General features: G+C 52.5%; 105 protein-coding genes, 3 tRNA genes, 1 pseudogene and 1 other annotated feature (2 of these 110 running past the window's edge). Of the genes and pseudogenes, 66 read left to right on the top strand and 43 right to left on the bottom strand.

What is annotated here, in order from left to right:
• A protein-coding gene (btsT, locus tag LY264_RS21170; RefSeq protein WP_048227145.1) for a pyruvate/proton symporter BtsT crosses the window boundary here: on the bottom strand, positions 1–1655 show its 5' portion. Its footprint begins 496 nt before the window's first position; only the first 1655 of its 2151 coding nucleotides appear in the window; the start codon lies at positions 1653–1655; the stop codon falls past the left edge of the window.
• 364 nt (positions 1656–2019) lie between these two features.
• Here btsT and tsr point away from each other — a divergent pair, with 364 nt between their 5' ends.
• On the top strand, positions 2020–3681 hold the full coding sequence (gene tsr, locus LY264_RS21165; protein ID WP_048227144.1) for a methyl-accepting chemotaxis protein: 1662 nt from the start codon (positions 2020–2022) through the stop codon (positions 3679–3681).
• Positions 3653–3853 (top strand): hypothetical protein, encoded by a 201-nt coding sequence (locus LY264_RS21160; protein WP_131820864.1) that lies wholly within the window; start codon positions 3653–3655, stop codon positions 3851–3853. The genes tsr and LY264_RS21160 overlap by 29 nt, the downstream gene beginning before the upstream one ends.
• A 30-nt stretch (positions 3854–3883) precedes the next feature.
• Here the strand turns inward: LY264_RS21160 and LY264_RS21155 are convergent, their stop codons facing one another.
• The 3 genes from LY264_RS21155 to LY264_RS21145 all read right to left on the bottom strand — a co-directional run bounded on the left by LY264_RS21155 (position 3884) and on the right by LY264_RS21145 (position 6941).
• Positions 3884–4399, bottom strand: a complete 516-nt coding sequence (locus LY264_RS21155; protein ID WP_048227143.1) for a GNAT family N-acetyltransferase — start codon at positions 4397–4399, stop codon at positions 3884–3886.
• 52 nt (positions 4400–4451) lie between these two features.
• Complete coding sequence (locus tag LY264_RS21150; RefSeq protein ID WP_003845612.1) at positions 4452–5813, bottom strand: MFS transporter; 1362 nt, start codon at positions 5811–5813, stop codon at positions 4452–4454.
• Positions 5814–6026: 213 nt separating this feature from the next.
• Positions 6027–6941: a GntR family transcriptional regulator gene (locus LY264_RS21145; RefSeq protein ID WP_048227142.1), complete on the bottom strand. Its 915-nt coding sequence runs from the start codon at positions 6939–6941 to the stop codon at positions 6027–6029.
• 137 nt (positions 6942–7078) lie between these two features.
• On the opposite strand from LY264_RS21145, the gene LY264_RS21140 reads away from it, so the two are divergent.
• Both LY264_RS21140 and LY264_RS21135 read left to right on the top strand, forming a co-directional pair.
• On the top strand, positions 7079–8101 hold the full coding sequence (locus LY264_RS21140; RefSeq protein ID WP_048215005.1) for a zinc-binding alcohol dehydrogenase family protein: 1023 nt from the start codon (positions 7079–7081) through the stop codon (positions 8099–8101).
• Between the two features lie 13 nt (positions 8102–8114).
• Positions 8115–9560 (top strand): tagaturonate reductase, encoded by a 1446-nt coding sequence (locus LY264_RS21135; RefSeq protein ID WP_048227141.1) that lies wholly within the window; start codon positions 8115–8117, stop codon positions 9558–9560.
• A 105-nt stretch (positions 9561–9665) separates the two neighbouring features.
• Here the strand turns inward: LY264_RS21135 and opgB are convergent, their stop codons facing one another.
• The 6 genes from opgB to LY264_RS21105 form a co-directional block, all read right to left on the bottom strand.
• A complete protein-coding gene (opgB, locus tag LY264_RS21130) occupies positions 9666–11957 on the bottom strand; it encodes a phosphatidylglycerol--membrane-oligosaccharide glycerophosphotransferase (RefSeq protein WP_048227140.1) in 2292 nt (763 codons plus the stop codon).
• A 230-nt stretch (positions 11958–12187) separates the two neighbouring features.
• On the bottom strand, positions 12188–12679 hold the full coding sequence (locus tag LY264_RS21125) for a YjjA family protein (RefSeq protein ID WP_048227139.1): 492 nt from the start codon (positions 12677–12679) through the stop codon (positions 12188–12190).
• 70 nt (positions 12680–12749) lie between these two features.
• Positions 12750–13487 carry a replicative helicase loader DnaC gene (gene dnaC, locus LY264_RS21120; protein ID WP_003019133.1) on the bottom strand — a complete coding sequence of 246 codons (738 nt, stop codon included), beginning with the start codon at positions 13485–13487 and terminating at the stop codon, positions 12750–12752.
• 2 nt (positions 13488–13489) lie between these two features.
• Positions 13490–14029, bottom strand: coding sequence for a primosomal protein DnaT (gene dnaT, locus LY264_RS21115; RefSeq protein ID WP_008786116.1), 540 nt, complete (start codon positions 14027–14029; stop codon positions 13490–13492).
• 125 nt (positions 14030–14154) lie between these two features.
• Positions 14155–14628, bottom strand: a complete 474-nt coding sequence (locus tag LY264_RS21110) for a threonine/serine exporter (protein ID WP_016151589.1) — start codon at positions 14626–14628, stop codon at positions 14155–14157.
• On the bottom strand, positions 14619–15395 hold the full coding sequence (locus LY264_RS21105) for a threonine/serine exporter family protein (RefSeq protein WP_048227138.1): 777 nt from the start codon (positions 15393–15395) through the stop codon (positions 14619–14621). Before LY264_RS21105 ends, LY264_RS21110 begins: the two co-directional genes overlap by 10 nt.
• A gap of 463 nt (positions 15396–15858) precedes the next feature.
• Here LY264_RS21105 and LY264_RS21100 point away from each other — a divergent pair, with 463 nt between their 5' ends.
• On the top strand, positions 15859–16584 hold the full coding sequence (locus LY264_RS21100; protein ID WP_048227137.1) for a helix-turn-helix transcriptional regulator: 726 nt from the start codon (positions 15859–15861) through the stop codon (positions 16582–16584).
• Entirely contained in the window at positions 16545–17222 is a 678-nt protein-coding gene (gene bglJ / locus LY264_RS21095; RefSeq protein WP_048214999.1) for a DNA-binding transcriptional activator BglJ, read from the top strand. Before LY264_RS21100 ends, bglJ begins: the two co-directional genes overlap by 40 nt.
• Before the next feature lie 57 nt (positions 17223–17279).
• On the opposite strand, the gene LY264_RS21090 is transcribed toward bglJ, so the two are convergent.
• Positions 17280–17738 carry a YbaK/EbsC family protein gene (locus LY264_RS21090; protein WP_003830001.1) on the bottom strand — a complete coding sequence of 153 codons (459 nt, stop codon included), beginning with the start codon at positions 17736–17738 and terminating at the stop codon, positions 17280–17282.
• Positions 17739–18103: 365 nt separating this feature from the next.
• Here LY264_RS21090 and LY264_RS21085 point away from each other — a divergent pair, with 365 nt between their 5' ends.
• A complete protein-coding gene (locus LY264_RS21085) occupies positions 18104–19447 on the top strand; it encodes a PTS sugar transporter subunit IIC (protein WP_003845615.1) in 1344 nt (447 codons plus the stop codon).
• A gap of 29 nt (positions 19448–19476) precedes the next feature.
• Here LY264_RS21085 and fhuF read toward each other — a convergent pair whose 3' ends face one another.
• Together fhuF and LY264_RS21075 are read right to left on the bottom strand one after the other, a co-directional pair.
• Positions 19477–20265 carry a siderophore-iron reductase FhuF gene (gene fhuF, locus LY264_RS21080; protein ID WP_048227136.1) on the bottom strand — a complete coding sequence of 263 codons (789 nt, stop codon included), beginning with the start codon at positions 20263–20265 and terminating at the stop codon, positions 19477–19479.
• 108 nt (positions 20266–20373) lie between these two features.
• Complete coding sequence (locus tag LY264_RS21075; RefSeq protein WP_003829994.1) at positions 20374–21450, bottom strand: GGDEF domain-containing protein; 1077 nt, start codon at positions 21448–21450, stop codon at positions 20374–20376.
• A gap of 255 nt (positions 21451–21705) precedes the next feature.
• On the opposite strand from LY264_RS21075, the gene LY264_RS21070 reads away from it, so the two are divergent.
• Entirely contained in the window at positions 21706–21942 is a 237-nt protein-coding gene (locus LY264_RS21070; protein WP_003019100.1) for a DUF1435 domain-containing protein, read from the top strand.
• A 39-nt stretch (positions 21943–21981) separates the two neighbouring features.
• Here the strand turns inward: LY264_RS21070 and LY264_RS21065 are convergent.
• The 4 genes from LY264_RS21065 to rsmC all read right to left on the bottom strand — a co-directional run bounded on the left by LY264_RS21065 (position 21982) and on the right by rsmC (position 23554).
• Positions 21982–22067, bottom strand: a tRNA-Leu gene (locus tag LY264_RS21065).
• Between the two features lie 32 nt (positions 22068–22099).
• Positions 22100–22185: transfer RNA gene (locus LY264_RS21060), tRNA-Leu, on the bottom strand.
• Positions 22186–22213: 28 nt separating this feature from the next.
• Positions 22214–22300, bottom strand: a tRNA-Leu gene (locus tag LY264_RS21055).
• A gap of 222 nt (positions 22301–22522) precedes the next feature.
• Positions 22523–23554: a 16S rRNA (guanine(1207)-N(2))-methyltransferase RsmC gene (gene rsmC, locus LY264_RS21050; protein ID WP_008786123.1), complete on the bottom strand. Its 1032-nt coding sequence runs from the start codon at positions 23552–23554 to the stop codon at positions 22523–22525.
• 103 nt (positions 23555–23657) lie between these two features.
• On the opposite strand from rsmC, the gene holD reads away from it, so the two are divergent.
• The 8 genes from holD to LY264_RS21010 all read left to right on the top strand — a co-directional run bounded on the left by holD (position 23658) and on the right by LY264_RS21010 (position 30045).
• A complete protein-coding gene (gene holD / locus LY264_RS21045; RefSeq protein WP_003829988.1) occupies positions 23658–24071 on the top strand; it encodes a DNA polymerase III subunit psi in 414 nt (137 codons plus the stop codon).
• Positions 24040–24486, top strand: coding sequence for a ribosomal protein S18-alanine N-acetyltransferase (gene rimI / locus LY264_RS21040; RefSeq protein WP_048227135.1), 447 nt, complete (start codon positions 24040–24042; stop codon positions 24484–24486). Before holD ends, rimI begins: the two co-directional genes overlap by 32 nt.
• Before the next feature lie 14 nt (positions 24487–24500).
• Positions 24501–25181: a pyrimidine 5'-nucleotidase gene (yjjG, locus tag LY264_RS21035; protein ID WP_008786125.1), complete on the top strand. Its 681-nt coding sequence runs from the start codon at positions 24501–24503 to the stop codon at positions 25179–25181.
• Positions 25182–25273: 92 nt separating this feature from the next.
• The gene (prfC, locus tag LY264_RS21030) at positions 25274–26863 is read left to right on the top strand and encodes a peptide chain release factor 3 (protein ID WP_003829982.1); all 1590 of its coding nucleotides are present in this window, start codon (positions 25274–25276) and stop codon (positions 26861–26863) included.
• A 308-nt stretch (positions 26864–27171) separates the two neighbouring features.
• Complete coding sequence (osmY, locus tag LY264_RS21025; RefSeq protein ID WP_032942312.1) at positions 27172–27789, top strand: molecular chaperone OsmY; 618 nt, start codon at positions 27172–27174, stop codon at positions 27787–27789.
• A gap of 127 nt (positions 27790–27916) precedes the next feature.
• On the top strand, positions 27917–28078 hold the full coding sequence (locus tag LY264_RS21020) for a DUF1328 domain-containing protein (RefSeq protein WP_003019081.1): 162 nt from the start codon (positions 27917–27919) through the stop codon (positions 28076–28078).
• A 120-nt stretch (positions 28079–28198) separates the two neighbouring features.
• A complete protein-coding gene (locus LY264_RS21015) occupies positions 28199–29272 on the top strand; it encodes a patatin-like phospholipase family protein (protein WP_048214993.1) in 1074 nt (357 codons plus the stop codon).
• On the top strand, positions 29269–30045 hold the full coding sequence (locus LY264_RS21010; protein WP_048214992.1) for a metal-dependent hydrolase: 777 nt from the start codon (positions 29269–29271) through the stop codon (positions 30043–30045). Before LY264_RS21015 ends, LY264_RS21010 begins: the two co-directional genes overlap by 4 nt.
• A 214-nt stretch (positions 30046–30259) precedes the next feature.
• On the opposite strand, the gene LY264_RS21005 is transcribed toward LY264_RS21010, so the two are convergent.
• The gene (locus LY264_RS21005) at positions 30260–31123 is read right to left on the bottom strand and encodes a YjjW family glycine radical enzyme activase (protein WP_048227134.1); all 864 of its coding nucleotides are present in this window, start codon (positions 31121–31123) and stop codon (positions 30260–30262) included.
• Complete coding sequence (locus tag LY264_RS21000; RefSeq protein ID WP_048227133.1) at positions 31095–32645, bottom strand: YjjI family glycine radical enzyme; 1551 nt, start codon at positions 32643–32645, stop codon at positions 31095–31097. The genes LY264_RS21005 and LY264_RS21000 overlap by 29 nt, the downstream gene beginning before the upstream one ends.
• A gap of 261 nt (positions 32646–32906) precedes the next feature.
• Here LY264_RS21000 and deoC point away from each other — a divergent pair, with 261 nt between their 5' ends.
• The 4 genes from deoC to deoD all read left to right on the top strand — a co-directional run bounded on the left by deoC (position 32907) and on the right by deoD (position 37342).
• The gene (deoC, locus tag LY264_RS20995) at positions 32907–33686 is read left to right on the top strand and encodes a deoxyribose-phosphate aldolase (protein ID WP_003019042.1); all 780 of its coding nucleotides are present in this window, start codon (positions 32907–32909) and stop codon (positions 33684–33686) included.
• 135 nt (positions 33687–33821) lie between these two features.
• The gene (gene deoA, locus LY264_RS20990) at positions 33822–35144 is read left to right on the top strand and encodes a thymidine phosphorylase (protein WP_003845626.1); all 1323 of its coding nucleotides are present in this window, start codon (positions 33822–33824) and stop codon (positions 35142–35144) included.
• Between the two features lie 51 nt (positions 35145–35195).
• Positions 35196–36419, top strand: a complete 1224-nt coding sequence (deoB, locus tag LY264_RS20985) for a phosphopentomutase (protein WP_003019037.1) — start codon at positions 35196–35198, stop codon at positions 36417–36419.
• A gap of 203 nt (positions 36420–36622) precedes the next feature.
• Positions 36623–37342 (top strand): purine-nucleoside phosphorylase, encoded by a 720-nt coding sequence (gene deoD, locus LY264_RS20980; protein ID WP_000224864.1) that lies wholly within the window; start codon positions 36623–36625, stop codon positions 37340–37342.
• Positions 37343–37491: 149 nt separating this feature from the next.
• Here the strand turns inward: deoD and lplA are convergent, their stop codons facing one another.
• Together lplA and LY264_RS20970 are read right to left on the bottom strand one after the other, a co-directional pair.
• Positions 37492–38508 carry a lipoate--protein ligase gene (gene lplA / locus LY264_RS20975; RefSeq protein WP_048227132.1) on the bottom strand — a complete coding sequence of 339 codons (1017 nt, stop codon included), beginning with the start codon at positions 38506–38508 and terminating at the stop codon, positions 37492–37494.
• Between the two features lie 37 nt (positions 38509–38545).
• Complete coding sequence (locus tag LY264_RS20970; RefSeq protein ID WP_003829948.1) at positions 38546–39187, bottom strand: YtjB family periplasmic protein; 642 nt, start codon at positions 39185–39187, stop codon at positions 38546–38548.
• Between the two features lie 115 nt (positions 39188–39302).
• Between LY264_RS20970 and serB the strand changes: the two genes are divergently transcribed.
• The 3 genes from serB to nadR all read left to right on the top strand — a co-directional run bounded on the left by serB (position 39303) and on the right by nadR (position 43107).
• Entirely contained in the window at positions 39303–40271 is a 969-nt protein-coding gene (gene serB, locus LY264_RS20965) for a phosphoserine phosphatase (RefSeq protein ID WP_071692308.1), read from the top strand.
• 83 nt (positions 40272–40354) lie between these two features.
• Positions 40355–41737: a DNA repair protein RadA gene (gene radA / locus LY264_RS20960; protein WP_003829944.1), complete on the top strand. Its 1383-nt coding sequence runs from the start codon at positions 40355–40357 to the stop codon at positions 41735–41737.
• 140 nt (positions 41738–41877) lie between these two features.
• Complete coding sequence (gene nadR, locus LY264_RS20955; RefSeq protein WP_003829942.1) at positions 41878–43107, top strand: multifunctional transcriptional regulator/nicotinamide-nucleotide adenylyltransferase/ribosylnicotinamide kinase NadR; 1230 nt, start codon at positions 41878–41880, stop codon at positions 43105–43107.
• 199 nt (positions 43108–43306) lie between these two features.
• Here the strand turns inward: nadR and ettA are convergent, their stop codons facing one another.
• The gene (gene ettA, locus LY264_RS20950; protein WP_043018346.1) at positions 43307–44974 is read right to left on the bottom strand and encodes an energy-dependent translational throttle protein EttA; all 1668 of its coding nucleotides are present in this window, start codon (positions 44972–44974) and stop codon (positions 43307–43309) included.
• A gap of 211 nt (positions 44975–45185) precedes the next feature.
• Between ettA and sltY the strand changes: the two genes are divergently transcribed.
• Positions 45186–47123, top strand: coding sequence for a murein transglycosylase (sltY, locus tag LY264_RS20945; protein ID WP_048227131.1), 1938 nt, complete (start codon positions 45186–45188; stop codon positions 47121–47123).
• Positions 47124–47212: 89 nt separating this feature from the next.
• The gene (gene trpR, locus LY264_RS20940; RefSeq protein WP_003837292.1) at positions 47213–47539 is read left to right on the top strand and encodes a trp operon repressor; all 327 of its coding nucleotides are present in this window, start codon (positions 47213–47215) and stop codon (positions 47537–47539) included.
• Positions 47540–47594: 55 nt separating this feature from the next.
• Here trpR and yjjX read toward each other — a convergent pair whose 3' ends face one another.
• Positions 47595–48110, bottom strand: coding sequence for an inosine/xanthosine triphosphatase (yjjX, locus tag LY264_RS20935; RefSeq protein ID WP_008786139.1), 516 nt, complete (start codon positions 48108–48110; stop codon positions 47595–47597).
• Between the two features lie 52 nt (positions 48111–48162).
• Here yjjX and gpmB point away from each other — a divergent pair, with 52 nt between their 5' ends.
• Positions 48163–48810 carry a 2,3-diphosphoglycerate-dependent phosphoglycerate mutase GpmB gene (gene gpmB / locus LY264_RS20930; protein WP_003019006.1) on the top strand — a complete coding sequence of 216 codons (648 nt, stop codon included), beginning with the start codon at positions 48163–48165 and terminating at the stop codon, positions 48808–48810.
• Here gpmB and robA read toward each other — a convergent pair.
• Positions 48807–49676 carry an MDR efflux pump AcrAB transcriptional activator RobA gene (gene robA, locus LY264_RS20925; RefSeq protein ID WP_048214985.1) on the bottom strand — a complete coding sequence of 290 codons (870 nt, stop codon included), beginning with the start codon at positions 49674–49676 and terminating at the stop codon, positions 48807–48809. The two genes, gpmB and robA, sit on opposite strands and share 4 nt — an antisense overlap.
• A gap of 211 nt (positions 49677–49887) precedes the next feature.
• Between robA and creA the strand changes: the two genes are divergently transcribed.
• Genes creA through creD form a run of 4 tightly spaced genes read left to right on the top strand, consistent with a single transcriptional unit; the run spans position 49888 to position 53906 of the window.
• Entirely contained in the window at positions 49888–50361 is a 474-nt protein-coding gene (gene creA, locus LY264_RS20920) for a protein CreA (protein ID WP_003018998.1), read from the top strand.
• A gap of 12 nt (positions 50362–50373) precedes the next feature.
• Positions 50374–51063 (top strand): two-component system response regulator CreB, encoded by a 690-nt coding sequence (gene creB / locus LY264_RS20915; RefSeq protein ID WP_048227130.1) that lies wholly within the window; start codon positions 50374–50376, stop codon positions 51061–51063.
• The gene (gene creC, locus LY264_RS20910; RefSeq protein ID WP_048214983.1) at positions 51063–52487 is read left to right on the top strand and encodes a two-component system sensor histidine kinase CreC; all 1425 of its coding nucleotides are present in this window, start codon (positions 51063–51065) and stop codon (positions 52485–52487) included. Before creB ends, creC begins: the two co-directional genes overlap by 1 nt.
• A gap of 57 nt (positions 52488–52544) precedes the next feature.
• Positions 52545–53906 carry a cell envelope integrity protein CreD gene (gene creD, locus LY264_RS20905; RefSeq protein WP_048227129.1) on the top strand — a complete coding sequence of 454 codons (1362 nt, stop codon included), beginning with the start codon at positions 52545–52547 and terminating at the stop codon, positions 53904–53906.
• Between the two features lie 59 nt (positions 53907–53965).
• On the opposite strand, the gene arcA is transcribed toward creD, so the two are convergent.
• Positions 53966–54682 (bottom strand): two-component system response regulator ArcA, encoded by a 717-nt coding sequence (arcA, locus tag LY264_RS20900; protein ID WP_001194359.1) that lies wholly within the window; start codon positions 54680–54682, stop codon positions 53966–53968.
• Between the two features lie 95 nt (positions 54683–54777).
• On the opposite strand from arcA, the gene yjjY reads away from it, so the two are divergent.
• The 6 genes from yjjY (at position 54778) to thrC (ending at position 61044) form a co-directional block, all read left to right on the top strand.
• Entirely contained in the window at positions 54778–54918 is a 141-nt protein-coding gene (gene yjjY / locus LY264_RS20895; protein ID WP_042998021.1) for a YjjY family protein, read from the top strand.
• Positions 54919–55317: 399 nt separating this feature from the next.
• The gene (locus LY264_RS20890) at positions 55318–56004 is read left to right on the top strand and encodes a tRNA/rRNA methyltransferase (RefSeq protein WP_008786143.1); all 687 of its coding nucleotides are present in this window, start codon (positions 55318–55320) and stop codon (positions 56002–56004) included.
• A gap of 206 nt (positions 56005–56210) precedes the next feature.
• Positions 56211–56337 (top strand) — a sequence feature (Thr leader region).
• Entirely contained in the window at positions 56216–56281 is a 66-nt protein-coding gene (gene thrL / locus LY264_RS20885; RefSeq protein WP_071692329.1) for a thr operon leader peptide, read from the top strand. Its footprint overlaps the feature before it by 66 nt.
• Positions 56338–56360: 23 nt before the next feature.
• The gene (gene thrA / locus LY264_RS20880; RefSeq protein WP_048227128.1) at positions 56361–58823 is read left to right on the top strand and encodes a bifunctional aspartate kinase/homoserine dehydrogenase I; all 2463 of its coding nucleotides are present in this window, start codon (positions 56361–56363) and stop codon (positions 58821–58823) included.
• 1 nt (position 58824) lies between these two features.
• Complete coding sequence (gene thrB, locus LY264_RS20875) at positions 58825–59754, top strand: homoserine kinase (RefSeq protein WP_008786144.1); 930 nt, start codon at positions 58825–58827, stop codon at positions 59752–59754.
• Positions 59755–59757: 3 nt separating this feature from the next.
• Positions 59758–61044: a threonine synthase gene (thrC, locus tag LY264_RS20870; protein ID WP_008786145.1), complete on the top strand. Its 1287-nt coding sequence runs from the start codon at positions 59758–59760 to the stop codon at positions 61042–61044.
• An 84-nt stretch (positions 61045–61128) separates the two neighbouring features.
• On the opposite strand, the gene yaaA is transcribed toward thrC, so the two are convergent.
• Together yaaA and LY264_RS20860 are read right to left on the bottom strand one after the other, a co-directional pair.
• Complete coding sequence (gene yaaA / locus LY264_RS20865) at positions 61129–61902, bottom strand: peroxide stress protein YaaA (protein ID WP_048214979.1); 774 nt, start codon at positions 61900–61902, stop codon at positions 61129–61131.
• A gap of 77 nt (positions 61903–61979) precedes the next feature.
• Positions 61980–63410, bottom strand: a complete 1431-nt coding sequence (locus LY264_RS20860; RefSeq protein WP_020996236.1) for an alanine/glycine:cation symporter family protein — start codon at positions 63408–63410, stop codon at positions 61980–61982.
• 273 nt (positions 63411–63683) lie between these two features.
• Between LY264_RS20860 and tal the strand changes: the two genes are divergently transcribed.
• The 3 genes from tal to LY264_RS20845 all read left to right on the top strand — a co-directional run bounded on the left by tal (position 63684) and on the right by LY264_RS20845 (position 66767).
• Entirely contained in the window at positions 63684–64637 is a 954-nt protein-coding gene (gene tal, locus LY264_RS20855; protein ID WP_003829752.1) for a transaldolase, read from the top strand.
• A gap of 110 nt (positions 64638–64747) precedes the next feature.
• Positions 64748–65335 (top strand): molybdopterin adenylyltransferase, encoded by a 588-nt coding sequence (mog, locus tag LY264_RS20850; RefSeq protein ID WP_008786149.1) that lies wholly within the window; start codon positions 64748–64750, stop codon positions 65333–65335.
• Between the two features lie 124 nt (positions 65336–65459).
• Positions 65460–66767, top strand: a complete 1308-nt coding sequence (locus tag LY264_RS20845) for an MFS transporter (protein ID WP_003829746.1) — start codon at positions 65460–65462, stop codon at positions 66765–66767.
• Between the two features lie 34 nt (positions 66768–66801).
• Here the strand turns inward: LY264_RS20845 and satP are convergent, their stop codons facing one another.
• Positions 66802–67368, bottom strand: coding sequence for an acetate uptake transporter (gene satP / locus LY264_RS20840; protein WP_003829744.1), 567 nt, complete (start codon positions 67366–67368; stop codon positions 66802–66804).
• A gap of 364 nt (positions 67369–67732) precedes the next feature.
• On the bottom strand, positions 67733–68137 hold the full coding sequence (locus tag LY264_RS20835; protein WP_008786150.1) for a DUF2541 family protein: 405 nt from the start codon (positions 68135–68137) through the stop codon (positions 67733–67735).
• Between the two features lie 384 nt (positions 68138–68521).
• Here LY264_RS20835 and dnaK point away from each other — a divergent pair, with 384 nt between their 5' ends.
• From dnaK to nhaR, 8 genes are all read left to right on the top strand, one after another.
• Positions 68522–70444: a molecular chaperone DnaK gene (gene dnaK / locus LY264_RS20830; RefSeq protein WP_003829739.1), complete on the top strand. Its 1923-nt coding sequence runs from the start codon at positions 68522–68524 to the stop codon at positions 70442–70444.
• Positions 70445–70529: 85 nt separating this feature from the next.
• Complete coding sequence (gene dnaJ, locus LY264_RS20825; RefSeq protein ID WP_003018956.1) at positions 70530–71663, top strand: molecular chaperone DnaJ; 1134 nt, start codon at positions 70530–70532, stop codon at positions 71661–71663.
• Positions 71664–72016: 353 nt separating this feature from the next.
• Positions 72017–72781: an outer membrane protein OmpK gene (locus LY264_RS20820; protein WP_048227127.1), complete on the top strand. Its 765-nt coding sequence runs from the start codon at positions 72017–72019 to the stop codon at positions 72779–72781.
• A 20-nt stretch (positions 72782–72801) separates the two neighbouring features.
• Positions 72802–74295 (top strand): sulfatase family protein, encoded by a 1494-nt coding sequence (locus tag LY264_RS20815; RefSeq protein ID WP_048227126.1) that lies wholly within the window; start codon positions 72802–72804, stop codon positions 74293–74295.
• Positions 74296–74398: 103 nt separating this feature from the next.
• Positions 74399–75586 carry an anaerobic sulfatase maturase gene (locus tag LY264_RS20810; protein WP_048227125.1) on the top strand — a complete coding sequence of 396 codons (1188 nt, stop codon included), beginning with the start codon at positions 74399–74401 and terminating at the stop codon, positions 75584–75586.
• Between the two features lie 24 nt (positions 75587–75610).
• Complete coding sequence (locus LY264_RS20805) at positions 75611–76873, top strand: IS1/IS1595 family N-terminal zinc-binding domain-containing protein (protein WP_048227124.1); 1263 nt, start codon at positions 75611–75613, stop codon at positions 76871–76873.
• Positions 76874–77019: 146 nt separating this feature from the next.
• Positions 77020–78186 carry a Na+/H+ antiporter NhaA gene (gene nhaA, locus LY264_RS20800; protein ID WP_008786152.1) on the top strand — a complete coding sequence of 389 codons (1167 nt, stop codon included), beginning with the start codon at positions 77020–77022 and terminating at the stop codon, positions 78184–78186.
• 38 nt (positions 78187–78224) lie between these two features.
• Positions 78225–79118 carry a transcriptional activator NhaR gene (gene nhaR, locus LY264_RS20795; protein WP_032942332.1) on the top strand — a complete coding sequence of 298 codons (894 nt, stop codon included), beginning with the start codon at positions 78225–78227 and terminating at the stop codon, positions 79116–79118.
• 54 nt (positions 79119–79172) lie between these two features.
• Here nhaR and LY264_RS20790 read toward each other — a convergent pair whose 3' ends face one another.
• From LY264_RS20790 to rpsT, 3 genes are all read right to left on the bottom strand, one after another.
• On the bottom strand, positions 79173–81212 hold the full coding sequence (locus LY264_RS20790; protein ID WP_048227123.1) for a glycoside hydrolase family 31 protein: 2040 nt from the start codon (positions 81210–81212) through the stop codon (positions 79173–79175).
• 43 nt (positions 81213–81255) lie between these two features.
• Positions 81256–82626: an MFS transporter gene (locus tag LY264_RS20785; RefSeq protein WP_008786155.1), complete on the bottom strand. Its 1371-nt coding sequence runs from the start codon at positions 82624–82626 to the stop codon at positions 81256–81258.
• 459 nt (positions 82627–83085) lie between these two features.
• Entirely contained in the window at positions 83086–83349 is a 264-nt protein-coding gene (gene rpsT, locus LY264_RS20780) for a 30S ribosomal protein S20 (RefSeq protein WP_003018940.1), read from the bottom strand.
• Between the two features lie 105 nt (positions 83350–83454).
• On the opposite strand from rpsT, the pseudogene LY264_RS20775 reads away from it, so the two are divergent.
• The 9 genes and pseudogenes from LY264_RS20775 (at position 83455) to LY264_RS20735 (ending at position 91902) form a co-directional block, all read left to right on the top strand.
• Positions 83455–83670: pseudogene (locus LY264_RS20775) on the top strand (DUF2575 domain-containing protein).
• 7 nt (positions 83671–83677) lie between these two features.
• Positions 83678–84616 (top strand): bifunctional riboflavin kinase/FAD synthetase, encoded by a 939-nt coding sequence (ribF, locus tag LY264_RS20770; protein WP_003829725.1) that lies wholly within the window; start codon positions 83678–83680, stop codon positions 84614–84616.
• 37 nt (positions 84617–84653) lie between these two features.
• Positions 84654–87470, top strand: a complete 2817-nt coding sequence (gene ileS / locus LY264_RS20765; protein WP_048227122.1) for an isoleucine--tRNA ligase — start codon at positions 84654–84656, stop codon at positions 87468–87470.
• Entirely contained in the window at positions 87470–87967 is a 498-nt protein-coding gene (gene lspA, locus LY264_RS20760) for a signal peptidase II (protein WP_003018932.1), read from the top strand. Before ileS ends, lspA begins: the two co-directional genes overlap by 1 nt.
• Positions 87968–88084: 117 nt before the next feature.
• On the top strand, positions 88085–88534 hold the full coding sequence (gene fkpB / locus LY264_RS20755) for an FKBP-type peptidyl-prolyl cis-trans isomerase (RefSeq protein WP_003018929.1): 450 nt from the start codon (positions 88085–88087) through the stop codon (positions 88532–88534).
• Position 88535: 1 nt separating this feature from the next.
• The gene (ispH, locus tag LY264_RS20750) at positions 88536–89486 is read left to right on the top strand and encodes a 4-hydroxy-3-methylbut-2-enyl diphosphate reductase (protein ID WP_003018925.1); all 951 of its coding nucleotides are present in this window, start codon (positions 88536–88538) and stop codon (positions 89484–89486) included.
• 65 nt (positions 89487–89551) lie between these two features.
• Complete coding sequence (rihC, locus tag LY264_RS20745; RefSeq protein WP_048214974.1) at positions 89552–90466, top strand: ribonucleoside hydrolase RihC; 915 nt, start codon at positions 89552–89554, stop codon at positions 90464–90466.
• Positions 90467–90563: 97 nt separating this feature from the next.
• Positions 90564–91127 carry a glucose-6-phosphate isomerase family protein gene (locus LY264_RS20740; protein ID WP_048227121.1) on the top strand — a complete coding sequence of 188 codons (564 nt, stop codon included), beginning with the start codon at positions 90564–90566 and terminating at the stop codon, positions 91125–91127.
• A complete protein-coding gene (locus LY264_RS20735) occupies positions 91120–91902 on the top strand; it encodes a glucose-6-phosphate isomerase family protein (RefSeq protein WP_048227120.1) in 783 nt (260 codons plus the stop codon). Before LY264_RS20740 ends, LY264_RS20735 begins: the two co-directional genes overlap by 8 nt.
• A 111-nt stretch (positions 91903–92013) precedes the next feature.
• Here the strand turns inward: LY264_RS20735 and LY264_RS20730 are convergent, their stop codons facing one another.
• The 5 genes from LY264_RS20730 to LY264_RS20710 are packed head-to-tail and all read right to left on the bottom strand — an operon-like array spanning position 92014 to position 96327.
• Positions 92014–92832 (bottom strand): PTS system mannose/fructose/sorbose family transporter subunit IID, encoded by an 819-nt coding sequence (locus LY264_RS20730; protein ID WP_016151643.1) that lies wholly within the window; start codon positions 92830–92832, stop codon positions 92014–92016.
• Positions 92832–93632 carry a PTS mannose/fructose/sorbose/N-acetylgalactosamine transporter subunit IIC gene (locus tag LY264_RS20725; protein WP_048214971.1) on the bottom strand — a complete coding sequence of 267 codons (801 nt, stop codon included), beginning with the start codon at positions 93630–93632 and terminating at the stop codon, positions 92832–92834. The genes LY264_RS20730 and LY264_RS20725 overlap by 1 nt, the downstream gene beginning before the upstream one ends.
• Positions 93633–93642: 10 nt before the next feature.
• Positions 93643–94137 (bottom strand): PTS sugar transporter subunit IIB, encoded by a 495-nt coding sequence (locus LY264_RS20720; protein WP_003837349.1) that lies wholly within the window; start codon positions 94135–94137, stop codon positions 93643–93645.
• An 11-nt stretch (positions 94138–94148) separates the two neighbouring features.
• Entirely contained in the window at positions 94149–94577 is a 429-nt protein-coding gene (locus LY264_RS20715) for a PTS sugar transporter subunit IIA (protein WP_048214970.1), read from the bottom strand.
• Positions 94578–94581: 4 nt separating this feature from the next.
• Positions 94582–96327, bottom strand: coding sequence for a class I mannose-6-phosphate isomerase (locus LY264_RS20710; RefSeq protein WP_048227119.1), 1746 nt, complete (start codon positions 96325–96327; stop codon positions 94582–94584).
• A 188-nt stretch (positions 96328–96515) separates the two neighbouring features.
• On the opposite strand from LY264_RS20710, the gene LY264_RS20705 reads away from it, so the two are divergent.
• The 5 genes from LY264_RS20705 (at position 96516) to caiF (ending at position 103997) form a co-directional block, all read left to right on the top strand.
• Positions 96516–97523 (top strand): LacI family DNA-binding transcriptional regulator, encoded by a 1008-nt coding sequence (locus LY264_RS20705; RefSeq protein WP_048227118.1) that lies wholly within the window; start codon positions 96516–96518, stop codon positions 97521–97523.
• A 133-nt stretch (positions 97524–97656) separates the two neighbouring features.
• Positions 97657–98478: a 4-hydroxy-tetrahydrodipicolinate reductase gene (gene dapB, locus LY264_RS20700; RefSeq protein ID WP_048227117.1), complete on the top strand. Its 822-nt coding sequence runs from the start codon at positions 97657–97659 to the stop codon at positions 98476–98478.
• 455 nt (positions 98479–98933) lie between these two features.
• Positions 98934–100082: a glutamine-hydrolyzing carbamoyl-phosphate synthase small subunit gene (carA, locus tag LY264_RS20695; RefSeq protein WP_048227116.1), complete on the top strand. Its 1149-nt coding sequence runs from the start codon at positions 98934–98936 to the stop codon at positions 100080–100082.
• Between the two features lie 17 nt (positions 100083–100099).
• On the top strand, positions 100100–103324 hold the full coding sequence (gene carB, locus LY264_RS20690) for a carbamoyl-phosphate synthase large subunit (protein ID WP_003829707.1): 3225 nt from the start codon (positions 100100–100102) through the stop codon (positions 103322–103324).
• A gap of 277 nt (positions 103325–103601) precedes the next feature.
• Positions 103602–103997, top strand: coding sequence for a carnitine metabolism transcriptional regulator CaiF (caiF, locus tag LY264_RS20685; RefSeq protein WP_003829705.1), 396 nt, complete (start codon positions 103602–103604; stop codon positions 103995–103997).
• A gap of 76 nt (positions 103998–104073) precedes the next feature.
• Here the strand turns inward: caiF and caiE are convergent, their stop codons facing one another.
• The 6 genes from caiE to caiT all read right to left on the bottom strand — a co-directional run bounded on the left by caiE (position 104074) and on the right by caiT (position 111216).
• Positions 104074–104670 (bottom strand): carnitine operon protein CaiE, encoded by a 597-nt coding sequence (gene caiE / locus LY264_RS20680; RefSeq protein ID WP_048227115.1) that lies wholly within the window; start codon positions 104668–104670, stop codon positions 104074–104076.
• A gap of 55 nt (positions 104671–104725) precedes the next feature.
• Positions 104726–105511, bottom strand: a complete 786-nt coding sequence (gene caiD / locus LY264_RS20675) for a crotonobetainyl-CoA hydratase (protein WP_048227114.1) — start codon at positions 105509–105511, stop codon at positions 104726–104728.
• A 54-nt stretch (positions 105512–105565) separates the two neighbouring features.
• Positions 105566–107119, bottom strand: coding sequence for a crotonobetaine/carnitine-CoA ligase (caiC, locus tag LY264_RS20670; protein ID WP_048227113.1), 1554 nt, complete (start codon positions 107117–107119; stop codon positions 105566–105568).
• Positions 107120–107180: 61 nt separating this feature from the next.
• Positions 107181–108398 (bottom strand): L-carnitine CoA-transferase, encoded by a 1218-nt coding sequence (gene caiB, locus LY264_RS20665; protein ID WP_003018901.1) that lies wholly within the window; start codon positions 108396–108398, stop codon positions 107181–107183.
• 123 nt (positions 108399–108521) lie between these two features.
• Positions 108522–109664: a crotonobetainyl-CoA dehydrogenase gene (gene caiA / locus LY264_RS20660; protein WP_003018898.1), complete on the bottom strand. Its 1143-nt coding sequence runs from the start codon at positions 109662–109664 to the stop codon at positions 108522–108524.
• Positions 109665–109698: 34 nt separating this feature from the next.
• Positions 109699–111216, bottom strand: a complete 1518-nt coding sequence (caiT, locus tag LY264_RS20655; protein WP_003829695.1) for an L-carnitine/gamma-butyrobetaine antiporter — start codon at positions 111214–111216, stop codon at positions 109699–109701.
• A gap of 480 nt (positions 111217–111696) precedes the next feature.
• Between caiT and LY264_RS20650 the strand changes: the two genes are divergently transcribed.
• The 5 genes from LY264_RS20650 to LY264_RS20630 all read left to right on the top strand — a co-directional run.
• A complete protein-coding gene (locus LY264_RS20650; RefSeq protein WP_048214962.1) occupies positions 111697–112467 on the top strand; it encodes an electron transfer flavoprotein FixA in 771 nt (256 codons plus the stop codon).
• A 15-nt stretch (positions 112468–112482) separates the two neighbouring features.
• A complete protein-coding gene (locus LY264_RS20645; RefSeq protein ID WP_048227112.1) occupies positions 112483–113424 on the top strand; it encodes an electron transfer flavoprotein subunit alpha/FixB family protein in 942 nt (313 codons plus the stop codon).
• A gap of 48 nt (positions 113425–113472) precedes the next feature.
• A complete protein-coding gene (locus tag LY264_RS20640; protein ID WP_048227111.1) occupies positions 113473–114759 on the top strand; it encodes an FAD-dependent oxidoreductase in 1287 nt (428 codons plus the stop codon).
• Positions 114756–115043 (top strand): ferredoxin-like protein FixX, encoded by a 288-nt coding sequence (gene fixX, locus LY264_RS20635; protein WP_000203736.1) that lies wholly within the window; start codon positions 114756–114758, stop codon positions 115041–115043. The genes LY264_RS20640 and fixX overlap by 4 nt, the downstream gene beginning before the upstream one ends.
• Before the next feature lie 147 nt (positions 115044–115190).
• Positions 115191–115343, top strand: partial view of an MFS transporter gene (locus LY264_RS20630; protein WP_020996234.1) — the beginning only. It continues 1191 nt past the right edge of the window; 153 of the gene's 1344 nt are visible here — the first part of the coding sequence; the start codon lies at positions 115191–115193; its stop codon lies off the right edge, out of view.

Here is a 115343-nt window from a genome sequence, read left to right as displayed (position 1 = left end):
TACAGCAGGTAACCCCACAGGCCTACGCAGCCCGCAGTACCGATGATACCCGCAATCAGGGAGTCGGTTTTCTTCAGGAACGGCACGAAGTTACCCAGTAAATCCTGCAGCATAAAGCGGCCAGAACGGGTACCGGCATCCAGTGCGGTCAGGATGAACAGCGCTTCGAACAGAATACCGAAGTGGTACCAGAAGCCCATATCAGCCATCGGCAGCACTTTGTGGAACACGTGAGCGATACCAACAGCCAGCGTCGGTGCGCCACCTGCGCGGTTCAGAACGGACGGTTCACCGATGTCTTTCGCGGTTTGCAGGATCTGCTCAGGCGAAATGACGAAGCCCCAGGAGCTGACGGTCGCTGCCGCATGTGCGGTGACGTCTTTCAACTGCGCCATAATCAGCGGTGCGTTTTCGCCGCTCATTTCATGCAGGTTCGGCATGGTGATGCCAAGGCCCGCAGGCGGGGTGTTCATCGCGAAGTACAGACCTGGTTCGATGATAGACGCGGCAACCAGCGCCATAATTGCGACAAAGGATTCCATCAGCATCGCGCCGTAACCGATAAAGCGCGCGTCGGTTTCACAGGCCAGCAGCTTCGGTGTGGTACCGGAAGCAATCAGCGCGTGGAAGCCAGATACCGCACCACACGCGATGGTGATGAACAGGAACGGGAACAGAGCGCCTTTCCACAGCGGGCCAGTACCATCAACGTACTGCGTCATTGCCGGCATTTTCAGTTCCGGGTTGAGGATAACAATCCCCACCGCCAGACCGACGATAACGCCGATTTTCAGGAAGGTAGCCAGATAGTCGCGCGGGGCGAGGATCAGCCATACCGGCAGCAGCGCAGAGATAAATGCGTAGCCGATCAGGGTAAAGGTAATGGTGGTGTCTTTAAAGGTCAGCGCCGGGCCCCAGTACGGGTCGTGCGCAATCACGCCGCCGAAGTAGATAGAGGCAACCAGCAGCACAATACCAATCACCGACACTTCGCCCACGCGTCCCGGTCGCAGGAATCGCATGTAGATCCCCATGAACAACGCGATAGGTACGGTTGAGCAGACGGTGAACACACCCCACGGGCTTTCTGCCAATGCTTTCACTACGATCAACGCCAGTACTGCGAGGATGATGATCATGATTAAGAAGCAGCCGAACAGCGCAATGGTTCCCGGTATCGGGCCCATCTCTTCTTTGATCATCTCACCCAGAGATGCACCGTTACGGCGGGAAGAGATAAACAGCACCATGAAGTCCTGCACCGCACCGGCCAGCACGACGCCTGCCAGCAGCCACAGCGTACCAGGCAGGTAGCCCATCTGCGCAGCCAATACCGGCCCAACCAGCGGACCTGCACCTGCGATAGCGGCAAAGTGGTGACCAAACAATACGTTACGGTTGGTTGGAACGTAGTTCAGACCGTCATTATTGATGACCGCCGGCGTGGCACGCGTTGGGTCAAGTTTCATCACCTTTTGGGCGATGTAAAGGCTGTAGTAACGATAGGCCACCAGATAAACAGAAACTGAGGCGACCACGATCCACAGGGCACTAATGTGTTCACCCCGACGTAATGCCACTACCGAGAGGCAGAATGCACCGATGATTCCGAGAATCACCCAGGGTATGTGCTTGAATATCTTTTTCGTATCCATAGTAAAACCTGGTATCTAATTAATAATTGGCCGAAGCCGCGTGGGTTTGATCTTGTGTTTGAGGAGGTTATTTGACTGCTATGTTGGGGGGATCTTGCCAGAGAATTACGCGCGTAAAGTAAGGTAAATAAGTGAGCGGTTGTATGTCAGCTTAAGCGGTCCCAAGTGTCAGTGAGCGGTAAACTGCGGGGGGAACGGGGAAATTTATGTGATTGAGATCACTAATAAACCCGCTTAGCGCTTTGGCAGACGGCGTGGATCGATGAATCGTCGATGCTGAGATCGATTCAACTAGCACAAATTTCATAAAGTTTTCCCTTTCCAGGCCGAAAATTCTGACATCTGTCTAGCGGAAAGAGAAAACATGTTAAAACGAATGAAGATTGTTACCAGCTTACTGCTGGTATTGGCGCTATTTGGCCTTTTACAGCTCGCCTCTGGCGGCTTGTTTTTTAACTCACTTAAGAATGACAAAGAGAACTTTACCGTTCTGCAAACCATTCGCCAGCAACAGTCTGCGCTGAACGCCACCTGGGTTGAGCTGCTGCAAACGCGTAACACCCTGAACCGGGCAGGCATTCGCTACATGATGGATCAGAGCAATATCGGCAGCGGCGCGACCGTTGCCGAGCTGATGCAGGTGGCGAGTACGGCGCTGAAGCTGACGGAAAAAAACTGGGCGATTTACGAGTCGCTCCCACGCGATCCGCGTCAAAGCGAAGCCGCTTTCCAGGAGATCAATCGCACCTATGACATCTACCACGGCGCGCTGGCGGAGCTGATCCAGTTACTGGGTGACGGGAAGATCAACGCGTTCTTTGATCAACCGACGCAGAGCTATCAGGATGGCTTTGAGAAGCAGTACATGAGTTACATGCAGCAGAATGATCGCTTGTATGACATCGCGGTGGAAGATAACAACAGCTCTTACAGCCAGGCGATGTGGGTGCTGATCTGCGTGCTGATTACCGTACTGGCGGCGATTATTGCGGTCTGGTTTGGTATCAAGCTGACCCTTATCTCTCCTATGAACCGTCTGATCGACAGCATTCGTCATATCGCCAGCGGTGACCTGGTGAAACGTATTGAAGTGGAAGGGTCCAACGAGATTGGGCAACTGGCGGAAAGCCTGCGTCACATGCAGGGTGAGCTGATGAATACCGTGGGTGACGTGCGTAACGGTGCCAACGCGATTTACAGTGGGGCCAGCGAGATTGCGATGGGCAATAACGATCTCTCCTCCCGTACCGAGCAGCAGGCTGCATCTCTGGAAGAAACCGCAGCCAGCATGGAACAGCTGACGGCGACCGTGAAGCAGAACGCCGAAAACGCGCGTCAGGCCAGCCATTTGGCGCTGAGTGCTTCTGAAACCGCGCAGAAAGGCGGCAAAGTGGTGGATAACGTGGTGCAAACCATGCGTGACATCGCGTCCAGTTCGCAGAAAATCGCCGACATTATCAGCGTCATCGACGGGATTGCCTTCCAGACCAACATTCTGGCGCTCAACGCCGCAGTAGAAGCCGCGCGTGCGGGCGAGCAGGGGCGTGGTTTTGCGGTGGTTGCGGGTGAGGTTCGTAACCTGGCCCAGCGTAGTGCGCAGGCCGCGCGCGAGATCAAGAGCCTGATTGAAGACTCGGTCAGCCGCGTGGATGTCGGTTCAACCCTGGTAGAAAGCGCCGGTGAAACCATGGATGAGATCGTCAATGCGGTAACCCGCGTGACCGATATCATGGGTGAAATCGCCTCTGCTTCTGATGAACAGAGCCGCGGTATTGACCAGGTGGGTCTGGCCGTTGCCGAGATGGATCGCGTGACGCAGCAGAACGCCTCGCTGGTGGAAGAATCCGCCGCCGCCGCTGCGGCGCTGGAAGAGCAGGCTAGCCGCCTTACTCAGGCCGTTGCCGTGTTCCGTATTCAGCATGACCAACAGCGCGCGCGTGACGTTGCGGCCGCTAAACCGGTTTCAACGGTCCAGCCGCGCAAAGCCGCGGTAACGGATGCCGGGGATAACTGGGAAACGTTCTAAGCCTGTGATGCCGGATGGCGCTATCGCTTATCCGGCCTACGGGAAAGTTACGTGGTTGCCGGATGGCGCTATCGCTTATCCGGCCTACGGGGAAAGATACGTGGTTGCCGGATGGCACTATCGCTTATCTGGGCTACGGGAAAGTTACGTGGTTGCCGGAAATGTTACGTAGGCCCGATAAGGCGTAGCCGCCATCGGGCAATTAGCGCAACATCAGGTGCATGGCGCAGCGCGATTCAAATGCCAGTCCATGCGCCGCTTCCTCTTCTCTTTTCTGGCGCAACTTTGCAGGCAGAGTCTCGTCAGCCAGCATTTCAAATCCCAGTCGCGCGTACCATGGCGCATTCCACGGCACATTGCGGAAGGTGGTCAGCGTGAGAGACGTGTAACCTTTCGCGCGCGCCTGTTCGGCAACATACTCAATCAATCTGCGGCCAATTCCTTTTCCCTGCCACTCCAGATGCAGCGACAGTTCAGCAATAAACAGCGATGACCCCAGCGTTTCGGCAACCAAAAAACCGACCGGAAGCGCATCGACCTGCGCCAGCCAGCTCATGCCAGCGGCGGCAAAAGCCTGATGCTGAGCAGCCGATAAAATCTGGTCTTCAGCAATCCACGCCAGTTCGGGGATGCGTAAAAAACGTTGCCCCGCAGATCGTTCGATGGCGGGAAGAGCGGCAGTGTCTGCCAGAGTAGTAGCGCGCAAGGTGATGTTCATACGAGGAGCATAACATGCCCGATAAACGCGGTGTTATCGGGCATCTGGAGGATTAATCTTTACGCGGATCGCTGATGGGTTGGCGAACCAGGAAGATGTAGGCGAGGGCACCCACCATGGTGACGCAGCCGCAGATGATCAGCGCCAGGCGGAAAGAGTTGGTGGTATCAACAATAAAACCGGTGACGATCGGTGCGAACGACGCGCAGATAAAGCTGGCAAAGTTCTGGATACTGCCCACGGAAGCGGTCATACGTGAGGCGACGGCGACGTGGATCAGACCCCAGCACGAGGTACCTGCGAAGTGGATACAGAACAGCGCCATACCGATCAGTAACACGGCGGCCATTGACGTTGTGGCCTGCGGCACGACGAAGGTGAAGGCTGCAGAGCAGAACATCCCGGCGATAATACAAATCTTACGGCTCTTAATCGGTGCCATACCGCCTTTCACCAGCCAGTCGGTGACAAAACCGTTAATCAGCATGCCGGCTGCGCCAAACAGGAACGGGATCGCCGCCATTAATCCGGTGCTTTTTAAATCCAGGTTGTAGGAGGTTTGCAGGTAGCCCGGCAGCCAGGCCAGGTATAGCCATGCGGTATAGTTGATGCCGCTAAAGCCCAGCATCATGCCCCACATGGTACGGTTGCGGAACAGGCTGCGCCATTCGGCAAAGCTCAGCGGATCGCGGCGGGCATTGACGCTACCGGCGTTCAGGTACGCTTGTTCCGTGGCGCTCAGCTCAATTTGCTCGCGGTTGCGATACAGCATGTACCAGCCGATGGCGAGGAAAATACCCAGCACGCCAATGGTGATGAACATCCAGCGCCAGCCCATTACCAGCATCATGGCAGCCAGAATCGGCGGGCTAATGGCAACCCCGATGGTGGAGGCGGCGTTGAATAATCCCATCGGGCGGCCGCGCTCTTTGATGTTAAACCAGTCGTTGATGACCTTTACGCCGCACGGGTTCATTGGCGCTTCGCCGATCCCCATCCCGATACGCACCAACACAAACTGGGTGAAGCTGTGCACCATGCCGGACATCGCCTGAAACAGCGACCAGAAGAACATCCCCAGTCCCAGCATAATGCGCGGACCTTTGCGATCCAGCAGCGGACCGCAGGGCAGTTGCGCAATACCGTAAGCGAGAGAGAATACCGACAGCAGCACGCCGATTTGCGTGGCGCTCAGCCCCAGTTCTTCACGAATCGTTAAGTTGGCGACAGACAGTGAGCTGCGGTCGAGGTAATTAATCACCGCAGCAAAAAATAATAAAATCATTGCTGTGGTCTGGATACGTTTAATTCGGCTACTGCGTTGCACCATGCCCTCAGGCGGAACATTAATATCCGCAGATGACGACGTGCCAAACGAAGAACTTGGGTCGAGGGTAATATTATTTTTTTCCACGCCGGACTCCTGAACCTCAATAATTTATTTTTCACACAGCAGGACTGTGCAGTATTGAAAAAATACCAGTGATGAATCAATTTGCTCATCACCGCTCACAAAAATTTTTAATGCAGTCGACTTAGCGTGAGCATAGGCAAGAGGTATTTTTCAGGCGTTTTTATTTTTATAAAATCGTGCTCCCGGTAATGATTTGCTGTTTTTTATCGGTACTTAATGCGCGACGGTACGATCCTGGTTGATGGAGCGAATCATCGATTGTTTGGCTGAATTCAAATGGTTACAGAGCGCCAGGGTGGCATCCAGGTCGCTGCGACAGATCAGCGCGCTGAGGATGGTCATATGCTCATCAATGGCAATGATGTTACGCTGCTTAAGGTCGCTCTCATCCCACTGATAGTGGAAGTGGAAAATCACGGAGATAATTTCAAGTGATTGATTAAAAAATACATTATCGGCAGCAGAGAGTAGCAAAGCATGGAACTCACGATCTAACTGCGAGAACATGCGAAAGCTGCTGCCAATGCTGTCGCGCAGGATCCGATGGCGCTCCAGCAGCGTTTTAGCCTGCAACCAACGCGGGTCATCGTCCGGCAGATTGAGGAAATGCTGCAGAGAATGCGTTTCCAGCATCTCTCTGAGTTCAAACAACTGTTCCGCATAGGCCTGATCGAACTGCTTCATGCTCCACTGACCACGTTTTTCATTTTTAATCAGGTTGTAACGCTCGAATTTTAAAAGATATTCCCGCACTACCACCGGGCTGACGCCTGCGGCTCTGGCAAGCTGCAGTTCGGAGAAGCTCTCGCCTGCACGCAGCTGTCGCTGGTTGATCATAGTGAAAAACGCCTGTTCAAAAATCCGGTTTTGCTCGGTCATGGAGGCGGTGGTGCAGGCAAAACCATCGTCATGGTCGGGTTTTCGCACGATGACATAGTGGCTGCCGACCTGGGTCAGAACGCCGCACTCGCTTAAGTGGCTCAGCATATGGCGCACGGTGGTGCGGCTGATGTTGTACATCTCCGCCAGTGCGCTTTGTGAGGGGAGTGGAGAAGGGATATGACCACGCGCCATATCATCGATTATCTGGTTAATCACATTGTGGCGTAAGTTCTGCGAACGGCTCATGGCTTCTCCTTTTTATCTATTAAAACCCGATTTAAAACATTTTTATGCGCTGGAATTCACAGATTGTGTTTCTGCTTTCTCCGTCTTTTTTATTTTCGTTGATATCTGAGGCAACAAAAAAACAGGAGAGCAGAATCATGTCTACGATGAATACGTTGATTTGCCAGGAACCTAAAAAATTAGTCTGGAAAGAGCGCGAAATACCTATTCCGGGTGAGGGTGAAGCATTAATTAAAATTAAGTCGGTAGGGATTTGTGGTACCGATATTCATGCCTGGGGTGGCAATCAACCTTTTTTCAGCTACCCGCGTGTATTAGGGCATGAAATATGTGGGGAAATTGTCGGTCTGGGTAAGAATATACAGAATCTGAAAAATGGTCAGCAGGTGGCGGTTATTCCTTACGTGGCCTGCCAGCAGTGTCCGGCATGCCTGAGCGGGCGCACCAACTGCTGCGAGAAGATTTCAGTGATTGGCGTGCACCAGGATGGCGGTTTCAGTGAATATCTGTCCGTTCCGGTGACCAACCTGCTGGATGCGCAGGGGATTGACCCGCAGGCGGCGGCGCTGATTGAGCCTTACGCTATCAGCGCTCATGCGGTACGCCGGGCGGCGGTGGCTCCGGGTGAGCAGGTGCTGGTGGTCGGCGCGGGTCCGATTGGTCTGGGGGCGGCAGCGATTGCCAAAGCCGATGGCGCACAGGTGGTGGTCGCCGATACCAGTCCAGCACGCCGGGAGCACGTGTCTTCCCGGTTGGGACTCCCGGTTATCGACCCATCCGCTGAAGATTTTGATACGCAGTTGCGTGACCAGTTTGGCGGTTCGTTGGCGCAAAAGGTTATTGATGCCACGGGGAATCAGCATGCGATGAACAACACGGTGAATCTGATTCGTCATGGCGGCAGCATCGTTTTCGTTGGGCTGTTCAAAGGCGATTTGCAGTTCTCTGACCCTGAGTTCCACAAGAAAGAGACCACCATGATGGGCAGCCGCAACGCCACGCCGGAAGATTTCGCCAAAGTGGGCCGTTTGATGTCGGAAGGCAAACTTACCGCCGACATGATGCTCACGCACCGTTACGCGTTTGCCACACTGGCAGAAATCTACGAACGGGATGTGATTAACAACCGTGAGCTGATTAAAGGCGTGATCACGTTCTGAGAGGGGAAATGCGATGAAGACATTGAATCGACGTGATTTTCCGGGGGCCAGCTACCCAACGCGCGTGATCCAGTTTGGTGAAGGTAACTTCCTGCGGGCGTTTGTTGACTGGCAACTGGATATCCTCAACGAGCAAACCGATCTGAACGCTGGCGTGACCATCGTTCGCCCGATCAATACCGATTTTCCGCCGTCGCTGAATACCCAGGACGGGCTGTATACCACGCTGATACGCGGGCTTAACGAGCAGGGTGAGGCAGTGAGTGAGGCACGGCTTATCCGTTCGGTGAATAACGAAATCAACCCGTATCAGGATTTCGCGGCGTATCTGGCGCTGGCGCACAATGCGGACATCCGTTTTGTGTTTTCGAATACCACCGAAGCCGGAATTAGCTATCACGCAGCGGACCGTGTGGATGATGCGCCGCCGGTGAGTTTTCCGGCCAAGCTGACACGCCTGCTGCTGGAGCGTTTTAACCACTTTGCGGGCGCGGTGGATAAGGGGTGGGTAATTATCCCGTGCGAGCTTATCGACTATAACGGTGAGGCGCTCAAAACCCTGGTGCTGCGGTATGCGCAGGAGTGGCAACTTCCTCCGGCATTTGCCGACTGGGTGGAGACGGCAAACACGTTCTGTTCCACGCTGGTCGACCGTATTGTCACCGGCTATCCGCGCGAAGAAGCCGCTGCGCTGGAGGCTACGCTAGGCTATCACGATGCGTTTCTCGATACCGCGGAGCATTTTTACCTGTTTGTGATCCAGGGACCGCAGTGGCTGGCAGAGGAGCTGAAGCTGGCGCAGTGTCCGCTGAATATCCGTGTGGTGAGTGATATCAAACCGTACAAAGAGCGCAAGGTCGCTATCCTCAATGGTGCGCATACGGCTCTGGTGCCGGTCGCGTGGCTGTGCGGGCTGGAGACCGTTGGCGAGGCGATGCAGGATGCTGATGTCCGCCTCTTTGTCGAGCGGGCGATTAGTGAGGAGATTATTCCGGTGTTGGATCTCCCGGCGGACGAATTGCGTGAATTTGCCGACGCGATGAGCGGGCGTTTTCAGAACCCCTACATTCGCCACCAGTTGCTTTCCATTGCGCTTAATGGGATGACCAAATTCCGCACCCGAATTTTGCCGCAGCTGCTGGCGGGTCAGCACAATGGGCGCTGGCCCGTGCGGTTAACGTTTGCCCTCGCTGCGCTGCTGGCGTTTTATCGTGCAGAGCGCGACGGGGAACGCTATCCGATACAGGATGATGAACAGTGGGTAAGCCTGTATGCCAGCCTGTGGCAGCGAGTAGGCAATGATTTAACGCTGCGTGAACTGGTGGATGCCGTGCTTGGCGATGCGGCGCACTGGGGAGAGGATTTGACGTTGCTACCTGGCCTTGCCGGGCAGGTGACGGCCAATCTGGAGATGATTCTGGTACAGGGTATGCGCCAGACGGTGAACGGTCTGGAATAAGGTTGCCATGCAGCGCCCGGTGTGGTGTTGGGCGCTGTTTTTTTTCAGACAATACATTCGGTTCACGATAGGCCTGATAAGCAAAGCGCTATCAGGCCTTTCATGTTACGAACCCTGAGCCACTACTTTGATTTCAACCATCCCGATCCCCAGCTTACGCGGTGAGTGACCGAGAATATTGCCCTCGTTGGTGGCGACCGGATCGGGTGGAACAATTACCAGCGTATCGGCATCCGCCGGGTTATCAAAATGTAAGGTGGTGGTGCTGACATCATGGCCTAACACCAGCGTCTGCTCCTCGTTGCCAACGCGCACGGGGATCGGACGATTGGCATTGTCACCGAAGGCTTTCGCGGTAATGACCAGATCGAATTTCTTCGGTAGCGGGGCTTTGTACTCAATCGTTACTTCTTCGCTGAGCTGCGCATTGGACCAGCGTCCCCAGGATTCGGGGCGTGAAATGCCGCTAAACTGTTTGACCTCTTCCGGCGCGCCCGCCACGTTGAAAACGAAGCTATCTGCTTTGTAGCGAATGTCGTTATCGACAATTTTCAGCGTATCGACGTTACCTTTATAGCGCTCCATGTCGATTACCGTGTCTTTAAATACGGTTTTACTTTTCCACTTGGCTTTATCGACGTGCTGTACGATTTGTTGTCCGCCCAGTTGCCCCTGTGATACGCACCAATCGGTAGAGAGTGCCAGCTCCGGCGCCCACAGTTGTGCCATTTTGTAGCAGCGATCGACCCAGACGAAGTTATCGCGTGGGGCGAAATCTGCCAGTTGGAAGCGCAGCGGGGCCGAGTATTCGCTTTCCGGCAGCGGCTCGACGCGTTTGTCCGATACGCGCAGCAGCAGCGGCAGGCGGAAATGACTGCCGGAGAAAGAGATCATATTTTTGTCCTGGTCGACGGTGAACTCTTTCATCTCATTCGGGAAATTCCACAGGCGAATGATATCGGGCTTCCACGCCAGCATTTTTTCTTTGATGTTCAGGAACACTTCCGAGACGGATTCGCTCGACAAGCTGCTGCGGCCAAGGCCGATAAAGTTATCGCCGCCGAGAATATCCAGTACCGTTGCGCCGTTATCCATCGTGTTACGCTTTACCGCCAGCGTGTCCTGTTGCGGTTGATCGCCGCGCAGTACGAAGAACAGGTTGTTGCGGTCCTGCTTGTTCAGATACTTCCATGCGGTGTTGTTCATCGCCAGATGATCGGAAGACACCACGATAACGGTATCTTTAAACCACGGCGATGCTTTGATTTTATTGATAAATTCGGCAATGTTTTCCTGGCTGCAGCTGACCGCGCTGAACGATTGGTTGGCCTTCCCGTCGATGTCATAACGTTTACGGTTGCAGCTACGGGAGATAAATCCATCCGGATGATGGGTATCCACGGTCAGGGTAAATAGTGAAAAACGCTGGCCCGAGCGCGAAAGCTCTTCGAATTTTTTCCACGCTTCGTCCAGCACGGTATCGTCGTAGAAGCCCCAGTCGTTACGATAGGTCGAGTCCGCCACCACGCTTTTTAACTCTTCCGCACCATACAGATGGTCAAAGCCGTGAGATTTCAGGAACACGTCTTTGCCAGCAAAGCGCAGGTTGGCACCCTGCACAAAGTAGTTCTGATAGCCGGAGTTTTTCAGGATATCGCCCAGACAAATATTGTTAGGGAAGAAACTTGAAACCGACGCAGAGGCGTTGCCTTCAAACGGCGCAAACAGCGGAATTCCGCACTGGGAGGCGACCATGCCCGCGATGGTGTAATCCGTACCCGGCAGCTGCATGGTGTTGCTGAAATCCAGACCTTCGTTTTTCAACGCGCCGAGTTCCGGGGTCAGATCCGGGAATGCGTCGTTATTAAAATAGGTGCGTTCGAGGCTCTCACCGTAGATATACACCAGGTTCAGCTTCGGATTGGGAATGGTTTTCGATGGCTCTTTATAATACGTCGGGAAATCCGGATCGCCATCGCGTGACTGCGACTTCACCAGTTCGGTTATCTGATGAAATGCCGGGCTGGCGTCAACGGAGGCCAGCGCCAGCAGCAGGGCCAGCAGACTGTAACCCACATGATGTGGATGATGGCGACGGCGGCGTAGGATCCAGCCGAGAGCGACAAAAACGGTCGTCAGCGCCAGCGCGATCCCAACGCCCGGCAGAATATATTTGCCGATACCCGCGCCGGTCAGGCTGTTGGTCAGCGTATAGAGAACCGCGTCATTGATCCCGTCGCCGGTGAAATAGTCACTGGCATAAAGCGTGATATTCAAGACAATAAAAATCCCCAGCACCGTTAACGTGGCGGCAAACCACCAGGTGTTGCGACCCGCTTTCCAGGCATAAATCAGCACTGAAGCGAGAAACAGAGTGATGGAGATTAATTCTGACAACGGTCGATCCTCAGTAAACCGGGCAACTGCCTGGCAGGCTAATCATTTGGTGAGAGAACAATGTAATAGCGTTGTTACATTGCTGCAATTGTAGTGACATTAAATTACGTTGTTATTCAGAATTGGTTTAGATATGCGCGTTTTTGTGGGGAAAGACTGTTTATTTGGAATGTGAATGTATTGTCGAAAACAAATAGATGCCGCGCAGGTTATACGCGGCATGTCGTGCGTCAGGAAATGAAGTTCATGCCCTGTTTTAACACCAGATCGCAGGCCTTGGTTTTTACCTGCTTCGCCAGCGAGCTGTTGCCAATTGTGTTCAGGTCCAGCTGTTGACCATCTTTGGCGTTGAGCAGCCCCTGAATACCGTCCATATAGTTGGTGTCTTGCTTCTGCTCAGGCGCGCTGAGTCCCAGTTTATCCATTACCTGGTTTTTGACGTTTTGCGCGTCGGTGACCGAAGCCAGCTTCTGTTTCGCGCAATATTCAAGGATCCCGGCTGCGTTATTCATGCTGCTGGAGGTCAACGACTGATTGCTGCCATTCAGCAGGCTGGTCAGGGAAGAGAGCGACGAGCTGCTTTGCGAGCCGGAGCTTTGTTTGCTCAGCTCACTGGCCGCGCTGGAGAGCGAATCCTGCCAGGAGGCGGCGAAAACGCTGGTGGAGATGAGCGTGCTGGCGGCAAGCGCACAGCACAGCAGACGTTTGGTAGTTTTCATCATTATATGCAACTCGTGTTATGCCTTTTCAGCGCAGTATAGCGCTGGCAGTCTTAGGAGTGGTCCTAATACCTTAATACTCTTTCCCGGTTACCCGACTACGGTAGCTTTCCCAGTTAAAAATGACCCACAGACTGTTGCCAAGGCGCATACGATCCATCACGCGCTCACCCAGCAGCTTGTTCATTTCATCCATATTGCTGTTAGTTAACATGCCGGTCGGACGTTTTGAGGATGAACGGCGATCGACGATCTGATTAATGATCACTTTTTCATAGCGGGATTCGGTCTGCATGCCGATCTCGTCGATCACCAGCAGATCCACATTGCTCAGATCGTTGAGCAGCTGTTCTTCGCTGGTTTCACGATTACTGAACGTTTCTTTCATCGCCGACATGATATCGGCCACGGTAATGATCAATACCGACTTGCCGCGCAGTAGCAGTTCGTTGCAGATGGCGGCGGCTAAATGGTTTTTGCCGGTGCCGGGTTTGCCGGAGAAGATAAAGCTGGCGATGTTGCCGTCAAACTCTTCAACATACTGGCGGGCTTTGCTCAGGGCGTTCATCTGACCTTCGCACTCTACCCGATAGTTTTCGAACGAACAGTTCTGATGCAGCGGACGGATACCGGAACGGTTGAATGTGCGCTGCATTTTCATAGCCCGGTTTTCGCGGGCCAGCGCTGCGGCACGAATTTCACCTTGCTCTTTTTGCCATGCCAGCAGTTCTTCGCCCGTTTTAAATGCGGGCTCGACATTAGGTGGCATCATTTTTTGCAGACGTTTCATCAGGTCGCCAACGTTTTTCATCGTTATCCTCTAAAACCCGGTGGAATGTGGCTGTCAGGTTCACTGACGCTGTTCACATCGCGCTTTGGCATTCCGCCATTGCTGGCCCGTCCAATCTGAATGCTGCGCGCCAGTTTTTGCTGCCACTGAATATGGTGAAAGACTTTTCCTTCAGCCTGCCAGTAGGCAACAAATGAGGCCAGCTCTTCAGCAGTAACCGGCTCTCTCAACGCTACACCCCATAAAGCAGCCTGACGCTGAAAGTCGGCATCAGGCTGCCAGGCAGCGTACATCGCAAATTTCCCCATTGGTACGGCAACGGGAGCGGCTTGCGGCTCTTCATAAAATTGATCATCTAATGTCACATCGCTTCCCGGGCGTGACAGTTTCTCCTCAAGCGCCAACAGCTCAGCCAGTCTCGCAGGCGTCACCGCGTAAAACGCTGGCGCATTGTTAGCGAATACGGCTACGGCGCCACCCGCAGACTTGGCCAGCACGGCGTGGTGATCGTGTAGTAAGGCGTCAATGCTAGTGACGTCTGGCGTCAAAATTTTGCAGGGCATAATGTTTCTCAATACTGAACAACAACCGAGAAGGGGACTGCTTTTATAGTAACACAGAGAAGAAGGAGAGCAGCAGATGAGGGGGGAGATTCCCCTCTCTGCATGGTATTAAAGAAAGTGCACCGTCAAACGCGTGGGCGTTTGCGATACAGCCATAATCCTGGCACGGATAGCCCGATGGAGAGCGCACCGACAATCGATGAGGCTTTCAGGAAATTGGTCAGCAGGGTGATCATCAGCGCTTCGCTGTAGCCAAAATGACCGATTTTTACCGCCGAGATCATGGCGGTGTAGGCGGAGATCCCAGGGAACATCGGGATCACTGCCGCAACGGTAAAGACTTTCGGATGCGCCAGATACCAACGCGACCACTGGATCCCAATGCAGCCGACCAGCAGCGACGCCATAAAGGTTGACCATTCGATATTAAATCCTGCGCTCATCATTACCATTCGCGAACCGTGGCCGAGCGCGCCGAGTAATGCACACCAGGGGAGCGCCCGATGAGGGACATTAAATACCATGGCAAAGCCAAGCGCCGGGATCGCCGACAGGATCATGTCCTGCATCAGCGCCAGTATGAAATCGATCACGCCCATCCGCGCAGCCCCCATAAGGTCATCGATACGATCACGCCAATACAGGTCGCCAACGTAAGCAGACTGGCAATTGCCCAGCGAGCGAGCCCGGTATTAATGTGTCCCTTAAACATATCCGCGACGGAGTTGATCAACGGAAAGCCCGGAACCAGCAACAGCACGCTGGCGGCCATCGCGATAGTTGGAGTATTGCTAAAGGTCGGCAACGTCAGCAGCAAACCTGAAATGGTGGTCGCCACAAAGGCGGTGATGCAAAAATTGATTTGTGGGTGCAAATGCCGAGACGCCAGAATCTGGCGGATATACATCGCCACCATGCTGGCGAAAAAGGTGATCACCGCACCATCCCATCCGCCGTTATTGAGCTTACAAAAGCAGGCGCAGGACAAACCGACCATAAAGGCGACCAGCCATCTTGGATAGCGTAGCGGCTTAATCTGGCTAAAGCGTTTCTCTACCCCTTTAATATCCAGCAGTTTATGTTCCGCCAAAATGACAATGTGCTGCACTTCCGTCACGACGTGCATATTAATGCCGCGATCCTGATTTTTTCGCGTTGATGTCAGGCATTGCCCGTCTTTAATGGTGGTCAGGACGATAGCGTTAGAGGAGATGGCGCTTTCTACGCTATCCATGCCAAGTGCCAGCCCGAGGCGGGTGGATAACTCGTCAACCAGAGCGCTTTCTGCCCCATGCTGAAGTAAAAAAAGTCCGCATTGAATACATAACCGTGTAACCGTTCGCTGTGACGACTGCTCTGTTTGCATGGCTCGCTCTGACTGAAAAGGATCTCTTTAAGTGACGAATGTCTTCTTTTTATCATGAAGCATGAGCCCGCTGGCTCTGGCTAAGATCAATCTTTATGTCGAAAAAAGACGCAGATGATACAGTTATGGCATCTTAACTCCCCCGCTAGTTAAGGTACGAGGGGGAGACATGTTTGAAATGTAGCGTTATTTTCCCGTATGGCAAATACGTAAGCCATGCTAACGATCTATTGTAGTTATTTTAATTGTACAAATAATGTATTCATGCGCAATTATGTAATAATAGCTTGCCAGTTTTGCATTATTTGGATTGTAGTACCAATACTTTTATTTTAGAAAATACCAAGGATAAGCAATTCACCCCGTTTATTGTTCGGAGTATTTTCCCGTGAATTAATAGCTATTAATTTTATTGGAAAATTTGAATTAAGTACGATTACGGACTGGTGAGTGTGGAGGGGATATGTTGCCAGGACGCTGCAAAAACGCAATTATTATTAGTAAATCACCGATTATACAAACCGGACTTAAAGGTGTAATGCAGGCGCAGTTCGCCGATTACGAACTTACCTACTGTCGTTCTGTTGAAGAACTGACGTTATTACAGCTACGGTGTGCTGATTTGGTGATTGCTGATTTAACCGGAGACTGCAATTATCCTCGTTCAGTCTGCGAACAATATTATTCTTTATTATCTCAATATCGTGATATTCACTGGGTATTTCTCGTATCTCGTATTTTTTATCCTCTGGCTGTTGAACTACTGATGTGTCCTGTCAGTTCGCTGCTCTCTGACGCAGAGCCGATTGAAAGTTTAGTGAATGTCATTCACGCGGGAAATACACGCGCAGAGAGAATAAGCAAGGCGCTGCTCTCTCCGCCCGCTATGCCACAATTGTTAGATCATAGCGTACGATCTATCGTTCTCACTCTCTCTGAAAGGAAAGTATTGCGCCTCCTTGGGAAAGGCTGGGGAATCAACCAGATTGCGACGCTACTGAAGAAAAGCAATAAAACAATCAGCGCCCAAAAGAATAGCGCTATGCGTCGCTTGTCGATAAATAGCAATGCAGAAATGTATGCCTGGATAAATAGTTCTCAAGGATCGCGAGAACTTAATTTACCTTCAGTTTATGGAGAAACCACGGAATGGAAAGCAGAATCATCAAAAGAAACGTTGCACTGGTAGAAAAGTGCACGATGAGCAGCGTGGGTATTAAGAGTTTATTTAATACCATGCCGGATGACCAATATAAACTTCATCTCTTTTCAAACCAGCCCGCTTTTAGCCAGGCAATGTTAAAGATGTCGTTTTCGGCAGTTATTTTTTCCCTCTCTGCAATCAGAACCGATCGTAGGGCAGGGTTGGCCTATTTAACGGAGCTGGCGATAAATTATCCGCGGATTCGCCGTGTGGTGATTGCCGATGATGATGCTGAAGCGCGTTTAATTGGTTCCCTGTCCCCCTTGCCGTTAGATGGCGTTGTGAGTAAAGCTTCTTCGTTAACGGTGTTGCAGGACGCGTTATTTACGGCGTTAAGCAGCCCTGGTCGGGGAACCGAAGGCACGAAAAACCATTGGTATATTAATCAAAGCCGTATGCTCAGTCCGACAGAACGAGAAATACTGCGCTTTATGTCGAATGGCTATTCGATGCCACAGATTGCTGTTCAGCTTGAACGGAACATCAAAACCATTCGGGCACACAAATTTAATGTGATGTCCAAACTGGGGGTCAGCTCGGATGCCGGGTTATTGGATGCCGCTGACATCCTGTTGTATCTGCGTGCTGGCGAGCCAGCGCCTTTTATGCAGGCGGTTTCGTGACGGGCAACATTGACGTGTTTCTTGCCGGGTTTGGTCGCAGGTTTAGCGCGTGAAACATTACTGACACACGTCAACCCAGGTGGCAGAAGTCAGTTCAGCCATCCTTTCAGGCGTGATGCGAACTGCGCTGTGGATGGCACCTGCGGCAGGCAGCACTTCAGCGTAGTGCTTCAGAGAAACATCACAGTACACTGATATCGGTGTTTCTAATCCGAAGGGGCAAACGCCGCCAACGGGGTGCCCCGTCGCGTTCACGACCTCATCACTACTTAACATTCGGGCTTTGGCACCGAACGTACTCTTTAGCTTTTTATTATCCAGTCGGGCATCGCCTTTTGCCACGACCAGGATGATATCGTTCTTCACCTTTAGCGAAAGTGTTTTCGCTATTTGGCCAGGTTCAACGTTATGGGCTTTTGCTGCCAGATCAACGGTTGCTGTGCTCTGGTTTAATTCGATGATCTCAATATCTGGTGCATGTTGCGCCAGGAATTGGCGTACTGATTGCAAACTCATTCTTCTCTCCCTATCGCTTACAGATAGCCCTGCACAGCAGAAAACTGCAGGATGTAATTTGTCATAGGGGCAACCACACTGTAAATATTTTATTGTAACAACATAGCAACATTGGCAGTTTTTCGATCGTCTTCACAATCAAAGAAACCGGTTACAGTAACCGGTTGCAGAATGCTGAAATGACGATTAATACTGAAGTTGTCACTTCCTCTGTATCACATAATAAGAGCCATCTATGAAACTTAACTCGAAAAGCGGTAGTGCTGTTGTTCCTCCCGGCACGGTTGCGAAAAGTAGTAATGGGCTTTACGTGGTGGTGTTGATTCCAGCACGGTTGCAGGGTTTTGCACAACGGGAGAACGGCTATGTCTACTAACCATGCTGTGTTTAACGTGATTTTCCGCTTTGTTGAAAATTACGTCAGCCCTGTTGCCGGGCGCATCTCTTCACAACGACATGTAATGGCCATTCGCGACGGTTTTATTTCGGCGATGCCTTTTATGATTGTAGGCTCTTTTCTGCTGGTTTTTGCCTATCCGCCGTTTTCTCCGGATACCACCTGGGGATTCGCCCGTGCGTGGCTGGATCTGGCAAAACAGTTTGAAGGCCAAATCCTCACCCCGTTTGATATGACGATGGGGATCATGTCGGTCTACATATGTGCGGCAATTGCCTATAACCTGGGCAAGCACTATGTGAAGTCGTATCAGTTAGATCCGTTTATGTGTGCGATGCTATCAATCATGGCTTTTTTGCTGATTGCCGCACCGAAAACCAAAGGCACGATGCCGGTTGATAGCCTGGGAGGCACGGGGATTTTCACCGCCATCCTGGTGGCCATTTACTGCGTTGAAATGATGCGCTTCCTGAAGGCGCACAACATCGGCATCCGTTTACCCGATCAGGTGCCGCCGATGATCAAAAACTCCTTCGATCTGCTGATCCCGGTGCTGGTGGTGGTGCTAACGCTGTACCCGCTGAGCCTGGTGATACAGTCGCAGTTTGACATGCTGATCCCGCAGGCCATTATGGCCATCTTTAAACCACTGGTGTCGGCTGCAGATTCTCTGCCGGCGATACTTTTGGCGGTACTGATCGGTCATCTGCTGTGGTTTGCGGGTATTCACGGCGCGGCAATTGTGTCGGGGATGCTGCAAATGTTCTGGCTCACCAATCTCGGGATGAACCAGTCGGCGCTGGCGCAGGGCGCACCTTTACCACATATCTTTATGGAAGCGTTCTGGACGTTCTTCATTGTGGTGGGTGGTTCCGGCGCGACGATGGGGTTGGTGATTTGCTATCTGCGTAGTCGTTCCGCTCATCTACGCTCGATTGGACGTTTGAGCGTAGTCCCCAGCATTTTTAATATTAACGAACCGGTGATATTCGGTACGCCGATTGTCATGAACCCGGTGTTTTTTATCCCCTTCCTGCTGGCTCCAATGGTGAATGCGGTACTGGCCTGGGCGGCGATGAAACTGGATTTAATTGGGCGGGTCATTTCAGTGGTTCCCTGGACCGCACCGGCACCGGTTGGCGCGGCATGGGCATTAGGCTGGGATTATCGTGCGGCTATTCTGGTGGTGCTGTTGGCGCTGGTGTCGGCCGTTATCTACTTCCCGTTCTTTAAAGTCTACGAAAAGCAGCTATTGGCGCAGGAAAAAGAAGAGGCGCAGCGTATGGAAGAGGAAAACCAGCAGGTTGCATAAATATCTGGCGAGGGGCTACGGCTCCTCGCTTACTTCAGCGTGCAGTCTCCGCATTGCTGAACGTCAGGCAGGCGATAGCGTTGGCAGCAGGTTCTGCGTACTAACAGCCCCTCACGCGGAACAACGGTTCGCCATAGAGGGTTATCCTGACCGCAGGAGAGTTGTTTCTCAAAAAAGCAGGTCTGGCGCAGCGTGGCCAGCAGTTCCTCACCTAGCAACGGCTTCATTTCCGTTAAATACCAGTGAATTAAATATCCGGTGTTGCTCCAGATAAGCTTCGCGTTGATCTCGTCAGTTGCTTCCAACGCCTGCACAACCGGCGTCAGCGCTGAGAGAATCAGCGTTTCCATGCGTTGTTGAGGAGACAGGGCTGTAGCCTGGTGATCCTGATGGACGTCGATCCAGAAGCAGGCCGCACGGCCTGTTTCGTGAAACTCTACGCGCATATGTTCAGGAGAGACGTCGATAGCCTCTTTTTGCGTCAGTAGGGCCACCATTAACGGAGGCATCATCAGGCCGATATACCATTGCGCCCAAAGAGAAATCAGGGGCTTATTTTCGCGGGGTAGCGTGGGCTGGTTGCGATAGATATGGTCTGAATAAACGGCCAGCAGCGAGCTAAGCGTCGCCGGTTGCGTCCATTCATGCAGCGTCATTGCACCTGGCACAGGCGTTTCGTCAAGACGAATGAAGTCCAGCAGGTGCTCGCGAGTTTTGGCTATCGTTGCGCGTACGGCTGCAGCCAGCGAGGGCATCTCTGAGGGGAGATGGCTACGCCAGATGACATCTTCAACGATCGGTGCGGAACGATAAGCCATGTCGATATAAGGATGTTAATCTTAATGATAATGATTGCTAATCCTATAATTGACATTGAGCGATGGCAAGATCTTTGTCGCCATCCCGAGCGGCAGCGCACAGAAAGCTCAGGTAGAGGGGCAGTTTACCCGCAGCTCATCGCTGACCAGGGTATTGTTACGCCCAAGATTCTTGGCCTCGTAAAGGGCTTTATCCGCTTTGGCGATAGCAGCATCAATATCCTGTTCTACCAGAGGTGCAATGCCGATACTGACGGTTACGTTGGTTGCCACGCTCTCATTAAACATGTGAGGGATTTTAAGGTCGTACACTTTCTGGCGGATACGTTCGGCGGCAGCCTGGGCCTGCTGTGGATCGACCGCGGTCAGCAAAATCATAAACTCTTCACCGCCAAAACGCGCCACCACGTCCCGGGAGCGTACGGAGTCTCGGATGGCGGCAGAAACACGGATCAACGCCTGGTCGCCCATCATATGTCCGTAATGATCGTTATAGGATTTGAAATGGTCGATATCCAGCAGCAGAACGAAGTGCCTCGAATTACTCAGAGCCAACAGCGTATCGAGCCGGTGTTGCAGCCCCCGGCGATTATACAAACCGGTTAGCGGGTCGAGCATGCTGAGCCCGTTCAGGGTTTCCCTTTCCTCCAGCAGTTTGTACATCAGTTGCTGAGCGAATCCATCGTAGCGCTTTTGTATCACATGCTGGATGGCGATACCGGCCATAGGCAGCGCCATAAAATAGAAAATCCGCAAACCATGTTCGCTGCCGTTAAGCCATAAACAAACGGCGACGGAGGGGAGTGAGTGGAGCGTAAACGCGATGATATTATTGGCAAAAGCGATAGAGCCAATAAACAGTACGCTGAGCAGCGCTATTAACAGGAAATAATAATCATTCTGACCTAGAGCGTTATATTTCAAGAATATATGTAACGCCCATAACAAGCCAAAAACGATTGAAATAAAAGGGAGATTAATTCTTTTATCCGCGTATTTCCCATGCCATACCAGCAGCAGTGTACTCATCACCAGCATCAGCAACGCCGGTACTGATAAGGCTTTGACCGCAAACAGTGGGAAAAAAAGCGTAAACAGCGCGGAGACTGCGTTGAGCAGTAGAAACAGTCGTAAAGAGAGTTGGTATTTTTTTGTGCGCAGAGTTCGCCAGGATTGTACTGTCATAGGTAAATATTGTTAGTTATCTGCAATGTACGAAGGTGTGTTGGTAAATAAAACAAATAACGAACGGGGTATCATTCGCAGAGGTTTTTATTGTTTTTAGTTGAAGAGCTAACCGGTGAGCAATTTATCACCTTGGATTATTCATGTCATCAATCGTTAAGTAAAACTCATATAATTGATAGTGCTTCACGGCTGACAAATGAGAAATTTTATCATATGATATTGGTTATCATTATCAATGTCATAGGTGAAATCATGTTGCAACGTACGCTGGGCAGTGGATGGGGTGTTCTGCTGCCGGGAATGCTGATTGCCGGGATGGCATATAGCGACCTGTCGGTCTACGTATGGAAGGTGATGATTGTATTAGGATTACTGCTGACTTCGCTCATGCTGTACCACAAACGTTTACGTCACTTTGTTTTGTTACCTTCATGCGCGGCACTGATTGGTGGCATTGTTTTGGTAATGATGAACTGGAATCAGGGATGAACAAAACAGAGAAGGAAATCGAGAGGGAAATAAGATAATTGGTGCGAGGGGGGGGACTCGAACCCCCACATCCTAAGGACACTAACACCTGAAGCTAGCGCGTCTACCAATTCCGCCACCTTCGCACAGTCATCTTATTTTTTTGATATCGCTTCGTTGGTGCGAGGGGGGGGACTCGAACCCCCACATCCTAAGGACACTAACACCTGAAGCTAGCGCGTCTACCAATTCCGCCACCTTCGCCCAGTGCGAGCAATATCAACGTGGATTATGGTGCGAGGGGGGGGACTTGAACCCCCACGTCCGAAAGGACACTAACACCTGAAGCTAGCGCGTCTACCAATTCCGCCACCTTCGCATACCATCGACACTCAAAAAGTATCGTTACCACGGGGGCGAATTCTAGAGATTTTATGCAGGGCGTCAACAGTTAATTTTCGAACTTAACGTGATTGCCGAAAAAAAAGGCGTTTCTTCGGTTTTTGGCGTTTTATGTAGGCCGGATAAGCGATAGCGCTATCCGGCGTTGCTCGGTGTCACGCCGGATGGCGGCGTAAACGCCTTATCTGGCCTGGAGCAGTTAAGCTTTCTTCGCCTGGCGCGTCATCACGGTGCGATAGACCTTGAAACGTCCGGTCTGCGCGATAACTTCATGGAAGCCAAACACTTCATCCAGTACCTTCGGATAAGGCAGGAAGGCGTTCGCCACAATACGCAGTTCACCACCGCTGTTGAGATGACGCACTGCGCCACGAATCAGCGTTTGTGCGGCATCAAGGCTGGTCTGCATACCGTCGTGGAACGGCGGGTTGGAGATGATCATATCAAAACGACCCGTCACGTCAGAAAAGACGTTACTGGCGATGACGTCACCTTCAATGCCATTAGCTGCAAGCGTTGCGCGGCTGGCTTCAACGGCGGCGGCGCTAACATCGCACAGGGTTAAGCGCACTTTCGGCGAGTGGCTGGCTAAGGCGACGGAGAGAACGCCTGCGCCACAGCCGACATCCAGCACTTTGCCTTTGGTGTGCGGCGTCAGCGTGGAGAGCAGCAGTTGGCTGCCAACATCCAGACCGTCACGGCTGAAGACGCCCGGCAGCGTTTTGATGGTCAGATTTTCTGTCTGGTATTCATCCCAGTATTTTTCTGCATCAAAGACCGGCTGTTTTTCCAGACGACCGTGGTACAGGCCACAGCGACGTGCGCTGTCGACTTTGTTTAACGGTGCGTATTCGGCCAGCATCTGCTCTGCGCTACGTACGCCGCTGCGATTCTCACCGACAACAAAAATATCGGTGCCCACCGGTAACAGCGACAGAATGTTCATCAACTGGAACTGGGCTTCCGGCTTATTCTTCGGCCAGTAGTAGATCAGCGTATCGCTATCGGCAACGTCATCGGCCTGCGCGACGAGGCTGAAGCGGACGTTGTCGCCCATCTGGCGGTTAAGCACCTGCCAGTGGTGAAGCTGCTGGGTGTGCGCACGGCTGGCGGCGCTTTCAAAATGGGCAGGCAGGTCATCCTGCAAATCACCGGCAAACAGAATACGGCTTTGTTCGAAATCATCACTGTGGCGCAGCAAGACTTCACTTGCCGGGGTAAAAGCAGACATGGAATGCTCCTTAAATTGTACAGCGGGGGATTATAGTTGTTTGATGGCACGGATTCGACAAATTTGCTATATTTGCGCCCCTGATAGACAGGAGTGTTTCGCTATGACATCCCGACGAGACTGGCAGTTACAGCAACTGGGCATTACGCAGTGGTCGTTGCGTCGTCCTGGCGCACTGCAGGGCGAGATCGCGATTTCCATTCCTGCGCATGTCCGTTTGGTGATGGTTGCTGCACAGTTACCCGCGCTAACCGAACCGTTGATCAGCGATATTTTACGCGCATTAACCGTTAGCCCGGATCAGGTTTTACAACTGACGCCTGACCGTGTCGCCATGCTGCCGCAAGGCAGTCGCTGTAATAGCTGGCGGCTGGGAACCGAAGAGCCGCTGCTGCTGGAGGGCGCTCAGGTCGAGAGTCCTGCGTTTAATGAATTACGGGAAAACCCAGCGGCACGCGCCGCGTTATGGCAACAAATCTGCGCATATGAACACGATTTCTTCCCTCGAGCCGACTGATTTACCCGCAGCATTTCAGATTGAAAAACGCGCCCACGCTTTTCCGTGGAGTGAAAAAACATTTGCCAGCAACCAGGGCGATCGCTACCTCAATTTTCAGTTGAGGGTTGACGACATGATGGCCGCTTTTGCAATTACGCAGGTCGTACTGGATGAAGCGACGTTGTTCAATATCGCCGTCGATCCTGACTTTCAGCGCCGGGGCCTGGGACGTGAGCTGCTGGAGCATCTGATCGATGAGCTGGAAAAGCGTGGCATTTTGACCCTGTGGCTTGAAGTGCGCGCCTCGAATGCGGCCGCTATCGCGCTGTACGAAAGCTTAGGCTTTAACGAGGCGACGATCCGTCGCAACTACTATCCAACGGCCGATGGACACGAAGACGCCATCATCATGGCGTTGCCAATCAGCATGTAAGATAAGGTGTAATGATGAAGAAGTGGGACTGGATTTTCTTTGATGCCGACGAAACGCTGTTTACGTTTGACTCGTTTACCGGCTTACAGCGGATGTTTCTCGACTATAGCATTACCTTTACCGCTGAAGATTTTCAGGACTACCAGGCCGTAAATAAACCGCTGTGGGTGGATTACCAAAACGGCGCGATTACCTCATTACAACTGCAGCATGCCCGTTTTCAGAGCTGGGCCGAACGCCTGAAGGTTGAACCGGGCCAGCTTAATGACGCATTCATCAATGCGATGGCGGAGATCTGCTCACCGTTGCCGGGGGCAGTTTCTCTGCTCAATGCGATTCGTGATAAAACGAAAATCGGCATCATTACTAACGGTTTTACCGCGTTGCAGCAAATCCGACTTGAGCGGACGGGGCTGCGCGACTATTTCGACCTGCTGGTGATTTCTGAGCAGGTTGGGGTGGCAAAACCCGACCCCCGTATTTTTGACCATGCGCTGGAGCAGGCGGGTAATCCGGACCGTTCTCGCGTGCTGATGGTGGGTGACACCGCAGAGTCCGATATTCTTGGCGGCATTAACGCCGGGCTATCCACCTGCTGGCTAAATACGCACCACCGCGAGCAGCCAGCGGGCATTCAGCCGACCTGGACCGTAGCGTCATTAAGCGAACTGGAGCAGCTCCTGTGTAAACACTGATTGCCTCCCCCCCGTTGATGGGTAAAATAGCCGCAATTTTTCGTATTCAACTTGCCCGGCCCGTTGCCGTGCTTACCTAAGAAGATTTGACTATGACGTTGTCTCCTTATTTGCAAGAGGTGGCCAAACGCCGCACTTTTGCCATTATTTCTCACCCGGATGCCGGTAAAACGACAATTACTGAAAAGGTACTGTTATTCGGACAGGCCATTCAGACCGCCGGTACGGTAAAAGGCCGTGGCTCCAGCCAGCATGCAAAATCTGACTGGATGGAAATGGAAAAGCAGCGTGGTATCTCCATTACCACCTCTGTGATGCAGTTTCCGTATCATGACTGCCTGGTGAACCTGCTGGACACCCCGGGGCACGAAGACTTCTCCGAAGATACCTATCGTACTCTGACGGCGGTGGACTGCTGCCTGATGGTTATCGATGCTGCAAAAGGCGTCGAAGATCGTACCCGTAAGCTGATGGAAGTTACCCGTCTGCGCGATACGCCGATCCTGACCTTTATGAACAAACTCGACCGTGACATCCGCGATCCGATGGAGCTGCTGGATGAAGTCGAGAACGAACTGAAAATCGGCTGTGCGCCAATCACCTGGCCGATTGGCTGCGGTAAGTTGTTCAAAGGTGTCTATCACCTTTATAAAGATGAAACTTACCTGTATCAGACCGGTAAAGGCCACACCATTCAGGAAGTGCGTGTTGTTAAAGGTCTGAACAACCCGGAACTTGATGCTGCCGTGGGTGAAGACCTGGCGCAGCAGTTGCGTGACGAGCTGGAGCTGGTGCAGGGCGCGTCCAACGAGTTCGACCATGAGCTGTTCCTCGCGGGCGAAATCACCCCGGTCTTCTTCGGTACCGCGCTGGGTAACTTCGGCGTTGACCATATGCTGGACGGCCTAGTGGAGTGGGCGCCTGCGCCGATGCCGCGTAAAACCGACACCCGCGTCGTCGAAGCCTCAGAAGAGAAGTTCACCGGTTTCGTGTTTAAAATTCAGGCCAACATGGACCCGAAACACCGTGACCGCGTGGCGTTCATGCGTGTGGTATCCGGCAAGTATGAGAAAGGCATGAAAATGCGCCAGGTGCGCATTGGTAAAGACGTGGTGATCTCCGACGCACTCACCTTTATGGCCGGTGACCGTTCTCATGTGGAAGAAGCGTATCCGGGCGATATTCTCGGTCTGCATAACCACGGCACTATCCAGATCGGCGATACCTTTACCCAGGGCGAAATGATGAAGTTCACCGGTATTCCGAACTTCGCACCGGAGCTGTTCCGTCGTATTCGCCTGAAGGATCCATTGAAGCAGAAACAGCTGCTGAAAGGGCTGGTTCAGTTGTCAGAAGAGGGCGCAGTGCAGGTATTCCGTCCGATCGCCAATAACGATCTCATCGTGGGCGCGGTGGGTGTGCTGCAGTTTGACGTGGTGGTTTCACGTCTGAAGAGCGAGTACAACGTTGAAGCGATTTATGAATCTGTCAACGTAGCGACTGCGCGCTGGGTAGAATGTTCTGACGTGAAGAAATTCGAAGAATTTAAGCGTAAGAACGAAATTCAGCTGGCGCTGGATGGCGGCGATAACCTCACCTATATCGCACCAACCATGGTTAACCTGAATCTCACCCAGGAACGTTACCCGGACGTTCAGTTCCGTAAAACACGCGAACACTAATCGACCTTCCAGGGCACGGTATCCGCCGTGTCCTGCAACTTTTCCTGTCTTTTAAATCCCTTGCGGAATGTTCTTAAAACCTCGCGTTTTTCTTTTGTTTGCCTGTTTTTTAATCAATTCTGACTGCGATCACGAAATCGTGAACTATATTTAACAATGTGATGACATAAATATCGGCGTTTAATGCTTTTTAGGCTGCCTGTTGCAGCGTCTATTGCTGATATTTATTCCACTTACAAGATTAGTTGCTGGCTCAAGCCGTTTAACGGCAGAGCATAGCGTTTGGCAAAACATACAGGAATACATCGATGACAATGACAGGACTTAAGATTTCTAAAACGCTGCTGGCCGTGATGCTGACCTCCGCTGTTGCAACGGGTTCTGCTTATGCAGAAAACGCCACGATGGATAAAGCGCAATCCGGCGTCGAAAGTGCGGGGCAGAAAGTCGATAGCTCTATGAACAAAGTCGGTAATTTCATGGATGACAGCACCATCACCGCGAAAGTAAAAGCCGCGCTGGTGGACCACGAAAGCATTAAGAGCACCGATATTTCCGTCAAAACAGATCAAAAGGTGGTGACACTAAGCGGGTTTGTTGAAAGCCAGGCACAGGCCGAAGAAGCGGTGAAAGTGGCGAAAGGCGTTGAGGGCGTGACCTCCGTTAGCGACAAACTGCATGTGCGTGATAGTAAAGACACCTCCGTTAAAGGCTATGCGGGCGATACGGCAATCACCAGTGAGGTAAAAGCCAAGCTGCTGGCCGATGATATCGTCCCTTCCCGCAAGGTGAAAGTTGAGACCACCGAGGGCGTAGTGCAACTTTCAGGCACCGTCGATTCACAGGCTCAAAGCGATCGTGCTGAGAGCATCGCCAAAGCGATTGATGGCGTGAAAAGCGTCAAAAACGATCTCAAAACTCAGTAATTAGACTTAATTCGTCCTCCTGACGTTTGTCGGGAGGCGTGTTGTGCACCACACTGAAAATATCGCCGATGAGCAGCCTGAGCGCTCATAACAAGCGGTGACATTAACTATGGTAAAGGAGAAGCGCATGTTTCGATGGGGCATCATATTTCTGGTTATCGCGTTAATTGCCGCCGCACTGGGTTTTGGTGGACTGGCTGGTACCGCTGCAGGCGCAGCGAAAATTGTTTTCGTGGTGGGGATCATTCTGTTTCTGGTCAGCCTGTTTACAGGGCGTAAACGACCCTAGTAAGTAAACCGTAAAGATAACTTGCTACCAAGCCAGTCCAGTGGACTGGCTTTTACGGTTTTAGCGTCAGGCAATTTGCGTTACTTTGTTGTTCTATTACAAAACAACAGGAAGGCAGAGGTGGGGCAGAGAATACCCGTCACGCTCGGTAATATTGCGCCGTTATCGTTACGTCCATTTCAACCAGGCAGTGTGGCGCTGGTGTGTGAGGGCGGGGGACAAAGAGGCATTTTCACCGCTGGCGTACTGGATGAATTCATGCGTGCGCAGTTCAATCCCTTTGATCTCTACTATGGGACGTCTGCTGGTGCACAAAACCTATCAGCCTATCTGTGTAACCAGCCTGGTTATGGCCGTAAAGTCATTATGCGTTACACCACCCGCCGTGAGTTTTTTGACCCGGTACGCTTTGTGCGCGGGGGAAACTTAATCGATCTCGACTGGCTCGTGGATTCGACCGCATCCCAGATGCCGCTGGCGATGGATAACGCCGAGCGTTTGTTTGCCGCAGGGAAAGCGTTTTATATGTGCGCCTGTCGGGGCGATGATTACACGCCCGGCTATTTTTCGCCGAACCGGCAAAACTGGCTCGACCTCATTCGAGCCTCCAGCGCGATTCCCGGGTTCTACCGCACAGGGGTTGTATTGGACGGCGTGAACTATCTGGATGGAGGAGTTAGTGATGCCATACCTGTGCAGGAGGCAGCGAAGCAGGGGGCAAAAACGTTGGTAGTGATTCGCACTGTGCCTTCGCAAATGTACTACACCCCGCAGTGGTTCAAACGTATGGAGCGCTGGTTGGGTGAAAGTAGCCTGCAACCGTTTCTGAATCTGGTGCAGCATCATGAGACCAGCTATCGTGCTATCCAGAGTTTTATTGAGAAGCCGCCGGGCAAGCTGCGTATTTTTGAGATCTATCCGCCAAAACCACTCCATAGCATGGCGTTGGGCAGCCGTATTCCGGCGCTGCGGGAAGATTACAAAACCGGACGCCTGTGCGGTCGTTACTTTCTGGCGACAGTCGGCAAGCTGCTGGCGAAAAATGCGCCGCTGCCTCGTCAGACGCCGAAGATTGTGGTGCCGGGGCCGGTGGTAGTTCCTCCCGCGCCGGTGGCCAACGATGCCCATGTGCCAGTGGTGACCAATGCGCCTCAGGCGAACGACACGACGTTTGATAATGAGGATTTGGCGTGAGTTATCGTTTTATCGATACGCATTGTCACTTTGATTTCCCGCCGTTTACCGGAGATGAATCTGCCAGCATTCAGCGCGCGGTGGAGGTTGGTGTACAGAGCATTATCGTTCCGGCCACCCAGGCGGCGAATTTTCCCCGCGTACTGGCGTTAGCGGAAAATTATCCTCCATTGTTTGCCGCGCTTGGTCTGCATCCCATTGTTATTGAACAACATAGCGATGACTGCCTGGACCAGTTGCAACAGGAGCTGGATAAGCGCCCACAAAAGCTGGTGGCGCTAGGCGAGATTGGATTGGATCTGTATCGGGACGATCCGCAATTCGATAAGCAAGAGCGGGTGCTGGAAGCGCAGCTAAAGCTGGCGAAGCGGTATGAATTGCCGGTGATCCTGCATTCGCGGCGTACCCATGACAAGCTGGCGATGCACCTGAAACGTCATACTTTGCCACGAACTGGCGTGGTGCATGGTTTTTCCGGGAGCGTGCAGCAGGCAGAGCGCTTTGTGCAACTGGGATACAAAATTGGCGTGGGAGGCACTATTACCTATCCGCGCGCCAGTAAAACCCGCGAGGTAATAGCGCAACTTCCGCTGGAATCGCTGTTGCTGGAAACCGACGCGCCGGATATGCCGCTCAACGGCTTTCAGGGGCAGCCTAACCGCCCGGAGCAGGTAGTCAGAGTCTTTGACGTCTTATGCGAACTGCGCCCGGAACCTGCGGACGTGATCGCTGACGCGCTGTATCGTAATACCACGGCGTTGTTTAACATGTGATTGGAAGGCGTACCCAGCCTACAAAAGTGTCCGCTTCGTAGGCCTGATAAGCGAAGCGCATCAGGCATATTTTTGCCGGATGGCGGCTGCGCCTTATCCGGCCTACAAAAGTATGCGCTTCGTAGGCCTGATAAGCGAAGCGCATCAGGCATAACTTCGTCGGATGGCTGCTGTGTTTTCTCCGGCCTGCAAATGATGTAGCCGCATCCGGCAATCACAGGTACAGCGCCGGGAAGATCAAATTATCCACCCCGCGCTCGCGCAATCTTTGCGCCAGGTGTTCCACATCCTTCGGCGTGGCACTCGGCCAGTCCTTCGCTTCGCCATACACCCCGTGCGCATGAAAGGCATTCAGCCGTACCGGTACGTCACCGGTGCGTTTGATAAACGCCGCCAGCGCATCGATATGCTGTAGATAATCTTCCTGACCAGGAATAACCAGCAGGCGGAGTTCCGCCAGTTTTCTCTGCCCGGACAAAAAGGTAATACTTTGTTTAATCAGCGTGTTATCGCGGCCGGTAAGCTGCCGATGACACGTGCTGTCCCAGGCTTTTAAATCCAGCATTACGCCGTCGCACACCGGCAGCAGCTTCTGCCAGCCGGTTTCGCTCAGCATGCCGTTGCTGTCGACCATGCAGGTCAGGTGTTGCAACTGCGGATCGGTTTTTATCGCGGTAAATAGCGCCACAATAAAGGGGAGCTGGGTAGTCGCTTCACCGCCACTAACGGTTATCCCTTCGATAAACAGTGACGCTTTACGAATATGTTGCAGCACTTCATCAACGCTCATACTCTGCGCCATCGGCGTGGCCTGCTGGGGGCACATGTGCAGGCAGGTGTCACACTGCTGACACACATCGGACTGCCACCACACTTTCCCCGCGCTCAGGTTCAGCGCCTCATGCGGGCAATGCAGCACACACTCCCCGCAGTCGTTGCAGCGTCCCATCGTCCACGGATTGTGGCAATTTTTACAGCGCAGATTACATCCTTGCAGAAACAGAGCCAGACGACTGCCCGGCCCATCGACGCAGGAGAAAGGAATCAGCCTACTGACTAAAGCGCATCTGCTGTTCATGGCTAATCACGCGAGGTTGTCGTTCCAGAATGCGCGTATTGCGCGCGGCTTCTTCGCCAAGCCAGGTGGTGTTGGTTCGTGACCCTTCGGCGCGATACTTTTCCAGATCCGACAGGCGCACCATATAACCCGTAACGCGAACCAGATCGTTGCCGCTCACGTTGGCGGTAAACTCGCGCATTCCGGCTTTAAACGCCCCGTGGCACAACTGTACCAGCGCCTGAGGATTACGCTTGATGGTTTCATCCAGAGTGAGAATGTCGCTGATCCCGGCGTGATAAAACGCGTGATGTGGCGCGACGGTTTGCAGATGGGTGATCGGGTCCGGCTCATCGCCGTAAGGCAGGCGTGCCCCTGGCGTGGTGCCGATGTCAGAACTGATGCCCGACTGTGCATGCAGCATCGCGCGCTGCTTCCAGCCATATTTCACCGGGGTGTTTTCGACAAACTCAGCCAGGTAGGCGCTAATACGATAGCCGAGCTGATTGGCGAACTCATCTTTCCCATAGCGCGCATTCTGTCCCGCCTTATCGCACAGCAGGTTAACCGCCTCCGCCAGACCATACATCCCGAACATAGGCACAAAACGTTCGGGATCAATCAACCCTTCCTGCACGAGGAAGCTATTCTCAAAGAAATGTGATTTCTCATAGAGGAATTCACATCGTGAATCAATGATGGCGATTTGCTGCTGGCAGTAGTGCGGTAGGGTGCGCGTAAAGAAGTCATCGACAGAGGTGCTGCGCTCTGCGATGGCTTTCAGATTAAGCCTGACCAGCGTGCTTCCACCCCCGGCGAGCGGCAAAGAGTTGTAACAACTGACGACGCCATACTGACCTTTTGTGAAAATTTTATCATTTTCAGGGCCGTTGGAAATATGCGGCTTACTGCACTCGCAGATATTTTGCGCCACGTTGAGCAGCAGATCGTCAGGTGTGATTTGCGGGTCATAAATGAATGTTAGATTAGGCGAAACCTGCTTTAACTCTGCATCTGCGCGTAAAATTGCACGAGTAACTGGTGTATCGGCGGGGCCGATATTGGCATGCATAAACGCGTCTGGCAGGGTTCTGTCGAGATAACGCCAGAAACGTTTTATTCGAATATCGATCTCGTCTTGTGTTAGAATTCTAACATACGGTTGCAGCAGGGCATCGAGCTGACCGAGATAAACCGGCATAGACGTCACTGACGGAACATGGTGGTAAAGAATAGTGAGTAAGGATAACGCGTCATCAAGATCCCTGGCGCCTTCCAGCTCCAGCCACGATGAGCCATTGGCCAGAAAACGCGCGTAATCGGGTAAAACATAGCGCGGTTTGAACGGGGCATGACCTTCGTACATATCGCAGATTACCCCATCATCCAGCGCCTGACGTGCCTGTGCAGGCAGTTGCGGGTAAGGCAGCGCGTTTTCAGCTTCCAGCGCCAGAAAGTGGCGTTTCTGCTCAGGGCTGAGCACTGGGCTGGTCACGATTTGTTGGCAACGCTGTTGCAGCGCGAGTTCGCTTGAAGTGGGCATCGTTGATTCCTTTTTATCCCGAAGGTGTAACGCCATTGTAGAAAGCAACGCCGCCGCAACCTTTGATCCGGATGCGCCTGATGCCACCGCATCCCTTTAGAAAAGGTGATTTATTTGAAGTAGATCTCATTATAGTAATGCAAATCTGTATGTGGTTTTCATTAACTGTGATGTATATCGAAGTGTAATAGCGAGCGGATGTTAGAATACTAACAAACTCGCAAGGTGAAATTTTATACGGCGATGCCGTTGGAGAATGTTATGACCGATTTAACAGCAAGCAGCCTGCGTGCACTGAAACTGATGGACCTGACTACCCTGAATGATGACGACACCAATGAAAAAGTGATCGCGCTGTGTCATCAGGCGAAGACCCCGGTTGGCAACACTGCCGCAATCTGTATCTATCCGCGTTTCATCCCTATTGCGCGTAAGACCCTGAAAGAGCAGGGCACGCCGGACATCCGCATTGCAACCGTAACCAACTTCCCGCATGGCAACGACGACATCGAGATTGCGCTGGCTGAAACCCGCGCGGCGATTGCTTACGGCGCAGATGAAGTTGACGTGGTGTTCCCGTACCGTGCGCTGATCGCCGGTAACGAGCAGATTGGTTTCGATCTGGTTAAAGCCTGTAAAGACGCGTGTGCGGCGGCAAACGTGCTGCTGAAAGTCATCATCGAAACCGGTGAGCTGAAAGAAGAAGCACTGATTCGAAAAGCGTCTGAAATCTCCATCAAAGCCGGTGCTGATTTCATCAAAACTTCTACCGGTAAAGTGCCGGTCAATGCGACGCCGGAAAGCGCACGCATCATGATGGAAGTGATCCGCGACATGGGTGTTTCTAAAACTGTAGGTTTCAAACCGGCTGGTGGCGTTCGCACTGCAGAAGATGCACAGCAGTTCCTGGCGATTGCCGATGAACTGTTTGGCGCTGACTGGGCTGATTCTCGTCACTACCGTTTTGGCGCATCCAGCCTGCTGGCGAGCCTGCTGAAAGCGCTGGGTCACGGCGATGGCAAGAGCGCAAGCAGCTACTAAGCCTTATATTGCCGGAGCTGTAGCGACGTAGGCCGGATAAGGCGTAGCCGCCATCCGGCATTAAGACGACTGCCGGGTGGCGCGTTGCTTACCCGGCCTACAACGGCCTTCTACTCTTTTCCCCTGGGGGTTACCGTGTTTCTCGCACAAGAAATTATTCGTAAAAAACGTGATGGTCATGCGCTGAGCGATGAAGAAATTCGTTTCTTTATCAATGGTATTCGCGACAACACCATCTCTGAAGGGCAAATCGCCGCCCTGGCGATGACCATTTTCTTCCACGATATGACAATGCCTGAGCGAGTTTCGCTGACCATGGCAATGCGTGATTCAGGAACCGTGCTGGACTGGAAAAGCCTGCAGCTGAACGGCCCGATTGTGGATAAACACTCTACCGGCGGTGTGGGTGACGTAACGTCACTGATGTTAGGCCCGATGGTCGCAGCGTGCGGCGGTTACATTCCGATGATCTCCGGGCGTGGCCTGGGGCATACCGGCGGTACGCTCGATAAACTGGAAGCGATTCCTGGATTTGACATCTTCCCGGACGACGCGCGTTTCCGTGAAATTATTAAAGACGTGGGTGTGGCGATTATTGGGCAAACCAGCTCGCTCGCACCGGCGGATAAACGTTTTTATGCCACCCGCGATATTACCGCGACGGTGGATTCCATCCCGCTGATTACTGGTTCCATTCTGGCGAAAAAACTGGCGGAAGGGCTGGATGCGCTGGTGATGGATGTGAAAGTGGGCAGCGGCGCCTTTATGCCGACCTACGAGCTTTCTGAAGCTCTCGCTGAAGCGATTGTCGGTGTGGCAAACGGTGCGGGTGTACGTACCACCGCGCTGTTAACCGATATGAACCAGGTGCTGGCCTCCAGCGCAGGTAACGCGGTCGAAGTTCGCGAAGCGGTGCAGTTCCTGACTGGTGAATACCGCAATCCACGTCTGTTAGACGTCACCATGGCGCTGTGCGTGGAAATGCTGATCTCCGGCAATCTGGCGAAAGATGACGCCGAAGCCCGTGCGAAATTGCAGACGGTGCTGGATAACGGCAAAGCAGCAGAGATTTTTGGTCGCATGGTTGCGGCGCAGAAAGGCCCGACCGATTTTGTCGAAAATTATGCGAAGTACCTGCCAACGGCAATGCTCAGCAAAGCGGTATATGCTGATACCGAAGGCTTTGTCAGCGCAATGGATACCCGTGCGCTGGGGATGGCGGTCGTTTCCATGGGCGGCGGTCGTCGTCAGGCTTCGGACACCATTGATTACAGCGTTGGCTTTAGCGACATGGCGCGTCTGGGCGACAGCGTAGACGGACAACGCCCGCTGGCGGTGATCCACGCGAAAGACGAAGCCAGCTGGCAGGAAGCGGCGAAAGCGGTCAAAGCGGCAATTAGCCTTGACGATAAAGCGCCAGAAATTACACCGACAGTCTATCGTCGTATTACCGAATAACTGTATACTGATCTGATCGCTTTTTTGCGGCGCAGATGTATGGAGAACAAGATGAAACGTGCATTTATTATGGTGCTGGACTCCTTTGGTATTGGTGCGACTGAAGATGCGGATCGCTTTGGCGACGTAGGTTCAGACACTATGGGACACATTGCAGAAGCCTGTGCGAAAGGTGAAGCTGACAATGGTCGCAAAGGTCCACTGAATCTGCCTAACCTGACCCGTCTGGGCCTGGTGAAAGCTCACGAAGGTTCTACCGGTAAAATTGCTGCTGGTATGGACGGTAACGCGGAAGTGATTGGTGCCTACGCATGGGCGCATGAACTTTCTTCCGGGAAAGACACGCCGTCTGGCCACTGGGAAATCGCGGGTGTCCCGGTTCTGTTTGACTGGGGATATTTCTCAGATCATGAAAACAGCTTCCCGCAAGAACTGCTGGATAAACTGGTAAAACGTGCCAACCTGCCGGGCTACCTCGGCAACTGTCACTCTTCCGGTACCGTGATCCTGGATCAACTGGGTGAAGAGCATATGAAAACCGGCAAGCCGATTTTCTATACCTCCGCTGACTCCGTGTTCCAGATTGCCTGCCACGAAGAGACGTTTGGCCTGGATAAACTCTACGAGTTGTGCGAAATCGCACGTGAAGAGCTGACCGAAGGTGGTTACAACATCGGTCGCGTTATCGCACGTCCGTTTATCGGTGATAAAGCCGGTAACTTCCAGCGTACCGGTAACCGTCACGACCTGGCCGTTGAGCCGCCAGCACCGACCGTGCTGCAGAAACTGGTCGACGAAAAAGACGGTCATGTTGTTTCCGTCGGTAAAATCGCGGATATCTACGCTAACTGCGGCATCACCAAAAAAGTGAAAGCCACCGGTCTGGACGCGCTGTTCGACGCCACCATCAAAGAGATGAAAGAAGCGGGTGATAAGACCATCGTCTTCACCAACTTCGTTGATTTCGACTCTTCCTGGGGACATCGTCGCGATATCGCCGGTTATGCTGCGGGCCTGGAACTGTTCGACCGCCGTCTGCCTGAGCTGATGGAGCTGGTGGGAGAAGATGACATTCTGATCCTGACCGCCGACCACGGCTGTGACCCGAGCTGGACCGGCACTGACCACACCCGTGAACACATTCCGGTACTGGTTTACGGCCCGAAAGTGAAACCTGGTTCTTTGGGCCACCGTGAAACCTTCGCGGATATCGGTCAGACGCTGGCGAGCTACTTTGGTACGTCACCGATGGACTACGGTAAAAACATGCTGTAATACCCGTTGTCTTTCGCGCTGTAGATGCGTTGACTTCATTCGCTCACCCCGGTCACATAGCTAATCTATGCTCCCGGGGATTCACGAATTCGTCGCCTTCCTGCAACGCGAAATCCTTAGGGTATTTCACTGTTTTGCATACGTTTTGTAGGCCTGATAGGCGTAGCCGCCATCAGGCAATAACAACAAGATAAGGACAAAAAATGGCAACTCCACATATTAATGCAGAAATGGGTGATTTCGCTGACGTCGTATTGATGCCGGGCGACCCGCTGCGTGCAAAGCATATTGCTGAAACTTTCCTCGAAGATGTTCGTGAAGTGAACAACGTTCGCGGCATGTTAGGTTTCACCGGTACTTACAAAGGCCGTAAGATCTCCGTTATGGGTCACGGTATGGGTATCCCGTCCTGCTCCATCTACACCAAAGAGCTGATCACCGATTTCGGCGTGAAGAAAATCATTCGCGTAGGCTCCTGCGGCGCTGTGCGTATGGACGTTAAACTGCGTGACGTGGTTATCGGTATGGGCGCTTGCACCGACTCCAAAGTTAACCGTATCCGTTTTAAAGATCATGACTTCGCTGCTATCGCTGACTTTGACATGGTGCGTAACGCGGTTGATGCGGCAAAAGCACTGGGTGTAGACGCGCGCGTGGGCAACCTGTTCTCTGCTGACCTGTTCTACTCTCCGGACGGTGAAATGTTCGACGTGATGGAAAAATACGGCGTGCTGGGCGTGGAAATGGAAGCTGCGGGCATCTACGGTGTTGCTGCGGAATTTGGTGCAAAAGCGCTGACCATCTGCACCGTTTCCGACCATATCCGTACTCACGAGCAGACCACTGCCGCTGAACGTCAGACGACCTTCAACGACATGATCAAAATCGCGCTGGAATCCGTTCTGCTGGGCGATAAAGAGTAAGGTTGTTGTGGCCCGGTGGCGCTTCGCTTACCGGGCCTACGGGAATGCCGCTATTAATGCCTGATGGCGATTCGCTTATCAGGCCTACAGGAGCGGTCTTGTAGGCCGGATAAGGCGCAGCCGCCATCCGGCAATTCGCCACTAATCGCTTAACGCAAGGCCTTCGCCACCCACGCCGCCAGTTCACGCAGCTCGTTTTCCTGATCCGGATATTCCGTAACCAGCGCTTCGCAAGTCTGCTGTAAAACATCGGCGCGATACTGGCAGCCCTGTAGCCGCTCCGCCAGCGCTTCTAACGGCGCGGGATTGAGACTGTCGGTAAACACCTGTGTGCGCGTGATATGACCTTTTTCGACGTCGAAATGCAGCTCAACGCCACCCCAAGTGAAACGCTCGTCCAGCAGATGCGAGAAAGCAGGTGCCTGACCAAAATTCCATTCCCAACTGCTCTGGCGGGCAAAGGTTTCGGCAAAATTTGGCAGGTCTGGCGTTTTATCTGGTGAGATCACTTCCGCTTCAACGCGTTCGCCATAATGAGCAAAAAAGGCTTCCGTGATGGCCTGACAGACCTGTTCATGGGTGATGCCCGGTAACAGCTCCGTCAAATTCGCCACCCGTGAGCGGACAGAGGTGATCCCCTTTGCTGCGAGTTTCTTTTTGTCGGGATTGAGATAATTTGCCAGGCGGCTGAGATCGGCATTTAGCAGCAGCGTGCCGTGGTGGAATCCGCGATCTTTCGTTTCCCGATAAGCAGAGCCTGAAACCTTGCGATCGCCGTCTGGCGTTTTCACAACCAGATCGTTACGCCCGGAGGCATCTGCCGTCACACCCAGAGAATTCAATGCGTTGAGGACAATCGCGGTGGAAATGGTTTTGTCGTATTCCGGTTTACCGGCCATAAAGGTAAAGCAGGTATTGCCTAAGTCATGGAACACCGCGCCGCCGCCGCTGCTACGGCGGGCGAGCCGCACGTTGTCTTCCTCCATACGGCGGGTATTACACTCTTTCCACGGGTTTTGCGCCCGGCCAATCACCACCGTATCGGCGTTACGCCACAAGAACAGGACGCGCTGCGTGGCGGGCATCTGGCGAAAAATGCACTCTTCGACCGCGAGGTTAAACCACGGATCGTAAGAGTCTGAGATAAGCAGGCGTAGTGTAGTCATGGTTGATTTCCCTTCTGTTTTACAGTTTTTACTGCTTTTACTCTTTTTTCTCGTTGTCTTCTTCCTGCACCGGTTTGTTGGCGGTCAGCAGGAAAGGGGATTGCTGCCAGCGGGTACGCTTGCCTTGCAATAAGGTACGGGTGAGCACGACGCCAATCGCCAGCGCCAGCAGCAGCATCAGGCGTAAGATATTGGTGGTGTTATCTACCTGCTTCGCCTCGGTGGCGAGGGTGTGGGTATCCAGCGTCAGACGCAAATAGCCCAGCGGGCCATTTTTCCCCTGAATGGGTTCGACAATCTGCTGGTTAAAATAACCCCCGGCTTTTTTGCCGTCGAGCGCCAGTCGGTCACGAACGTTGACGCTCTCGCCGGTACGCGTAATCAGGTCTCCCTGTTCATCGTACACGCCAGCGTCCAGAATACGGCTACTTTCCGTCAGCTGTGTGAGTACCGCTTTGATGCGTTTTTCATCCGGCGTTTCGGTACGCATTAGCGGAGCAACATTTAGCGCCACCTGGCGGGCCAGCGTACGGGCCAGCTCTTCGAGCTGCGGATTACGCTGCTGCTGGTGACTTTGACTAAACCAGGATGCGCCCTGCATCAGGGCGACAAGCAGCGCAAGACAGAACAATACAATCACTGCACGATGAAGTCGGAATTTCAGTTTTGCGCGAGCCATATTCCACCTGCTGAAAATTTGAGACTTAATGTTGCCAGAAGCGCTGGTTACAGGGTAGCCTCATGCGTTATTTTCCCCTGATGATTCCGACCCGAACGATTTTACAGGAGCTTTAATGCCTAACATAACCTGGTGCGATCTACCTGAAGATGTTTCTCTGTGGCCAGGTCTGCCTCTCTCTTTAAGTGGCGATGAAGTCATGCCGCTGGACTACCACGCGGGTCGCAGTGGCTGGCTGCTGTACGGTCGTGGGCTGGATAAACAACGTTTAACGCAATACCAGAGCAAACTGGGCGCGGCGATGGTGATTGTTGCTGCCTGGTGCGTCGAGGATTATCAGGTGATTCGCCTGGCGGGTTCGTTAACGCCGCGCGCGGCAAAACTGGCGCATGATGCCAAACTGGATGTTGCGCCACTAGGTAAAATTCCGCATCTGCGCACACCGGGTTTACTGGTGATGGACATGGACTCAACGGCAATCCAGATCGAATGCATTGATGAAATTGCTAAACTGGCTGGAACCGGTGAGATGGTTGCGGAAGTCACGGAACGCGCAATGCGCGGCGAACTGGACTTTACCGCCAGCCTGCGTAGTCGCGTCGCGACGCTGAAGGGCGCTGATGCCAATATTCTGCACCAGGTGCGCGAAACGCTACCGCTGATGCCAGGCCTGACACAGTTGGTGTTAAAACTGGAAACGCTCGGCTGGAAAGTGGCTATTGCCTCTGGCGGCTTTACCTTCTTTGCCGATTACCTGCGTAATAAACTGCGTCTGACGGCGGCTGTGGCAAACGAGCTGGAGATCATGGACGGTAAATTTACCGGCAACGTGATCGGCGATATCGTCGATGCCCAGTACAAAGCCAATACCCTGACCCGCCTGGCACAAGAATATGAGATCCCGATGGCGCAGACGATGGCGATCGGCGACGGTGCTAACGATCTGCCGATGATCAAAACGGCCGGGCTGGGTATTGCGTATCATGCCAAACCGAAAGTGAATGAAAAGACGGAGATTACTATCCGCCACGCTGACCTGATGGGCGTGTTCTGCATTCTCTCCGGCAGCATGAACCAGAAATGATTAAATCGCCCGATGGCAAGGTGTCCGTAGGCCGGATAAGCGCCTGCGCCATCCGGCAAAAGCGTTAACGAAAGAGGTAAAACGTGGCCAAAGCTCCAAAACGCGCCTTTGTTTGTAATGAATGCGGGGCCGATTACCCGCGCTGGCAGGGGCAATGCAGCGCCTGTCAGGCCTGGAATACCATTACCGAGGTGCGCCTTGCCGCATCGCCAACGGTGGCGCGTAACGAGCGGCTCAGTGGCTATGCCGGGAATGCGGGCGTGGCAAAAGTGCAGAAGCTGTCTGACATCAGCCTTGAAGAACTGCCGCGTTTTTCCACTGGATTTAAAGAATTTGACCGCGTACTGGGCGGCGGTGTGGTACCCGGCAGCGCTATTCTGATTGGCGGTAACCCCGGCGCGGGGAAATCAACGCTGCTGCTGCAAACGCTGTGCAAGCTCGCTGAGCAGATGAAAACTCTGTACGTCACCGGTGAAGAGTCACTGCAGCAGGTGGCGATGCGAGCGCACCGGCTCGGTTTGCCGACCGCGAATCTGAATATGCTGTCGGAAACCAGTATTGAACAAATTTGCCTGATTGCCGAAGAAGAACAGCCGAAGCTGATGGTGATCGACTCCATTCAGGTAATGCACATGGCGGATATCCAGTCTTCGCCGGGCAGTGTGGCGCAGGTGCGTGAAACAGCGGCTTACCTGACGCGTTTTGCCAAAACGCGCGGCGTGGCGATTGTCATGGTCGGCCACGTCACCAAAGACGGCTCGCTGGCCGGGCCGAAGGTGCTGGAGCACTGTATTGACTGTTCGGTACTGCTCGACGGTGACGCCGATTCTCGTTTCCGTACTCTGCGTAGCCATAAAAACCGTTTTGGTGCGGTGAATGAGCTGGGAGTCTTTGCCATGACCGAACAGGGCCTGCGTGAAGTCAGCAACCCTTCCGCTATCTTCTTAAGCCGTGGCGATGAGGTCACCTCCGGCAGTTCGGTGATGGTGGTCTGGGAAGGTACGCGCCCGCTGCTGGTAGAGATTCAGGCGCTGGTCGATCACTCAATGATGGCGAACCCGCGTCGCGTGGCGGTCGGTCTGGAACAGAACCGTCTGGCGATTCTGCTGGCGGTGCTGCATCGTCACGGTGGCTTGCAGATGGCGGATCAGGACGTGTTTGTTAATGTAGTCGGCGGCGTAAAAGTCACCGAAACCAGCGCCGACCTGGCGTTGCTGCTGGCAATGGTCTCCAGCCTGCGTGACAGACCGCTGCCACAGGATTTAGTTGTCTTTGGCGAAGTGGGGTTGGCGGGCGAAATCCGTCCGGTACCCAGCGGGCAGGAGCGTATTTCGGAAGCGGCGAAGCACGGCTTTCGCCGGGCTATTGTCCCTGCCGCTAACGTACCGAAAAAAGTACCGGAAGGCATGCAGGTCTTTGGCGTTAAGAAGCTTGCGGATGCGTTAAGCGTGTTTGACGACTTATAATCCTCTGTATGCAGTGATGTTGTATAATTTGCCGGATGGCGACGCAATGCGTCTTATCCGGCCTACGGATTGATGTTGTAGGCCTGATAAGCGAAGCGCCATCAGGCAGTGTTACGCGATTTTTCCAGCAGGAGGCTCTTGTGTCATTTGAATATCTGAAAACCGCCATAAAGCAAAAGGGCTGTACCCTGCAACAGGTGGCGGATGCCAGTGGCATGACCAAGGGATACCTAAGCCAACTGCTGAATGCCAAAATCAAAAGCCCCAGCGCGCAGAAGCTGGAGGCGTTGCACCGCTTTCTCGGTCTGGAGTTTCCGCGCCAGCAGAAAAATATCGGTGTGGTATTCGGCAAGTTTTATCCGCTGCACACCGGCCATATCTATCTTATCCAGCGCGCCTGTAGCCAGGTCGATGAACTGCATATCATCATGGGCTATGACGACACGCGCGATCGCAGCCTGTTTGAAGACAGTGCCATGTCGCAACAGCCTACGGTGCCCGATCGTTTACGCTGGCTGCTGCAAACCTTTAAGTATCAGAAAAATATCCGTATTCATGCCTTCAACGAAGAAGGCATGGAGCCGTATCCACACGGCTGGGACGTGTGGAGCAACGGGATCAAAACGTTTATGCAGGAGAAAGGGATCCAGCCAAACTGGATCTACACCTCTGAAGAATCAGATGCCCCGCAGTATCTCGAACATCTGGGGATCGAAACTGTGCTGGTGGATCCCAAGCGAACGTTTATGAGCATTAGCGGTGGGCAAATCCGTGAAAACCCGTTCCGCTACTGGGAGTATATTCCGACTGAAGTGAAGCCGTTTTTCGTGCGCACCGTGGCGATCCTCGGCGGGGAGTCGAGCGGTAAATCGACGCTGGTGAATAAGCTCGCCAATATCTTTAACACCACCAGTGCGTGGGAATACGGGCGTGATTATGTCTTCTCCCATTTGGGCGGCGATGAGATGGCGTTGCAGTATTCTGACTACGATAAAATCGCCCTGGGACAAGCGCAATACATCGATTTTGCTGTTAAATACGCCAATAAAGTGGCATTCATCGACACCGATTTCGTGACCACTCAGGCCTTCTGTAAAAAGTATGAAGGGCGTGAACATCCGTTTGTGCAAGCGCTGATTGACGAGTATCGCTTCGACCTGGTGATTCTGTTGGAGAACAACACCCCGTGGGTGGCGGATGGCTTACGCAGCCTTGGAAGCTCAGTTGACAGAAAAGCGTTTCAGACGCTGCTGGTCGAGATGCTGCAGGAAAACAATATCAATTTTGTGCACGTTCAGGAGCCTGACTACGACGGCCGCTTCCTGCGCTGCGTGGAGTTGGTGAAAGAACTAATGGGTGAGCAAAGGTAGATTTTAATGCCGGATGCGCTGCGCTTATCCGACCTACAAGTCGCACTAACCTCATAGACAGGATGGCGCTGCGCTTATCCGGCCTACAAGTCGCACTAACCTCGTAGACAGGATGGCGCTGTGCTTATTCGACCTACAAGTCGCACTAACCTCGTAGGCCGGATAAGGCGTAACGCCGCCATCCGGCACTTAACGCTAATTACTTAGAAATACGCTTGTACTTAATACGTTTCGGCTCCAGCGCATCGGCGCCCAGCGTACGTTTCTTGTACTCTTCGTATTCGGTAAAGTTACCTTCGAAGAACTCAACCTTACCTTCATCCTGGTAATCCAGAATGTGGGTGGCGATACGGTCGAGGAACCAACGGTCGTGCGAGATAACCATCGCGCAGCCCGGGAATTCCAGCAGGGCGTTTTCCAGCGCGCGCAGGGTTTCGATATCCAGGTCGTTGGTTGGTTCATCGAGCAGCAGCATGTTGCCGCCAACCTGCAGCAGCTTCGCCAGGTGCAGACGACCACGCTCACCACCGGACAGCTCGCCGACGCGTTTGCCCTGATCCACACCTTTGAAGTTGAAGCGGCCCACGTAGGCACGGCTTGGCATCTCGGTGTTGCCGATTCGCATGATATCCAGCCCGCCGGAAACTTCTTCCCACACGGTTTTGCTGTTGTCCATGGCGTCACGGAACTGGTCAACGGAGGCCAGTTTGACGGTTTCACCCAGCGTGATGGTGCCGCTGTCAGGCTGTTCCTGACCGGACATCATACGGAACAGGGTAGATTTACCCGCGCCGTTCGGACCGATGATGCCGACAATTGCGCCTTTCGGTACGGAGAAACTCAGATCGTCGATCAAAACGCGATCGCCGTAGGATTTACGCAGATTGGTGACTTCAACGACTTTATCGCCCAGACGTGCTCCAGGTGGAATAAACAGTTCGTTGGTTTCGTTACGTTTCTGGTATTCGGTGTTGTTCAGCTCTTCAAAGCGTGCCAGACGGGCTTTACCCTTAGACTGACGGCCTTTAGCGCCCTGACGTACCCACTCCAGCTCTTTCTCAATGGATTTACGGCGAGCCGCTTCCTGAGAGGCTTCCTGGGCCAGACGCTGATCTTTCTGCTCCAGCCAGGAGGAGTAGTTGCCTTCCCACGGAATACCTTCGCCGCGGTCCAGCTCCAGAATCCAACCCGCAACGTTGTCGAGGAAGTAACGGTCGTGGGTAATCGCCACGACGGTACCTTCGAAGTCGTGCAGGAAGCGTTCCAGCCAGGCGACGGATTCGGCGTCCAGGTGGTTAGTTGGTTCGTCGAGCAGCAGCATGTCCGGTTTTTCCAGCAGCAGGCGGCACAGCGCGACGCGGCGGCGTTCACCACCGGAAAGGTTCTCGATTTTGGCATCCCAGTCCGGCAGACGCAGGGCGTCAGCGGCACGCTCGAGCTGCACGTTCAGGTTATGGCCGTCGTGCGCCTGGATAATTTCTTCAAACTTGCCCTGTTGCGCGGCCAGTTTATCGAAGTCGGCGTCCGGTTCTGCGTACTTGGCGTACACTTCGTCCAGGCCTTTCAGGGCGTTAACCACCTCGGCCACCGCTTCTTCAACGGATTCGCGGACGGTGTGTTCCGGGTTCAGTTTTGGTTCCTGCGGCAGGTAACCGATTTTAATGCCAGGCTGTGGGCGAGCTTCGCCTTCGATATCGGTATCAATGCCGGCCATGATGCGCAGCAGGGTCGATTTACCCGCGCCGTTCAGACCGAGTACACCAATTTTGGCGCCAGGGAAGAAGCTCAGTGAGATGTTTTTAAGAATATGACGTTTCGGCGGAACGACCTTGCCGACACGATGCATGGTATAAACGAATTGGGCCACGTTGGACTCGCCTCTATGTTTATCGTGATGATGAATAGTTATCAAAGGCGAAGTGTAGCCTTTTTCATTGCCCAATCCCAGCCAGCAGATCCCACTCGCAACAAAAGTAAAAAAGTGTCCGTGACGTGGCGCATTCTGCAATGTCTGGTTAGCATGAATTAATTAAGCGGCATGATGCTGCACAGACGTAACATGACAAGAGGAAGAGCTTGTGGACAAAGCCAAACAATTTACCTGGCGCCTGCTGGCGGCCAGCGTATGTCTGCTGACGGTCAGTCAAGTGGCGCGAGCCGATTCCCTGGATGAGCAGCGCAATCGCTATGCGCAAATTAAGCAGGCCTGGGATAACCGACAGATGGATGTCGTAGAGCAGATGATGCCCGGCCTGAAGAACTATCCTCTGTATCCCTATCTGGAATATCGTCAGATCACTGACGATCTGATGAATCAGCCGACCATTACCGTCACCAATTTTGTGCGCGCCAACCCGACGCTGCCCCCGGCGCGTACGTTGCAATCGCGTTTCGTGAATGAACTGGCGCGCCGCGAAGACTGGCGTGGACTGCTGGCGTTTAGCCCGGAAAAACCGGGTACCACGGAAGCGCAATGCAACTATTACTTCGCGAAATGGAGTACCGGGCAAACCGAAGAGGCCTGGCGGGGCGCGAAAGATCTGTGGCTGACCGGGAAAAGTCAGCCGAACGCCTGCGACAAATTATTTGGCGTATGGCGCGCCTCAGGCACTCAGGATCCGCTGGCGTATCTGGAGCGTATTCGTCTGGCGATGAAAGCCGGGAATACCGGTCTGGTGACGGCGCTGGCCGGACAGATGCCCGTACAATACCAAACCATTGCCTCTGCGATCATCTCGCTGGCCAACGATCCGAATTCGGTGATGACTTTTGCTCGCACCACTGGTGCCACGGATTTCACCCGACAGATGGCGGCGGTCGCCTTTGCCAGCGTGGCGCGTCAGGATGTGGAAAACGCCCGCCTGATGATCCCGTCCCTGGTACAGGCGCAACAGCTTAATGACGAGCAAACCCAGGAGCTACGCGATATTGTTGCCTGGCGTCTGATGGGCAATGACGTCACCGACGAGCAGGCCAAATGGCGTGATGATGCGATTATGCGCTCCAATTCCACCTCGCTTGTGGAGCGTCGTGTGCGCATGGCGCTGGGAACCGGCGATCGTCGTGGCCTGAATACGTGGCTGGCACGTCTGCCAATGGAAGCAAAAGAAAAAGACGAGTGGCGCTACTGGCAGGCTGATCTGCTGCTGGAGCGCGGACGTGATGCGGAAGCCAAAGAGATACTGCACCAGCTCATGCAGCAGCGTGGTTTCTATCCGATGGTGGCGGCACAGCGCCTGGGCGAAGAGTACGAGCTGAAAGTGGATAAAGCGCCAGCGAACGTTGATTCTGCGCTGACTCAGGGGCCAGAAATGGCACGCGTACGCGAGCTAATGTACTGGAACATGGATAATACCGCGCGCAGTGAATGGGCGAATCTGGTTACCAGCCGTACCAAGTCCGAGCAGGCTCAGTTGGCACGTTACGCGTTCAACAATCACTGGTGGGATCTGAGCGTTCAGGCGACGATCGCCGGTAAGCTGTGGGATCATCTGGAAGAGCGCTTCCCATTGGCCTATAAAGATCTGTTTACCCGTTACACCAGCGACAAAGATATTCAGCCAAGCTATGCGATGGCGATAGCGCGTCAGGAAAGCGCCTGGAACCCGAAAGTGAAATCACCGGTCGGCGCCAGCGGGCTGATGCAGATTATGCCAGGCACGGCGACGCATACGGTGAAAATGTTCTCGATTCCAGGTTACAGCAGTCCGAGCCAGCTACTGGATCCTGATACCAACATCAACATTGGTACCAGCTATTTGCAGTACGTATATCAGCAATTCGGCAATAACCGCATCTTTGCGTCGGCAGCCTATAACGCCGGTCCGGGGCGCGTTCGCACCTGGCTTGGCAATAGCGCTGGCCGCATTGATGCTGTGGCGTTTGTCGAAAGTATTCCATTCTCAGAGACGCGTGGTTACGTGAAGAATGTGCTGGCTTATGATGCGTACTATCGCTATTTCCTCGGCGATAAACCGGAGTTGATGAGCGACGCAGAATGGCAACGTCGTTACTGATCGTGTCGATTGTGTTATGCTATCGTACTCGTTAAAGAGTACAAAAGGGGGAAGCAAGCACGTTTCCCCCGCAACGATGGCGATATCTTATGACTCAGCAATCACCCTATTCAGCAGAGATGGCAGAACAACGTCACCAGGAGTGGTTACGTTTTGTCGATCTGCTTAAACACGCCTACGAACAAGATTTACACCTGCCGCTGCTCAATTTGATGTTAACGCCGGATGAGCGTGAAGCGTTGGGCACGCGTGTGCGTATCATTGAAGAGCTGCTGCGCGGCGAGATGAGCCAGCGTGAGCTTAAAAACGAGCTCGGGGCGGGGATTGCCACTATTACGCGAGGGTCGAACAGCCTCAAATCCGCACCGGTGGATTTGCGTCAGTGGCTGGAGCAGGTGTTGCTCGGGAAAAATTGATCCGCCGGATGCGGCTTTGCCTTATCCGGCCTACGATTGAACATCCGGCACAATGCTATAAATACACCGCGTTATGAAACGGGCTGAGCGCCAGAATCACCGCCTGGTGATAGACGCTTGAGCGCGTCAGCTTGCCCGCGGTAAAAACGCCGATTGCGCCTTCTTTACGGCCAATCTCATCAATACCTGTATAGTCCGACATCACCGGGCCGAGTGCTTCACCTTTACGGACTCTGTCGAGAATGACAGTAGGCAATGGCAGCGTGGCTGAACGGGCTTCACCACGCTGAATGCCGTTATCAATCACCACCCAACTAAAGGTGGCGTCATCGTCAATTCCTGCTTCAATGGCGACCCAGAAATCAGCCTGCGGGTGCAGGCGGCGAGCGTTATCAACGCGATTTCGTGCGCCAGTGCGCGTTTCCTGGTTTCCGAAAGGTTGTTCCGGCACGCCACTCTCGACGGCGACGGGTTCAATATGGCAGGATCCTTCCCCGAAAATCTCTTCAAATGCCCGCAGAATTGCCTGAATTTTGGCAGGATTGGTGGTCGCAGAGATAACCTTGTGCATAATTAAGCTCAGTTTGAAAATTCATCGCATCGCAGTATAACGGAAAAAAAGCATGTTACAGGTATACCTTGTTCGCCATGGCGAAACGCAGTGGAACGCCGAGCGACGTATTCAAGGCCAGTCAGATAGCCCACTAACCGCTAAAGGTGAACAACAAGCCATGCAGGTGGGAGAACGCGCCCGCTCGTTTGGTATTACGCATGTCATCAGTAGCGATCTTGGCCGTACACGACGCACCGCAGAAATCATCGCCCAGGCCTGCGGCTGTGATATCACCTATGATTCTCGTCTGCGTGAGTTGAATATGGGGGTGCTGGAAAAACGTCACATCGATACGCTGACGCCAGAGGAAGAGGGCTGGCGTCGCCAGTTGGTGAACGGCACGGTGGATGGTCGTATTCCGGAAGGGGAATCGATGCAGGAGCTGAGCGATCGCGTCAATGCGGCGCTGGCATCCTGTCTGGAGCTGCCGCCGGGAAGTCGTCCACTGCTGGTCAGCCACGGTATCGCGCTGGGTTGCCTGGTGAGCACAATTCTGGGATTACCGGCATGGGCTGAACGTCGCTTGCGTCTGCGCAACTGTTCAATTTCTCGCGTTGATTACCAGGAAAGCTTATGGCTGGCGCCGGGATGGGTCGTTGAAACGGCAGGGGACATCTCACATCTGGACGCCCCTGCGTTGGATGAACTACAGCGCTAGCGGCGAATCGGAATCAGGAATTCGCAGCGCAGGTTGATCGGGCGATCCCCCGCTTTGGCATCTTCTGCCGGGTAGTATCGCTCGATATCCTGTCCTTTACGGCGCGTCAGGTTCAGCATCGGCATGCATGTGCCGTAAACCGTCAGGATAAACTCTTGCACGCCGGTTCCCAGCCCTTCGTAGGTAAACATCACGTACTCGCCACCCTGTAACAGGATAGGCTGCGCCGACGGCACATAGCCATTGGCCTGCTCCGGCGTCAGTGCTGTGGTGTAAAACACTTCCTGTTCGTCATCTTTTTCAATGCTCGGACGCGTTTCGTTAAGCCCGTACAGCACTGGCGGGATCGCCGGAGCCTGAGCAAGGAAGTCGCGCCAGAACTGAATACGCATTTCATGACGGAAATCTGAAATCTGTTCCAGCGAGCAGGAATAGCTTTGCGTGGTGCCGAGCAGTTGCGTATCTTCCAGCGTAACGAACTCGTGCGCAGGCATCGCAAATTCACCCAGTCGCATTGGTGGGCGAATACCGAATGCGCTCCATTCCGGTGAACGGCGATACAGCGCAGGCGTTTGGGAAAATTGTTTCTTGAATGCGCGAGTAAATGTTTGTTGAGAGTCGAAGCGATATTGCAGCGCAATATCCAAAATTGGACGCGCAGTCAGGCGCAGCGCCACTGCGGATTTCGATAAACGACGGGCGCGGATATAGGCGCCAATAGCATGGCCCGTCACGTCCTTAAACATTCTCTGCAGGTGCCACTTGGAATAGCCCGCTTTTGCCGCCACATTGTCAAGCGACAAAGGCTGATCCAGATGACCTTCCAGCCAGATTAATAGGTCGCGAATAATGCCAGCCTGATCCATAAAATATCCTCATCCTTTCAACAACGAGTACCTGACGTCAGGTATGAGGATAATAGCATTTTTTGCTGTTTTAGCATTCAGTGTTTTTTTTGCTCATAAGTGCTTTTTTCGGACATACGAAAGCGTGATTATTGTAATCCTGTGATCTGTATACATTTTATCTTAGAATGTTTAATAATTACGCAGAACAACTTTTAAGAATGGTAACAATATGAAATATAAGAGCTTAGTCATTTCCTCAATTCTGCTGATGTTGGCGCAGGTCGCCCATGCGGAGCAGATTGGATCTGTCGATACGGTGTTCAAAATGTTTGGGCCGGATCATAAAATTGTGGTCGAAGCGTTTGACGATCCGGATGTTACCAATGTGACCTGCTACGTGAGTCGTGCGAAGACCGGCGGCATCAAAGGTGGACTGGGGCTGGCGGAAGATACCTCCGATGCCGCCATCTCTTGCCAGCAGGTTGGGCCGGTAGAACTGAGCGACAGAATCAAGAACGGTAAAGCTCAGGGCGAAGTGGTATTTAAGAAACGTACCTCGCTGGTGTTTAAATCTTTACAGGTCGTGCGTTTTTACGATGCGAAACGTAATGCGCTGGCCTATCTGGCCTATTCAGATAAAGTGGTCGATGGATCGCCCAAAAATGCCATCAGTGCGGTACCCATCATGCCGTGGCGGCAATAACAAGGAAGCACAATGCAACAGCCGTTGATCTGGTTGGTTGAGGATGAGCAGGGAATCGCTGATACGCTTGTCTACATGCTGCAACAGGAAGGGTTTAGCGTAGAGGCGTTTGAGCGCGGATTTCCCGTGCTGGAGAAATCTCGCCAGCAATGCCCTGATGCCATCATTCTGGATGTCGGGCTACCGGATATCAGCGGTTTTGAACTGTGCCGACGTTTACTGGAACGCCACCCGGCGTTGCCGATCCTCTTTCTGACCGCGCGCAGCGATGAAGTGGATCGCCTGTTGGGGCTGGAAATTGGCGCAGATGACTATGTTGCCAAGCCTTTCTCGCCGCGTGAGGTGTGCGCTCGTGTGCGTACGCTGCTGCGGCGGGTGCAAAAATTCTCCACGCCTTCATCGACGACGCGCTGTGGGGATTTTGAACTTAATGAGCTGGCCGCGCAAATTACCTGGTTCAGCATGCCGTTGAACCTGACGCGTTATGAATTCCTGCTGCTGAAAACATTGCTGATGTCGCCGGGACGTATTTACTCTCGCCAGCAGCTGATGGATTTAGTCTGGGCAGACGCGCAGGATACCTTTGACAGAACGGTTGATACTCACATCAAAACGCTGCGCGCCAAGCTGCGGGCTATCAATCCGGAGCTTTCCCCCATCAATACTCATCGAGGTATGGGATACAGCCTGAGGAATTGCTGATGCGCATTGGCATGCGTTTGCTGCTCGGCTATTTTCTGATTGTCGCGGTCGCCGCCTGGTTTGTTCTGTCGATCTTTGTGCAGGAAATTAAGCCAGGCGTTCGTCGGGCGACCGAAGGTACTTTAATTGATACCGCCACGCTGCTGGCTGCACTGGCGCGTGATGACGTGCTCTCTGACTCACCGGCTAACGGCAAGCTGGCGCAGGCATTTGCGCAGCTGCATAACCGCCCATTTAACGCCAACATCAGCGGCATTAACAAAGTGCGTAATGAATACCATGTCTATATGACGGACGCGCAGGGCAAGGTGTTGTTTGATTCAGCTAACCAGGCCGTCGGTCAGGACTACTCCCGCTGGAACGATGTGTGGTTAACGCTGCGTGGGCAGTATGGCGCCCGAAGCACGCCGCAAAACCCGAACGATCCGGAAAGCTCGGTGATGTACGTTGCCGCGCCGATCGTAGACGGTGGGCGTATTATCGGCGTGCTCAGTGTCGGCAAACCAAATGCGGCGATGGCACCGGTGATTAAACGCAGTGAACGGCGAATGCTGTGGGCCAGCGCCGTATTGCTGGGCATTGCCCTGGTGATTGGCTTCGGGATGGTATGGTGGATAAACCGATCCATTGCCCGGCTGGCGCGTTATGCCGACTCCGTTACCGAGAATCGCCCCGTCCCACTGCCTGATTTAGGCAGCAGCGAGTTACGCAAACTGGCGCAGGCGCTGGAAAGTATGCGTCTGAAGCTCGAAGGCAAGAACTACATTGAGCAGTATGTCTACGCGTTAACGCATGAGCTGAAAAGTCCGCTGGCGGCCATTCGTGGCGCGGCAGAGATATTGCGCGAAGGCCCGCCGCCAAACGTGGTAGCGCGTTTTACCGATAATATTCTGACGCAAAATGCGCGCATGCAGGCGCTGGTCGAAACTTTGCTGCGCCAGGCGCGACTGGAGAATCGACAGGACATTACGTTGACGGCGGTGGAGGTAGATACGCTTTTTGCTCAGCTCAAAGAGGCGCGTAGCGTGCAGCTGGCGGCAAAAAACATTACGCTGACCATTCTGCCTTCATCGCTTAGCGTCGCTGCCGATCCCGCGTTACTGGAGCAGGCATTGGGGAACTTGCTCGACAACGCTATCGACTTCACGCCACAGGGCGGGACGATTACGTTGAGCGCGCATCAGCAGGAGGAGCTGGTCACATTGCAGGTTACCGACAGCGGTAGCGGGATCCCTGATTTTGCGTTGCCGCGTATTTTTGAGCGCTTCTACTCGCTGCCCCGCGAGAATGGACACAAGAGCAGCGGTTTGGGGCTGGCGTTTGTCAGTGAAGTTGCACGACTGCATGAAGGTACGGTGACATTATCTAACCGACCAGAGGGCGGTGCACAGGCCTCGTTTACGCTTCACCGTCACTTCACATAACTTCAAATTCTCCGCACATAGCTGTTCTACCTTGCTGATATTGCAAAGGAGAACGCTATGTTTAAATCACCCCTGTTTTGGAAAATCGTCACCTTAGGCGGCGCAATATTACTGCTGTTAATTCCACTGACGATGGTCAGGCAGATAATCGTTGAGCGATCGGATTATCGTGATGAAGTCGAAGATGCTATTCGTCAGAGCACCAGCGGGCCGCAAAAGATGGTCGGGCCGCTGATTGCCGTCCCGGTGACGGAACTGTATATCGAGCTGGAAGGCGACAAACAGATCCAGCGTAAGCGCAGCTATATCCATTTCTGGCTGCCGGAGTCGTTGGTGGTTGAGGGGAATCAGAACGTTGAAGCGCGTAAAATCGGTATTTACGAAGGCCAGGTCTGGCACAATGATCTCTCGGTGAAGGCCGAGTTTAACGCTGAACGCTTGCGTGATTTAAACCATCCCAACGTCAGCGTCGGCAAACCGTTTATCGTGGTTGGCGTGGGGGATGCGCGCGGGATCGGCGTGGTGCAAGCGCTGCAGGTCAATGGGGAATCGCTGGCCGTTGAGCCAGGGACGGGGCTGGATGGAGGAGCTCAAGGGATCCACATTCCGCTACCTGACGCGAGCTGGGCGGAGCAAAACCTGAGCATGGTGCTGTCGTTGAATTTGAGCGGAACCGGAGATTTCTCCGTTGTTCCGGTTGGCCGTAACAGTGAAATGACTTTAACCAGCAACTGGCCACATCCCAACTTTCTGGGGGATTTCCTCCCGGCGAAGCGCGAAATCAGCGAGTCAGGATTTAAGGCGCAGTGGCAAAGCAGCTGGTTCGCGAATAACCTCGGCGAACGCTTTGATGGCGAAAAGATTGGCTGGAAGGGAATGCCTGCATTTAGCGTTGCCGTCGCCACGCCAGCGGATCAGTATCAGTTAACGGACAGGGCTACCAAGTATGCCATCCTGCTGATTGTACTGACCTTTATGTCTTTCTTCGTGCTTGAAAGTATGACCAGCTTGCGTCTGCACCCGATGCAGTATCTGCTGGTGGGGCTATCGCTGGTGATGTTTTATCTGCTGCTGCTGGCATTGTCTGAGCACATTGGGTTTACGGCGGCGTGGATTACAGCAAGCCTGGTAGGCGCGTTAATGAACGGGGTGTATCTGCAGGCGATATTACAGAGTTGGCGGAACAGTATTTTATTCACCGTGGCGCTGCTGGGGTTGGATGGGGTGATGTGGGTGCTGCTACGTTCACAGGACAGCTCTTTACTGCTGGGAACCGGCGTGCTGTTGGTCGCGTTGTGTGGCGTGATGTTCCTGACGCGTCATCTTGACTGGCACTCGCTGGCACAGCCAAAACCAAAGCCGACAGAAATTCCGGAGCCTCTGCCTTCGCAGAGTGACGAGTTTCGCTTATGGAAATAGGGCGGTGGGGAAATGAAAAACGGCGCATACTGCGCCGTTTTTTACCTGTAAGGATTGAATTAATCCTGCAGATCGCCGCAGAAACGGTAGCCTTCACCGTGAATGGTGGCGATGATTTCTGGCGTATCCGGCGTAGATTCGAAATGTTTACGAATGCGGCGGATAGTCACGTCAACGGTACGGTCATGAGGCTTCAGTTCGCGACCGGTCATTTTTTTCAGCAGTTCTGCGCGAGACTGGATTTTGCCCGGATTCTCACAGAAGTGAAGCATTGCACGGAATTCGCTGCGTGGCAGTTTATACTGCTCGCCGTCAGGACCAATCAGAGAGCGGCTGTTGATGTCCAGCTCCCAGCCGTTGAACTTGTAGCTTTCGACGCTACGGCGTTCTTCGCTGACAGTACCCAGGTTCATGGTACGGGACAGCAGGTTACGAGCACGGATAGTCAGTTCGCGCGGGTTAAACGGCTTGGTGATGTAATCGTCTGCGCCGATTTCGAGGCCGAGAATTTTATCGACTTCGTTATCACGGCCCGTCAGGAACATCAGCGCAACGTTAGCTTGTTCGCGAAGTTCGCGCGCTAACAGTAGGCCATTTTTCCCAGGCAGATTGATATCCATAATCACAAGGTTGATGTCATATTCAGAGAGAATCTGATGCATTTCCGCGCCATCTGTCGCTTCGAATACATCATAGCCTTCTGCTTCGAAAATGCTTTTCAACGTGTTGCGTGTTACTAACTCGTCTTCAACGATAAGAATGTGCGGGGTCTGCATGTTTGCTACCTAAATTGCCAACTAAATCGAAACAGGAAGTACAAAAGTCCCTGACCTGCCTGATGCATGCCGTAAATTAACATGATCGGCGTAACATGACTAAAGTACGTAATTGCGTTCTTGATGCACTTTCCATCAACGTCAACAACATCATTAGCTTGGTCGTGGGTAGTTTCCCTCTGGACCCGACAGTGTCAAAAACGGCTGTCATCCTAACCATTTTAACAGCAACATAACAGGCTAAGACATGCCGGACACCCAATAAAACTACGCTTCGTTGACATATATCAAGTTCAATTGTAGCACGTTAACAGTTTGATGAAATCAACGTATCCAAATGTTTGCTTTCATCACAAAATTGCAATATTACAACTAGTTGCACGAGCTAATTAATAAATGTAATGAATCCAACCAATGCGATCCATTTTAAAATAAATTATCATGGATAAACAGAGGGATATACAACTTTTGTTAACATAAAAAGCAATAGTACAGTTTGGAAATAGTTTAGCATTTTTTACCGGATGCGAAATCCTTTTTCAGTGACTTCTGTTAAAAAAATGTAAATTTGCGCTGCGTAATATGTTGACGTGCGTCACATTATTACTTGCAGACTGACCAAAAAGAGTATCGAAATGCGTTTAACAATTATTCTGGTTGCCCCTGCCAGAGCGGAAAATATTGGCGCGGCTGCCCGTGCGATGAAGACCATGGGATTCACTCAATTACGTATCGTTGACAGCGAGGCGCACCTGGAACCCGCCACGCGATGGGTCGCGCATGGATCGGGCGACATTATTGATAATATTAACGTTTTTCCAACGTTAGCCGATGCGCTTCACGACGTAGATTTTACCATTGCGACCACCGCGCGTAGCCGGGCGAAGTTCCATTATTACGCCACTCCGGTCGAACTGGTTCCCCTGTTACAGGAGAAATCCACGTGGATGGAACATGCAGCGCTGGTGTTTGGTCGTGAAGATTCGGGGCTGACCAATGAAGAATTAGCGCTGGCAGATGTACTCACTGGTGTACCGATGGTTGCTGACTATCCTTCACTCAATTTGGGGCAGGCGGTGATGGTGTATTGCTATCAATTAGCAGGTTTAATACAACAACCGGCCAAAAACGTTGAGGTGACGGATGAGCTTCAACTGCAGGCATTGCGCGCACGCGTTTTGCGTTTATTAGCCACGCTGAACGTTTCTGACGACATCAAGCTGACGGACTGGTTGCAACAGCGAATGGGTCTGTTGGGGCAGCGAGACACGGCAATGTTGCACCGTTTTTTACATGATATTGAAAAAAACATCACAAAATAAAATGTCGAACAATTTTTATTGTGTAGTGTTTTGTTCTTGGTTCAAGTGGGCTCGACATGCTGTATTGGTTGAAAGTAAAAGGGCAAGCAGTCGCTCATGAACAAGTTTCGGAATGTGATCAATTTAAAAATTTATTGACTTAGGTCAGCAGATACTTTAACCCTAAAAGAATACAGGACAGATAATAAATAATTACAGAGCACACAACATCATGAAACGCATCAGCATCACCATTACTACAACCATCACCATTACCGCAGGTAACGGTGCGGGCTGACGCGTACAGGAAACACAAGAAAAAGCCCGCACCTAAACAGTGCGGGCTTTTTTTTCGACCAAAGGCAATGAGGTAAACCATGCGAGTGTTGAAGTTCGGCGGTACATCAGTGGCAAATGCAGAGCGCTTTCTGCGGGTTGCCGATATTCTGGAAAGCAATGCCAGACAGGGGCAGGTCGCGACCGTTCTCTCTGCCCCCGCAAAAATTACCAACCATCTGGTGGCAATGATTGAGAAGACCATCGGTGGTCAGGATGCTTTAGCTAATATCAGCGACGCCGAACGCATTTTCTCCGAGCTGCTGGTGGGTCTTGCCGCCGAGCAACCAGGTTTTCCGCTGGCGCAGCTCAAAGCCTTTGTTGAACAAGAATTTGCTCAGATTAAGCACGTCCTGCACGGCATCAGCCTGCTGGGACAGTGCCCGGACAGCATCAATGCCGCGCTTATCTGCCGTGGTGAAAAAATGTCGATTGCTATCATGGCCGGCCTGCTGGAAGCACGCGGGCATAACGTAACGGTCATCGACCCGGTGGAGAAATTGCTGGCTGTCGGCCATTACCTCGAATCTACCGTTGATATCGCCGAATCTACGCGCCGCATCGCCGCCAGCCGTATTCCTGCGGACCACATGATTCTGATGGCAGGGTTTACCGCCGGAAATGAAAAAGGTGAGTTAGTGGTGTTGGGACGTAATGGCTCTGACTACTCTGCCGCCGTACTGGCCGCCTGTTTGCGTGCCGATTGTTGTGAAATCTGGACCGATGTCGACGGCGTATATACTTGCGATCCGCGTCAGGTACCCGATGCCCGACTGCTTAAGTCGATGTCTTATCAGGAAGCGATGGAGCTTTCTTACTTCGGCGCCAAAGTGCTGCATCCGCGCACCATTACCCCTATTGCCCAGTTCCAGATCCCGTGCCTGATTAAAAATACCAGCAATCCGCAAGCGCCCGGTACGCTGATCGGTGCCAGCAGTGATGACGATGATTTGCCGGTAAAAGGTATTTCAAACCTCAATAACATGGCGATGTTTAGCGTTTCCGGCCCTGGAATGAAAGGCATGGTGGGCATGGCGGCGCGCGTTTTTGCCGCCATGTCGCGTGCGGGCATCTCGGTGGTGCTGATCACCCAATCCTCTTCTGAATACAGCATCAGCTTCTGCGTCCCGCAGGGCGACTGCGCGCGTGCGCAACGCGCCATGCAGGATGAATTCTACCTCGAGCTGAAAGAAGGCCTGCTGGAGCCGTTGGCGGTGACTGAGCGTCTGGCCATCATCTCTGTTGTTGGTGATGGTATGCGCACCCTGCGCGGCATCTCGGCGAAGTTCTTTGCCGCGCTGGCTCGGGCGAACATCAATATTGTAGCGATCGCCCAGGGCTCGTCTGAGCGTTCTATTTCGGTGGTGGTGAATAACGATGACGCGACCACCGGCGTGCGCGTGACCCATCAGATGCTGTTCAACACCGACCAGGTGATTGAAGTGTTTGTGATTGGCGTAGGTGGCGTGGGCGGTGCACTGCTGGAGCAGCTTAAACGTCAGCAAACCTGGCTCAAAAAGAAGCATATCGATCTGCGCGTGTGCGGCGTGGCGAACTCGAAGGCTCTGCTGACCAACGTCCACGGTCTGAATCTGGAAAACTGGCAGTCGGAGCTGGAGAGCGCGAAAGAGCCTTTCAACCTTGGGCGCTTAATTCGTCTGGTGAAAGAATACCATCTGCTCAATCCGGTGATTGTCGACTGTACGTCAAGCCAGGCGGTAGCGGATCAATATGCCGACTTCTTGCGTGAAGGCTTCCACGTGGTTACGCCGAACAAAAAGGCCAACACGTCGTCGATGGATTACTATCATCAGCTGCGTTTTGCCGCCGCGAAGTCTCGTCGTAAATTCCTGTACGACACCAACGTGGGCGCGGGCTTGCCGGTTATTGAAAACCTGCAAAATCTGCTCAGCGCAGGTGATGAACTGCAACGTTTTTCAGGCATCCTTTCTGGCTCACTGTCGTTTATTTTCGGCAAGCTGGATGAAGGCATGAGCTTCTCGCAGGCCACCACCCTGGCGCGTGAGATGGGCTATACCGAACCCGATCCGCGTGACGATCTTTCCGGTACGGACGTGGCGCGTAAGCTGCTGATCCTGGCCCGTGAAACCGGTCGTGAGCTGGAGCTTTCTGACATTGTCATTGAGCCGGTCCTGCCAAAAGAGTTTGATGACTCCGGTGAGGTTTCCGCGTTTATGGCGAAATTGTCGCAGCTGGATGACGTCTTTGCCGCGCGTGTGGCGAAAGCCCGTGATGAGGGAAAAGTATTGCGCTATGTTGGCAATATCGAAGAGGACGGCGTTTGTCGCGTGAAAATTGATGCAGTAGACGGCAACGATCCGCTGTTTAAAGTGAAAAACGGTGAAAACGCGCTGGCATTCTATAGCCACTACTATCAGCCGTTACCGTTGGTTCTGCGCGGATATGGCGCGGGTAACGATGTGACGGCAGCGGGCGTCTTTGCCGACCTGCTACGCACCCTTTCATGGAAGTTAGGAGTCTGACATGGTGAGAGTTTATGCCCCGGCTTCCAGTGCCAATATGAGCGTCGGGTTTGATGTGCTCGGTGCAGCGGTAACGCCGGTGGACGGTTCGCTGTTGGGTGATGTGGTGTCCGTTGAGGCGGCTGACCAGTTCAGCCTGAACAACCTTGGGCGCTTTGCCAACAAACTGCCGTCCGAGCCACGTGAAAATATTGTCTACCAGTGTTGGGAGCGATTCTGCCAGGAGCTGGGTAAAACCGTTCCGGTGGCGATGACGCTGGAAAAAAATATGCCGATTGGCTCCGGGTTAGGCTCCAGTGCCTGTTCCGTCGTGGCGGCGCTGGTCGCTATGAACGAACACTGCGGCAAGCCGCTCAACGATACGCGCCTGTTAGCGATAATGGGCGAGCTGGAAGGGCGTATCTCCGGCAGTATTCATTACGATAACGTCGCCCCGTGCTTTTTGGGCGGCATGCAGTTAATGATTGAAGAAAACGGCATTATTAGCCAGCAGGTGCCAGGCTTTGATGAGTGGCTGTGGGTACTGGCGTATCCGGGGATAAAAGTGTCGACGGCAGAAGCGCGGGCGATTCTCCCAGCCCAGTATCGCCGTCAGGACTGTATCGCTCACGGGCGGCATCTGGCTGGATTCATCCATGCCTGCTATTCCCGTCAGCCTCTTCTGGCCGCGAAGCTGATGAAAGATGTCATTGCTGAGCCGTATCGTACCCGCTTGCTGCCAGGCTTTAGCCAGGCGCGTCAGGCGGTCGCAGAAATTGGCGCTCTGGCCAGCGGTATATCTGGGTCTGGGCCGACGCTGTTCGCCTTGTGCGATAAGCCGGATACGGCACAGCGCGTAGCAGATTGGCTGGGTAAAAATTACCTACAAAATCAGGAAGGCTTTGTTCATATTTGCCGGCTGGACACGGCGGGCGCACGGGTACTGGGATAATCAATGAAACTGTATAATCTGAAAGATCACAACGAACAGGTCAGCTTTGCGCAGGCTGTTACGCAAGGACTGGGCAAGAATCAGGGATTGTTTTTTCCGCACGATCTACCGGAATTCAATCTGACAGAAGTGGATGAGATGCTGAACCAGGACTTCGTTAGCCGCAGCGCGAAGATCCTGTCCGCATTTATTGGTGATGAGATCCCTCAGGAAATTCTGGAAGAGCGCGTGCGTGCGGCATTTGCCTTTCCGGCTCCGGTTGCCCAGGTTGCCGCGGATGTCGGCTGTCTGGAACTGTTCCACGGCCCAACGCTTGCATTTAAAGACTTTGGCGGGCGCTTTATGGCGCAGATGCTGACGCACATCAGTGGCGACAAACCGGTAACGATTCTGACGGCGACCTCCGGAGACACCGGGGCGGCGGTTGCGCATGCCTTTTATGGCCTGAAAAATGTGCGCGTGGTGATCCTCTACCCGAACGGCAAGATCAGCCCATTACAGGAAAAACTGTTCTGTACGCTGGGCGGTAACATTGAAACTGTGGCGATTGATGGCGATTTTGATGCCTGCCAGGCGCTGGTGAAACAGGCGTTTGATGACGAAGAGCTGAAGGTGGCTCTGGGGCTGAACTCGGCTAACTCAATTAACATCAGCCGTCTGTTGGCGCAAATCTGTTACTATTTTGAGGCTGTGGCCCAACTGCCGCAAGAGGCGCGTAATCAACTGGTGATTTCCGTTCCCAGCGGTAACTTTGGCGATCTGACCGCCGGGCTGCTGGCGAAATCACTGGGCTTGCCGGTGAAGCGTTTTATCGCGGCGACTAACGTTAATGATACGGTTCCGCGCTTCCTTGCAGAAGGTGAGTGGGCACCAAAAGCGACTCAGGCAACGTTGTCGAATGCGATGGATGTCAGCCAGCCGAACAACTGGCCGCGCGTGGAAGAACTGTTCCGCCGTAAAATCTGGCGTCTGAATGAGCTGGGTTATGCCGCTGTTGACGATGCGACAACTCAGGACACGATGCGTGAGTTACATGAGATAGGCTACACCTCAGAACCACATGCAGCGGTGGCTTACCGCGCGCTGCGTGACCAACTGAATCCTGGCGAGTACGGCCTGTTCCTTGGTACTGCGCATCCGGCGAAGTTTAAAGAAAGCGTTGAAGAGATTCTTGACCTGACGCTGGCGTTGCCAAAAGAACTGGCGGAACGCGCGGACCTGCCGCTGCTTTCTCATCACCTGCCAGCTGATTTTGCTGAACTGCGCAAGCTGATGATGACCCGCGGTTAACGGTTGCGCCCGCTGGCGCTTTGCATAGCGGGCCGACAAAACCTGTAGGCCGGATAAGGCGTTAGCCGTCATCCGGCCTTTTTACTATTGCTCGTGGCGTTTAAACACCAGTTCGCCGTTTCCTGATGCTTCTTCATCAAAGAAGTAGCCTTCGCTGTTAAATGCGGTCAGCTGCTCCGGTTGCGTTAAGCGATTCTCAATAATGTAGCGACTCATCAGGCCGCGCGCTTTTTTGGCATAGAAGCTGATGACTTTAAACTTACCGTTCTTCTCGTCGAGGAAGACCGGTTTGATAAGCTCAGCGTTGAGTTTTTTCGGCTTCACGGATTTAAAATACTCATCCGAGGCGAGGTTGATCACCACTCTGTCGCCTTGCGCTTCCAGCGCTTCGTTGAGTTTATCGGTGATAGTATCTCCCCAGAACTGGTAGAGATCTTTACCCTTCGCATTGGCCAGACGAATGCCCATCTCCAGACGGTAAGGCTGCATCAAATCCAGCGGACGCAAAACGCCGTACAACCCGGACAGCATCCGTAAATGCTGTTGAGCGAAGTCGAAATCCGCCTCGCTGAAGGTTTCAGCCTGCAACCCTGTATAGACGTCGCCTTTAAACGCCAGAATGGCCTGACGTGCATTGTCCGGCGTGAAGTCAGGCTGCCAGTCATGGAAACGGGTGGCGTTCAGATCCGCCAGCTTGTCGCTAATCCCCATCAGCTTGCCAATCTGCGGTGCAGAGAGCTGGCGTGCCACGTGAATAAGCTGCTGAGAGTGATCCAGCAACTCGGGCAGCGTATGACGTGTCGTTGCCAGCGGGCTTTGGTAGTCGAGCGTTTTTGCAGGTGAAATCAGAATCAGCATATCCAGTCCTTGCAGGAAATTTACTGCGACTTTAGCAAAAAAAACGACTGAATTGATCGATGGTTGCGATTGCCGCGCTATTCGCGCGGCGTTTCATCCCAGCTATCGGGCGCAAGCTGTTGTCTGATATCAGGATAACGGCGCGGATCGAATTCCGGGCGCACCCCGAGTTTTCGCTGGCGCAGATAATCGCTGGCGATGGTATGGACAACCGGAGAAAGCAGAAGAATCGCCGTCAGGTTAGTAATGGCCATACAGGCCATGATGATGTCGGCAAGTTGCCAGACCAGCGGAAAACTGATTAACGTACCGCCAATGACGGTGCAAACGGTGGCAATACGTAATAACCAGATAACCCGGATGTTGTCCAGTTTCAGGAAAATGAGGTTGTTTTCCGCATAAATGTAGTTGGCGACGATAGAGCTAAAGGCAAACAGAATCACTATTAAGGCAACGAATCCGGCCCCCCATTCACCCGTCAGCGAGACCATGGCTCGTTGCAGCAACTGGATGCCTTCCATTGGCACATAAGTGGTGCCATTACCCGCCAGTAAAATGATCATTGCGCTGGCCGTACAAAGAATTAGCGTATCGCCCAATACACCAATCATTTGCACAATGCCTTGTGCTGCAGGGTGTGGCGGCCAGGATGCTGCCGAGGCGGCTGCGTTCGGGGTAGAGCCCATTCCGGCTTCATTAGAGAACATACCGCGCTGAAAACCGCTGGCAATGGCCTGGCTTAGCGTATACCCGGCTGCACCGGCCGCGGCTTCCTGCCAGCCAAAGGCGCTTTTTATGATGGTCATGATAATGCCGGGGAGCTGTCCGAAATGCCAAAGGCAGATGACGAGGCTACAACCGATCCACAGCAGCGCCATCATCGGAACAAACCATTGCATCAGGCGGGCAACGCCTTTAATGCCGCCGACGATGACCAGTAATGACACTATTGCCAGTGCGATACCGGAGAAGAGGGGAGGGATGTCAAAAGCAAAGGTCAACGCACGAGAGACTGAGTTTGCCTGCACGCTGTTAAAAATCAGGCCATAGGCAATGAGTAAAAAGATGGCAAACAGCACGCCCATCCAGCGCATGCCCAATCCACGGGCCATATACCATGCAGGACCGCCGCGAAACTGTCCCTTGCTGTCGCGCTCTTTATACAGCTGGGCAAGGGAACATTCGGCGAATGAGGTTGCCATACCAATGACCGCCGAGACCCACATCCAGAAAATGGCTCCCGCGCCGCCGGCGGCGATCGCCAACGCCACACCCGCCAGATTTCCGCTACCGACGCGCGCGGCAAGACTGGTGCACAGAGCCTGAAAAGAAGTTAAACCGCCCGGCTGCGGGCTGATGCTGTTTTTAAGACTTTTGCCAAACTGGCGAATATAGCGGAACTGCACGAACCCTGTACGCCAGGTGAACCAACATCCTGCGCCAAGCAGGAGGTAGATCATCACCGATCCCCAGAGTATTTCATTAATAAATGAGAAAAAATCAGGCATTAACATCCCTCTTGTTGATGCCGGTAAGCGCGAATAATCCCGTGTAAGCGCTACCAATTATCGACCAGTATATACCTTATAAGGTGATTGATTGCGGGAGTTTACCATAACAATGGGTATATCCTTAATTGCGCATCACGAGCTGTGAGATGCGTAATCAGGGCTGAGCGGCGGGTCGGACAATCCAGGCGGTTGCGCTGAGAGTGCGTCGTGCTATCATCAGGGAAGATCGGTTACATCCCCCTAACAAGCTGTTTAAAGAGAATCGCTATCATGACGGACAAATTGACCTCCCTTCGTCAGTTCACCACAGTAGTGGCCGACACCGGAGACATCGCGGCAATGAAGCTGTATCAGCCTCAGGATGCCACAACTAACCCTTCTCTCATTCTTAACGCAGCGCAGATCCCAGAATACCGCAAGCTGATTGATGACGCTGTAGCCTGGGCTAAGCAGCAGAGCAACGACCGCGCACAGCAGATCGTCGACGCGACCGACAAACTGGCAGTAAATATCGGTCTGGAGATCCTGAAACTGGTCCCGGGTCGTATTTCTACTGAAGTTGACGCTCGTCTGTCTTACGATACCGACGCGTCCATCGCGAAAGCAAAACGTCTGATCAAAATGTACAACGATGCTGGCATCAGCAACGATCGCATTCTGATCAAACTGGCTTCAACCTGGCAGGGCATCCGTGCCGCTGAGCAGCTGGAAAAAGAAGGTATCAACTGTAACCTGACTCTGTTGTTCTCCTTCGCGCAGGCGCGCGCATGTGCAGAAGCTGGCGTATACCTGATTTCTCCGTTTGTTGGTCGTATTCTGGACTGGTACAAAGCCAACACTGACAAGAAAGAGTATGCACCGGCAGAAGATCCGGGTGTGGTTTCCGTAACGGAAATCTATGAGTACTACAAACAGCACGGTTACGAAACCGTGGTGATGGGTGCGAGCTTCCGTAACGTCGGCGAAATCATTGAGCTGGCAGGCTGCGATCGTCTGACTATTGCTCCGGCACTGCTGAAAGAACTGGCGGAAAGCGAAGGCACTATCGAACGTAAACTGTCCTTCTCTGGTGAAGTGAAAGCGCGTCCTGCACGCATCACCGAAGCTGAGTTCCTGTGGCAGCACAACCAGGATCCGATGGCTGTAGACAAACTGGCGGACGGTATCCGTAAGTTTGCTGTAGACCAGGGTAAACTGGAAAAAATGATCGGCGATCTGTTGTAATCATTAATGCGTGGCCCTGATATGGGTCACGCTACCTCTTCTGAAACCTGTCTGTCCTTCCCTTCGCAGTGTATCATTCTGTTTAACGAGACTGTTTAAACGGAATAATCATGAATACTTTACGCATTGGCCTGGTTTCCATTTCTGACCGTGCTTCCAGCGGCGTTTACCAGGATAAAGGTATCCCGGCCCTTGAAGAGTGGCTGGCATCTGCCCTTACCACCCCTTTTGAGCTGCAAACGCGACTGATCCCGGATGAACAGGCGATCATCGAACAGACCTTATGTGAGCTGGTGGATGAAATGAGCTGTCATCTGGTGCTGACTACCGGCGGAACGGGTCCGGCCCGCCGCGATGTAACGCCTGATGCCACGCTGGCCGTAGCCGATCGCCAGATGCCGGGCTTTGGCGAGCAGATGCGCCAGATAAGCCTGCACTTTGTGCCAACGGCTATTCTCTCCCGCCAGGTTGGTGTGATTCGTAAACAGGCGTTGATTCTGAATCTGCCAGGGCAGCCGAAATCGATCAAAGAAACGCTGGAAGGCGTGAAAGATGCCGACGGTAAGGTTATCGTGCCGGGTATATTTGCAAGTGTACCATATTGTATACAGTTGCTGGATGGGCCGTATGTGGAAACCGCACCGGCTGTTGTAGCATCTTTTCGTCCTAAAAGCGCAATCCGCGATACAAACACCTGAAAGTAGCCCGATCGTGACATAAGTGCCAATGACAGTGGAGTATTGAATTGTTTACGATATAGTAATTTTTGCTTTACATATATCGACAGACAGATTCAATAACTCCACTGACTCATGGTTTGCTATGTCACAACACACTCGACCGCTGAATCGCCAGGATTATAAAACTCTTACGCTTGCTGCCCTCGGCGGTGCGCTTGAGTTTTATGATTTCATTATCTTCGTCTTCTTTGCTGCTGTTGTTGGCGAACTCTTCTTCCCGGCAGACATTCCTGAATGGCTACGTCAGGTGCAAACCTTCGGCATTTTTGCCGCCGGATATCTGGCGCGTCCGCTGGGTGGCATCATCATGGCGCACTTTGGCGATCTGGTCGGGCGTAAGAAAATGTTCACCCTGAGCATTTTGCTGATGGCGATACCGACGCTGGCGATTGGTCTTTTGCCTACCTACGCCTCAATGGGGATCCTCGCGCCGCTGCTGTTACTGCTGATGCGTATTTTGCAAGGCGCTGCCATCGGCGGAGAAGTGCCCGGCGCGTGGGTGTTCGTGGCAGAGCACGTACCGGAGCGCCGCATCGGCATTGCCTGTGGCACGCTGACCGCCGGGCTGACGGTGGGGATTCTGCTGGGATCGGTGGTTGCGACGCTGGTGAATACCAGCCTGACGCAGCAGGCGGTGCATGACTACGGCTGGCGTATCCCGTTCCTGCTGGGTGGCGTGTTTGGGCTGGTGGCGATGTACCTGCGTCGCTGGTTGCAGGAAACGCCCATCTTCCTCGAAATGCAGCAGCGTAAAGCGCTGGCGCAAGAGCTACCGGTGAAGTCGGTGGTGAGCAAACATAAAAAAGCGGTGGTCATTTCCATGCTGCTGACCTGGCTGTTATCGGCCGGGATTGTGGTGGTGATCCTGATGTCGCCAGTCTGGTTGCAGAAGCAGTATGGTTTTGCACCGGCGTTGACGTTACAAGCCAACAGTGTCGCGACCATTATGCTGTGCGTCGGCTGTCTGCTGGCAGGGTTTATTGTCGATCGGGTCGGCGCTAGCAAAACCTTTATTGTCGGCAGCCTGCTGCTAGCCTGTTCAAGCTGGTTTTTCTATCATCTGACCGGTAGCCATCCTCAGCACTTGTTCTTGTTATACGGGCTGGTAGGGTTGTGCGTTGGCGTGGTGGGGGCTGTGCCTTATGTGATGGTGCGGGCGTTTCCGGCGGAGGTCCGCTTTACCGGAATCTCCTTTTCTTACAACGTGTCGTACGCCATTTTTGGTGGTCTGACACCAATCGCCGTGACGATGTTAATGAGCGTGTCGCCAATGGCTCCGGCCTGGTATGTCCTGGCGTTATCGCTGGTGGGGTTAGGTCTGGGGATTTGGCTGCGACAGGATATTTATCATCGCGATACGAGCGTGCAGGGCGAGTTACAGCGCTTGTAAGGAATATCCCCCCGTCCGGGGGGATAGCGTCAGATTAGTGCGCTTCACCGATCGGCAGGATGGTACGGCCAAACTGTTCGTTCAGCACTTCACCCATCGCCAGGTAAATGGCGCTTGCGCCACACACTAAGCCAATCCAGCCAGCAACGTGAATGATCGCTTCGTTACCTGCAATGTTGCCGACCGCCAGCAGTGCGAACAGCACTGTCAGGCTCAGGAAGACAAACTGCAACGCGCGGTTAGCTTTCAGCGTGCCGAAGAACATGAACAGTGTGAACACGCCCCACAGACCCAGGTATACGCCCAGGAACTGACCATTGGTTGCATCCGCCAGGCCCATTTTCGGCATGATTAGGATTGCAACCAGCGTCAGCCAGAACGAACCGTAGGAGGTAAAGGCGGTTAAACCGAAGGTATTGCCCTTTTTATATTCCAGCAGACCGGCAAATATTTGCGCGATACCGCCGTAGAAAATGCCCATCGCCAGAATAATAACGTCAAAGGCGAAGAAACCCGCGTTGTGCAGGTTAAGCAGAATGGTGGTCATGCCAAAGCCCATCAGGCCCAGCGGTGCCGGATTAGCCAACTTAGTGTTGCCCATAATTCCTCAAAATCATCATTGATTGAATGGTGAAATAGTTTCCCCAAATAACGATCACTGTCTTCGGGGCGCGGCATGATAATCAGGGGAGAGGACACTGTCTATGATCTAACGAAGGGAAAATGAATTATTTTCCCTGTGATGGGTATCACGCTTATGCATGGTTGAGCATTTTGCTAAGACAGACGATTTGAAGTACCGCCGGGAACTGAGGGATTTGGTGGACGATCTGGTGAGAAATACCCATCGCCAGATGGCGCTGAGTCATGGGCGCGGCAGTGGTTATTCCAGTTCAATGGCTTTCACATCAACCGCGTGTCTGCCCCGCATGTTTTCTATGGCTTCTGAATCAAAATGTGCAGAATTAATCGTCGCCAATAACTTTCAGCGTTGCCATGTCAGAGGAGTTTACTGACTGGCCTGAGAAGGTGATTTTAGACACGCAGCGTTTATTGTCGTTGTCGCTATTAATAGAGATCCAGTTGGTCGTTTGTCCCTCTTTAATGGATGACGGGACGTTCAGGCTTTGGCTGGAAGTGCGTACTGCTTTGAAGTAGACGGATGCGCCGTTAAGTTTAATATCACCGCGATCGGCGGTGAGCTGAATGCGCTTCACCACCCGGCAAACGGGAATTCTCAGCGTGAGGTCGTTGGTTGCATTGCGGGGCATCGCAATCATACCCAGAACTTTATGATCGTTAGCGTGCGCAGCGCTGCTCAGCAGCAGGCCCATAAGCAGGCTGGTTGAAAGGGTTAACACGGATTTCATGGAATTTCTCTTTGACGGCTGTAAAAGTGTGTGACATCAGACCATCTTACCGCCGACGGGAAACCGTTTCATGGTCGTAATCTTTTCTTTTTATTACAATTTTCACATGAATGGCCGTGCTGGTTTTGATTTGTTTTGTGAATTGTTTTTGATTGGAAACTATTCGTTTTTTTGCCTTTCTGCCTTGTTACCTTAATTTTATCGCCACTGTGCTAAAAAAAATTTTCATGCCCCCCTTGATGACGTGGGTTACGACCCCATCTTGTAGACAACCGCAGTGGTGAGTCTGAAAAAAAACGATTCAGGGTAGTTGAAACCGCACGTTTCGCCCTTATTACAGATTCACAACCACATGATGACCGAATTTTTAGTGGAGACGTTTAGATGGGTAAAATTATTGGTATCGACCTGGGTACTACCAACTCTTGTGTAGCGATTATGGATGGCACTACTGCACGTGTGCTGGAGAACGCCGAGGGCGATCGCACCACGCCTTCTATCATTGCTTATACCCAGGATGGTGAAACTCTGGTTGGTCAGCCGGCTAAACGTCAGGCAGTGACAAACCCGCAAAACACCCTGTTTGCGATTAAACGCCTGATTGGCCGCCGCTTCCAGGACGAAGAAGTACAGCGTGATGAAGCCATCATGCCGTACAAAATCATCGGTGCTGACAACGGTGATGCATGGATTGACGTAAAAGGTCAGAAAATGGCACCGCCGCAGATTTCTGCTGAAGTGCTGAAAAAAATGAAGAAAACGGCTGAAGATTACCTGGGCGAACCGGTAACTGAAGCGGTTATCACCGTACCTGCATACTTCAACGATGCTCAGCGTCAGGCAACCAAAGATGCTGGCCGTATCGCAGGTCTGGAAGTAAAACGTATCATCAACGAACCGACCGCAGCGGCACTGGCTTACGGTCTGGATAAAGAAGTCGGCAACCGTACTATCGCGGTTTATGACCTCGGTGGTGGTACTTTCGATATCTCTATTATCGAAATCGACGAAGTTGACGGCGAAAAAACTTTCGAAGTTCTGGCAACCAACGGTGATACCCACCTGGGTGGTGAAGACTTCGACAGCCGTATGATCAACTACCTGGTTGACGAATTTAAGAAAGATCAGGGTATCGATCTGCGTAATGACCCGCTGGCGATGCAGCGTCTGAAAGAAGCCGCTGAGAAAGCGAAGATCGAACTGTCTTCCGCTCAGCAGACCGACGTGAACCTGCCGTACATTACTGCAGACGCGACTGGTCCGAAACACATGAACATCAAAGTGACCCGTGCGAAACTGGAAAGCCTGGTTGAAGACCTGGTTAACCGTTCTATCGAGCCGCTGAAAGTTGCTCTGCAGGATGCTGGTCTGTCTGTTTCCGACGTTCAGGACGTTATCCTGGTCGGTGGTCAGACTCGTATGCCGATGGTACAGAAGAAAGTTGCTGAGTTCTTCGGTAAAGAGCCGCGTAAAGACGTTAACCCGGACGAAGCAGTGGCAATCGGTGCTGCCGTTCAGGGTGGTGTATTGACCGGTGATGTGAAAGACGTGCTGCTGCTGGACGTTACCCCGCTGTCTCTGGGTATCGAAACCATGGGTGGCGTGATGACTCCACTGATCGCGAAAAACACCACTATCCCGACCAAGCACAGCCAGGTGTTCTCTACCGCTGAAGACAACCAGTCTGCGGTAACCATCCACGTGCTGCAGGGTGAACGTAAACGCGCCGCTGATAACAAAGATCTGGGTCAATTTAACCTGGATGGTATCAGCCCGGCTCCGCGCGGTATGCCGCAGATCGAAGTTACTTTTGACATCGATGCCGACGGTATCCTGCACGTTTCCGCGAAAGACAAAAACAGCGGTAAAGAGCAGAAGATCACCATCAAGGCTTCTTCTGGTCTGAACGAAGAAGAAATTCAGAAAATGGTTCGCGAAGCAGAAGCGAACGCAGAATCTGACCGTAAGTTTGAAGAGCTGGTTCAGACTCGTAACCAGGGTGACCATCTGCTGCACAGCACTCGTAAGCAGGTTGAAGAAGCAGGCGACAAACTGCCGGCTGACGACAAAACTGCCATCGAGTCTGCACTGACCGCGCTGGAAACTTCTCTGAAAGGCGAAGACAAAGCGGATATCGAAGCGAAAATGCAGGCGCTGGCACAGGTTTCCCAGAAACTGATGGAAATCGCTCAGCAGCAGCACGCACAGCAGCAGGCTGGTGCAGCAGGCGCTGATGCTTCTGCAAACAACGCGAAAGATGACGACGTTGTCGACGCCGAGTTTGAAGAAGTGAAAGACAAAAAATAATCGCCCTTTGAACGGGTAATTACTGGCACGGGCGAAGAGGTTTCCTCTCCGCCCGTGCACGCATGTTAGGGGCAGATAAAAAGAGATGGCTAAGCAAGACTATTACGAGATTTTAGGCGTTTCCAAATCAGCGGAAGAGCGTGAAATCAAAAAGGCCTACAAGCGCCTGGCCATGAAATATCACCCGGACCGCAACCAGGGTGATAAAGAGGCCGAAGCCAAGTTTAAAGAGATCAAAGAAGCGTACGAAATCCTGACCGATGCGCAAAAACGTGCGGCTTACGATCAGTACGGTCATGCTGCGTTTGAGCAAGGCGGCATGGGCGGCGGCGGCGGTTTTGGCGGCGGGGCTGACTTCAGCGATATCTTTGGTGACGTGTTTGGCGATATCTTTGGCGGCGGTCGTGGTCGTCAGCGCGCCTCACGTGGTGCTGATTTACGTTACAACATGGATCTCACTCTGGAAGAAGCCGTGCGTGGCGTCACCAAAGAGATCCGTATTCCGACGCTGGAAGAGTGTGACGTCTGCCATGGCAGCGGCGCGAAGGCGGGCACTCAGCCGCAAACCTGTCCAACCTGTCACGGTTCCGGCCAGGTGCAGATGCGCCAGGGCTTTTTTGCCGTACAGCAGACCTGTCCACATTGTCAGGGGCGCGGTACGCTGATTAAAGATCCGTGCAACAAATGTCACGGTCATGGTCGCGTTGAGAAAAGCAAAACGCTGTCCGTTAAAATCCCGGCAGGCGTTGACACCGGCGATCGTATTCGTCTGTCTGGCGAAGGTGAAGCCGGTGAGCATGGCGCGCCAGCAGGCGATTTATACGTTCAGGTGCAGGTAAAACAGCACCCAATTTTTGAGCGTGAAGGCAACAACCTGTACTGTGAAGTGCCGATTAACTTTGCGATGGCAGCGCTGGGCGGCGAGATTGAAGTCCCGACGCTGGACGGTCGCGTGAAGTTAAAAATTCCGGGCGAAACGCAGACCGGCAAACTGTTCCGCATGCGCGGGAAAGGTGTGAAGTCGGTTCGCGGTGGCGCTCAGGGCGATCTGCTGTGCCGTGTAGTTGTTGAAACCCCGGTAGGTCTGAACGACAAGCAGAAGCAGTTGCTGAAAGATCTGCAGGAAAGCTTCGGCGGTCCTACCGGCGAAAACAACAGCCCGCGTTCAAAAAGCTTCTTCGACGGTGTGAAGAAGTTCTTTGACGATCTGACGCGCTAACGACAAGCTGAAAAGCTTTCTCGTTTGAAAAAACCGGTATTCTCCTTGGAGAGAATACCGGTTTTTTATTGTCAAGGATAAAAGTGAGTTGGATGGCCTTGAATGTGAGTTTTCTAACATGTCAGGTAAATATATCAGAGGTGATTTAGTAAGAAGATATTGACGTGTTTATTAATAAATATGAACTTATCATATCTCTAGCAACATTATTGGACACATTATTTTAAGCAACTTTTATCTATCCTGATGTGAGATTTACATCACTATCTTGTAATTACATTTGTTTAATATCTCTCCACACAGCAAACCTTCATTCATTGATGAATAAATTATAATTATGGAGAATAAATTCAATGCCTCGGATAAAGAAAATACTATTGGTCAGCCTTGTATTAGCCACTCCAGCCCTTTTTAGCCAAAATATACAGGCTCTGGAATATAAAAACTCTTTTGGATCAATTAATGCTGGTTATGCCGACTGGAATAGCGGTTTTGTGAATGTACACCGTGGTGAGGTTTGGAAAGCAACGGCTGATTTTGGTGTTAACTTCAGAGAGGCTGAATTCTATTCTTTTATTGAAAGCAACGTATTGAACCATGCAGTGGCGGGCCGTAACCATACCGTCTCTGCTATGACCCATGTGCGTCTTTTTGATTCTGACTATACCTTCTTTGGCAAGATATACGGTCAATGGGACAACTCTTGGGGTGACGATCTGGATATGTTTTATGGACTTGGTTATCTGGGGTGGAGCGGAGATTGGGGTTTCTTTAAACCTTATATCGGCTTGCATAACCAATCAGGTGACTATGTATCACCGAAATATGGACAGACCAGTGGATGGAATGGATATGTTATTGGTTGGACTGCTGTTTATAACTTCTCTTTATTTGGTGAAAGCTTTGTTTTATCTGACTGGAATGAAGTCGAGATTGATAGAAATGATGCTTACACGGAGCAGCAATTCGGTAGGAATGGTTTAAATGGAGGGTTAACGTTGGCATGGAAGTTTTATCCACGATGGAAGGCATCTGTAACGTATCGTTATTTTGAGAACAAATTAGGTTATGACGGATATGGGGATCAGATGATTTATATGGTCGGATATTCATTTTAATTAAAATTAAAGGAACTGAAATGAAAAAAAAAGTCGTTGCCAGCATGATTGGGTTGGCACTGTGCGCCGGGAGCACATTACAAACAGTTCAGGCCGCTACGGATAAGCGTCCTAACTTGGTCATCATCCTTACGGATGATTTGGGATATGGCGATCTGGCGGCTTATGGTCATCAAATCGTTAAAACACCTAATATTGATAAATTAGCTCAGGAAGGGGTGAAATTTACCGACTACTATGCGCCAGCCCCGCTGTGTTCACCTTCTCGTGCTGGTTTGCTCACTGGACGTATGCCGTTCCGTACGGGGATCCGTTCCTGGATCCCTGAAGGGAAAGATGTGGCATTGGGCCGTAATGAGCTGACGATTGCTAATCTGCTAAAAGCGCAAGGCTACGACACGGCGATGATGGGGAAATTACATCTGAATGCTGGAGGAGATCGCACCGATCAGCCACAGGCGAAAGATATGGGATTCGACTATTCCCTGGTGAATGCTGCAGGGTTCGTGACCGATTCCACTTTAGATAACGCGAAAGAGCGCCCACGCTATGGCACCGTGCATCCGACCGGATTCGTGCGTAATGGTAAACCGATTGGTAGAGCAGAAACATTTAGCGGTGAACTGGTTAGTTCAGAAGTTGTTAACTGGCTGGATAACAAGAAAGACGATAAACCGTTCTTCTTATACGTTGCATTTACTGAGGTCCATAGCCCGCTGGCCTCACCGAAAAAATACCTCGATATGTATTCGCAATACATGAGTGCCTACCAGAAACAGCATCCGGATCTGTTCTACGGTGATTGGGCTGATAAACCTTGGCGTGGCACAGGTGAGTATTATGCCAACATCAGTTATATGGATGCTCAGGTTGGTAAAGTAATGGATAAGATAAAGGCAATGGGTGAAGAAGATAACACCATTGTTATCTTTACCAGTGATAACGGACCTGTCACTCGTGAAGCGCGTAAAGTGTATGAGTTAAACCTGGCGGGTGAAACGGATGGGCTTCGCGGTCGTAAAGATAACCTGTGGGAGGGCGGAATCCGCGTTCCGGCAATCATCAAGTATGGTAAACATATTCCGCAGGGAATGGTAACGGATACGCCGGTTTATGGCCTTGACTGGTTGCCGACATTAGCAAACATGATGGATTTTAAACTGCCAACAGATCGCACCTACGATGGGCAGTCTCTGGTTCCATTGCTGGAACAGAAAACCTTAAAACGTGAAAAACCGCTGATTTTCGGTATCGATATGCCATTCCAGGATGATCCTACTGATGAATGGGCTATTCGTGATGGTGACTGGAAGATGATCATCGATCGTGAAAATAAACCTAAATATCTCTATAACCTGAAAAAGGATCGTTTTGAAACCCTTAATCAGATTGGCAAGCAGCCTGATATAGAAAAACAGCTGTACGGTAAATTCCTGAAGTACAAAAAGGATATTGATAACGATTCATTAATGAAAGCTCGAGGTGAAAAACCAACTCCGGTAACCTGGGGTTAATTGGATAACAATAAAAATATAGAGTATGCCACTTAGGGCTCTGCCCGCCTGATTCAGCACCTTGGTACTGAATCAGGTTCTTTTATTTATGGATCTAAATTAAATGCAGAGAAAAAGTTGTCAGGTCATGATTAAACCGACGGGTTCGGTATGCAATCTGGATTGTAAATACTGTTTTTACCTGGAGAAAGAGAAGCTCTATCCGCAAAGAAAAGCCAATTACAGGATGTCTGAAGATACGCTTGAATTGTTTATCAAACAGCATATCGTCGCGCAGGATGTGGATGAGGTGATTTTTGCCTGGCAAGGAGGGGAGCCAACGTTGATGGGGCTGCCATTTTTTCGACGGGCGGTCGAACTTCAGCAGATATACGCGGGTGAAAAGACAATAATCAATACTTTCCAGACCAACGGTATTTTGATTGATAACGAATGGGCGATGTTTTTTAAGCAGCATAACGTCCTGGTTGGGGTTTCCATTGACGGTGATGCAGCTTTGCATGATGAATGGCGCGTTACGCGTTCAGGAAAGCCGACTCACGAAAAGGTTGAGCAAGCCATTAAATGTCTGGTATGTCACGATGTCGAGTTTAATACGCTGACGGTCGTTAACCGTACAAATATGCGTTATCCGCTGCAGGTCTATGAATATTTGAAAAGCATTGGCAGCCGGTATATGCAGTTTATTCCGCTGGTTGAGAGAAGTGGTGACACAGGATTGGCACATCCTGTTAATAAACAAACTGCAATGATGCCCTGGTCTGTCGAGCCTATCGAGTTTGGCCATTTTCTTAATGCAATCTTTGATGTCTGGATCCGTAATGACATTGGTGATGTAGGTGTACAGATTTTTGAGCAAACTTTAGCGGCCTGGTGTGGATTACCGCCACAGGTATGTGTATTTGCGCCAACCTGCGGTAGTGCGTTTGCGCTGGAAATGAATGGCGATGTCTATAATTGCGATCATTTTGTTTACCCACAGTACAAACTGGGAAACATCCAGGATATGACGTTGCGCGCAATGAACACCAGCCAACAGAATCGACAGTTTGGCGACGATAAGCGCCGAACAATGGCGCAGGAATGTCATGCCTGTCAGTGGCAGTTTGCCTGTTATGGTGGTTGCCCTAAGCATCGTTTTTTACCTTCGGTTTCTGGTTCTTCGAATCAAAACTACCTGTGCGCGGGTTACCAGGCTTTTTTTGCCCATACCAGCCCAACGATGAATGCGATGAAAACGCTCTATAAAAATGGAATTTCACCCGCAGAGATAAAATCAATATTTGTGTGATAGCAATATTCGCAGGGAGTGAATATGTTTTCTCGAATCAATGTAGATGTGTGTAAAACACCCGATTGTAAAAACCTTGGAGTCTTTAATAGCCCCGATTACTTGGCACAGGGGAAAAATATCCTGTGCCGCGAATGTGGCTTTTTTTTCCCTATCATTTCTGAACGCTCTCTTAACCTTTTTCGTCAGTCGGTAAACCAGTCATGGAAGGGGTTGGTTAAGGTTTGCCCAACCTGCGGCAGTTCCTCATTAAAAAAGTATGGTTTTTCCGCTCAGGGGGAACCGCGAGTTTATTGCCTGCAATGTCATAAAACGTTTATTTCTCCTGTCAGGCATAAAGACGATCCTCGTCTGGAAGATCTTGCCCGGCTTATCCTGGAGGGGGCTTCACTTGTTGATATTCGTACGGCGCTGTCTGTCGACAGCACGGGCCTGAACCGCGTTCTACTAAAATTATCCCGTAAGGCAAATCAGGCTGAACGTGAGTTTGTTATTCCGAAATTCGACCTGGTGATGAGTACGCGTGCTTTTCGGATTAAATTTAACGGTAGTGACAACAGTCTGTATGTTCTGGTTACAGTTGAGGAGAATAGCGGTCGGGTTATTGCCGTTTCGACTAATTATTCAACCCAGCCTGTTGAGGGTGAGTACCAGTATGTTTCCTACTACGAAGAACGTTTACCCCCCGGAACATTAGCGCATCTTGTCCAGCGCAAGGAACTGATGACAATGCGACGAAATACCTTGTTTGATGTGGATTATGGTCCTGCAACGCTATACAGAAATGATTCTGGAATGCTGGTAAAACCTGTCCTGCCAGCTTATCGGCATTTTGAGTTAGTCAAAACACTTACTGATGAACGCTCCCTCAATGTTCAGCATTACATTGACCATGAGTGCTTCATATTAGGTGGTTGTATGATGGCTAATTTACAGCACGTCCAGCAAGGGCGCTGCCATATCTCGTTTGTGAAGGAAAGAGGGGACAGGCCTGCGCAAAGTGATATTCCGTACCGCATGTTTCAAAGTGGGGGGATTCGTAATAATGTCTGGCGTACCTATTCTACCCAAGATTATGCGATAGCGGCATGTAGCCTAACGAGTAATAAAAAAACGGGCATGCTGCGTCATGCTACGCTTGCCGGAGCAACGGAATTTATTACGTACATCAATAGTCATCCGTTTCTGACACAACTTAACCATATGTCACCCGGTAATATCGTCTCAACGCTGGATTATCTCCGCTATGCATTCAATACCCGTCACATCGAACGACATGACTACTAAGGTTCAGTACTGACTTTCAGCCGTTCCCACCTGGATTTATGCTTCGTAAAAACCGATCTATCAATCACAAATAATCTAATTTTAACGAGCTTTTTGAGGGTGTAAGATAGTATTTACGAAGTATTCACCCAATAGAGAGAATAAAAGTGAAACATCTGCATCGTTTTTTTAGTAGTGACGCCTCGGGGGGCATCATTCTGATCATCGCAGCCGTGGTCGCTATGCTGATGGCAAATATCGGGGTTACCAGTGGATGGTACCACGCCTTTTTGGAAACGCCCGTTCAACTGCGGGTTGGCGCGCTTGAGATCAACAAAAATATGCTGCTGTGGATCAACGACGCGTTGATGGCGGTGTTCTTCCTGTTGATTGGTCTGGAAGTAAAGCGCGAGTTAATGCAAGGTTCGCTGGCCAGTCTGCGTCAGGCGGCGTTCCCGATCATTGCTGCTATCGGGGGCATGATTGTCCCGGCGCTGCTGTACCTGGCATTCAACTATGCCGATCCCATCACCCGTGAAGGGTGGGCGATCCCGGCGGCAACGGATATCGCTTTTGCGTTAGGTGTGCTGGCGTTGTTGGGCAGTCGTGTACCACTGGCGTTGAAAATCTTCCTGATGGCGCTGGCGATTATTGATGACCTCGGCGCTATCGTCATCATCGCACTGTTCTATACCAGCGACCTCTCGCTGCTGTCGCTGGGTGTTGCCGCGTGCGCAATCCTTGTTTTGGCAGGATTGAATCTGTGCGGAGTGAGACGCACCGGTATTTATATTCTGGTCGGCGTAGTGCTGTGGACTGCCGTACTGAAGTCTGGCGTGCATGCAACGCTGGCGGGCGTGATCGTGGGCTTCTTCATTCCATTGAAGGAAAAACATGGGCGTTCACCGGCGAAGCGACTGGAGCATGTTCTGCATCCATGGGTGGCATATCTTATCCTGCCGCTGTTTGCCTTCGCCAATGCGGGCGTTTCGCTGCAGGGCGTCACTATTGATGGACTGACCTCGATATTACCGCTGGGGATCATTGCGGGTTTGTTGATCGGCAAACCGTTGGGTATCAGTCTGTTTTGCTGGCTGGCGTTACGCCTCAAGGTGGCGCAATTGCCGGAGGGAACGAATTTCCAGCAGATTATGGCGGTCGGTATTCTTTGCGGTATTGGCTTTACGATGTCGATTTTTATTGCCAGCCTGGCGTTTGGCAACGTCGATCCTGAGCTGATTAACTGGGCAAAACTGGGGATCCTGATCGGCTCCTTGTTGTCGGCAGTGATAGGTTACTGCTGGTTACGTGCCCGGTTAAACGCATCAGCCTGACGGGATAACCCTTTCGTGACAATTTTCAGGGAGAGAGTATGTCTCATATAAATTACAACCATCTGTACTACTTTTGGCATGTCTATAAAGAAGGGTCAGTGGTTGGTGCAGCAGAAGCGCTTTATCTGACACCGCAGACCATTACCGGGCAGATTAAAGCGCTTGAGGAACGCTTACAGGGAAAATTGTTTAAGCGGAAGGGGCGTGGGCTGGAGCCCAGTGAGTTAGGCGAATTGGTTTTTCGTTACGCGGATAAGATGTTCACCTTAAGCCAGGAAATGCTGGATATCGTGAACTACCGCAAAGAGTCTAATTTGCTGTTCGATGTCGGCGTGGCGGATGCGCTATCGAAGCAGTTGGTCAGCAGCGTACTGGATGCCGCTGTGGTTGAAGATGAACAAATCCATCTGCGTTGTTTTGAGTCAACGCACGAGATGCTGTTGGATCAACTCAGCCAGCATAAGCTGGATATGATTATCTCCGACTGTCCGATTGATTCTACGCAGCAGGAAGGGTTGTTCTCAGTGCGGATAGGCGAATGCAGCGTAAGTTTTTGGTGCACCAAACCGCTGCCTGAGAAACCATTCCCGGCCTGTCTTGAAGAGCGTCGGTTGCTGATCCCAGGGCGCCGTTCGATGCTCGGACGTAAGCTGCTGAACTGGATCAACTCACAAGGATTGAATGTCGAAATCCTCGGTGAGTTTGATGACGCTGCGCTGATGAAGGCGTTTGGCGCAACGCATAATGCTATTTTTGTTGCACCTACTCTGTATTCGCACAATTTCTATGCCGATGATTCTATTGTTGAAATTGGACGCGTAGAAAATGTGATGGAAGAGTATCACGCCATATTTGCGGAAAGAATGATCCAGCATCCGGCGGTGCAGCGTATTTGCAATGCGGACTACTCGGCATTGTTCAAGCCACAGTAGACATACTTACCGTAATACTTCCGGCTGCGGTACTCACCCGCAGCCGGCTTCATGCTATAGCCTCAATAAGCTACGATACTGCCCACCTTCGCGGATAAATACCGGAATTTTGTTCAATGGCGCGGCATAGTGCAACGTTTGCCCTCCCGAATAACTCTCGCCGGTCGTAAGATCCGTCCATGTTTCCCCTTCCGGTAGCCAGATATCACGTTCGCGCATACCTTCATGCATTACGGGGGCAATCAGCAGGTCAGGACCAAAACAGTACTGGTCGGTGATTGCCCAACTTGTTTCCTGTTCGGGGAAATCAAAAAACAGGGGGCGCATCACTGGCGTATTGTGCTTATGGGTTTCCTCCATCAGCGCTTTGATATAGGGCTTCAGTTTCTCTCGCAACGCCAGGCAACCCGTCAGTACGTCGCACACGTCCTCACCGTAGCTCCAGACTTCGTTCGGTGCACCGGTAGGACACTGGGCGATGCCATCCCGGTACGGTTGTTCCGGTAAAATCTGCGGATCGCGGTTGCCGTGCAGACGCATCACCGGGCTAAATACGCCCCACTGGAACCAGCGGATCAGCAGTTCATGGAAATGTGGGTCGTGAATATTACCGCCATGAAAACCACCGATATCCGTCGTCCACCACGGGATCCCCGCGATTCCCATATTGAGTCCGGCGGCAAACTGGTTGCGTAGCGATCTAAACGAGGAGTGAATATCACCTGACCAGACCAGTGCGCCGTACTTTTGACTGCCGGCCCAGGCGCAGCGTAGCAGGTTGATAACCTTATCTTCACCATCGGCTTTCATGCCATCAAAAAAGGTTTTGGCGTACATTCGCGGGTAGATATTGCCCACTTCCAGTACCGGCCCGGCATGGTAGCGATAGTTGTCATAGTCATAAACGCTGAACTCAGGTTCGGCTTCGTCTAACCAGAATAGCTTCACGCCTTTATCATAATAGTTGCGTTTGGCTTTGCCCCAGACGTAGTCCCGCGCACCCGGATGGGTAGCATCAAAGAAAGTGGTGTTGCCGAGGAAATCCATATTGATCGGCAAGCCACGTTCCGTTTGTACCAGCCAGCCGTTTTCGCGCATCTCCCGATAGCTTTCTGTGCGGTTATCCACCGTCGGCCAGACGGAGACCATCAGCTCAATTCCCAGCGATTTCAGCTCGGCAATCATGGCATCAGGATCGGGCCAGTCTCGTGCATCGAACATCCAGTCACCCTGATTCGGCCAGTGAAAGAAGTCGATAACGATCACCGAGATAGGCAGATTGCGGCGCTTATATTCGCGGGCAACCTCCAGCAGCTCTTCCTGCGTCCGATAGCGGAGTTTGCACTGCCAGAAGCCCATGGCGTAGTCCGGCATCATCGGCGGTGTGCCGGTAGCCAGCGCGTAAGCCCGGCTAATTTCTGCCGGGGTATCGCCAGCCGTGATCCAGTAGTCCAGCTGTTCGCTGACCTGTGCTTCCCATTCGGTAACGTTGTGGGCAAAGGTTACGCGCCCGACTGCCGGGTTGTTCCATAAAAATCCGTAGCCCAGACTGGAGAGCATAAACGGTACTGAGGCCTGGGAGTTACGTTGCGCCAGCTCAAGAACGCATCCTTTGAGATCCAGGTTAGCCTGTTGATACTGCCCCATACCATAAATTTTTTCCCCTTCGGTGGCTTCGAAGCGGGCTTTAAGTGAATATTTCCCACCCTGAATAGGTCGGAATTCGCGCCCTTCAAGGTTGAGTGCGCTGACGTACTGGCCGTGAGAAGATTCATCCTCGCCAATTTCGCCCCGCAAGCGCCAGAACTCCTGCAACAGAGGTTTGTGTGGATGACGGTAAAAGGTCACTTGTCCTTTTTGATTGACGATAGCGATAATTTTGCCGTTGGTCAGCGTCGCCTGGTGTTGCTCATAATCAATGTGGCAGTTGCTTTCTGCGACTGGCTCAGTCAATGCCCAGTCTTCATTTCTCATTACCGGCAGATGACGGCCACTGCGTACGCGCAGGTTGTTCTCGCCCCAGGGTTCAATCCATAAATAGCGATCGTTTTGCTGCCAGACCAGGCGACGCGGGTCATGTTGCATAAATGGCATGGTGGTGCCTCCCATATTTCGAGGGTGAAGGTAAAGATCGTTTTTAGTTGATGGTTTCCAGATCGTGGCGAATCTTCTCTTCCATCGCTTCGTATTTACGAAAGAAAAGTAGTGGGATCGCTGCGAGCGCGAAGAGTAGGGCGGGTGCCCAGATAAAGGCCCAGGTAATTCCCTCCAGACCCGCAGCACTCTGGGCATGGTTGGGGACATAGCCAAAACAGTTCATGATCCAGGCAGCGAAAGCGGTACCGAGGCCACTACCCATCTTGATGCAGAAGGTGCTGCCGAAGGCGATAAGAATGCCGGTAGCTTTAATACCCGTCTTCCAGGCACCGAAATCGACGGCGAAGCCCAGCATGGCAAACGGCATTGAGCAGGCGATACCGCTGCCGATATTGCCGAGTATCCAGGCGGCGATGAGAAAAGGAATGTTATCTGCTGCCAGCCACATCATGACGCCGCCAAGCGCGGCGACCAGCAGACCGCCTACCCATATCCATGTTTTAGCCAGGTATTTGCTAAAGAAGGGGATAGCGATGATAAACAGGATCTGAATTGTCGCCAGGCTATTAATCAGCGGAACCAGATCTTTGCGGTCGAGATTGTAGGTCAGATAGTAGACAATCGTTGTGGAGCGTTGTTGTAGGGCAATCCAGAAGATCAGGTTTGCCAGCACCATCAGGATCCATGGCCAGTTGCCTTTCATTGCCGCAAAACTCTTTTTCATCGGCAATTTAGGTTCTTGCTGTATTTTATCCGTATCCATTTCACGGATATTTTTAAAGGCGAAAAGCGTTAGTGAACAGGATATTACGGCAAATATAATCGCCGTATAAATAAAACCCGCATGATCATTTCCGTTACCTAAAAAAGCAACTAACGGCAGTGCAGTCGCATTCATTAATAAAACCCCAATCTGCCCACCGGTCATTCGCCAGGAATTTAAAACCAGTCTTTCCTTAGGAGATAAGGTCATCAGAGGTAATATTGCACTGAGTGGTGTATTAAGTCCGGTAAATAGAATGCTGGCAATCATATAAGATATTGCTGCATAGATAGCTTTTCCGGTCATACTGATATCAGGAGACCAAAATGACAAGGCGCTGAATACGGCAAAAGGTAATGGCAACCATAAAAACCAGGGGCGGCATTTACCGTAACGCGAACGCGTTTTATCGATGATGATCCCCCATATGGGGGCGTCTATGCCATCGACAATACGCGCCAGCAGCAGGATGACGCCTGCTACGGCGAGGCTAATACCTGCAACGTCTGTGTAGAAATATAAAATGTAAGTTGAACCGAAACAATACAGCAGATTACCCGCCACATCCAAAGAGCCGTAGCTAATACGCTGTAGTAAAGATAATGATGTTGACCCGCATGACTGGGTATCCTCAATAACAGAACTCATAATAATAACTCCGATACTGGAACGATACGCCCAGAAAAACAGCTTCTACTTTCCAAGCAAGTTTTAAATATTATTTTTTATGTCGTTACTGAATTTAACCTAAGATTAAAATGAGTGAGTAAGGTGTACATGAAAAGTAGTTAACCCTACCGCAGCAATCAATTATCAAATCTTACATCAGGATTGCGTTTATTCGTTTTTGAATGAACGATGTTTCTATTTGCTAAGGTGGTCACAGTTTTTTTAATAATGAAATAAAAAAAGGAAAACAGTGAAAGAAAATAACTTTCAAGTATTACGCGATGCGACTGAGGAAGGGATAGCTGAAAAAACAGGCTGGTCAGGAAGAGCGTGAACGAGCGAGAACAACATCAGTGGCTAAAGAGAAAAACGTCAGATAGCAGGCATAAAAAAACCCGCTTGCGCGGGTTTTTTCACAAAGCGACAACAAGCAGGCGATTAAGCCAGTTTGTTGATCTGTGCAGTCAGGTTTGCTTTATGACGTGCAGCTTTGTTTTTGTGGATCAGACCTTTAGCAGCCTGACGGTCCACGATTGGTTGCATTTCGTTAAATGCTTTCAGTGCAGTAGCTTTGTCGCCAGCTTCGATAGCTGCGTATACTTTCTTGATGAAAGTACGCATCATAGAGCGACGGCTAGCGTTGTGCTTGCGGGCCTTTTCAGACTGAACGGCGCGCTTCTTAGCTGATTTGATATTAGCCAAGGTCCAACTCCCAAATGTGTTCTATATGGACAATTCAAAGGCCGAGGAATATGCCCTTTTAGCCTTCTTTTGTCAATGGATTTGTGCAAATAAGCGCCGTTTAAATTGCAGCACTCGTTGCGTAGTGATGGCGCAGGATTCTACCAGCTTGCGTGGCGTGAATACAGCTTTTCCACGATAAAAATTGCATTGGCGTGCCCATGAAGGTCTGCAATTTGTTTCATAACAATGAAAACAATCCTCTTTCTGTTTCGTAGAAACAATCGCCGGTTAACGTTGACCGCGGTACAGGGTATACTTTCACGATTTTCACTGTTTTGAGCCAGACATGAAGCTGATACGAGGCATACATAATCTCAGTCAGGCCCCGCATGGGTGTGTGCTGACTATTGGTAATTTCGACGGCGTGCACCGTGGCCACCGTGCGTTGCTGCAGGGTTTACGGGAAGAAGGGCGCAAACGCAATTTACCGGTGATGGTGATGATTTTCGAGCCGCAGCCGCTAGAGCTGTTTGCGACCGACAAGTCACCTGCGCGCCTCACTCGCCTGCGCGAAAAACTGCGTTATCTGGCGGAATGCGGCGTGGACTACGTGCTGTGCGTGCGTTTTGACAGGCGCTTTGCGGCATTAACGGCGCAGACCTTCATCAGCGATCTGCTGGTTAAGCGCCTTGGTGTACAATTTCTTGCCGTTGGTGATGATTTCCGCTTTGGCGCTAGCCGAGCGGGCGATTTCTTGTTATTACAGGAAGCGGGCGCTGAGTATGGTTTTGATATCACCAGCACCCAAACCTTCTGCGAAGGCGGTGTGCGCATTAGCAGCACTGCGGTACGTCAGGCGCTGGCAGAAGATAACCTGCAACTGGCCGAAAGCCTGCTTGGGCATCCTTTTACTATCTCAGGACGTGTCGTTCACGGTGATGAATTAGGGCGCACCATCGGTTTTCCGACGGCAAACTTACCGCTGCGTCGCCAGGTTTCTCCGGTGAAAGGGGTTTATGCGGTTGAAGTGATGGGACTGGGTGACAAACCGTTGCCCGGCGTCGCCAACATCGGCACCCGCCCGACGGTAGCAGGCGTACGCCAACAGTTGGAAGTGCATCTATTGGACGTTGTAATGGACCTGTATGGTCGCCATATAGATGTAGTACTGCGTAAAAAAATACGCAGTGAACAGCGATTTGCCTCGCTGGATGAGCTAAAAGCGCAGATTGCGCGTGATGAGTTGACTGCCCGTGAATTTTTTGGGCTAACAAAACCGGCTTAATGCCTATACGAGTTTTAAATACGGAACCGAGAATCTGATGAGTGACTATAAATCAACCCTGAATTTGCCGGAAACAGGGTTCCCGATGCGCGGCGATCTCGCCAAGCGCGAACCGGGAATGCTGGCGCGTTGGACTGATGATGACCTGTACGGCATCATTCGTGCGGCCAAAAAAGGCAAAAAAACCTTCATTCTGCATGATGGCCCTCCTTATGCGAATGGCAGCATTCATATTGGTCACTCGGTTAACAAGATTCTGAAAGACATTATCGTGAAGTCCAAAGGACTCACGGGTTATGACTCGCCTTACGTTCCGGGCTGGGACTGCCACGGTCTGCCGATCGAGCTGAAAGTAGAGCAGGAATACGGCAAACCGGGCGAGAAGTTTACCGCCGCTGAGTTCCGTGCCAAGTGCCGCGAATACGCAGCGACCCAGGTTGACGGTCAGCGTAAAGACTTTATCCGTCTTGGCGTACTGGGCGACTGGTCGCATCCGTACCTGACCATGGACTTCAAAACCGAAGCCAACATCATTCGTGCGCTGGGTAAAATCATCGGTAACGGTCACCTGCACAAAGGTGCGAAGCCGGTGCACTGGTGCGTTGACTGCCGTTCCGCGCTGGCGGAAGCGGAAGTTGAGTATTATGACAAAACCTCCCCGTCCATCGACGTGGCGTTCCACGCCGCCGATCAGGATGCGGTGAAAGCGAAATTTGGCGTTTCTGACGTCAACGGCCCGATCTCTCTGGTTATCTGGACCACTACCCCGTGGACGTTACCGGCGAACCGCGCAATCTCTCTGGCACCTGATTTTGACTATGCGCTGGTGCAGATTGACGGCCAGGCTGTGATTCTGGCGAAAGATCTGGTTGAAAGCGTCATGCAGCGTATTGGCGCGGCTGAATACACCATTCTCGGCACCGTTAAAGGCGCTGAGCTGGAACTGCTGCGCTTTACCCATCCGTTTATGGGCTTTGATGTGCCAGCTATCCTTGGCGATCACGTTACGCTGGATGCGGGTACCGGTGCGGTTCATACCGCTGGCGGTCACGGTCCGGATGACTACGTCATCAGCCAGAAATACGGTCTGGAAATCGCTAACCCGGTTGGCCCGGACGGCGCATACCTGGCGGGTACTTATCCGGATCTGGACGGCGTGAACGTCTTTAAAGCCAACGACAAAATCGTTGCGCTGCTGAGCGAAAAAGGTGCGCTGCTGCACGTTGAGAAGATGCAGCACAGCTACCCATGCTGCTGGCGTCACAAGTCACCGATCATCTTCCGTGCGACGCCGCAGTGGTTCGTCAGCATGGATCAGAAAGGCCTGCGCGCGCAGTCCCTGAAAGAGATCAAAGGCGTGCAGTGGATCCCGGACTGGGGCCAGGCGCGTATTGAATCGATGGTTGCCAACCGTCCTGACTGGTGTATCTCCCGTCAGCGTACGTGGGGTGTGCCGATGTCTCTGTTTGTTCACAAAGACACCGAAGAGCTGCATCCGCGCGCTATCGAACTGATGGAAGAAGTGGCTAAACGCGTTGAAGTTGACGGCATCCAGGCGTGGTGGGATCTCGATCCGAAAGATATCCTCGGTGACGAAGCTGACCTGTATGTCAAAGTCCCGGATACGCTGGACGTGTGGTTCGACTCTGGTTCAACCCACTCCTCCGTCGTGGACGTACGTCCTGAGTTTGCAGGCCATGCGGCAGATATGTATCTGGAAGGCTCTGACCAGCACCGTGGCTGGTTCATGTCATCTCTGATGATCTCCACCGCCATGAAAGGCAAAGCACCTTATCGCCAGGTACTGACTCACGGTTTCACCGTTGATGGTCAGGGCCGTAAGATGTCCAAGTCTATCGGTAACACCGTTTCTCCGCAGGATGTGATGAACAAACTGGGCGCGGATATTCTGCGTCTGTGGGTGGCTTCAACCGACTATACCGGTGAAATGGCCGTTTCTGACGAAATTCTGAAACGTGCTGCCGACAGCTATCGTCGTATCCGTAACACCGCGCGCTTCCTGCTGGCGAACCTGAATGGGTTCGATCCGGTTAAAGACATGGTGAAACCGGAAGAGATGGTGGTGCTGGACAGGTGGGCGGTAGGTTGTGCGCAAGCGGCGCAGGACGAAATCCTGAAAGCCTATGAAGCCTATGACTTCCACGAAGTGGTACAGCGCCTGATGCGCTTCTGCTCCGTCGAAATGGGTTCGTTCTACCTCGACATCATCAAAGACCGTCAGTACACCGCGAAAGCGGATAGCGTGGCGCGTCGTAGCTGCCAGACAGCGCTGTTCCATATCGCTGAAGCGCTGGTTCGTTGGATGGCGCCGATCATGTCCTTCACCGCCGATGAAATCTGGGGCTACCTGCCGGGCGATCGTGAGAAGTATGTCTTTACCGGTGAATGGTACGAAGGTCTGTTTGGCTTAGGCGAAACCGAAGCGATGAACGATGCCTTCTGGGACGAGCTGTTGAAAGTGCGTGGCGAAGTGAACAAAGTCATCGAACAGGCGCGTGCGGATAAGAAAGTCGGCGGTTCTCTGGAAGCGGCAGTGACCCTGTACGCTGAACCTGAGCTGGCGGCGAAACTGACCGCGCTGGGCGAAGAGTTGCGTTTTGTACTTCTGACCTCTGGTGCGACGGTTGCGGATTATGCAGCGGCTCCTGCTGATGCTCAGCAGAGCGAACTGCTCAAAGGTCTGAAAATCGTACTGAGCAAAGCCGAAGGTGAGAAATGCCCGCGCTGCTGGCATTACACTACCGACGTCGGCCAAGTGGCGGAACATGCAGATATCTGCGGACGCTGTGTCAGCAACATCGCCGGTGATGGCGAACAACGTAAGTTTGCCTGATGAGTAAGCCTCTTTGTTCAACAGGACTACGCTGGCTGTGGCTGGTGGTAGTCGTGCTGATTATCGATTTAGGCAGCAAATACCTGATCCTCCAGAACTTTGCTCTGGGGGATACGGTGTCGCTGTTTCCGTCGCTTAATCTGCACTACGCGCGTAACTATGGTGCGGCGTTTAGCTTCTTAGCCGACAGCGGCGGCTGGCAACGTTGGTTCTTTGCCGGCATCGCCATCGGTATTTGCGTCATCCTGATGGTGATGATGTATCGCTCGAAGGCGACCCAGAAGCTGAACAACATCGCGTATGCGTTAATCATTGGCGGTGCACTGGGCAACTTGTTCGACCGCCTGTGGCACGGCTTCGTGGTTGATATGATTGACTTTTACGTCGGCGACTGGCATTTCGCGACCTTCAATCTGGCCGATACTGCTATCTGTATCGGCGCGGCATTGATTGTTCTCGAAGGCTTCCTGCCGTCGAAAGAGAAAAAAGCCGCATAAAAAAATGCCGGATGGCGCTATGCTAATCCGGCCTACAATATACTGCGATCCTTGTTGGCCCGGTAAGCGTATCGCCACCGGGCAAACAGGCGGCAGCAATTTTAAAGAGCAACCTGCATGTCTAAATCAGTACAGAGTAACAGTGCGGTGCTGGTGCACTTCACCCTTAAGCTCGACGATGGCTCCACCGCAGAGTCAACCCGCAATAACGGCAAGCCTGCGCTGTTTCGCTTGGGCGACGGTTCTCTGTCTGAAGGACTGGAACAACACCTGCTGGGGCTAAAAGAAGGTGATAAAACCACTTTTGCTCTGGAACCGGATGCCGCCTTTGGCGTGTCAAGTCCGGACTTAATTCAGTATTTCTCGCGTCGGGAGTTTATGGACGCGGGCGAGCCAGAAATTGGCGCTATCATGCTCTTTACCGCAATGGACGGCAGTGAGATGCCTGGCGTGATCCGCGAAATCAACGGTGACTCGATCACGGTTGATTTCAACCATCCGCTGGCCGGGCATACCGTTCATTTTGATATTGAAGTGCTGGAAGTCGAACCGGCACTGGAGGCGTAAAATGCAGATCCTGTTGGCCAACCCGCGCGGTTTTTGCGCTGGCGTAGACCGCGCTATCAGCATTGTGGAAAACGCGCTGGCTATTTATGGCGCGCCGATTTATGTCCGTCACGAAGTGGTGCATAACCGCTATGTGGTGGATAGCCTGCGCGAGCGCGGTGCTATTTTTATCGAGCAAATCAGCGAAGTGCCGGATGGCGCGATCCTGATTTTCTCCGCTCATGGCGTATCTCAGGCGGTGCGTAACGAAGCCAAAGGCCGTGACCTCACGGTTTTTGATGCGACCTGCCCGCTGGTAACGAAAGTGCATATGGAAGTTGCCCGCGCCAGTCGTCGTGGCGAAGAATCCATTCTGATTGGGCACGCCGGGCACCCGGAAGTCGAAGGCACAATGGGCCAGTACAGCAACCCGCAAGGGGGAATGTATCTGGTTGAATCACCGGATGATGTGCTGAAACTGAATGTGAAAAATGAAGGAAAATTATCCTTCATGACGCAGACAACGCTTTCCGTTGACGACACTTCTGACGTTATTGATGCGCTGCGTCAACGCTTCCCGAAAATTGTCGGGCCGCGCAAAGACGATATCTGTTATGCCACCACCAACCGTCAGGAAGCGGTTCGCGCGCTGGCGGAACAGGCTGATGTTGTGCTGGTGGTCGGCTCGAAGAACTCCTCTAACTCCAACCGTCTGGCTGAACTGGCCCAGCGAATGGGGAAAGCGGCGTATTTGATTGACGATGCGACCGACATTCAGGAAGCGTGGGTGAAAGAAGCGAAGTGTGTGGGCGTGACGGCCGGAGCCTCGGCGCCGGATATCCTGGTGCAAAACGTGATTGCTCGCCTGCAAGAGCTTGGCGGTGGGGAAGCGATCCCACTGGAAGGCCGCGAAGAGAACATCGTTTTCGAAGTGCCGAAAGAGCTGCGTGTGGATGTTCGTGAAGTAGAGTAAGTCTTTCCGGTTACGATTATGAGAAGATGCCAGACTTAACGTCTGGCATTTTTTATGGAGAAACCATGCGCTTACCGATCATTCTTGATACCGATCCCGGCATTGATGATGCCGCGGCCATTGCCGCCGCGCTGTTTGCCCCTGAGCTGGATCTGCAACTGATGACCACGGTAGCAGGCAATGTGTCGGTGGAAAAAACCACCCGTAATGCGTTGCAACTGCTGCACTTCTGGAATGCGGATGTTCCGCTGGCGCAGGGAGCATCAATGCCGCTGGTGCGACCGCTGCGTGATGCCGCTTCCGTGCACGGCGAGTCCGGTATGGAAGGGTATGAATTTGTCGAGCACGACCGGCAGGCGATGGCAAAACCCGCCTTCCAGGCGATTCGCGATGCGCTGATGCATGCCCCGCAGCCCGTGACGCTGGTGGCAATTGGCCCGCTGACCAACATTGCGCTGCTGCTGACCCATTATCCTGAATGCGTATTCAACATTCACCGTCTGGTGATTATGGGCGGCTCTGCCGGACGCGGGAACTTCACACCCAACGCCGAGTTTAATATTGCTATCGATCCCGAGGCCGCCGCGAAAGTCTTCCAGAGCGGGCTGGAGATTGTGATGTGTGGGCTGGATGTCACTAATCAGGCTATGCTTGCCCCGGACTATCTGGCGACGCTCCCCCAACTTAACCAGACGGGGAAAATGCTGCATGCGCTGTTTAGCCATTACCGTAGCGGCAGTATGAATACGGGGCTGCGAATGCACGATCTGTGTGCCATTGCCTGGCTGGTGCGCCCGGAACTGTTTACCCTGCAGCCGTGTTTCGTGGCGGTTGAAACCCAGGGCGAATATACCTCGGGTACGACGGTGGTGGACATCGAAGGGCGCTTGGGGCATCCGGCAAATGCCCAGGTTGCACTGGATCTTGACGTTGAGGGATTCCAGCAGTGGGTGGCAGAGGTGCTGGCGCTGGCACCTTGAGGCTGTGATCCGGCCCGCAATATGCAGACAGAATTAGCAGGTTAATCGATTAATCTGCTAATCTGATCCTGTTGTTCTCCTCGGGCCGGAGACACATATGAACCTTTCTTTTATCCAGCCACCGCAGGTGGCGTGGGCAAGCGGCGCTTTGGCCGACGGCCCGTTATTGCGCAAATCTACCCGTATTCAAGATCTTACTGACGTTTTTGCCGATGAAAACGCCCGTCAGCATTTGGCTGGCGAGCATGTCGTGTATGACGTTGAGATGCTGGATACGTCTTCCGCTGAAGGTGAACTCTACACCGGCGTTACCCATCTTTATCCTGGCCGGGTCGGCTGCGAGTATTTTATGACCCGCGGGCATTTCCATGCGCGTCGCGAACAGGGGGAAGTCTATTTTGGTCTGCGTGGCACCGGTTTGCTGCTGTTGCAAACCGAACAGGGCGACGCGAGGCTGGAAAAGGTATTCGCCGGATCCGTCCACATTATCCCCGGCTTTACCGCGCACCGGTTAATCAATACCGGGGAAGAGGTGCTGTCGGCGCTCGCCGTATGGCCAGGGATTGCGGGACATGATTATGCGGCGCTCGCCAGGGGCTTCAGAATAAGGGTCATTGAGGAAAATAAGAGGGTTCAGGCGAAGGAGGTACAGAATGGCTGACTTAGCGCATTCGTACGGCCTCGATATGACGGTTCATCATCACCCGCTTGGTTTTAGCTATGGGGATGAGGTTACCGGGCCGATGCCGGAAATTCGGCAACTCGATGACATTCGCGCCTCGCTGCGCGATCCGCATTGTGAGGGGCCGCAAGAGGTGTATGCCATTGCGATGGATGTGGCGCGAATGCAGGATCGCGAAGAGTTGAAAAAGCGGATGCTGTTATTTGGCGTGGTGACCTATGCGGCGGGACGGTTGGGGGAAGAGCCGGTGCGTAGTCAGGGACATATTCATCGTATCAGCCAGCACAGCGGCTGGTCCCCGCCGGAGCTGTACGAAATCTGGCAGGGAAAAGCGATAATCTATATGCAGGAGTATGTTGAGGACGACCCAGGCCGCTGTTTTGCTGTAATCGCCGGACCCGGTGAGAAAGTGTTGGTACCACCCGGTTGGGGGCATGCGACCATATCCGCAGATCCGGATGTCCCGTTAACCTTTGGCGCGTGGTGCGATCGTGAATATGGTTTTGAGTACGATGCCGTGCGTGCGCATAAAGGGTTGGCGTGGTACCCGTTACTGCAGGGAAACAACGTTATCTGGCAGCATAATCCGCGTTATATTCCCGGACGACTGCAGGCCGTAACGCCCCGACAATATACGGAGTTCTCGATTACTTCCGCACCTGTTTACCAGCAATTCGTTGAGGACCCGGCGCGTTTTCAATTTATCTCGCGCCCGGACAAGCATCCCGAGCTGTGGCAAAACTTTCACCCATAAAGAGCCGGGGCCATAGCCCCGGTACTGATTTTGTCTGGCCTACAAACTGAAAAACGCGGCACAGTACAGTAGGCCGGATAAGCGTACTTGCCATCCGGCAAATGACAGGCACTACCCCGCAAACAGGCCCGTGGCGACGCCGAGGGCGGCCAGTATCAACAGTAAAATCATCGCTTTCACTGGCGACACACCACGCTTGGCCATCAGATACCAGGTACCAAGTACCACAATCAGCGGCAGTAACTGCGGGAAGATACCGTCCAGCATCTGTTGAACATGGATATTCACCCCATCCTTGGTGATAAATTCCAGCCCGGTGCCAAGTTTAACGTAACTTGCCGCCACGCCCCCCATGACAAACACGCCCAGCAGCGATAACGCTTCACGCAGACGGGCAGACTTGCTGCTCACCAGCATTTCCACCGAGCCGGAACCCATCTTGTAGCCTTTCAGGAACAGGAACCACGAGCCGGGAATGATGATGGCCAACCAGGCAACGGTATAAAACAGTGGCCCCAGAATATTACCGCCGGCCGCCAGGGCCATACCGATGCTGAGCAGGATAGGGATCAGCATGCCAGGGATCATTGAATCGCCGATCCCGGCAATAGGGCCCATCAGACCAACTTTCAGGGTATTGATGGTCTCCCCATCGATCGGCTCACCGTTCGCTTTTTTCTCTTCCAGCCCCAGCACCATGCCATTTACGATCGCGCCTATCTGAGGTTCCGTATTATAAAACGAGGCGTGGCGGCGCAGCATTTCAGTACGTTGGGCTGCGTCGGGATAGAGCTTTTTCGCCACCGGAAGCATGCTCAGACAAAAGCCAAAAGATTCCAGACGTTCAAAGCTCATCGATGACAAGTTGTGCATCATCCATGCGCGCCAACAGCGGCGAAGATCTTTACGCGTAAGTGTACGTTCTTCCATCAGAATTCATCCTCATCATCATCGGCTACCGACTTTGCATTCGCGGCCTGCGGCGGTTCCGGTTTGTAGTTGTAATGGATCAACGCCAGCAGTGAACCGACGATCACCAGCGCGACCATGTTGAGTTTTAAAAAGACGATGCAGACAAAACCGACGAGGAAGTAGATCAGCATGGTGTAGTTTTTGATGATCTGCTTGAGCAAAATCGCGATCCCGACGGCGGGTAAAATGCCGCCCAGTACGTTCATCGTCGACAGAACAATTTTCGGCAAACTGTCCATAAAGCCGCTGATGTATTGCGCCCCGAAGTAGACCGCAATAAAGGTCGGAACAAAACGTAGGACAAAGTTTGTCACCTGTGGCCAGACGGCGCTGTTTAGGTAAATACCGCGTTCATCGCCCCGTTCCAGCGCCACATCTGCCCGGTGGTTCCAGAAAGAGTTCAGTACCATCATCGCGTTAAACAAAATGGTTCCGGCGATACCGATGGTGGCCGCCAGCGCGACCGCGACCTCGGGTCCTTTTCCGGAAAGGATCCCTAAAGCAATTGCCGGGTAAGCGACAAAGTTGAGGTCGGCGGGCATTGAACCGCCGGGCGTGACCATCGCGATATACACCGCCTGAACCGCAACGCCAATCATGATCCCGGTTTTAATGTCGCCGAGAATAATCCCGACCAGCATTCCGGAAATCAGCGGGCGGGTGATCAGGTACCAGCCGCCGGTCAGTCCCAGCAGCCAGGGACTGCTGAGGGCGCCGAGATAGCAAAGTATGCCAATCAACGTAGCTTCGATAATCATCGTGCGCTCCTTATTTCAGCTTCTGACGTGCGTCCTGCCAGCTGTAGCAACTGGCATCAGGCACCAGGCGAAACTCAACCAAGTGCCCATGCTGCGTTAGCCAGTCAAAAGCGGCAATTTCATCCCCGTTGACAGACTGATTCGGGCCGATGGTGGTGGTATCAGCACGAGCACTCATTGGACCCACATTAATCTTGCCGTTGGCATTTTTCAGGCTGATACCCGCTTCTTCAATGCGTTTCAGCGTCACGGGGGATTTACCAATGACAAAATAACGCTTCTCGCTGGCAATGACTTTTGGCAGTTTTTCAATCGCGGTGGCCGTATCAAACAACCAGACTTTGGTGTCCTGTACAGCGCCTTTCATCACCGAAGAGAGCAGAGGGTCGGCCGCGACGGCGTCGTCTATAGCGACAATTCCGTCACAGGGCAGCTCTTTGGCCCAACGTGTCACGAGCTGCCCATGGATTACGCGGTCATCGATACGTACAAAAGAAATACTCATAGTGGTTTCCTTTAAAAATCGTCGGACTGAACGGATAAAACCGGGGCGGCTTTAATCAGCGTGGGTACCGTCAACGCCAGCAGCTCGACGGCTGCGGCATGAACGTCCGTTAAATGGCAGATCTCTTCGCTTTGTAACAACATTGGGAAATTGACTCCCGCCACAACGGCAACGGGAGGAACCGTTTGTGCAGAAAACGCATGATGGCAGGCGACATTCCACGGCGTACCGCTTTGCATGTCACACAACACCAGAACGCCGTCAGCGTCTTTCCCGGCACTTGCGAGAACCTGAGAGAACGTCTGTTTAAACCCTTCGATACCTGCCTGTTCACTCAGCGTGACGGGATAAACATGCGGTAATTCTCCGTAAACCATACGACCGCTGGCGAGAAGCGCTTCCGCCAGGGGACCATGGGTGGCAACAATAACGTTAATCATGCGCTTATCCTCTGACCCAGGCTTTAATCGTGGCGAGCTGTTGACCGATGCCTTTGCCAAACGGCGAAATGCGGTACTCCCCAACGGCGGCTGGAATGATAAAGGTCTCTGCATAGTTGACGACAAACGGGGCAAACGCGCCGCTCGGGCTTTCAACAACGGCCTGAGCTCCTTCGACCAGGTTCAGGACGTTTACGCCGCCATGGGTATGGTGAGTGACCGGTGCCGTAAACCAGTGGCGACGCGTTTCGATAAACTCGCGTTCGTGCATTCCGGTTCTTTCTTCTCGCCAACCTTCTCCTTCAGCGATAGGTTCAATACGGTTGACTAGGTTGTCGTGCACCCATTGCGTGTCACGCTGCCAGTCAATAACCTGCTGACCGTGATCCAGATGCACCGGACGCGGTAAGCCGTCTAACCCTAAGCGACCCCAGTCCCACAGTTTGAAGGTGAAAATATACGGCGTTGCGCTGATCTCCAGCACCATGGTGCCAGCTCCCGAACAGTGGACGGTTCCGGCGGGGATCAGGAAGTGATCGTGTTTATGCGCAGGGATCTGATTCACGAATCGTTCATCATCAAACGTTTTTTCACCACGCCCTGCGGCCCGGAGATCGTCGAGCATATCCTGCGGCGCGATCCCGGTTTTGGTGCCGAGATACACTACGGCATCCGGCTCGGCTTCGAGAATGTAATAGCTCTCATCCTGGGTATAGTGCATGCCAAACTGCTGCTGAATGTATTCGGTGAGCGGATGAACCTGAAAGCTCAAATTCTGGCCGCCAATAGTGTCGAGGAAATCAAAACGGATCGGGAATTCCGCGCCAAAGCGCGCGTGAACTTTTTCGCCCAGCAGGGGACGGGGACAGGTCAGCACCAGATCCTGAGAGGGGATCTCGATCCGCACGTTGCCAAAACGCAGTAACAGGCTGTTTTCCTCGGGCACGCAATCAAAACACCACGCGTAATTGGGGGCTGAGGGATCGAGATCGAAGTGTTGTTTCATCCATTGCCCGCCCCAGACGCCTGGGTCAAAGAAAGGGGCAACGCGAAACGGTTGTTGGGTGGTTTGTTGCAGACCGGCGCGTAGCGCGTCGCCGCTGACCATCGCGGGACTATTTTCTACCGTGGTATCGAGCAAATAATCGGCGCGTTTGAGTAACGGCGTTTTGTGTTTGTCGAATACCCGCCATTCAATGAAAAAAGCACGTTTGTAACGACGAAGAATATCTTCATCCTGGTTTTCTGCCCCCCAGTTACCCAGCCCGTCATGGCGCATGCGCTGCTGAATTTCCCAGCGCGGAAGGTCAGCATAAACCAGCACGTCACCCGGGTGCGCCAATGCAGCGCCAGAGCCGTATACCACGACCAGCCCTTCACTAACGGCATCAATCTGTTGGCGGAGCAGGCTGAGTTTGTCGCTATCAAAAAATTCATCCAGGTGATGACAGGAAAGCACGCCGAATACGCGATCGTCGGTCAGGTTACGCGCCAGTAAATCATGCAGGGCCTGCTCATCGCGGCGGGCGGATTCAATATTCAACACCAGTGCGGCATCTAATGTCGTCACGAGCTGTTGCTCCAACTCTTCAAGCCGCACGCCCGGATAGCAATCCACGATCAATACGGTTTTGGTTGCGCCAGAAATCCTGGTGTTAATCACTGAATGGATCGACGACCAACCCTGCCAGGCGTGGTTGTCATAGCCCTGAACGTTAACCTCAGGGAATTTATTATAGGTTGTATGCATTTTCTGTCTCCGTGTTGGCTTATTTAAGATTAATCGATTAACCTTATTTTCATAGAGTGGTTAACGCGATTAACCCGCCATAATCAGAATCCCGTGCGGTGAAAAGCGCGTTAGCGTGATGTGAATCACACGTAAAAAGACAAGATTTCGGTTATTCGATTAACCTTCGTAATAAATCAGGAGAAGTCATGACAACAGTCACGTTGGCGCAGGTAGCGGAACGCGCGGGAGTCTCCACGGCAACCGTTTCAATGGTATTGCGTAACCGGGGGCGTATTTCTCAGGCCACGCGTGACCGCGTGCTCAAAGCGCTGGACGATGCCGGCTACGTTTATAATCAAACCGCCGCCAACCTGCGTAACCGGAGCAGTAATCAGGTCGGATTGTTGTTACACGATATCACTAACCCTTTTTACGGTGAGATGACGGCAGGGCTGAGCCATGAGATGGAGCGGCATGACCTGCTGCTGTTTCTGGCAAACAGCGAAGAATCAGGAGAACGGCAGCAAAAATTTGTCGACTCGTTGATGCGCAATAATGCCTGCGGCATGGTGCTCTGCGCGGCGCGCGAAACGCCGACATCCTTCTTTGAAGCGCTGAAAAGGCGCAATATTCCCGCCATCATGGTGGTCCGTCCCCTAAGCGATCCTGATTTTGATTTTGTGGGCACCGATAACTTTCTCGGTACGCAAATGGCGACCACCCATTTAGTCAAAATGGGGCACAAGAATATTGCGTTTATTGGCGGGAGCCCAAGTTCCGGAAGCCGGGCGCAGCGTATCGGCGGTTTCACCAGCACATTGCTGGAGCATGGAATATCGCCGAATCCGGAATGGATAGTGGCGACGCAGGCCAGCCAAATTGACGGCGCAAAAGTGGCGGAGTCGCTTCTTCTGCGCTTCCCGCAAATTACCGCCGCCGTTTGTTACCAGGATATCGTGGCGCTTGGGGTCATGCAGGCATTACGTAAAATGGGGCGCGAACCTGGGCATGATTTTGCGCTGGTGGGGTTCGACGACATCACTGAAGCGGCGCTGGTTCAACCTGCGCTCACCACCGTGTCGGTGGCGGCAAAAGAGATAGGTCGCAAGGCCGGGGAACTGCTTTATAGTCGCATTCAGGGAAATGACGAACCACCGAAACGTATTATTCTGCCGCCTGCGCTGGTGGTCAGAGAATCATGTGGTTTTAGCTGATCGTCATGCCTTTTACTGATATCTCTGCCTGTTTATCATTAAATTCTAATTATCGACGTTTTCGGCTGGCGGCGCAGCGTTGTGCTGGTTAATCTGAAAACGATTTACGTAAAATTAACAAAAGAGAATAGCTATGCATGATGCACAAATCCGCGTTGCCATCGCGGGAGCCGGAGGACGCATGGGGCGTCAGTTGATTCAGGCCACTCTCGGCATGGAAGGCGTACAGCTTGGTGCGGCGTTAGAGCGCGAAGGCTCGTCCTTACTGGGAAGCGATGCCGGAGAATTAGCGGGGGCCGGAAAAACGGGCGTTACCGTGCAAAGCAGCCTTGACGCGGTGAAAGATGACTTCGATGTTTTCATCGATTTTACCCGCCCGGAAGGCACGCTGGCGCATCTGGCGTTTTGCCGCCAGCACGGTAAAGGGATGGTGATTGGCACCACCGGCTTTGACGATGCCGGTAAACAGGCTATTCGTGATGCCGCGCAGGAGATTGCGATCGTTTTCGCCGCGAACTTTAGCGTCGGCGTGAACGTTATGCTTAAGCTGCTGGAGAAGGCGGCGAAAGTGATGGGCGATTACACCGATATTGAGATTATTGAAGCTCACCACCGCCATAAAGTTGATGCGCCGTCAGGCACTGCGCTGGCGATGGGCGAGGCGATTGCCGGGGCGCTGGATAAAGATTTAAAAGAGTGTGCCGTCTATTCGCGTGAAGGTTACACCGGCGAGCGCGTACCGGGCACGATCGGTTTTGCCACGGTGCGGGCGGGGGATATCGTCGGTGAGCATACCGCGATGTTTGCTGATATTGGCGAGCGTATTGAGATCACGCATAAAGCGTCCAGCCGCATGACTTTTGCCAATGGCGCAGTGCGTTCGGCAATTTGGCTAAAATCAAAGTCAAATGGTCTTTTTGATATGAAAGATGTGCTTGATTTACGCAGTTTGTAGCTTTTATTACCCTTCGTGATGTGGTTATTGTAATCATAATTATTTGATTACATAGGGCAATATTTTATTGCCCTTTTATTTTTAGCTTCTGAATGTGTTTTTTCTTTTAATTGGTTATTTTTCCGTGTTTTGTTGAGTTATTCTGTTATATCAATGTAAATTTTGACCAAATGGTCCACTTTTTTCTCTCCCTTATTCTGTTTTTACACTCTTTGCCTGCCGCAAGCGTTTTCCACCCTGAGTTAGCTGATCTTTTTGCCTGTTAAATCGTGTGATTTATCCCAGTGGCGCAAAATAATAATAAAAAAAGCCCTTTTGGGTAGACTTTTGTGTGAGCTATCTCTAGAATGCCGCCGTTTGCCAGAAATCCATAGGTAAGCAAATTTGCATTGATTCATGAGGTGTTAATGAATTAATATGCAAATAAAGTGAGTGAATATTCTCTGGAGGGTGTTTTGATTAAGTCAGCGCTATTGGTTCTGGAAGACGGAACCCAGTTTCACGGTCGGGCCATAGGGGCAACAGGTTCGGCGGTTGGGGAAGTCGTTTTCAATACTTCAATGACCGGTTATCAAGAAATCCTCACTGATCCTTCCTATTCCCGCCAAATCGTCACTCTTACTTATCCTCATATCGGTAATGTCGGCACCAATGAAGCCGATGCAGAATCTTCTCAGGTACATGCGCAAGGCCTGGTCATCCGCGACCTGCCGCTGATTGCCAGCAACTTCCGCGATACTGAAGACCTCTCTTCTTACCTCAAGCGCCATAACATTGTGGCGATTGCTGATATCGATACCCGTAAGCTGACGCGTTTGCTGCGTGAAAAGGGCGCACAGAACGGCTGCATCATCGCGGGCGATAACCCGGATGCGGCGCTGGCACTGGAAAAAGCAAAAGCTTTCCCTGGCCTGAACGGTATGGATCTGGCGAAAGAAGTGACCACCGCGGAGCCTTATAGTTGGACGCAGGGGAGCTGGACGCTAGCCGGTGACCTGCCGGAAGCGAAATCTGCCGATGAAATGCCGTTCCACGTTGTGGCTTACGATTTCGGCGCCAAACGTAACATTCTGCGTATGTTAGCGGACCGCGGCTGCCGCCTGACGGTTGTACCGGCGAAAACCTCAGCAGAAGACGTTCTGAAGATGAATCCGGACGGTATCTTCCTGTCCAACGGCCCTGGCGACCCGGCGCCGTGCGACTACGCAATTACCGCGATTCAGAAATTCCTCGAAACCGATATTCCGGTATTTGGCATCTGCCTCGGCCATCAGCTGTTGGCGCTGGCGAGCGGTGCGAAGACCATTAAGATGAAGTTTGGCCACCACGGCGGCAACCATCCGGTAAAAGATATTGATAACAACACCGTGATGATCACCGCGCAGAACCACGGTTTTGCTGTAGATGAAGCCTCAATGCCTGCCAACCTGCGCGTGACCCACAAGTCACTGTTCGACGGCACCTTGCAGGGGATTCATCGTACCGACAAACCGGCGTTCAGCTTCCAGGGGCACCCTGAAGCGAGTCCGGGTCCGCACGACGCAGCACCGTTGTTCGACCACTTTATCGAGTTAATTGAGCATTACCGTCAGTCCGCGAAATAATCAGGAGTAAAAGAGCCATGCCAAAACGTACAGACATAAAAAGTATCCTGATTCTGGGCGCGGGTCCGATTGTTATCGGTCAGGCGTGTGAGTTTGACTATTCCGGCGCGCAGGCGTGTAAAGCCCTACGTGAAGAGGGTTACCGCGTTATTCTGGTGAACTCCAACCCAGCAACCATCATGACCGACCCGGAAATGGCCGATGCCACTTACATCGAGCCGATTCACTGGGAAGTGGTACGCAAAATTATTGAGAAAGAACGCCCGGATGCGGTGCTGCCAACCATGGGCGGTCAGACAGCGCTGAACTGTGCGCTGGAACTGGAACGCCAGGGCGTACTGGCTGAGTTCGGCGTGACTATGATTGGCGCAACGGCGGATGCCATTGATAAAGCAGAAGACCGTCGTCGCTTCGATATCGCGATGAAGAAGATTGGTCTCGACACCGCACGTTCAGGCATCGCTCACACCATGGAAGAAGCGCTGGCGGTTGCCGCTGACGTTGGCTTCCCGTGCATTATCCGCCCTAGCTTCACCATGGGCGGCACCGGTGGCGGTATCGCCTACAACCGCGAAGAGTTCGAAGAAATCTGCGAACGCGGTCTGGATCTTTCCCCAACCAACGAGCTGCTGATTGATGAATCACTGATTGGCTGGAAAGAGTACGAGATGGAAGTGGTGCGTGATAAAAACGACAACTGCATCATCGTCTGCTCCATCGAAAACTTCGACGCGATGGGCATCCATACCGGTGACTCCATCACCGTAGCACCTGCCCAGACGCTGACCGACAAAGAATATCAAATCATGCGTAACGCCTCGATGGCGGTACTGCGTGAAATCGGCGTAGAAACCGGCGGCTCTAACGTCCAGTTTGCGGTAAACCCGAAAAACGGTCGCCTGATTGTCATCGAGATGAACCCGCGCGTGTCCCGCTCCTCGGCGCTGGCGTCCAAAGCTACCGGCTTCCCGATTGCGAAAGTTGCCGCCAAGCTGGCCGTAGGTTACACCCTCGACGAACTGATGAACGACATCACCGGTGGTCGTACTCCGGCCTCGTTTGAACCGTCCATCGACTACGTTGTGACGAAAATACCACGCTTCAACTTCGAGAAATTCGTTGGTGCTAACGACCGCCTGACCACGCAGATGAAATCTGTCGGTGAAGTGATGGCGATTGGTCGTACCCAGCAGGAATCGTTGCAGAAAGCGCTGCGCGGTCTGGAAGTGGGCGCGACCGGCTTCGACCCGAAAGTAAGCCTGGACGACCCGGAAGCACTGACTAAAATCCGTCGCGAGCTGAAAGACGCTGGCGCTGAGCGTATCTGGTACATCGCCGATGCCTTCCGTGCTGGCCTGTCCGTCGATGGCGTGTTCAACCTGACCAACATCGACCGCTGGTTCCTGGTGCAGATCGAAGAGCTGGTACGTCTGGAAGAAAAAGTCACCGACCTTGGCATCAACGGCCTCGACGCTGACTTCCTGCGCGTACTGAAGCGCAAAGGCTTCGCCGATGCGCGTCTGGCGAAACTGGCCGGCGTTCGCGAAGCGGAAATCCGCAAACTGCGCGACCAGTACAATCTGCACCCGGTCTACAAACGCGTGGATACCTGTGCAGCAGAATTTGCCACCGACACCGCTTACATGTACTCCACCTATGAAGATGAGTGCGAAGCGAACCCGTCCGTTGACCGCGATAAAATCATGGTGCTGGGCGGTGGTCCAAACCGTATCGGTCAGGGCATTGAGTTTGACTACTGCTGCGTACACGCCTCGCTGGCGCTGCGCGAAGACGGTTACGAGACCATCATGGTCAACTGTAACCCGGAAACCGTTTCAACTGATTACGACACCTCCGACCGCCTGTACTTCGAGCCGGTCACGCTGGAAGACGTACTGGAAATCGTTCGTATCGAGAAGCCGAAAGGCGTCATCGTACAGTACGGCGGACAGACCCCGCTGAAGCTGGCGCGTGCGCTGGAAGCGGCAGGTGTACCGGTTATCGGTACCAGCCCGGATGCCATCGACCGCGCGGAAGACCGCGAGCGTTTCCAGCAGGCGGTTGACCGTCTGAAGCTGAAACAACCGGCGAACGCTACCGTAACGGCTATCGAACAGGCTGTTGAGAAGGCGAAAGAGATTGGCTACCCGCTGGTGGTGCGTCCGTCGTATGTTCTCGGTGGTCGCGCGATGGAAATCGTCTACGACGAAGCCGACCTGCGTCGCTACTTCCAGACCGCAGTCAGCGTTTCTAACGATGCGCCGGTACTGCTGGACCGTTTCCTTGATGACGCGGTTGAAGTGGATGTGGACGCTATCTGCGACGGTGAAATGGTGCTGATTGGCGGCATCATGGAGCATATCGAACAGGCGGGCGTGCACTCCGGTGACTCCGCATGTTCTCTGCCTGCTTACACCCTGAGTCAGGAAATTCAGGATGTGATGCGCCAACAGGTGCAGAAACTGGCTTTCGAACTGCAGGTTCGCGGTCTGATGAACGTCCAGTTTGCAGTGAAGAATAACGAAGTTTACCTGATTGAAGTGAACCCGCGTGCAGCGCGTACTGTTCCGTTCGTCTCCAAGGCAACTGGTGTACCGCTGGCGAAAGTCGCGGCGCGCGTGATGGCCGGGAAAACGCTGGCACAGCAGGGCGTAACCAAAGAAGTTATCCCGCCGTATTACTCGGTAAAAGAAGTGGTGCTGCCGTTCAACAAATTCCCGGGCGTTGACCCGCTGTTAGGGCCAGAAATGCGCTCTACCGGAGAAGTGATGGGCGTGGGCCGTACCTTCGCGGAAGCGTTCGCCAAGGCACAGCTGGGCAGCAGCTCCACCATGAAAAAACAGGGTCGTGCGCTGCTCTCCGTTCGTGAAGGCGATAAAGAGCGCGTGGTTGACCTGGCAGCGAAACTGCTGAAGTTTGGCTTCGAGCTGGATGCGACGCACGGGACCGCGATTGTTCTGGGTGAAGCGGGTATCAATCCACGTCTGGTGAACAAGGTGCATGAAGGTCGTCCGCACATTCAGGACCGTATCAAGAATGGCGAGTACACCTATATCATCAACACCACCGAAGGTCGTCAGGCGATTGAAGACTCCAAGCTTATTCGCCGCAGCGCGCTGCAGTACAAAGTGCATTATGACACTACGCTGAACGGCGGTTTCGCCACAGCGATGGCGTTGAATGCCGATGCCACCGAGAAGGTAACCTCGGTGCAGGAAATGCACGCGCAGATCAAAAAGTAATAAACAAAAGGACCGGTGAATATTGCTCTAACCGGATCTGTAATATAATTTTGAAAGGGTTTCTGTAAAGAAACCCTTTTTTTGTCTTGCGTAAGGTCATTCCTGGACAAGTCCGTTTCCGTAACCACATTTTCAATGTAATAAGCACGATATTGCTCACACTAATCAACATTCAAGTCGCATACTATCCTTTATATCCACAATTTTAATATGGCTTAGTTTTTATTAATTTGGACAGGCCGTAGCCAGATTTTTAATTTGTGAAAATGGTGTGCTTATGTGTGAAAAATATGTTGAAAGACCGCTTTATTTGTTAATTGCTGACTGGATGATGGCCGAGGATCGTTGGATCACCGCAAAGGAAATTTCCCGCCATTTTGATATCGAGCACTGCAAAGCAATTAATACGCTCTCTTATATTCTGTCGGAAGTGGGAGAAATTGTTTGTGAAGTTAAGATGATCCCTAATCAGATTGCCGGTCGGGGTTGTCAGTGCCAGCGTCTGGTGAAAGTCGTGAGTATTGACTCTCATCTCTACAGCCGACTGAATCACAATTTGCAGGAGAAAAAGGTGAGCATGGCGAAAACGCCACGCCTGTCTGCCGTTCCTCCAACAGAGCTCAACCGTGAGCAGAAATGGCAGATGATGCTCTCCAAGAGTATGCGTCGCTAATAATCAGTTTGCCTGATGGCGGCATAAACGGTGATTGACGCGTAGGCCGGATAAGCGTGAGCGCATCCGGCATCAATTACTGTGCTGATTTGGGTTTTACGTCCGTTGTGCCTTTCAGGCGTGGCCGGTTTTCTTCGACCCGCGTTAAGGGCAGTGTTTCGTGTAGACCTGTGTGGCAGCGAGTTGCAAGATCCTGATACTCTTTGGTGTTTAGCCGTTTCCAGTGCAGTTCCTGGTCCGTGACTTCACGCAATACGCGAGCGGGTGAGCCAACCAGCATCTGCCTTGCCTCTCCCTGAAATCCGGCTTTGACAAAGCTCATGGCGGCGACAATGCTCTCTTCGCCAATCACTGCGCCGTCCATAATGACGCTGTTCATGCCGATCAGCGCATCTCTGCCCACCACGCAACCGTGCAGGATTGCGCCATGGCCGATGTGTCCGTTCTCATGCACGATGGTATCGGTGTCACAGTAGCCGTGCATGATGCAGCCATCCTGCAAATTAGAACCTGCCTCCAGGATCAAGCGACCATAGTCACCGCGCAATGACGTGTGCGGGCCAATATAAACTCCGGCACCCACTATGACATCGCCAATCAGCACGGCGCTGGGATGGACAAAGGCATCCGGATGTACCACCGGAATCAGGCCCTCAAAGGCGTAGTAGCTCATCGTTTTATCTCGGTTTTATTGCCGGATAAGCGAATCGCTATCCGGCATCGGCACATTAACGACCTTTCCACACCGGGTCGCGTTTTTCGGCAAACGCCTGCGGTCCTTCAAGCGCATCTTCCGAATGCAGTACAGATGGATAGTGCTTCAGCACGCCGCTGCGGATGTAGCGGTAGCCTTCTTCCACCGTCATTTCGCTAGTGGTGCGATAGATCTCTTTCAGTGCGGCGATAGCCAGCGGGGCGCTATTGACCAACTGCTGCGCCAGTTCACGCGCGCTATCCATCAGTTCGCCCTGGCTGACAACGCGGTTGACGATGCCCCAACGCAGCGCTTCTTCGGCGCTCATTCGTCTGCCGGTCATCACCATTTCGTTGACGATTGCCGGTGGCAGCAGCTTAGGCAGACGCAGTACGCCGCCGCTGTCAGGCACGATTCCGAGCTTGGCTTCCGGCAGTGCGAAGCTGGCATTTTCCGCGCAGACAATAAAATCCGCTGCCAGCGCCAATTCAAAACCACCGCCAAACGCATAGCCGTTTACCGCAGCGATGACCGGCTTATCGAGATCGAAAATTTCGGTTAAACCGGCGAAGCCGCCTGGGCCAAAATCGGCATCTGGCGCTTCACCTTCAGCTGCCGCTTTTAAGTCCCAGCCTGCAGAAAAGAATTTCTCACCGCCGCCGGTGATAATCGCTACGCGTAATTCCGGGTCGGCACGAAAATTAAGAAACGCTTCACCCATGGCAAAGCTGGTTTTGGCGTCAATGGCATTGGCTTTAGGCCGGTCGAGGGTAATTTCCAGGATCGGGCCGTTACGGGTCAGATGTAATGAATCACTCATAGTTCATCTCCAGATAAATAGATTTCCCGGCAGGAGGAGTTCCTGTCGGAAGGGTTATTTCAGATTTTTTTTGATTATTTTTCCTGAACAATTGCGCGGCAGGTCGGTTCTTATCTCCATAAAAGAGGGAACCTTGAATTTCGCCATATTGTTTTCGCAGAAGCTGAAGAACTCGGCTTCGCTTAATGTTTCACCTTCATTAAGGACGATAAACGCTTTAATGGCTTCATCACGGATCGAATCTTTAATACCGACAACCACAATGTCCTGAATTTTGGGATGCGCAGAAATAATATTTTCCAGCTCGACGCAGGAGACATTTTCTCCGCCGCGTTTAATCATGTTGCAGCGCCTGTCGACGAAATAAAAATAGCCATCCTCATCCTGATAGCCCGAATCACCGGTATGTAACCAGCCCTCAGGTTCCAGCGCTTTGGCGGTAGCCTCCGGCTGCGCGTAGTACTCTTTGAAGATTGTTTTGCCCGGCACGCCTTTAATACAGATTTCGCCAATTTCTCCGGCGGGCAGGGGACGGTTGTGATCGTCGCGGATTTCGGCTTCATAGCTAAATCCCACGCGGCCAATGGAGGGCCAGCGTCGTTTGTCTCCGGGACGGTCGCCGATAATACCGACGATGGTTTCAGTCATACCGTAGGAGGTCAGCAGCCTGACGCCAAAGCGTTCGGTAAAATCGTCTTTTTCCTGCTCGGATAAATTGAGATAGAACATCACTTCGCGCAGGTGATGCTGTCTGTCGGTTGGTGCAGCGGGCTGCACCATTAGCGTTCTGATCATCATCGGAATGCATTCGGTAACCGTCGCCTTATATCTATGCACCTGATTCCAGAACGCCCTGGCACTGTACTTCTCTAGCAGCACAAAGGTGCTGCCAGCGGAGAATGCGGGCATTGCGGCGGTACACTGACAGTCGATATGAAACGCGGGCATCACCGTCATGTAGACGTCATCATCGCGCAGGGCGATTTGCCAGGCAGAGTAGTAGCCTGCAAAACGCAGGTTGTAGTGGGTAATTACCACCCCTTTAGGCCGTGAGGTGGTGCCTGAGGTAAACAGAATTTCCGCCGTATCGTCAGTGGATAACGCGGGCGTATAGCACAGCGTGGCGGACTGGCGGGATTGCAGTTGGGTAAAGTGACTCACGCCGTCGTCAGCCGGAAGCTGTTCGCCAATCAGACAGATATGATTAAGCGGGGTGCTATTTTCCAGCCGTATCTGGCGGTACATAGGATAAAACTGGGCGCTGGTGACCAGCAGACTTACCTGGCTGTTTTGCAGGATCCAGGCACTTTCTTCACCCAGCAAGCGGGCATTAATCGGTACCATGATGGCGCCAATTTTTGCCAGCCCAAACCAGCAAAAAATGAATTCCGGACAGTTATCCAGATGCAATGCGACCTTATCGCCCTTGCGGATCCCTAAGGAATGGAACAGGTTTGCCGTGCGGTTAATCTCTTCATTGAGCGAGGCATAGCTAAACTGCCGAACGATTCCTTCGCAGGATTCGAAAATTAACGCCGTTTTATCTCCGTACACCCCGGCCAGGTCGTCCCACATCTGACGTAAGTTTTGTCCGCCAACGATATCCATATTGCTTTATCCACTGAAATCAGGCGTGAGCGCTAACCATCGAGGGGTCAGCGCGTCGCGTTTATTCCTCAACTCTGGCCAGGCCTTTGCCGACCAGCTCATTTATGTCTGCTTCGCTATAACCAATATTTTTCAGAATGGCGGCAGTATCCATGCCATGTGACGGCATGCCACGCCAGATTTTCCCCGGATTGTTTTTAAATTTCGGCATGATGTTTGGCCCTTTGCAGGTGCGGCCATCCATTGTTTGCCACTGAGTAATAGATTCACGGGCAACGTACTGCGGGTTGCCTTCCAGTTCAGGAATAGTCAGCACCTTCGCGCAGGCGATGTTCAGCTCAGCAAAGCGCGCCTGGACTTCGGCGATGGTGTGCGTTGCCAGCCAGGCGTCCAGTTTCTCTTCCACAAGCGGGCCGTAAGGGCATTCCACACGATGGATAAGCTGGGTGCCTTCCGGGACTTCCGGTGTGCCAAGAATGTGGGCGAGGCCAATATCCTTGAAGCATTCGTTGATTTGCGTGATGCCGACCAGCTCCATAACGATATAGCCATCGGCGCATTTATACAGGCCGCAGCCAGCGTAATACGGGTCTTTGCCTTTGGTCATGCGTGGGCAAATTTCGCCGCCGTTGAAGTAATCCATCATGAAATACTGACCCATGCGCAGCATCACTTCGTACATAGCGATATCGATGCTTTCACCTTTACCCGTTTCGCGCACTTTGTGCAGGGCCGCCAGCGCTGCTGTCGTTGCGGTCATCCCGGAGAAGTAATCGGCGGTGTACGGGAAGGCGGGCATTGGCTGATCCACGTCGCCGTTTTGGATCAGATAGCCGCTGAACGCCTGTGCGATGGTGTTATACGCCGGAAGATTGGTGTACTCCTCGGTACCAAACTGGCCGAAGCCGGAAAGGTGGGCGATAACCAGTTTCGGGTTATGTTCCCACAGCACTTCATCGGTAATACCGCGGCGGGCAAAGGCCGGGCCTTTACTGGCTTCAATGAAAATATCGGTGGTTTCCATCAGCTTCAGAAACGCTTCCCGGCCTTCATCTTTGAAAATATTAAGTGACAGGGCGTGCAGGTTACGGCGTGAGAGCTGCGGATAGTTAGGCTGTACGCGAATGGTATCGGCCCATGCGACGTTTTCAATCCAGATAACCTCAGCGCCCCATTCGGCGAACATTTGACCGGCGAACGGACCGGCAATTTCGATCCCTGAAAAGACAACGCGTACCCCGGAAAGCGGGCCGAAGGCTGGCATTGGTAAATGATTCATCATTTTTCTCCTGGCATTTATGGGTGTCCATGTAGGCCGGATAAGGCACTCGCGCCGCCATCCGGCATTGATTGCCTGATGGCAACGCTAAGGCGTCTTATCAGGCCTACAGGTTGCGTCGTTCTATCGGTATTGCTTGAGTACCGCACGACCCAACGTCAGGATCTGCATTTCGTCAGAACCACCAGAAACACGGTCAACGCGCAGGTCACGCCAGAAACGCGTGATGCGGTGGTTGCCCGCGATACCAACACCTCCCAGTACCTGCATGGCGGTGTCTACCACTTCAAACGCGGCGTTGGCGCAGAAGTATTTACACATTGCCGCGTCGCCGGAGGTAATGGTGCCGTTATCCGCTTTCCATGCGGCTTCCAACAGCATGTTTTTCATGGAGTTCAGTTTGATCGCCATGTGCGCGAACTTCTCCTGGATCAGCTGGAAACGGCCGATCGTTTCGCCAAACTGCACGCGTTGGTTGGCGTAACGCGCGGCGTCTTCAAAAGCGCACATTGCCGTACCGTAGTTGGTCAGCGCGACGAGGAAGCGTTCATGGTCAAACTCTTCTTTCACACGGTTGAAGCCATTACCTTCCCGACCGAACATGTCTTTCTCGTCCAGTTCAACGTCATCAAAGGTGATTTCACAGCAGCTATCCATGCGCAGACCGAGTTTCTCCAGTTTGTTGACCTTGATACCCGCTTTGCTCATGTCAACAAACCACTCGGTATAAACAGGTTTATCCGGCGATGCACCATCTCTCGCCATCACTACGATGTACGGGGTATAGGCGCTACTGGTGATAAAGCACTTACTGCCATTAAGATAAACCTTACCATTTTTGCGTGTATAAGTGGTTTTCAGACTGCCAACATCCGATCCCGCTCCCGGTTCTGTGATCGCCGAGTTCCACATCTGCTTACCGGTCCCCTGGAACGCCATGATTTTATCAATTTGCTCTTGGGTACCTTCACGCAGAAAAGTGTTAAAACCGCCTGGTAATTGGTACAACACGTAAGTCGGTGCGCCAAGACGTCCGAGTTCCATCCAGACGGCGGCAACGGTGACAAAACCGGCTTCCAGCCCGCCGTGTTCTTCCGGGATCAACAGGCTATCGATGCCCATATCCGCCAGCGCTTTTACAAAACGCTCAGGGTAGACGCTGTCGCGATCGCACTCGGCAAAATAAGCTTCCCAGTTCTCACTGGCCATCAGTTCACGAATACCGGCGACAAACAGTTCCTGCTCGTCATTTAAGTTGAAATCCATCTTTCAGCCTCTTGATCAATTGGGTTAATAAGAATTACTTGTCTTTCCAGTGCACTTTGGCGTCTTTAATAAAGGACAGCGTCACCATGATGTTGACGAAGAACAGCGGACATCCCCCGGCGATAATTGCGGTCTGAATGGGCTTCAGTCCACCCAGCGCCAGCAGAACGATGCCGATGACGCCGACCAGAACTGACCAACCGATACGCACCAACAGCGGCGGTTCTTCACCATCACGAACTTCGCGACAGGTGGACATCGCCAGGGTGTAGGAGCAGGCGTTAATCAGCGTGACGGTGGCAATAAAGCAGAGGATAAAGAATCCCCACATGGTGGCGGTGCTGAGCGGTAAAGCAGCCCAGGTTTCGATAATGGCGCGCGCCACGCCGTGTTGTTCAATCAGTTGTGGGATGTTGAGAATGTTTTTATCCATCAGCAGCAGCGTGTTGCTGCCAAGGACGGTCCACAGGATCCAGGTGGAAGCGGTCAGGCCCAGTACCATCCCGAAACACAGTTCACGTACGGTGCGACCCCGAGAAATACGTGCCAGGAAGATACTCATCTGGATAGCGTAAATAACCCACCACGCCCAGTAGAAAACAGTCCAGCCCTGCGGGAAGCCGCCTTTGCCGATGGCATCGGTATAGAACAGCATGCGCGGCAGATGCATCAGCAGCATGCCGACCGAGTCGGTGAAGTAGTTCATGATGAAGCTGGCGCCGCTGACGATAAACACCCAGCCGAGCATCAGGAAGCTCAGGTAACTACGTACGTCGCTGGCGATCTTGACCCCTTTTTGCAGGCCGCAGGCCACGCAAATGGCGTTCAATATGATCCAGCAGGTAATGATGATGGCGTCGAGTTGCAGCGTATGCGGAATACCGAACAGCCATTGCATACACTCGGTTACCAGCGGGGTAGCGAGACCGAGGCTGGTGCCCATCGCGAAGATCAGCGCCACCAGATAGAAGTTATCGACGATGGTGCCGAACAAGCCCTTAGCATGCTTCTCGCCAACTAACGGTACCAGCGTGGAACTAGGGCGGATAACGTCCATTTTGCGTACAAAGAAGAAGTAGGCGAACGCGACTGAAAGGAAGCTGTAGGTCGCCCACGGCAGCGGTCCCCAGTGGAACAAGCTGTACGCCAGAGCTATCTCTTTTGCGCCAACGGAGTTGGGGGCGAGAGCAAACGGAGGGGTAGAGATATAGTAGTAGATCTCGATGGAACCCCAGAACAGCACCGCGGCGGATGTACAGGAAGCGAACATCATAAAAATCCAGCTGGCGGTACTAAACTCAGGTTTTTCGTCGCCTAATTTCTTTTTCGAATACGGGCCAAAGACCAACCAGAACCAGCCGAAGAGCATGACGACCATATACCATTCGAATGCCCAACCCCAGACGTTGGTGACATAACTGAATACCGCATTAATAACGACGTTAGCGGCATCAAGATCTCTTACTGTTAGCCAACAAAGTATCCCAACAATTATTAATGGCGGAAAAAAAACCTTCGGTTCAATTCCCGACTTTCTCTTTTCATTTTTCATAAGTGAATTCCAGTGTGAAAACGAAATTTATTTAGCGTGCCCGTATGTGATCGTTTGTTTATTTGTTATTAATGATTTGTTGATAACTTTTTAACCTCTGGGGCGCCTCAGTGAGTAACTCATAATGGGTATTCATTTCCGGCTATTCTGTTATCTGTGTCACACTTTTTTATGCTGGTTATTTTGTCTGAAAATCCAATTAATTCTTTTATTAATCATTGGGTTGATGTTGATTTTTTAACTTTTTTAAGTGACTGGCGTTCAATATTGTTGAACCAGCAAACAATATTGAAAATTTTCGTATTTGACATGTTTCTTTCAATATTGGTGAGGTGCATAACACTATTGAAAGTTACGAATATCAATGTGTGACATTTTCAATATTGGTGATTAATGTTTTATTTCCGAATTAAAGAGCGTGATATCTGTATTTAACACCGCCGATATAAATACGTTTCCTTCATGATTTCTGGAGATGCAATGAAGATAATTACTTGCTACAAATGCGTACCTGATGAGCAGGATATTGCGATTAATAATGCTGATGGAACACTCGATTTCAGCAAAGCAGATGGCAAAATCAGCCAATATGATCTGAATGCGATCGAAGCGGCTTGCCAGTTAAAACAGCAGGTGGGAGAGGCTCAGGTTGTGGCCATGAGCGTCGGCGGCAAAGCGCTGACCAATGCAAAAGGGCGCAAAGATGTGCTCTCCCGTGGCCCTGATGAACTGATTGTTGTCATTGACGATCAATTTGAACAGACGCTGCCGCAACAAACCGCCACTGCGCTGGCTGCCGCCGCACAAAAATCAGGTTTTGATCTGCTTATTTGCGGCGACGGTTCTTCCGATCTTTATGCTCAGCAGGTTGGTCTGCTGGTGGGCGAAATGCTGAACGTGCCGGCGATTAACGGCGTGAGTAAAATCCTCTCTCTTACCGACAGCACGCTGACGGTAGAGCGTGAACTGGAAGATGAAGTTGAAACCCTGAGTATCCCGCTTCCGGCGGTGATCGCGGTTTCTACCGACATCAACACCCCTCAAATCCCTTCCATGAAAGCCATTCTTGGTGCAGCGAAAAAACCGGTCCAGGTCTGGTCGTCTGCGGACATTGGGCTGAACGGCGCGCAAGCGTATTCCGAACAACAGGTTGCCGCACCGAAGCAGCGCGAGCGTCAGCGCGTTGTGATTGAAGGTGACGGTGAAGAACAGATTGCCGCGTTTGTCGAGAATCTTCGCAAAATCATTTAATTATCAGGGGATGTTATGAACAAATTTTCCAGTGTCTGGGTATTCAGCGATACCCCTTCTCGTCTGCCGGAATTGATGAATGGTGCGCAGGCTTTAGGTGAAAACGTTAACACGTTTGTGCTCAGCGATGAGGACAGCGCGGCGGCATGCCATTTAGGCGCAGATCATGTCTGGCTGCTCAGCGGCAAACCAGAAGACCGTATGGTTGAAGACTACGCCGATGCGATGGCCGAAACCATTCGTCAGTACAGCGAGGGCGGCGCGGTGCTGCTGCCGAATACGCGTCGGGGCAAGCTGTTAGCGGCAAAGCTGGGCTTTCGCTTGTCGGCTGCGGTCTCAAACGACGCCAGCGCAGTCGCGGTGCAGGACGGAAAAGCGGCGGTCAAACATATGGTCTACGGCGGCCTGGCGATGGGAGCAGAAACAATCGCTTCACCGTTTGCCGTGATCACTCTCAGCAGCGGAACGTTTGATGCGCAGCAACCGGATACCGCTCACAGCGGCGAGGTGCACACCGTCCAGTGGCAGGCTCCGACTATCGCTGTGACCCGTACGGCAACGCAGGCGCGTCAGAGCAACAGCGTCGATCTCGACAAAGCCCGTCTGGTGGTCAGCGTGGGACGCGGTATTGGTAGCAAAGAAAATATCTCGCTGGCCGAAGCGCTGTGCCAGGCGATTGGCGCTGAGCTGGCCTGTTCACGTCCGGTGGCGGAAAACGAGAAGTGGATGGAGCACGAACGCTACGTCGGTATTTCCAACCTGATGCTCAAGCCAGAACTGTACCTTGCCGTGGGGATCTCCGGGCAGATCCAACATATGGTCGGCGCCAACGGCGCGCAGACGATTTTCGCCATCAACAAAGATAAAAATGCGCCGATCTTCCAGTACGCAGATTTTGGCATCGTTGGCGATGCGCTGAAGATCCTGCCTGCGCTGACGGCTGCTCTGGCGCGTTAAACCATTCGGGCAGGGTGCGAAAGTATCCTGCCACTGACAGGAGTACGTATGTCCGAAGATATCTTTGATGCCATCATCGTGGGTGCAGGTCTGGCCGGTTCGGTTGCGGCGCTGGTGCTGGCTCGGGAAGGTGCACAGGTGCTGGTCATCGAGCGCGGTAATTCTGCTGGCGCGAAGAATGTCACCGGTGGGCGCATGTATGCCCATAGCCTGGAACGCATCATTCCCGGCTTTGCTGAGCAGGCCCCCATTGAACGCATAATCACCCACGAAAAACTCGCCTTTATGACCGACAAAGGGGCGATGACCATCGACTATTGCAATGGTGAAGAGGCCGCATCGTCGCAGGTTTCTTATTCCGTCTTACGCAGCAAATTTGACGCCTGGCTGATGGAGAAGGCCGAGGAGGCGGGAGCCCAGCTTATCACCGGTATTCGGGTGGATAACGTTGTGCAACGCGAAGGCAAAGTCGTGGGTGTGGAAGCCGACGGCGATATTCTGGAAGCCAAAGTGGTGATCCTCGCTGACGGGGTGAATTCTTTGTTGGCAGAAAAACTGGGCATGGCAAAGCGCGTTGAGGCATCGCATGTTGCCGTTGGCGTAAAAGAGCTGATCGAATTGCCAAAATCGGTGATTGAAGATCGTTTCCAGTTACAGGGGAACGAAGGTGCAGCTTGCCTGTTTGCCGGTTCTCCAACCGATGGGTTGATGGGCGGGGGCTTCCTCTATACTAATGAAACAACCCTTTCTCTGGGGCTGGTCTGCGGTCTTCATCATCTGAAAGACGCGAAAAAATCGGTCCCACAAATGCTGGAAGATTTCAAACAGCATCCGGCGGTTGCCCCACTGATCGCCGGTGGCAAGCTGGTGGAATATGCCGCGCACGTCGTACCGGAGGCCGGTATGAATATGCAGCCTGAACTGGTGGGTGACGGTGTGCTGATTGCAGGTGATGCTGCCGGAATGTGTATGAACCTCGGCTTTACCATCCGCGGTATGGATCTCGCCATATCTGCAGGCGAAGCGGCGGCGAAAACGGTGCTTTCCGCAATGAAGCGCGACGACTTCAGCAAACAGTCGCTGGGCGAATACCGTCAGCATCTCGATGATGGTCCAATGCGCGATATGCGCATGTATCAGAAGCTTCCCGCTTTCCTTGATAACCCACGCATGTTTACCGCCTATCCCGAAATGGCGGTCAGCATCGCGCGCGACCTGTTCACCGTAGATGGCTCTGCTCCGGTGCCAATGCGCAAAAAAATCCTGCGTCATGCGAAGAAAGTGGGCTTCATCAACCTGATGAAAGATGGCCTGAAAGGAGTGACCGTATTATGACATCTCCCGTCAATGTGGACGTCAAACTGGGCGTCAATAAGTTCAATGTGGATGAAGACAGCCCGCACATCATTCTCAAAACCGATCCTGATAAACAGGCGCTGGAAGTACTGATTAAGGCTTGTCCAGCCGGACTGTATAAAAAGCAGGACGACGGCAGCGTCCGTTTTGATTACGCCGGATGCCTGGAGTGCGGAACGTGCCGCATTCTCGGACTTGATACAGCGCTGGAAAAGTGGGAATACCCGCGCGGGACATTTGGCGTGGAGTTTCGCTACGGCTAATAAGTACGAAGTTGTGCACCCGTAGGTCGGATAAGACGTGGTAGCGTTGCCATCCGGCAATCATGTGGCGCCAATGCCGGATGGCGGCCTAAACGCCTTATCCGGCCTACAGATGACGCTTTGCCCGTGTTGAAACAGGAAGTCGCTATGCAGCAGCCCAGGAACTTTGATGACATCAAATTTACCTCTATTCACCGCCGGATAATGCTGTGGGGAAGCGGTGGGCCATTTCTGGATGGTTATGTGCTGGTGATGATTGGCGTGGCGCTGGAACAGCTCACGCCAGCATTGAAACTGGAC

The organism is Citrobacter portucalensis (assembly GCF_023374935.1).
Taxonomy (GTDB): domain Bacteria; phylum Pseudomonadota; class Gammaproteobacteria; order Enterobacterales; family Enterobacteriaceae; genus Citrobacter; species Citrobacter portucalensis.
This window is presented reverse-complemented; position numbering and strand designations above follow the sequence as displayed.

Coding starts and splice junctions, on each gene's coding strand:
- dnaK (WP_003829739.1), top strand. CDS start 68,522: ATGGGTAAAATTATTGGTATCGACCTGGGTACTACCAACTCTTGTGTA.
- LY264_RS20835 (WP_008786150.1), bottom strand. CDS start 68,137: ATGAAATCCGTGTTAACCCTTTCAACCAGCCTGCTTATGGGCCTGCTG.
- ileS (WP_048227122.1), top strand. CDS start 84,654: ATGAGTGACTATAAATCAACCCTGAATTTGCCGGAAACAGGGTTCCCG.
- caiE (WP_048227115.1), bottom strand. CDS start 104,670: ATGAGCTACTACGCCTTTGAGGGCCTGATTCCGGTGGTACATCCGGAT.
- nhaR (WP_032942332.1), top strand. CDS start 78,225: ATGTCTCATATAAATTACAACCATCTGTACTACTTTTGGCATGTCTAT.
- LY264_RS21005 (WP_048227134.1), bottom strand. CDS start 31,123: ATGAACAGCAGATGCGCTTTAGTCAGTAGGCTGATTCCTTTCTCCTGC.
- LY264_RS21100 (WP_048227137.1), top strand. CDS start 15,859: ATGTTGCCAGGACGCTGCAAAAACGCAATTATTATTAGTAAATCACCG.
- LY264_RS20715 (WP_048214970.1), bottom strand. CDS start 94,577: ATGATTAACGTTATTGTTGCCACCCATGGTCCCCTGGCGGAAGCGCTT.
- mog (WP_008786149.1), top strand. CDS start 64,748: ATGAATACTTTACGCATTGGCCTGGTTTCCATTTCTGACCGTGCTTCC.
- satP (WP_003829744.1), bottom strand. CDS start 67,368: ATGGGCAACACTAAGTTGGCTAATCCGGCACCGCTGGGCCTGATGGGC.
- yjjX (WP_008786139.1), bottom strand. CDS start 48,110: ATGCACAAGGTTATCTCTGCGACCACCAATCCTGCCAAAATTCAGGCA.
- LY264_RS20735 (WP_048227120.1), top strand. CDS start 91,120: ATGGCTGACTTAGCGCATTCGTACGGCCTCGATATGACGGTTCATCAT.
- caiT (WP_003829695.1), bottom strand. CDS start 111,216: ATGAAAAATGAAAAGAGAAAGTCGGGAATTGAACCGAAGGTTTTTTTT.
- LY264_RS20890 (WP_008786143.1), top strand. CDS start 55,318: ATGCGTTTAACAATTATTCTGGTTGCCCCTGCCAGAGCGGAAAATATT.
- LY264_RS20740 (WP_048227121.1), top strand. CDS start 90,564: ATGAACCTTTCTTTTATCCAGCCACCGCAGGTGGCGTGGGCAAGCGGC.
- LY264_RS21020 (WP_003019081.1), top strand. CDS start 27,917: ATGTTTCGATGGGGCATCATATTTCTGGTTATCGCGTTAATTGCCGCC.
- dnaT (WP_008786116.1), bottom strand. CDS start 14,029: ATGCCCTGCAAAATTTTGACGCCAGACGTCACTAGCATTGACGCCTTA.
- LY264_RS21140 (WP_048215005.1), top strand. CDS start 7,079: ATGTCTACGATGAATACGTTGATTTGCCAGGAACCTAAAAAATTAGTC.
- deoB (WP_003019037.1), top strand. CDS start 35,196: ATGAAACGTGCATTTATTATGGTGCTGGACTCCTTTGGTATTGGTGCG.
- trpR (WP_003837292.1), top strand. CDS start 47,213: ATGACTCAGCAATCACCCTATTCAGCAGAGATGGCAGAACAACGTCAC.
- ispH (WP_003018925.1), top strand. CDS start 88,536: ATGCAGATCCTGTTGGCCAACCCGCGCGGTTTTTGCGCTGGCGTAGAC.
- creD (WP_048227129.1), top strand. CDS start 52,545: ATGTTTAAATCACCCCTGTTTTGGAAAATCGTCACCTTAGGCGGCGCA.
- LY264_RS21070 (WP_003019100.1), top strand. CDS start 21,706: ATGTTGCAACGTACGCTGGGCAGTGGATGGGGTGTTCTGCTGCCGGGA.
- deoC (WP_003019042.1), top strand. CDS start 32,907: ATGACCGATTTAACAGCAAGCAGCCTGCGTGCACTGAAACTGATGGAC.
- fixX (WP_000203736.1), top strand. CDS start 114,756: ATGACATCTCCCGTCAATGTGGACGTCAAACTGGGCGTCAATAAGTTC.
- lplA (WP_048227132.1), bottom strand. CDS start 38,508: ATGACTACACTACGCCTGCTTATCTCAGACTCTTACGATCCGTGGTTT.
- creC (WP_048214983.1), top strand. CDS start 51,063: ATGCGCATTGGCATGCGTTTGCTGCTCGGCTATTTTCTGATTGTCGCG.
- yjjY (WP_042998021.1), top strand. CDS start 54,778: ATGACTAAAGTACGTAATTGCGTTCTTGATGCACTTTCCATCAACGTC.
- gpmB (WP_003019006.1), top strand. CDS start 48,163: ATGTTACAGGTATACCTTGTTCGCCATGGCGAAACGCAGTGGAACGCC.
- LY264_RS20650 (WP_048214962.1), top strand. CDS start 111,697: ATGAAGATAATTACTTGCTACAAATGCGTACCTGATGAGCAGGATATT.
- LY264_RS20810 (WP_048227125.1), top strand. CDS start 74,399: ATGCAGAGAAAAAGTTGTCAGGTCATGATTAAACCGACGGGTTCGGTA.
- LY264_RS21090 (WP_003830001.1), bottom strand. CDS start 17,738: ATGAGTTTGCAATCAGTACGCCAATTCCTGGCGCAACATGCACCAGAT.
- LY264_RS20645 (WP_048227112.1), top strand. CDS start 112,483: ATGAACAAATTTTCCAGTGTCTGGGTATTCAGCGATACCCCTTCTCGT.
- thrC (WP_008786145.1), top strand. CDS start 59,758: ATGAAACTGTATAATCTGAAAGATCACAACGAACAGGTCAGCTTTGCG.
- LY264_RS20640 (WP_048227111.1), top strand. CDS start 113,473: ATGTCCGAAGATATCTTTGATGCCATCATCGTGGGTGCAGGTCTGGCC.
- thrB (WP_008786144.1), top strand. CDS start 58,825: ATGGTGAGAGTTTATGCCCCGGCTTCCAGTGCCAATATGAGCGTCGGG.
- LY264_RS20720 (WP_003837349.1), bottom strand. CDS start 94,137: ATGAGTATTTCTTTTGTACGTATCGATGACCGCGTAATCCATGGGCAG.
- rsmC (WP_008786123.1), bottom strand. CDS start 23,554: ATGTCTGCTTTTACCCCGGCAAGTGAAGTCTTGCTGCGCCACAGTGAT.
- creB (WP_048227130.1), top strand. CDS start 50,374: ATGCAACAGCCGTTGATCTGGTTGGTTGAGGATGAGCAGGGAATCGCT.
- LY264_RS20845 (WP_003829746.1), top strand. CDS start 65,460: ATGTCACAACACACTCGACCGCTGAATCGCCAGGATTATAAAACTCTT.
- LY264_RS20820 (WP_048227127.1), top strand. CDS start 72,017: ATGCCTCGGATAAAGAAAATACTATTGGTCAGCCTTGTATTAGCCACT.
- caiB (WP_003018901.1), bottom strand. CDS start 108,398: ATGAATCATTTACCAATGCCAGCCTTCGGCCCGCTTTCCGGGGTACGC.
- arcA (WP_001194359.1), bottom strand. CDS start 54,682: ATGCAGACCCCGCACATTCTTATCGTTGAAGACGAGTTAGTAACACGC.
- LY264_RS20785 (WP_008786155.1), bottom strand. CDS start 82,626: ATGAGTTCTGTTATTGAGGATACCCAGTCATGCGGGTCAACATCATTA.
- LY264_RS21110 (WP_016151589.1), bottom strand. CDS start 14,628: ATGGGCGTGATCGATTTCATACTGGCGCTGATGCAGGACATGATCCTG.
- bglJ (WP_048214999.1), top strand. CDS start 16,545: ATGGAAAGCAGAATCATCAAAAGAAACGTTGCACTGGTAGAAAAGTGC.
- caiF (WP_003829705.1), top strand. CDS start 103,602: ATGTGTGAAAAATATGTTGAAAGACCGCTTTATTTGTTAATTGCTGAC.
- rihC (WP_048214974.1), top strand. CDS start 89,552: ATGCGCTTACCGATCATTCTTGATACCGATCCCGGCATTGATGATGCC.
- LY264_RS20815 (WP_048227126.1), top strand. CDS start 72,802: ATGAAAAAAAAAGTCGTTGCCAGCATGATTGGGTTGGCACTGTGCGCC.
- dapB (WP_048227117.1), top strand. CDS start 97,657: ATGCATGATGCACAAATCCGCGTTGCCATCGCGGGAGCCGGAGGACGC.
- LY264_RS21075 (WP_003829994.1), bottom strand. CDS start 21,450: ATGACAGTACAATCCTGGCGAACTCTGCGCACAAAAAAATACCAACTC.
- LY264_RS21000 (WP_048227133.1), bottom strand. CDS start 32,645: ATGCCCACTTCAAGCGAACTCGCGCTGCAACAGCGTTGCCAACAAATC.
- LY264_RS20970 (WP_003829948.1), bottom strand. CDS start 39,187: ATGGCTCGCGCAAAACTGAAATTCCGACTTCATCGTGCAGTGATTGTA.
- LY264_RS21085 (WP_003845615.1), top strand. CDS start 18,104: ATGTCTACTAACCATGCTGTGTTTAACGTGATTTTCCGCTTTGTTGAA.
- yaaA (WP_048214979.1), bottom strand. CDS start 61,902: ATGCTGATTCTGATTTCACCTGCAAAAACGCTCGACTACCAAAGCCCG.
- caiA (WP_003018898.1), bottom strand. CDS start 109,664: ATGGATTTCAACTTAAATGACGAGCAGGAACTGTTTGTCGCCGGTATT.
- LY264_RS20705 (WP_048227118.1), top strand. CDS start 96,516: ATGACAACAGTCACGTTGGCGCAGGTAGCGGAACGCGCGGGAGTCTCC.
- caiD (WP_048227114.1), bottom strand. CDS start 105,511: ATGAGTGATTCATTACATCTGACCCGTAACGGCCCGATCCTGGAAATT.
- tsr (WP_048227144.1), top strand. CDS start 2,020: ATGTTAAAACGAATGAAGATTGTTACCAGCTTACTGCTGGTATTGGCG.
- dnaJ (WP_003018956.1), top strand. CDS start 70,530: ATGGCTAAGCAAGACTATTACGAGATTTTAGGCGTTTCCAAATCAGCG.
- holD (WP_003829988.1), top strand. CDS start 23,658: ATGACATCCCGACGAGACTGGCAGTTACAGCAACTGGGCATTACGCAG.
- yjjG (WP_008786125.1), top strand. CDS start 24,501: ATGAAGAAGTGGGACTGGATTTTCTTTGATGCCGACGAAACGCTGTTT.
- LY264_RS21155 (WP_048227143.1), bottom strand. CDS start 4,399: ATGAACATCACCTTGCGCGCTACTACTCTGGCAGACACTGCCGCTCTT.
- LY264_RS20790 (WP_048227123.1), bottom strand. CDS start 81,212: ATGCCATTTATGCAACATGACCCGCGTCGCCTGGTCTGGCAGCAAAAC.
- lspA (WP_003018932.1), top strand. CDS start 87,470: ATGAGTAAGCCTCTTTGTTCAACAGGACTACGCTGGCTGTGGCTGGTG.
- LY264_RS21125 (WP_048227139.1), bottom strand. CDS start 12,679: ATGATGAAAACTACCAAACGTCTGCTGTGCTGTGCGCTTGCCGCCAGC.
- carB (WP_003829707.1), top strand. CDS start 100,100: ATGCCAAAACGTACAGACATAAAAAGTATCCTGATTCTGGGCGCGGGT.
- dnaC (WP_003019133.1), bottom strand. CDS start 13,487: ATGAAAAACGTTGGCGACCTGATGAAACGTCTGCAAAAAATGATGCCA.
- LY264_RS20805 (WP_048227124.1), top strand. CDS start 75,611: ATGTTTTCTCGAATCAATGTAGATGTGTGTAAAACACCCGATTGTAAA.
- LY264_RS21160 (WP_131820864.1), top strand. CDS start 3,653: ATGCCGGGGATAACTGGGAAACGTTCTAAGCCTGTGATGCCGGATGGC.
- rimI (WP_048227135.1), top strand. CDS start 24,040: ATGAACACGATTTCTTCCCTCGAGCCGACTGATTTACCCGCAGCATTT.
- fhuF (WP_048227136.1), bottom strand. CDS start 20,265: ATGGCTTATCGTTCCGCACCGATCGTTGAAGATGTCATCTGGCGTAGC.
- LY264_RS20730 (WP_016151643.1), bottom strand. CDS start 92,832: ATGGAAGAACGTACACTTACGCGTAAAGATCTTCGCCGCTGTTGGCGC.
- deoD (WP_000224864.1), top strand. CDS start 36,623: ATGGCAACTCCACATATTAATGCAGAAATGGGTGATTTCGCTGACGTC.
- thrA (WP_048227128.1), top strand. CDS start 56,361: ATGCGAGTGTTGAAGTTCGGCGGTACATCAGTGGCAAATGCAGAGCGC.
- robA (WP_048214985.1), bottom strand. CDS start 49,676: ATGGATCAGGCTGGCATTATTCGCGACCTATTAATCTGGCTGGAAGGT.
- LY264_RS20860 (WP_020996236.1), bottom strand. CDS start 63,410: ATGCCTGATTTTTTCTCATTTATTAATGAAATACTCTGGGGATCGGTG.
- LY264_RS21135 (WP_048227141.1), top strand. CDS start 8,115: ATGAAGACATTGAATCGACGTGATTTTCCGGGGGCCAGCTACCCAACG.
- LY264_RS20725 (WP_048214971.1), bottom strand. CDS start 93,632: ATGATTATCGAAGCTACGTTGATTGGCATACTTTGCTATCTCGGCGCC.
- ribF (WP_003829725.1), top strand. CDS start 83,678: ATGAAGCTGATACGAGGCATACATAATCTCAGTCAGGCCCCGCATGGG.
- fkpB (WP_003018929.1), top strand. CDS start 88,085: ATGTCTAAATCAGTACAGAGTAACAGTGCGGTGCTGGTGCACTTCACC.
- caiC (WP_048227113.1), bottom strand. CDS start 107,119: ATGGATATCGTTGGCGGACAAAACTTACGTCAGATGTGGGACGACCTG.
- prfC (WP_003829982.1), top strand. CDS start 25,274: ATGACGTTGTCTCCTTATTTGCAAGAGGTGGCCAAACGCCGCACTTTT.
- tal (WP_003829752.1), top strand. CDS start 63,684: ATGACGGACAAATTGACCTCCCTTCGTCAGTTCACCACAGTAGTGGCC.
- LY264_RS20710 (WP_048227119.1), bottom strand. CDS start 96,327: ATGCATACAACCTATAATAAATTCCCTGAGGTTAACGTTCAGGGCTAT.
- LY264_RS21145 (WP_048227142.1), bottom strand. CDS start 6,941: ATGAGCCGTTCGCAGAACTTACGCCACAATGTGATTAACCAGATAATC.
- LY264_RS21105 (WP_048227138.1), bottom strand. CDS start 15,395: ATGCAAACAGAGCAGTCGTCACAGCGAACGGTTACACGGTTATGTATT.
- osmY (WP_032942312.1), top strand. CDS start 27,172: ATGACAATGACAGGACTTAAGATTTCTAAAACGCTGCTGGCCGTGATG.
- serB (WP_071692308.1), top strand. CDS start 39,303: ATGCCTAACATAACCTGGTGCGATCTACCTGAAGATGTTTCTCTGTGG.
- creA (WP_003018998.1), top strand. CDS start 49,888: ATGAAATATAAGAGCTTAGTCATTTCCTCAATTCTGCTGATGTTGGCG.